This is a genomic window from Pseudomonas sp. H3_D04 (assembly GCF_054669175.1).
In genome coordinates this window covers 1,082,440-1,194,509 of the sequence record NZ_CP162801.1, presented here as the reverse complement: position 1 = coordinate 1,194,509, position 112,070 = coordinate 1,082,440, and the positions used below count along the sequence as shown (strand labels likewise).

The window sequence follows — 112,070 nt, the reverse complement described above, 5'->3', positions numbered from 1 at the left end:
GTGGCGCGTGGCGCTGGGCGTGGTTGCACATTTCGTGATCATGCCCGGCGTGGCGTGGTTGCTCTGCCAGGCGTTTCACCTGCCACCGGAAATCGCCGTCGGCGTGATCCTGGTCGGCTGCTGCCCAAGCGGCACCTCGTCGAACGTGATGACCTGGCTGGCGCGCGGCGACCTGGCACTGTCGGTGGCCATCGCCGCCGTCACCACCCTCCTCGCTCCGCTGCTGACCCCGGCGCTGATCTGGCTGCTGGCCTCGGCGTGGCTGCCGGTGTCCTTCATGGAGCTGTTCTGGTCGATCCTGCAAGTGGTGCTGTTGCCGATCGTGCTGGGTGTGGTTGCCCAGCGTTTGCTCGGCAGCCGGGTGCGTCATGCGGTGGAAGTATTGCCCCTGATTTCGGTGGTGAGCATCGTGATCATCGTCTCCGCCGTCGTGGCCGCCAGCCAGGCGAAGATTGCCGAGTCCGGCCTGCTGATCATGGCTGTGGTGATGCTGCACAACAGCTTCGGTTATCTGCTGGGTTACTTCACCGGGCGCCTGTTCAAGTTGCCGCTGGCCCAACGCAAATCCCTGGCACTGGAAGTCGGCATGCAGAACTCCGGCCTCGGTGCTGCGTTGGCCAGTGCGCACTTCTCGCCACTGGCGGCGGTGCCTAGCGCGTTGTTCAGCGTCTGGCACAACATTTCGGGGGCGTTGCTCTCGACGTATTTCCGTCGCATGAGCGAAAAACAAGACCGGGAAACCGCGGTTCAGCAAGCGGCCGAGTAATCCGCAAACTTGATCCCCGGGTTAATGATGGGCACTCTATGGCGCAACGCGAGGACGACCTCGCGGCTCGATCGAGTCATTAATCTGGGGACGACCCCGTCAATCGATGGAGGTCTTTCATGTCCTGGATCATTCTGTTTTTCGCCGGCCTGTTCGAAGTCGGCTGGGCCGTCGGCCTGAAATACACCGACGGTTTCAGCCGCCCTCTCCCCACCGCATTGACCGTTGCCGCCATGGCGATCAGCCTTGGCTTGCTGGGCCTTGCCATGAAGGAATTGCCGCTGGGCACGGCCTATGCGATCTGGACCGGTGTGGGTGCGGTGGGCACGGTGATCGCCGGGATCATTTTGTTTGGTGAATCCATGGCGCTGTTCAGGCTGGCCAGTGTGGCGTTGATTATTGCCGGGTTGATTGGGCTGAAGGTCAGCGCCTGACCTTTAGATCGCCTTCGCGGGCGAGCCTCTTTCCTGCAGGGTTTCTGGCGCATCCCGAATGATGGATATGCCGCAAACCCCGCAGGAGCGAGGCTTGCCCGCGAAGAGGCCCTCACAGTCACCGACTATCTAACGGCCCCACGCAAATCCCCGACCATCGCCTGCAACGTCGCCGGCTCCGCCGCCTCAACCGCCACCGCCGGCCCCGCCACCAACGTCACCCGCGACCACAACCGACGAAACAAGCCCTTGCCCGGGTCGCGGCTGAAGAAACTCCCCCACAACCCTTGCAACGCCAGTGGAATCACCGGCACCGGCGTCTCTTCGAGAATGCGCACCAGCCCGCCCTTGAACTCACTCATCTCCCCGTCAGCGGTCAACTTGCCTTCCGGGAAGATGCACACCAGTTCACCGTCCTTCAGGTATTGAGCGATACGCGTGAAGGCTTTTTCGTAGATTTGAATGTCTTCCTGGCGCCCCGCAATCGGAATCGTCCCCGCCGTGCGAAAGATAAAGTTCAGCACCGGCAGGTTGTAGATCTTGTAGTACATGACAAAGCGAATCGGCCGACGCACCGCACCGCCAATCAGCAACGCATCCACAAACGAAACATGGTTGCAGACCAGTAATGCCGCGCCTTCATCCGGGATCAAATCGAGATTTCGATGCTCCACGCGGTACATCGAATGGCTGAGCAGCCAGATCAGGAAACGCATGGTGAACTCAGGCACGATGCTGAAGATGTAGGCGTTGACGCCGATGTTCAGCAGCGACACCACCAGAAACAGCTGCGGAATCGACAGCTCGACCATGCTCAGGAGCACGATCGAGACAATCGCCGACACCACCATGAACAGTGCGTTGAGAATGTTGTTGGCGGCAATCACCCGCGCCCGCTCGTTTTCGGGGGTGCGCGACTGAATCAGCGCATACAGCGGCACAATGTAGAAACCGCCGAAAATCCCCAGACCCAGAATGTCGATCAGCACCAGCCAGGCGTGACCAAAACCAAGGATTTCGATCCAGCCGTGGCCGGCAACGCTGTCTGGGATACCGCCGGAATGCCACCACAGCAGCAAGCCAAAGACCGTCAGGCCAAACGAGCCGAACGGCACCAGGCCAATCTCGACTTTGCGTCCGGAGAGTTTCTCGCAGAGCATCGAACCGAGGGCGATGCCCACCGAGAACACCGTCAGAATCAGCGTCACCACGGTCTCGTCGCCGTGCATCCATTCCTTGGCATAGGCCGGGATCTGCGTCAGATAAATCGCCCCGACAAACCAGAACCACGAGTTGCCGACGATGGAACGCGATACCGCAGGCGTCTGCCCCAGGCCCAGTTTCAAGGTGGCCCAGGATTGGCTGAAGATGTTCCAGTTCAGGCGCATTTGCGGCGACGAGGCCGCTGCCCGGGGAATGCTGCGACTGGCCAGGTAGCCGAGCACCGCGACAGCGATGATCGCGGTGGACACGATGGGCGCGTAATGACTGGACGACATCATGATCCCGGCGCCGATAGTCCCGGCGAGGATCGCCAGGAACGTGCCCATTTCCACCAGCCCGTTGCCGCCCACCAACTCTTCTTCACGCAGGGCCTGGGGCAGGATCGAATATTTCACCGGCCCGAACAGCGCCGAGTGCGTGCCCATGGCAAACAGCGCCACCAGCATCAGCGACAGGTGATCGAACAGGAAACCCACGGCGCCGACCGCCATGATGGCGATTTCCCCGAGCTTGATCAGTCGAATCAGCGCGTCCTTGGCGAACTTTTCCCCGAACTGGCCGGCCAGCGCCGAGAACAGAAAGAACGGCAGGATAAACAGCAACGCGCACAGGTTGACCCAGATCGAACGGTCACCGTCGATGGTCAGCTTGTACAGAATGGCGAGGATCAACGACTGCTTGAAGATGTTGTCGTTGAACGCCCCGAGGGACTGCGTGACAAAGAACGGCAGGAAGCGCCGGGTGCGAAGCAAGGTGAACTGTGAGGGGTGGCTCATCTTCCATGGGTCCCTGAGATTGGGTAAAGAGTGGCTTGGCGATTTGCTATTGGAATGTCGAACGTCGATCCAGGCCACACATTACCTAATCTTTGCGGCTTATTTCTTTAATCCTGCAATGCACGGCGAGACAAACAACTCACCCCGCCACGCGCCCTGCACTGTGCGTTTGGAGACAATCAGCCACATCACCGCCAGCATCGCCACCAGCACGCAGCCAAAGACATTGAAAAACGCCAGGTTCAAGGTGCTGCCCAGTTTCAACGTCGTCAGAGAATAGACGCCCAGCGGGAAGGTGAAGCCCCACCAGCCCAGGTTGAACGGGATACCGTCGCGCAGGTAACGCACGGTGATCAGCACCGCCATCAGCATCCACCAGAAGCCGAAGCCCCACAGTGTGATCCCGGCCACCAGGCCCAACCCGGCTGCAATCTCACCGATACCCGGCAGGCCGTTGGCCGCAAAGATGGCCGGCGCATCGGCGCCCAGCAGCAACATGCCCAACGCCCCGGTGCCGATCGGCCCCAGCGCCAGCCAGCTGGAGGCGGCCATGTTTTCGTGCGGCAGTTTATGCAGCGCCATGCGCAGCAACAGAATGGTCAGAATGCTGAACGCCACCAGCAGGGAAAAGCCCCACAGCACGTAGCTGGTTGTCAGCACGACCAGTTGCGAATGGGCATCGGTCAAGTGCGGTGCCAACAGGCCCCCACTGGCGGCCGCCACTTCCGCCGCGACCACAGGCAACAGCCAGACCGCTGTCATCTGGTCGATGCTGTGCTCCTGACGGGTGAACATCATGTAGGGAATCAGCACACCGCAGGCCAGCGACATGACCACATCAAGCCACCACAGCACCTCGGCGACATGAATCACTCCATCGCCCCAGCGCGGCAAGCCGAACACCAGGAAGCCATTGATGATGGTCGCCAACCCCATGGGGATGGTGCCGAAGAACATCGAGACCGTGGAGTGACCGAAGATCCGCCGAGCCTCATCGAAGAACAGCACCCAGCGTGCCGTGTACGCGGCGGTGAATAATACGAACAAGCAGATATTGAGCAGCCAGAGACCTTCGGCCACCGCCTTCAGTCCGGGCATGGCGACGGGCAATTGCGCCAGTGCCAATGCCAGCACGCCCGTGCCCATGGTCGCGGCGAACCAGTTGGGCGTGAATTGGCGAATCGCCTCAAGCGGGTGCTGCAAATGGCTGAACGGTCTTGAACCGAGGGTGCTGCTGTTGGGGCATGTCATGGTGAATTCCTCTCCTCTTGTGAGGTGGAATCCATGGTAGATCCGAATCGAATATCTATATAACGGGTAATATCTCTAACAGTTATCTGTTTTGTAGATATGCGTCAGACGCTACCTTCCGTCTCGATCACCAGGATCCGCGCCGCACCTTGTGGATGGGCAACGTGTTCGGTGCCCACCGAGGCGTAGAAAATGTCGCCGATGTCGAGCAGCGTGTCCTTTTCAACGCCGTCTTCGCGATAGCGCATCTGCACTTGGCCATCGAGCACGACGAACACTTCCTGCCCATCGTTGACGTGCCATTTATACGGCTGATCGGTCCAGTGCAAACGGGTGGTGATGCCGTTCATGTTGGCGATATCCAAGGCGCCCCAGGCGCGGTCAGCAGTGAAGGATTTGCTGCGGATGATCTTCATCGGGTGGTCCGTTGAAATGGGTGGCGACGCCAAGGCTAGCGGTCATCGAGCATCGGCGCCACAGACTTTGGCAGGCTGTTGACGCATCAACGCGGGCAGAGCACTGACCGCCAGGATAATCAGCACCGCGCCATAACCATCAGTCGTGGTCACCAGCCCAAAAGCCCGCGTCAGATTCCCCGCCAGCAACGATGGCAGGCAGAACGCCAGATAACTGAGCACATAAAAAGCCGACATCAACCCGGCCCGTTCATGAGGCAAGGCTAACGGCACGACACTGCGCAACGCGCCGAGAAAACTTGCGCCAAAACCGCATCCGGCGACCAGCGTCCCGATGAAAAACAACGGCAGGCTGGCGCTGTGAACCGCCAGTAAAATCAGCGCCACACCGACGGGCAGAATGCTCGCGCCGACCCGCAAGACTTTGTCGGCCGGGCGACTGCGCAAGGTGTAGATCATCAGCGCGCCGGTGACGGTCAGCACGGCGACTGTCGCACCGCCAATCAGATTGGAAGTCGATCCGGTGGCCGTCCGCACCAGGGATGGAGCGAGGGATGCGTAAAAACCGCCGAGCGCCCAGGCGGCGGTGTTGATCGGCAACACCAGCCACAACGCACGCCTTGCCTGGATGGGCACATGCAGAGTCGGGCGCAGCGACGCCAATGCGCCACGTTGCGCACTGACACTTTCCGGCAGACGCCAGACGTACAGCGCTTGCAACCCGAACATTGCGAGCAGCACCCAGAAAGTCAATTGCAGTGGCAGCGGCGCAAACTCGGCCAACAAACCACAACCCATGGCACCTAACGCCATACCGAGCAGCGGAGCGACGCTATTGACCAGCGGACCTTGCTGGCGATCCGTGTCGAGCAGCGCGGCGCCCAACGCAGCCGTGGCCATCCCGGTAGCAAAACCCTGAAGCACCCGGGCACTGATCAACCAGGCGACGCTGTCGGCATTGATAAAAAGCAGCATGGCCAGCATGTTCAGCGCCACAGCGGTGAAAATCACCGGTTTGCGTCCCAGGTAATCCGAGAGCGAACCGACAGTCAGCAGTGCAGCGAGCAAGCTGATGGCGTAGACGCCGAAGATCAGGGTCAGGGTCGCCGCCGAAAATTGCAGGTGTTCCTGATACAAGTGGTACAGGGGCGTTGGTGCAGTGGAAGCGGCGAGAAAACTCAGTAAAGTGATCGCCAGGAACCACAGGCTGGAACGGTTTGATATCGAGCTGGACATGCGCACACTCCGCAAAAGCTAATTTGTTGCTTTTGCGGAGTGTGCTACTGGCCCGCGCTTAAAGCAAATTCTTTGTGTTAAGGTCCGCCGTATGGCTATTAAAGAAGGTTTACGCCCGGGCGGTCGAAGCGCCCGGGTGCAAGAGTCGATTCATTCGGCTGTCCGCGCCCTGCTTGAAGAGCAGGACCGCTCGACCGTGACCGTCCCGCAAATTGCTGCGCGCGCGGGAGTGACGCCGTCGACCATTTATCGGCGCTGGGGCGATTTGTCGGTGTTGCTGGCAGACGTCGCGCTGGCGCGCATGCAACCCGACAGCGAACCCGCCAATACCGGCAGCCTGCGCGGTGACGTGCGAGCCTGGGCCGAGCAATACCTGGACGAGATGAGTTCCGAGCCTGGCCGCAACATGCTTCGCGACGTGCAATGCAGCCTCACACCGGTCTATTGCACGACGATCATTGGCGGGCAGTTGCAGACGATTCTGGACCGTTACCCGGATCAGCCGAAGCCGAGTGTTGATCGATTGATCAACCTGGTGGCGGCACCGACGGTGTTTCGTATCCTGTTTTCAGCGGCGGCGCTGGAGGTTGAGGAGTTGCATCAGTTGATCGAGATTGCTTTGAATCAGTGAGGCCGCTTTCGCGGGCAAATCGGTTCGCCGCATCTCACGCTCCTACAGGCTTTTTTGTCGTTCGCAGATTATGTAAACGACACATAACCTGTAGGAGCGTGAGATGCGGCGACCCGACTTGCCTGCGAAGAGGCCAGCACAAACACTAAAAATCCAACTGACAAACACCCTGCGACACCCCACCACGCCACGACCTTGGTCGACACTGACTATCCCCGGCCATCGTGCGAGACTGTCTGACCGGGCGGGAGTCCCGGGTGTCTTTTGTCGGGAGTTCCCATGTCGCTGTCCAGCGGGCTGATCGCCGCCGTCGCCCTGGCCTATATGGCCATCATGTTCGCCATCGCCTTTTACGGCGACCGTCGCAGCACACCGTTGCCGCCGCGAGTGCGCGCCTGGGTATACAGCCTGTCGCTGGCGGTCTATTGCACCAGCTGGACCTTCTTTGGCGCCGTCGGCCAGGCCGCCGAGCAACTCTGGTCATTCCTGCCAATCTACCTCGGGCCGATCCTGCTGCTGGTCTGCGCGCCGTGGGTCCTGCAAAAAATGGTGATGATCAGCAAGCAGGAGAACATCACCTCCATCGCCGACTTCATTGCCGCCCGCTATGGCAAATCCCAATCGCTGGCGGTGGTGGTGGCGCTGATCTGCCTGGTGGGCGTGTTGCCCTACATTGCACTGCAACTCAAGGGCATCGTTCTCGGGGTGAACCTGCTTATCGGCGCCGGTGCCGACGCCATGGGCACCCGCGCCCAGGACACGGCGCTGATCGTGTCGCTGGTGCTGGCGCTGTTCACCATTGTCTTCGGTACCCGCAACCTCGACGCCACGGAACACCACCGTGGCATGGTGCTGGCGATTGCCTTTGAATCGCTGGTCAAGCTGTTCGCGTTTCTCGCGGTCGGCGCGTTCGTGACTTATGGCCTGTACGACGGATTCGACGACCTGTTCAACCAGGCCATGCTCGCCCCGCGCCTGGAGGCGTACTGGAAGGAAACCATTAACTGGCCGTCGATGGTGGTGCAGACCGGCGTGGCCATGATGGCGATCATCTGCCTGCCCCGGCAGTTCCACGTGACGGTGGTGGAAAACATCGACCCTCAGGATTTGCGCCTGGCGAAATGGGTGTTCCCTGCCTACCTGGCGCTGGCAGCGCTGTTTGTCGTGCCTATCGCCCTCGCCGGCCAGATGCTGCTGCCCAGCTCGGTCCTCCCGGACTCTTTCGTCATCAGCCTGCCACTGGCCCAAGCCCATCCGGCTCTGGCGATGCTGGCCTTTATCGGTGGCGCCTCGGCGGCGACCGGCATGGTGATTGTCGCCAGCGTGGCGCTGTCGACCATGGTTTCCAACGACATGTTGCTGCCGTGGCTGCTGCGCCGAAACAACGCCGAGCGACCGTTCGAAGTGTTCCGCCAGTGGATGCTGTCGGTGCGCCGGGTCAGCATCGTGGTGATTCTTTTGCTGGCTTACGTCAGTTATCGCCTGCTCGGCTCCACAGCGAGCCTGGCGACCATCGGCCAGATCGCCTTCGCCGCAGTGACCCAACTGGCCCCGGCCATGCTCGGCGCGCTGTACTGGAAACAGGCTAACCGCCGGGGCGTGTTCGCCGGTCTCGCCGCCGGGACATTCCTCTGGTTCTACACCCTGATTCTGCCGATCGCGGCCCACAGCCTCGGTTTGTCCTTGAACAGTTTCCCGGGGCTGGCCTGGTTGCACAGCAACCCGCTGAACCTGCCGCTCACCCCGCTGACCCAAGGCGTCGTACTGTCGCTGGCGGCCAACTTCACGCTGTTCGCCTGGGTGTCGGTGCTGTCACGCACGAGGGTGTCGGAACACTGGCAGGCCGGTCGTTTCATCGGTCAGGAAATCAGCGCGCGCCCCAGCGCCCGCTCGATGCTCGCAGTGCAGATCGACGACTTGCTGCAACTGGCCGCACGCTTCGTCGGTGAAGAACGGGCGCGGCAGAGCTTCATCCGTTTTGCCTACCGCCAAGGCAAAGGCTTCAACCCGAACCAGAACGCCGACGGTGAATGGATCGCCCACACCGAACGCTTGCTGGCGGGTGTACTCGGCGCTTCTTCGACGCGAGCGGTAGTCAAGGCCGCCATCGAAGGTCGGGAAATGCAACTGGAGGATGTCGTGCGGATCGCCGACGAAGCCTCGGAAGTGTTGCAGTTCAACCGCGCCCTGTTGCAAGGCGCCATCGAAAACATCACCCAAGGCATCAGCGTGGTCGACCAGTCGCTGAAACTGGTGGCCTGGAACCGGCGTTATCTGGAACTGTTCAATTACCCCGACGGGCTGATCAGGCTTGGCCGCCCGATTGCCGACATCATTCGCTACAACGCCGAGCGCGGACTGTGCGGCCCCGGTGAAGCCGAAGTGCACGTCGCCCGCCGCCTGCACTGGATGCGTCAGGGCCGCGCCCACACCTCTGAAAGACTGTTTCCCAACGGGCGTGTGATCGAGCTGATCGGCAACCCGATGCCCGGCGGCGGTTTCGTCATGAGTTTCACGGACATCACCGCGTTCCGTGAGGCCGAGCAGGCGCTGACCGAAGCCAACGAAGGCCTGGAGCAGCGGGTCACCGCGCGGACCCACGAACTGTCCCAACTGAACGTGGCCTTGACCGAAGCCAAGGGCACCGCCGAATCGGCCAACCAGTCGAAAACCCGCTTTTTGGCGGCGGTCAGCCATGACTTGATGCAACCGCTGAATGCCGCACGCCTGTTCTCCGCCGCGCTTTCCCATCAAGAGGACGGTCTGTCCAGCGAGGCGCAGAAACTGGTGCATCACCTCGACAGCTCGTTGCGCTCGGCCGAGGACCTGATCAGCGATCTTCTGGATATTTCCCGCTTGGAGAACGGCAAGATCAACCCGGACCCCAAACCCTTCGTGCTCAACGAGTTGTTCGATGCGCTCGGTGCCGAGTTCAAGGCTCTGGCTCAGGAACAAGGGCTGAAATTCCGTGTTCGGGGCAGCACATTACGGATCGACAGCGACATCAAACTGCTGCGTCGGATCCTGCAGAATTTCCTGACCAACGCGTTCCGCTACGCCAAGGGGCCCGTGCTGCTCGGCGTCCGGCGGCGCAAGGGCGAGTTGTGCCTGGAGGTGTGGGACCGTGGACCGGGAATCCCTGAAGACAAGCAGCTAGTGATTTTCGAAGAATTCAAACGCCTCGACAGCCACCAGACGCGCGCGGAGAAAGGCCTGGGACTGGGGCTGGCGATTGCCGACGGGCTGTGTCGCGTTTTGGGTCACACTTTGCGTGTAAGGTCCTGGCCGGGGCGCGGCAGTGTGTTCAGCGTCAGCGTGCCGCTGGCGCGGGCTCAAGTCGTCGCGCCAACCCAGGTCAGCGAGCTCAATGGCAATGTGCTGAGCGGCGCGCAGGTGCTGTGTATCGATAACGAAGACAGCATCCTGATCGGCATGAACAGCCTGCTGACACGCTGGGGTTGCCAGGTCTGGACCGCACGCAACCGCGAAGAATGTGCGGCGCTGCTGAAGGACGGTGTACGCCCGCAATTGGCGCTGGTGGATTACCACCTGGACCATGGCGAGACCGGGACCGAGTTGATGGCGTGGTTGCGCACCCAACTGGGTGAACCGGTGCCGGGGGTGGTGATCAGTGCCGATGGCCGGCCGGAGACGGTGGCCCAGGTGCATGCGGCGGGCCTGGAGTACTTGGCCAAACCGGTGAAACCGGCGGCGTTGCGGGCGTTGTTGAGCCGGCATTTGCCGTTGTAAGGACAGGTTTTAATCCCGTAGTGATTGAACCGACACCTTCGCGAGCAGGCTCGCTCCCACGGTGGATCGGTGTTGTTGCCTACATCGAGTGGACATACAAAACCCTGTGGGGGCGAGCCTGCTTGCGATGCTTTCAGCTATTCAGGCAACTCGGCCAAGCCATCGACGTCGGTCATCGCTCGCTCCAGCAGATCAGCCGGCAAGCTCTTGCTGGCGCGCGCTCCCAGCAGCTTCAACTGCTCACTGCGACTGACCAGGTTGCCGCGCCCTTCTGTCAGCTTGTTGCGCGCTGAGCTGTAGGCCTTGTCCAGTTGCTGCAAGCGATTGCCGACTTCATCCAGGTCCTGGATGAACAACACGAACTTGTCGTACAGCCACCCGGCGCGCTCGGCAATTTCCCGGGCGTTCTGGCTCTGGCGCTCTTGCTTCCACAGGCTGTCGATGACCCGCAGGGTCGCCAGCAACGTGGTCGGACTGACGATGACGATGTTGCGGTCGAAGGCTTCCTGGAACAGCGTCGGCTCAGCCTGCAACGCAGCGGAGAACGCCGCTTCGATCGGCACGAAAAGCAAGACGAAATCCAGGCTGTGCAAGCCGTCGAGTCGCTTGTAATCCTTACCTGACAGGCCTTTGACGTGATTGCGCAGCGACAGCACGTGCTGCTTGATGGCGATCTGGCCGATGGCATCGTCGTCGGCCGACACGTATTGCTGATAGGCCGTGAGGCTGACCTTGGAATCGACCACCACCTGCTTGTCGCCCGGAAGATAAATGATCACGTCCGGCTGGAAACGCTCACCGTCCGGCCCCTTGAGAGTGACCTGAGTCTGGTACTCGCGACCCTTTTCCAGCCCGGCGTGTTCAAGCACGCGCTCAAGAATCAACTCGCCCCAGTTGCCTTGGGTTTTCTGCCCTTTCAACGCACGAGTGAGGTTGGTGGCTTCGTCGCTCAGGCGCAGGTTCAGTTGCTGCAGGCGTTCCAGCTCTTTGGCCAGGGAAAACCGTTCACGGGCCTCGGCCTGATAGCTTTCCTCAACGCGCTTTTCGAAAGACTGAATGCGTTCTTTCAAAGGATCGAGCAACTGGCCCAGGCGCTGCTGGCTGGTTTCGGCGAAACGCTGCTCGCGCTCGTCGAAGATCTTGCCCGCCAGTTCGGCGAACTGTGCTCGCAGTTCGTCTCGTGAGCCTTGCAGGTCGTTGAGGCGTTGTTGATGGCTGTCCTGCTGCTCACGCAGCTCGGCCTGGAGCGAGGCCGCTTGAGAGTCCAGACGCCGCAGTTCGGCTTCTTTGCCGGCGCGCTCGATGTTCCAGGCGTGAGCCGCATCGCGGGCATCGTCGCGCTCTATCTGTAGCAGTTCGATTTCGCGGCGCATGGCGGCCAGCTCTGCCTGCTTGGCGGCGTTGGCCTGGCCAAGATCACCGATTTCATCGCGGCAGGCTTCGAGCTGAGCGTTCAAGCCGTCCTGCGCCAGTAGCGACATGGCCAGACGCTCTTCCAGCAAAGCCACCTCGGCTTGCCCCACGCTCGCCCGACGCTGGATTTGCCAGGCCAGTACCAGCAAGGGCAGTGCGGCACCCGCCAGACCCAGCAAAATGCTGGTCAAGTCCATAGCCATAGCGACTCCTGCCGATGAGATAAAGCTTGAAGGGTAACCAAGGCGTCAGGACTTGGACAGCTCAGTCTTCGACCAGGCCCAGTTCCTGTTGAGCACGCCGGTCCCCTGCCCGCGCCGCCTGGCGCAACAGATCCTGGCCAATGCGGCGATCACGGGCATTGCCGCATTCGCGGCACATCAGCTGGCCGAGACGACTTTGCGCGGCCACCACGCCTTCACGGGCAGGCTGTTTGAGCAAGCGTCCGGCGAAATGTTTGACGTTGGTGTTTTCACCCAGGCGCGGGCTATCGAGTAGCCACTCCGCCACGCGCATCGAAAAGCGTTTGGGAGGGGTAACACTGGGAGGTGTTGAGGTAGCAGAAACTGATACGGAGCGAAACTTCATAAAGCACTGTGGGGCAGATCGGAAGGCGCGCCACTCTACTCTTTTTTTCTTACAGGTAAAGCCTAAAAAAACCCGGCACGCCCGTCCTAGAGCAAGCGCTCGGGACAATCCACAGAAGCTGTGGATAACTCAGTGGACAACCGCCCTTGAACTCGCGCAAAGCCCTGTGGAATGGGGCTCGCAGTCAAACTGACGATTTTTTCACCAGTAAAAAAAAGCGATGTTTTTCATTGACTTAAATTTTCAATACAGGCACCCACTGGGGTCGTGGCGTGGATGACAGTCCGGTTACAGTCTGCGCAACTTATGTGCACAAGTTCCTTCGCGGCAGTTATATCGATGGGTTTTTTCGGAGCGTTTTGTAGGCATTTTCTGGGGATAACCTTGGCAAACCCTTGTCCCAGGCGTTTGCCCGAGCGACGACCAATGGTCGGAAATGGGCCCATTACCCAGCGTGTCAGCAGGGCGTGGCAATTATTTTGCTTTGACGCTTCCCTTCGCCCATTCAATTCGTTACTATCCGCGGCGTTAGTACCAAGCTGAAAGTCAATTCTGGTCGAACAAATCCTCCCGGTCAGCCTTCCCAACGGAAGCCTCTACCGAACAAGCGGGATCGACCACCTCGATGGTTTCCAGGTAAACCTTGCGCCAACACTGCCTTTGAATCGAATGCAAAGGGTGTTGCGAAGCTCACTTACTCTGACCGAACCAGCCTGCAAATTGATCAGGATCTTCACCCCGGGCCCAGAACCTTTGCCCTTGATGTGTTGCCTGCCCTCCTAAGTACCTACCTGCCAGCCCAAGCGCGCCAATTATCAGCGCTTCAAACTGGCTGCTTTGTTCCAGTCGGGTTCTTCGCTCGACCAATGGTGGTCGTCGTCACTGGAACGTTTTAATTTTGCACGGCTCTTATCCGTGTCGCTTGTAGGAACACCCAATCATGACTACTCAAATCCACACTCAGGATGCAATCCGCACCCTAACCAACGCTTTTGCTCCAATGAACTGCCTGATCATGGCCGCTCGCAAAGGCTGCTTCAGCTTCACCCTGGTCAACGAACACGGCATCGCTCGTCACAGCGAACGCCTGTACCCCGATCAATACTCCAGCGCAGAACCGCTGCAGGCCGTGATCGAGCGTACCCGTCAGGCACTGGTTGCCTGATACGCCAGAAAGACTGAAAACCTCAAAAGCCCTGCTCAAAAAGCGGGGCTTTTTATTGCCCGATATTTCTCATTGCGCAGCCTTCGACTAAGTTCCAAACGATATAACGGTTATAACTCGAAGCCGGAAATATTTTAAAAACAGGCCTTTACAGCGCGAATATGACACTACACTTCAACTCAAGCGGCTTGATCCGCTTCCGGCGAGCCTGAGTCGATCCACCTGCTGCCAACGCTCCCTTCAGGTATCGCCGCCCATTTGATGTTTCGAGGGCTTTATGGGTATCGCTGCCAGCGAACTGTGCCGTTATGTGATCCGTCCGACATTGATTTACCTCGGGCGCCATAGCGCAACTGCCGAATCCCTTCTGCTGGGCATCGCCGCCAGCCAGTCAGCCCTTGGTTCCGCCCTGCATGACCGCCGTGGACACGGCCTGTACCGAATTGCCGAACCCCGCCACCAGGCTCTCTGGGATCACTACCTGGCGTTGGACCCGGAGCGCGCGAGCCTCGTGCGCGGCCTCGCCAGTCAGCATGCCTTTCTCAGCGGGCCTCACCTGGAATTGATCGTCAACCTGCGTTACGCCACTGCCATCGCCTGGCTGCTGGTAGAAGAACAGAACACTCCCCTCCCCGCCGCGGATGACTTGTTGGGAATGGCCCGAATCTGGCGCCAGACTTTTCAGCCTCAAGGACGCCTGCGCGATTTCACCTACGCCTGGCAAACCTGTGTTTCACCCCTGAATCAGGTTGCCTGCTGATCCACCGATTTCCAAAGATCCCGCAACGGGACGCGAATCTGGTCGGATTGTCCTACAAAACCGCTCTAACTCAAGCCATACAGCCTATAGCGCTGGGACGAAAATGTTGGTAATTTTCGCCCCGGTGATCACCAGGAGTTCTAATAATGAAAAAAGTAATGCTCAAAACCACACTTAGCCTCGCTGTTACCTTGGCATCCACCCAGATTTTCGCAAGTGGCTTCGCCATCAACGAACAGAGCATCAGCGGGATGGGTACAGGTTTTGCCGGGCGATCTTCCTCTGCCGATGACGCAAGCACAATTTTTGGCAACCCTGCCGGCATGTCCCGCCTCAAGCGCGAACAAGTCACCGGCGGCGCTGCATTTCTCGACGCACACACTGACATCAGCCACGCCAGCTCCAGCCCGAACAGCGGCAGCAACGACGGCGACATGGTTCCGTTCATCGCCGTGCCTATGGGCTACTACGTCAAGCCAATCGACGACCACTGGGCTTTCGGTATCGGCATGTACGCGCCATTCGGCCTGGTGACCGACTACGAGAACGGCTTCGCCGGCCGTTACTTCGGCAGCAAGAGCGAAGTCAAGATCGTCACCCTGCAACCGACTGTCAGCTACGCCTTCAACGACAAGGTCTCCATCGGTTTCGGCCCGACCATCAACCGCATCGACGGCACCCTGGAATCGAACCTGTCGATTACCCAGGCCGCACCGGACGGCAAGGTCAAGATCAAGGGTGATGACACCGCACTGGGCTACAACATCGGTGTTCTGGTGCAAGCCACCGACAGCACTCGCGTCGGCCTGACCTACCACTCGAAAGTGAAGTACAAGCTCGAGGGTGACACCAAGGTCAACTACAACGTCCTGGGCCTGGTCGGCCAGAACCCAAGCCAGAAGTACGACGCCTCGCTGGACCTGACTACGCCTGAATCGGTGGACTTCTCGGTGACTCATAAGCTGGACGACCAGTGGACACTGTACGCAGGCAGCACCTGGACGCGCTGGAGCCGCCTGAAAGAAATCACCGTCGATAACAAAGGTGTTCCGGCCATCCTGAACGGTCAGTTCGGGACCATCACCGAAGATCAGAACTGGCACGACACCTGGGCTCACGCCATCGGCGCGTCCTACCAGTTGAACAAGCAATGGGTATTGCGTACCGGTCTGTCCTTCGACCAGGCGCCGACCAACAACGTCGACCGTTCCCCACGCATCCCGACGGGCGATCGCAAGATTTTCAGCGTGGGCGCCGGCTGGAGCCCGACCGACGACCTGACCATCGACGTAGCGTATTCGTACCTGCGTGAAGAGTCGGTCAAGGTCACCAACAGCAACGACCGTGGCCAGAACTACAACGCCAAGTATGAAAACTATGCGAATGGTTTCGGCGTAGGCGCGACCTACCGCTTCTGATGAAGCCCGGCGAGCCTGAAACGCTCGCCGCCTGAATCAAAAAAGCCCCGCTCTCTTGTACAGAGGCGGGGCTTTTTCATGGGCGTTCAATCAGGGTTGCGAGGCGAGGGCTTTTTCCACCGCGGCAATGAACTCTGGATCGTCGGGTTTGGTCAGGCTGGAGAAATTGGCGATCACCTTGCCTTTGCGATCGACCACGTATTTGTAGAAATTCCACTTCGGCGCGCTGGTCTGTTTGGCGAGGACCTTGAACAGGTGAGTCGCGTCATCGCCGCGGACTTTCTGCGGCTCGGTCATGGTGAACGTCACCCCATAGTTCACGTAGCAGACCTTGGCGGTCTCAGCGCCGTCCTTGGACTCCTGCTTGAAGTCATTGGACGGAACGCCGATCACCTCCAGCCCCTGATCCTTGTAACGCTGATTCAGAGCCTCAAGGCTTTTGAACTGTGGGGCAAAGCCACAGAAGCTTGCGGTATTGACCACCACCAGCGGCTTACCCTCAAACCGCTGGCACAGGTCGATGGATTCCTTGGCGCGCAGCTTGGGCAACGAGCCCTGCAACAGCTCCGGGCACTCGGCCGCTTGTGCCAATCCGGTAAACGCCACCAGCAACGCGGGGACTGCAATCCAGCGCATCAGCATGTCGGTGCATCCTTGATTAATGGTCACAAACGAAGTTACTCGCCCTCGCCTGTTCCTAGCAAGCGCCCATGCCCAACTGCATCAGCGCCAATCCGCCCTGATGCCAGCCCCACCAGGCCAAGGCCAGCAGCAAGGCACCGACAGCGACCACCGCCACTCGCGGCCAGAGACGGTTCATATCGCACTCAACCGGGTTTGCAGACGCGCCACCGGCTGCTCACGCACCGGCCAGTTCAGGGCGGCGGCCAACAGACTCAAGAGAATCGCTACTTGCCAGATCAAGTCATAGCTCCCGGTTCGGTCATACACCACGCCACCCAACCAGCCGCCGAGGAACGAACCGAGCTGGTGGAAGAGGAAAACAATCCCGCCGAGCATGGACAGGTTTCGCACGCCAAACAAGGTCGCCACGGTGCCGTTGGTCAATGGCACGGTCGACAACCACAGGAAGCCCATCGCCATGCCGAACAGGTACGCGGTGGTCGTGGTCACCGGCGCCCACAGAAACAGCGCAATCACCACCGCCCGCAGCAGGTACAGACCGGTGAGCAAGCGCGGCTTGGACATGCGACCGCCGAGCCATCCTGCGGTGTAGGTGCCGAAGATATTGAACAACCCGATCAGCGCCAGCACCGTGGTGCCCACTGTGGCCGGAAGGTGCTGATCCACCAGATAGGCCGGCAAATGCACCCCGATGAACACCACCTGGAAACCGCAGACAAAAAAGCCGAACGCCAACAGCCAGAACCCCGAATGGGAGCAGGCTTCCCGCAGCGCTTCAGAGAGGGTTTGTTCATGGCCGAGCACTGGCAGCGGTTTGTCCTTGAGCATGCTCACCAGCGGGATAATCAGCGCTACCAGCAGGCCCAGGACCAGCAATGCCGCGGACCAGCCCAGCCAGCCGATCAGCCCCAGCGTACCGGGCAACATGGCGAACTGACCGAAAGAACCGGCAGCGCTGGCGAGGCCCATGCCCATGCTGCGTTTCTCCGGGGGCACGGCGCGACCGACCACGCCAAGGATCACCGAGAACGAAGTGCCCGACAGGCCGATGCCGATCAACAGGCCCGCACTCAGGGACAACGTCACCGCCGAGTCGGACAAGCCCATGAACACCAGGCCCAACGCGTACAGCACACCGCCGACGAACACCACTTTCGCCGCGCCAAAGCGATCGGCCAGCGCGCCGGTGAACGGCTGCGCCAGACCCCAGATCAGGTTTTGCAGGGCGATGGCAAAAGCGAACGTCTCACGCCCCCAGCCGAATTCGGCACTCATCGGGGCCAGGAACAGCCCGAAGCCGTGTCGCACGCCCAACGACAATGCCAGGATCAGCGCACTCCCCACCAACACCCAACCGCATGTACGCCACATCGAGGTCATTCTTATTCTCCGGTAGCGGGTATATACCCGCTTAAGATCGGAAAAACCGGCATCACGCCAGTTCGTCCAGCAGTCGCAACAAGGTTTCGCGTTTTTCGGCGCCCAGACGATCGACCAGCCGCTGCTGCGCCGCCTCCCACGCAGGCAAGGCCGCGGCCAGGCGAGCTGCGCCCGCCTCGGTCAGCCGGACGATGCGATTACGCATGTCCTCACCCTCGACCAGCGCCACCAGGCCCTCACCTTCCAGCACCCGAAGATTGCGCCCCAAGGTGCTGCGGTCCAGCCCCATGGCTTCGGCCAGGGTGGAAATACTCGGTTCATTCAGACGCTGCAGATTACACAGCAAAGAATACTGGGCAACGTTGATCCCGAAGCCATCGAGAGCGCCGTCGTAATGCCTGCTGACGCCACGGGCGGCGCGACGCAGGTTGATGCATAAACATTGGGAATCGAGCATGGTGCGTGTATATACCCGCGAGTGTGTTAAATCAAGTTACAGATGAGTTCATTGATAAATATTCGAGGTGCTTGGTCGACCGCCTTCGCGAGCAGGCTCGCTCCCACAGTGGATCTTCAGTGGACGTTAAATTTATGCAAGACGCCATCAACGTGGGAGCGAGCCTGCTCGCGATGAGGCCGGCACATCCTGCCCACAAACCATCAGACCAACGCCCATCCCACCAGCACCACCATCTCCAGCAATTCCAGCATCGCCCCGGCCGTATCGCCCGTCGTCCCGCCCAATCGCCGCAGCATCACCTGCCGCAACCAAACGAACATCCCGCCCGCCAGCACAAGCGCCCAGACACCACTGAACCCTGCGATCAGCACACACGCCAACGCGCTGACTGCCAGCACCCGCTTACCCGCCAAACGCGGCAAATGATCCGCCAGCGCCTGCCCCAACCCGCCGGCACGCACATACGGCGTGGTCAGGAACAAACCCAGCATCGCGCTGCGGCCAATCAGCGGAACGATCATCAGAAAAAGACTGTGCTGCTGCTCGATCAATGCCAGCAACGCGGCGAATTTGAGCAGCAACACCAACACCAGCGTCACCACCGCAATCGGTCCGCTGCGCGGGTCTTTCATGATGGTCAGCGTGCGCTCGCGGTCGCCGAAGCCCCCGAGCCACGCATCGGCGCTATCGGCGAGACCGTCGAGGTGCAACGCGCCGCTGAGCAATACCCAAGCGCTCAGCAGAAGCGCGGCGTGAAGCAACAAAGGCGTGCCCAGTAGCAGCCAGTTCAGTGCCCATAACAGCGCGCCGAACAGCAGCCCCACCAGCGGATAAAACAGCAGCGACCGACCCAGTTCCTGAGGCGCCGGCATGCCCGGCAGACGAATCGGCAAACTGCTGAGAAATTGCAGGGCGATCCAGAAGGGCAGCATGGTCAGATCGCTTCCTTGAGGAGGTCGCCTGACTCGACGCTCAACGAAAACAGCGAGCCATGCCCGACCTCGACGTTCAGCAACTGCTCACGGGGCAAACCACGTGCCTGAGCCAGCAACAAACGCATGACACCGCCATGACTGATCAGCAAGATCCGTTCACCCGCATACGCCGCGTGCAGACGCGCTACCGCCGTCAGCACCCGCGTTGAGAAATCCTCGACCGGCTCACCTCCCGGCGGCGTAAAGGCATACGGATCGGCCCAGAACAGCCCCAACCCCTCGGCGTCAGTCTCCATCAGCGCCGCCGCGCTCTGTCCTTCCCAGGCACCGAAATGCAGTTCTTGCAGATCCTTGTCCAGGTGCACAGGCAATTCCAACTGCGCACCGAGCTCATGCGCAAACCGCGCACATCGTTGCAGCGGCGAACTGATCAACCGTTCCCATGGCCCTTGCTCGACCACCGCCGCGCGCATCTGCGCCCAGCCCTTGTCGGTCAGCGCATCGTCGAGGCTGCCGCGCAAACCGCCGCCGAGTTCGGTTTCCCCGTGGCGCAGAAGATCCAGTCGCAACGTCATGCCGGACGATCCGCCACCGCCGCTTCGGCGAAGGTTGCCATCTGCCCGTGAAGATCGCAGGCCAGACGCAGCAACGGCACGGCCAACGCGGCGCCACTGCCCTCGCCCAGACGCAGCCCCAGATCCAACAGCGGCTCGGCATTGAGGGTTTCCAGCACATGACGATGACCCGGCTCGGCACCGCGATGGCCGAACAACAGCCATTCGCGGCAGCCAGGGTTCAAGCGCACCGCCACCAACGCGGCGACGCTGCAGATAAAGCCGTCCACCAGCACCGCAACGCCCTCCTGGGCGCACGCCAGATACGCGCCGACCAGCGCCGCAATCTCAAAACCGCCGATATTGAACAGGGTTTGCAACGCATCACCGCGCTGAGCACCGTGTAATGCCAGGGCACGCTCGATGACTTGGGCTTTGTGGCTGACCCCCGCCGCGTTCAAACCGGTGCCCGGCCCGGCCAGATGCACCACCGGGCAATCGAGCAAGGCACAGGCCAGCGCGCTGGCCGCCGTGGTGTTGCCGATGCCCATCTCGCCGCCGATGAACAGCTGCGCGCCATTGGCGACCGCACGTTGCACGCTGTCGCGACCAGCCTGCAAGGCGAGTTCGCCCTGAGTAGCCGTCATGGCCGGGCTTTCGACGAAATTGGCGGTGCCCGCGCCGATATTGAGGTGACGCACGCCTGGCAGATTCAACGACGGCGTTACCGTGCCGAGGTCGACCACTTCGAGGGAAGCCCCGAGCTGGCGCGCCAACACGCTGATCGCTGCACCGCCGCTGACAAAGTTGTGCAGCATCTGCCCGGTGACTTCCTGAGGGAACGCCGACACGCCTTCTGCAACCACACCATGATCGCCGGCAAAAATGGCAATCCACAGCTGATCGAGACTCGGTTTGACCTGCCCTTGCAGCCCCGCCATTTGCACGGCCACCGATTCCAGTCGGCCAAGGGAGCCAGCGGGTTTGGTCAGTTGCTGTTGACGTGCCTGCGCCTGCTCGACGGCTTGCGCGTCGATCGGCTTGCACGGGTTCAGCCACCAGGATTGAGTCATAACGCGGTTCCTTTCAAAGTCAGGGGCAGGCCGGCGACGGTCAGGACGACTCGTTGGCAGCGCTCGGCCAGGGCTTGATGCAGCCAACCGGCTTCATCGACATAGCGGCGAGTCAATTCGCCCAGCGGCACGACACCCATTCCGGTCTCGTTGCTGACAAAAATGATTTCACCCGGCAAGGAGGCCAGGCAGTCCAACAGGGCTTCGCGTTCGACGTTGAGACGTTTGGCGTCGTCGAGCATCAGCAGATTGGTCATCCACAGGGTCAGGCAATCCACCAGCAGGCAACGCTCGGCGCGGGCGCTTTCGCGCAATACGCGGGCGAGTTCGATTGGCTCTTCGATCAACGCCCATTCGGCTGGACGACGGGCCCGGTGATGGGCGACCCGTTCGTTCATTTCACCGTCCAGCGGTTGGCTGGTGGCGATGTAAGTCACTTGGAGGTGACTGTCTAACGCAAGTTTTTCAGCCAGTCGGCTTTTGCCGGAGCGGGCGCCGCCGAGGATCAGTTGCAGCATGGTTCATTCCTTAAATATGCGGTGTAGCTGCTGGCCTATTCGCGGACAAGCCTCGCTCCTACAGGGCTGAGCCGCTCTTGACCTTGTAGGAGCGAGGCTTACCCGCGAAAGCGTCCTCTCAAAAACCGCAGAGCTCACGCAACAACGCGGTATCCAAATGCTTCTCCACCAGATCCGCCAACCGCTCGATATCCCGCTCGCGCAACCCGTGGTAATCCACGTCCTGCACCTCCTGCAAACCCGCCCAGCGCAGCAGCGCACTGCACGCCGCCGGGGATTCAAACAGGCCATGCAGGTAGGTGCCGAAAATCTGCCCGTCAACACTTTGCGCGCCATCGCAGCGACCATCGTCCAGCTGCACCGCAGCGTTTTCCAGCGCTGGCCCGGTGGTCACCCCGGCATGGATTTCATAGCCACTGACCTGCGCATCCTCCAGCGCCAGACGACCGCGCACATTGCGCAATTGCTTCTCTTCTTCGAGCTGTGTTTCGAACGCCAGCAAGCCCAGGCCAGCACTGGAACCCGGCGCGCCTTCGAGGCCCAGCGGATCGTGCACCTGCTCACCGAGCATCTGCAGACCGCCGCAAATCCCCAGCACTTTTCCGCCATAACGCAGATGACGACTGATGGCCGTGTCCCAGCCATTGGCCCGCAGGTACGCAAGATCACTGCGCACACTTTTCGAGCCGGGAAGAATGATCAGATCAGCCGGCGGGATTGCCTGGCCGGGGCCGATGAATTGCAGGTCGACTTGCGGATGCAGGCGCAGCGGATCGAAATCGGTGTGGTTGCTGATGCGCGGCAGCACCGGCACCAGCACTTTGAGCACGCGTTCAGCCTTGTCGGCCTGGCGCTGATCGATGCCGTCCTCGGCTTCCAGGTGCAAATCCATCACATACGGCAGCACGCCGATCACCGGTTTGCCGGTGCGCGCTTCCAGCCAATCGAGGCCGGGTTGCAGCAAGGCGAGGTCACCGCGAAAACGGTTGATGATGAAGCCTTTGACCCGCGCCTGCTCGGTCGGCGACAGCAGTTCCAGCGTGCCCACCAGATGCGCGAACACCCCGCCGCGATTGATGTCGGCGATCAACACCACCGGACAATCCACCGCTTCGGCAAAGCCCATGTTGGCAATGTCGCCGGCACGCAGATTGATCTCGGCCGGCGAGCCCGCGCCTTCGACCATGACCACCGGATACGCCGCGCTCAATCGTTCATGGGAAGCCAGTACGGCTTGCATGGCGATGGCTTTGTAGTCGTGATAGGCGACCGCGTTCATGGTCGTGACCGCGCGACCATGGATGATGACCTGGGCGCCTGTGTCGCTGTTGGGCTTGAGCAGCACCGGATTCATGTCAGTGTGCGGTTCCAGGTTGGCCGCCTGGGCCTGCACCGCCTGGGCGCGGCCGATCTCGCCGCCGTCGGCGGTCACGGCACTGTTGAGGGCCATGTTCTGCGGTTTGAACGGCACGACGCGCACGCCCTGACGCGTGACCCAGCGACACAACGCCGTCACCAGCGTACTTTTACCGGCGTCGGAGGTGGTGCCCTGCACCATCAATGTTGTCATTGGGCTTCCTTTACGAAGGCTTGAAGCGCTTGCTCAAGACGCAGCCAATCGGCTTCATCCGCCGGCAAGCCGAAACGCACGCTGCTGTTGTGGGCGAACAGCCGCAGCAAGATGCCGCGCCTGGCCATGAACTCGTGAAGCGCTTCGGCATGCTCGGTCATCAGCCATTGAAACAAGGCGCAGCCACCCTGCGGCTGCAAACCATACTGCCCAAGCAAAAGTGCCAGGCGTTTGCCGGCCTCTTCGCTGCGCGCGCGCTGCCTTGCATGGCCTTCGGTGTCCAGCAAACAGGCTTGGCCCAACACGCGTGTCGGCCCGCTGACCGCCCACGGGCCCACCTGCTCTGCGAGCAGTTTAAGCAGCTTGCGCTCAGCCAGCACAAAGCCCAATCGCACACCCGCCAGGCCAAAAAACTTGCCGAAGGAACGTAGCACGATCAGGCCGACCTGATGGGCAAACGGCGCGAGGCTCAACGCCGGCGTGTTATCCATGAACGCTTCGTCCACCACCAGCCAGCCGCCGCGCGAGGCCAGTCGGGCATGCCAGTCGAGCAAGCGACTCGTGCTCAGGCTCAAGCCTGTCGGGTTGTTCGGGTTGACCACCACCAGCACGTCGAGGCTGTCGATATAGAAGTCGACTTCCTGCTCCAGCACCTCGCGCACGATGTAACCATTGCTGCGCCATGCGTGCGCGTGTTCGGCGTAACACGGCGACAGCACGCCGACCTTACCGGCCCGACGCAAACGCGGCAGTAACTGGATGGCCATTTGCGAACCGGCCACCGGCAGCACCTGTCCGGTGCCGTAATAATCGCAAGCAGCCTGCTCCAGACCATCATCGGTTTCCGGCAAGCGCGCCCAGGCGCGCAACGGAATGTCCGGGATCGGGAATGGCCACGGCGCGAGGCCGCTGGACAGGTCCAGCCAGTCAGCTTCGGCAATGCCATATTCGAGCGCGGCCTTGCGCAAGCGACCACCGTGCTCAAGCATAGAATTCAGCTCCCACGCAGAGAATCAGCAGCCATAACCATACCCCGCGCTGAACCAATTGCCAGCCACGGTCGATGGAATCGGCATCCGCCGGCACGCCTTCGCCCAGTTGCGGGCGCTGATGCACTTCACCGTGATAGATCGCCGCCCCGCCCAACTCGACGCCGAGCGCACCGGCACCGGCCGCCATGACGGGCCCGGCGTTGGGGCTGTCCCAGGTCGGGCCCTGGGTGCGCCAGCATTTCAAGGCCAGCCGGGTTTTGCCCAGCAGCGCGTAGGTCAACGCCACCAGGCGTGCAGGCAGGTAGTTGAGGACATCGTCGATCTTCGCCGCCGCCCAACCGAAACGTTCGAAGCGTTCGTTGCGGTAACCCCACATGGCATCGAGGGTGTTACTCAAGCGATAGAGCACCACACCGGGCGCACCGGCCACGGCAAACCAGAACAGCGCAGCAAATACTGCGTCGCTGCCGTTCTCCAGGACAGATTCAGTGGCGGCACGGGCCACTTCGGTTTGATCCAGTTCGCTGGTCTGACGGCTGACCAAATAACCCACGCGCTTGCGGGCTTCGTCCAGATCATCGCTGCGCAAAGCCTTGGCCACCGGCTCGACGTGCTCACCAAGGCTACGCATGCCGAGGGCGCAATAGAGCGCGAGAATCTCGACAATCCAGCCCACATACGGTGCCCAGGAAAAAGCCGTGGCGAGCAAGGTCAGCGGCACGACCGCGATTACCCACGCGGTGACGCCATGGCTGCGCCAGCCACGTCCCTCACCGTTGAAACGTTGCTCGATGCGGTCGGCAAAACGGCCGAACGCCACCAGCGGATGCCAGCGTTTGGGTTCACCCAGCAGCGCGTCCAGCGCAACCGCGGCGACGCTCAATAACGCCACACTCATTGACTCACTCCCCAATAATTTTCATACAGCAACTCACTGAGCGGACGCGCCTGCGCCCACCCTTCGAGTACCAGCATCGGCGCCGCATAGAATTCCTTGACCGGGCCGAGACAAAGAACCGCCAACGGCTTGGCCCCGGGTGGCAAACCCAGCAGGTTCGCCAGCGCTTGCGGTTCGAACAGCGACACCCAGCCCAAGCCCAGACCTTCGGCGCGGGAGGCCAGCCAGAGGTTCTGGATCGCGCAGGACAGCGAGGCCATGTCCATTTCCGGCAAGGTGCGACGACCGAAGATGTGGCGCTCTCGATCATCCATGAGCGCGGCGACCAACACCTCGGCGCAGTCGTTGATGCCTTCGACCTTGAGCTTCATGAATTCGTCAGTGCGCTCGCCGAGGGCTTCGGCGGTGCGGATGCGTTCTTCTTCCACCAGTCGCTGGATGTTGCCTCGCAGGGCCCGGTCGCTGATGCGGATGAAGCGCCAGGGCTGCATCAGGCCGACGCTCGGGGCCTGGTGGGCGGCTTCGAGCAGACGCCGCAACAACTCGGGCTCGACGGTGCCGCCACTGAAGTGGCGCATGTCGCGACGTTCGGCGATGGCTCGGTAGACCGCTTCGCGTTCGGCTTCGGAGAATGCGTTGTCGGTCATGGCCTCTTCGCGAGCAGGCTCGCTCCTACAGGGGTTAGGTGATCCATTGTAGGAGCGACGGTGCGACGATTCGGCCTGCTCGCGAAGGCGGCATCAAGGTCAGGCGCAAAAAGCGCGGCGACTGCGGTGGGGTTGGACGGAAAATAAAAATGCACATAAGAGGCGGTCATCCGCCCCTCACGGTAAACCGCCTCCGCCCCACGCCCGCCGTTCGGACTGAGTCCACGGGCAATCGGCTCAAGTTCGGTGCTGGTCAACGAATGGTGATAGGTGTGCCCACGCAGTGAACCTTCCGGCAACTCAACCGCTTGCAACGCCAGCGCGGCCAGACGCTTTTGCATCACCGCATCACCTTTGAGCAAGCCCACCAGTTCGGCGCGAGTTCCCTCGACATCAGTCAACGAATCGAGCAGGTACAACATCCCGCCGCACTCGGCCAGCAACGGTTTGCCGGCAGCATGATGGGCGCGGATCGCGTCGAGCATCGAGGTGTTCTGTGACAGCGCCACATGGTGCAGTTCCGGATAACCGCCCGGCAGATAAAGGCTGTCAGCTTCCGGTAGATCAGCATCGCGGATCGGCGAGAAGAACAGCAACTCGGCGCCCATGGCCCGCAGCAAGTCCAGGCTCGCGCCGTAGGTGAAGGCAAACGCTTCATCACGGGCCACGGCAATTCGGATGCCTTTAAGCAAAGGCTCGGCGGCGATCACGTCGGGCCCGGCGAACTCCACGGCAGGCGGCAGCGCCACATCGCAACTGCTGGCCAGCGATTCGGCCGCCGCATCGAGGCGCAGGTCCAGATCATTCAACTCGCTGGCCTGGACCAGACCGAGGTGCCGACTGGGCAATTCGATCGCGGTTTCCCGCGACAAGGCGCCGTACCAGCGCAAGCCTTCCGTCAGGCTGCCTTCGAGCAATTGCGCATGACGCAGCGTGCCCACGCGGTTGGCCAGTACACCGGCAAACGGCAAGTCCGGCTGATACTTCGCCAGCCCCAACGCCAACGCACCAAAGGTCTGCGCCATGGCCGTGCCGTCGATCACGCCGAGCACCGGCACACCGAAGTGCCGCGCCAGGTCGGCACTGGACGGCGTGCCGTCGAACAGGCCCATGACGCCTTCTATCAGGATCAGGTCGGCTTCCCCGGCCGCTTCCCATAACAGACGACGACTTTCCTGCTCGCCGACCATCCACATGTCCAGTTGATACACCGGCGCACCGCTGGCGCGTTCGAGAATCATCGGGTCGAGAAAGTCCGGGCCACATTTGAACACGCGGACCTTGCGCCCCTGATTGCGGTGCAAACGGGCCAGCGCGGCGGTGACGGTGGTCTTGCCCTGACCGGAGGCCGGCGCGGCAATCAATACCGCCGGGCAATGACGATGACTATTCATAAAGTGCGGCTCACAACTCGACGCCTTTTTGCGCTTTGATGCCGGCCTGGAACGCGTGCTTGATCACGCCCATGTCGGTGACTGTGTCGGCCAGTTCGATCATCTCTGGCTTGGCGCCGCGACCGGTGACCACCACGTGTTGCATCGGCGGACGCGCCTGCAAATCACTGAGTACCTGATCGAGGTCGAGGTAGCCGTGCTTGAGGGCGATGTTCAACTCATCCAGCACCACCAGACCGATCGACGGGTCACGCAGCAGTTCCTGGGACACCGCCCATGCGGCCTCGGCGGCGGCGATGTCACGCTGGCGGTCCTGGGTTTCCCAAGTGAAGCCCTCGCCCATCACATGAAAACGCACCTGCTCCGGGAAGCGGCGGAAGAACAGCTCTTCGCCGGTGCTGTTACGGCCCTTGATGAACTGCACCACGCCGCACTGCATGCCGTGGCCCATGGACCGGGCGAGCATGCCGAAGGCCGAGCTGCTCTTGCCTTTGCCGTTGCCGGTCAGCACCAGCAGCAGACCGCACTCGTTCGGGGAGTTGGCGATGCGTTCGTCGATCACCGCTTTTTTGCGCTGCATGCGCGCCAGGTGGCGTTCGTCACGATCAGGGGAATCAGTCATGGGGAGCTCTCCGTTGAGGCTGGATAACGGCGGGCAGGCACAAGAATAGACGGCAACAAGCCTGGCATCGCCCACCGTGATGCCGTTGGATGAATCAGGCCGGTCTCCGGGCTCATGAGCGGCTTGCGCCGGACTGCGCGCCTTCCCATATCGACAGTCGACACAGTGGCTCAAGACGCAGTCTTTACTCATTTACCGTTGCGGGGGCAGCGCCGGGATCATGACTCTTCGTCGCTTGAAGAGAGTCACTCACCGGCTTCCCTGTTTCACTCTGTCGGCTTCGCCACAGAGCACCTGAAACAAGCCGCGAAGGTTAGAGGGTTGGGGGGGAGCGTCAATTGAAGACAGGGCACGGATTCTCGATAGACTGCCGCCCATCAATAACCTGACGTCAATCTTGCGCCATACTGCCAGCAGTGATATCAAAGCGCCATAAACCCAACAACACAATTACAAGGGTGAGCGACATGCAAGGCATGATCATCAGTAATCCGAAGCTGGAATTCCTGCGACCGGTGCTGGAACGCTGGTTTGACTGTATCGACCGCTTTAACGCCGTGCGCGGCGATAACGACACGCCTTATTGGTACGACGAGAAAGCCAACCTTGGCCTGCTCTGCGCCGCGGCCTGGATGGCGGAAATGGTCACGCTGCAACAAACGCCGACCCGTAAACAGAACGAAGAAGGCGAACGCAACAGCCGCGCCGACCTGTTTATCGCCACCGCCGAAGAACGCGCCTACCTTCAGGCCACTCAACGCTGGCCGAAGGTCAACAGCCTGAACCTGAGCCAGGCGCTGCAGGACATCACCAGCGACGCCAAACGCATCAGCTACGCCAGCGACCTGAAACTCGGCTGCCTGTTCGTTGCGCCACAAAAGGCCCAACAGAGCGCGACCCCGGAAGAACTCCAGGACATGGTCGACGACCTGCAAAAGGAACACAGCTGCGCCGTGGCCTGGTATTTCCCGTACGCCTATCGCAAGTTGCGCAACGAAGCCGGTCACTATCACCCCGGCATCGCCGTGCTGCTCAAGGAAGCCCGCGGCTGACCGGTTGAACCATCGCGCGTCTAAGCTTCTCTATGACTAAGTCAATGCATTCATAGGGAAGTCCAGCATGCGCAAGACTCAGCTCGTTCTCGTCATCGCGCTCGCCGGAGGGCTCGCCGCCTGTGGTGAAACCTCCAGCCTGCAAGTCTCCGACGGCACCGGCCCGTCACCCAAGCTGCCCGAGCCGAACAAGACCCTGATCCCGACGGTGAATATCGCCCCGGCGATCGGCTGGCCGGAGGGTGCAAAACCCACCGCTGCGGCAGGCACTCAGGTAGCGGCATTTGCCGAAGGGCTCGATCACCCGCGCTGGCTCTACGTACTGCCCAACGGCGATGTATTGGTGGCGGAAACCAATGCCCCTCCCAAACCCGATGACGGCAAAGGCATTCGCGGCTGGGTGATGGGCAAAGTCATGGGCCGTGCCGGCGCCGGCGTCCCTAGCCCCAACCGCATCACGCTGCTGCGGGACAAGGACCACGACGGCATCGCCGAAACCCGCACGGTATTCCTGGAAAACCTCAATTCGCCCTTCGGCATGACCCTGGTCGGCAATGACCTGTACGTCGCCGATACCGACCGCTTGCTGCGCTTTCATTATGAAAATGGCGATACCGCGATCAAGTCGCAGCCGATCAAGGTGGTCGATCTGCCGGGCGGCACGTTGAATCACCACTGGACCAAAAACGTCATCGCCAGCAAGGACGGGAGCAAGCTGTACGTCACCGTCGGCTCCAACAGCAACGTCGGCGAAAACGGCCTGGATCAGGAGGAAGGTCGTGCGGCGATCTGGGAAGTGGATCGCGCCACCGGCAATCACCGGATCTTCGCCTCGGGGATTCGTAATCCGAACGGCCTGGCCTGGGAACCTCAGACCGGAGCCCTGTGGACGGCGGTCAATGAGCGCGACGAAATCGGCAGCGACCTGGTGCCGGACTACATCACGTCAGTGAAGGACGGCGGGTTCTATGGCTGGCCCTTCAGCTACTACGGCCAGCACGTCGATATCCGCGTCGAGCCGCAAAACCCAGATCTGGTGGCCAAGGCCATTGCCCCGGATTATGCGGTCGGCCCGCATACCGCATCGCTGGGCCTGTCGTTTGCCGAGGGCAACACACTTCCCGCGCAATTCAAGGAAGGCGCCTTCATCGGCCAGCACGGCTCCTGGAATCGCAAGCCGCACAGTGGCTATAAAGTGATTTTCGTCCCGTTCGCGGGTGGCAAGCCGACCGGTCAACCGGTTGATGTACTGACAGGCTTCCTCAACGAAGATGAAAAAGCCATGGGTCGGCCCGTAGGCGTGGTGATTGATCAGCAGGGCGCTTTGCTGGTGGCCGATGATGTGGGAAACAAGGTGTGGCGCGTTTCGGCCGATAAATAGCCGCCGTGTAGGAGCGAGGCTTGCCCGCGAGGGCTGTAGGTCAGGCAACATCAATGTTGGATGTGCCGACGCCTTCGCGGGCAAGCCTCGCTCCTACAAGGATCAGCGTTTACGACAGAGCGTGAGCCCATCACCCAACGGCAACAACGACAGATCCACACGCGCGTCATCCTTCAAGGCGCGATTGAGCGCCTGGATGGCTCGGGTGTCTGCACTCTCGGGATTCTCCTCAAGCACCCGCCCACTCCACAGCGTGTTATCGAACACCGCCAGCCCGCCGACGCGCAGCAGACGCAGTGCATGCTCCAGATAGTTCGGATAGTTGGACTTGTCGGCATCAATGAAGATCAGGTCGAACGCCTCCGGCTGATCCAGCATAGCGAGCGTTTCCAGTGCAGGGGCCAGCCGCAGGTCAATTCGCTCGGCCAGCCCCGCTTCCTGCCAATAACGGCGTGCGATAGCGTTGTAGTCGCCGGGAATGTCGCAGCAAATCAGCGAACCGCCCTGCGGCAATGCAGCGGCCATGCACAGGGCGCTGTAACCGGTAAACGTACCGACTTCCAGCAAGCGCTTGGCACCAATGAGTTTGACCAATAATGCGAGGAACTGCCCCTGCTCCGGCGCTACCTGCCAGCGCGCCATTGGCATCGCCTGGGTTTCGTCGCGCAAGCGCTTGAGCAGCGGCGTTTCCCTCAGGGAAACGTCGAGCAGGTATTGATACAGGGCATCGTCGAGATTGAGAGTGCGAGCGGTCATGACAACCTCTTCGGACAGGACGCTACGGATTGCGCGCCAGGTGTTCAGGCTGCAGAACGCGCTTGGCGCTCAGATAAGCCTTCTGCCAGTAAGCCTTGGACAGGCTGTCGAGCTTCACCGTGCCGCCAGTGGCCGGCGCATGAACGAAGCGACCTTCACCGACGTAGATACCGGCATGACTGACCTGGGATCCGCCATTGGTGGCGAAGAAGATCAAGTCACCGGTTTGCAGGCCTTCCTTGCCGACGTTGGCCGCCTGCATGCTGATCATTTCTCGGGTGGTACGCGGCAGGGAAATACCGGTGACGTCATGGTAGACGTAACCGATCAGGCCGCTGCAATCGAAGCCCGAATCCGGCGTGTTGCCCCCCCAACGATACGGCGTGCCCACCAGGCCCAGCGCGCGGAACAGCACGTCTTCTGCCTCGGGGGAAAAGGGTTGTGGGTTACCGAAAACAATGGGGGCACGAACCACCGGCGCAGGCGGCGGTGTGCGACTGGCGCAGGCGCTGAGCAGCGCTGCGAAGAACATGATTGCGAGGCGGGCCGACATCGTCATAAGCAGAACATCCTGATCTGGCTGCGGCTTTTTCTGCCGGGAAGGCAGAAAAGAAAACCGCCTGCGCAGGACGCAGGCGGTTTGCCATCAATAATAGATCTGGATTCTAGCGGCTATGGGCCAAACTTCAAGTAAGACTTTAAGTTCGCCTTACAAAGTGTCCGCCTACTTCGTTGCGAAGAGGTAGTTGTCGCCACCCACGTGGCGACAGGTTAAGCCTTATTTGCGTGCAGTGACCACGGTCGGAGCCATCGCGAGGGCGCGTTTGGCTTCGATGAAGGTCTTGCTCCAGTAGCTGTCGCCCAGGCTATCGACCCGGACACCACCGCTTTTGCGGCTGCTGGAATGGATGAACTGGTTGTCACCCAGGTAGATCCCGGCGTGACTGACACGACCACGACGACCATTGGTGGCGAAGAACAGCAGATCACCCGGCTTCAGCGCGCTGCGAGCTACCAGCGGAGCGTCGACGTTAATCATTTCGCGAGTGGAGCGCGGCAGGTTCATGCCGGCTTCTTCACGAAACAGATAACCGATGAAACCGCTGCAATCGAAGCCAGCCTCGGAGGTGCCGCCGAAACGGTAACGGGTACCGATCAGGGACATGCCACGCTCGAGGATGCTGTCAGCCAGAACCGGAAGCTGGTACGACTTGCCATCGGCGAAGTTTGCCAGTTCTTTATCGGTGGCTAGCTCTTCCTGGAAAAGAACGGAAGAAGACTGCGCAGTAACTGAATTCTTGACCTGCTGTTGTTGCTCTTGCTGAGTCACTGGGGAGTGGGCAGCGCAACCGAACAACAGGGTGACGAGTGCGAGAGGCACGAGGGGTGCGAAGCGCTTTAGCATGGGCACGACCGTGGCTGATAGTTGTAAAGAAGCCGAGACTATGCCCGCTATCATCCTCATTTGCAAATTCAATCGAACTTTATGTGACTTCCCGGTTTCGCGATTACATCTAAGCGCTTAAGCCCCATTTAGACACTCGCGCAGCCTGCACCCTGTAGGAAAGCGGATTTTCTGGCGCCTGAAATATGCCAAAACCCCCGCCAAGCTTAGGTTTTACCAGCCTAAAGTTTCTTTCAGGAACGGGATCGTCAGCTTGCGCTGAGCTTGAAGGGAGGCCTGATCGAGACGCTCAAGCAGCTCGAAAAGCGCGCTCATGCTGCGGGTACCACGAGTCAAAATAAAATGACCGACTTCATCGGTCAGGTGCAGGCCGCGACGGGATGCACGCAGTTGCAAGGCGCGCAATTTGTCTTCGTCAGAGAGCGGACGCATCTGGAAGATCAGTGCCAGGGTCAGGCGCGATTTCAGGTCAGCCAGTTTCACCGGCAATTCACGCGGCGAGGTTGATGCAGCAATCAACAGACGCCGACCGCTGTCGCGCAGACGATTGAACAGATGGAACAACGCCTCTTCCCAATCCGCCCGGCCGGCCACGGCCTGCAAATCATCCAGGCAGACCAGTTCGTATTGTTCGAGGTTGTCGAGGATCGAGATGCCGCGGTCCAGCAGCTCGGCCAGCGGCAGATACACCGCCGGCTCCCCCAGTTGTTCGAAGCGCAGGCAGGCGGCCTGCAACAAGTGCGTGCGCCCTACCCCGTCCTTGCCCCAGAGATAAATCAGGCTTTCTGTCCAGCCGGCGTCGGCTTCGCATAGCCGCTCGACATAGCCGAGTGCAGCGGCATTGGCGCCTGGGTAGTAATTGATAAAGGTAGCGTCATCACGCAGACGCACACCTAGGGGCAGCTGAATCGGTTTCATGCTGACTGAACAGTTCCAAAGGAACCGTTAGTGGCCTCTGTGTAAAGTTTGCGAAGTTTATACCCGTGAGGCGGGTCGCACAATGCGACAGACCACAAGCAAAATCAAAGGTTTGCGTTAACGCCCTGGTTTCATGACAGTTTCTTTGGCGGCGCATGTGACAGCCGCGCGAGGGATACGGGCCGACCTGGCATGGAACCAGGCCGCCCGCCACAGGACTTCAACGACTCTTACAGCTCCGGTTCGTCGACACCACTGTAGATATCAGAATCCTTATACAAATCATGCACATGGCGCACCAGCACCATGATCACCGCCGCCACCGGCAACGCCAGTAACACGCCGGTAAAGCCGAACAGTTCGCCCCCCGCCAGAATCGCGAAGATCACCGCCACCGGGTGCAGACCGATACGATCGCCCACCAGCAACGGCGTCAGCACCATGCCTTCCAGTGCCTGCCCGACCATGAACACCGCAACGATGCCGATCATGGGATACAGATCGCCACCGAACTGGAACAGGCCGGCGATCAACGCCGCGCCGATCCCGATGACAAACCCCATGTACGGCACAATGGCCGCCAGGCCTGCGATCAGGCCGATCAACAACCCCAGCTCCAGCCCCACCAGCATCAAGCCCGCAGCGTAGATCACGCCCAGCGCCAGCATCACCAGCAACTGCCCGCGCACAAATGCCCCCAACACTTCATGGCATTCGCCCGCCAGGGTCACGACGCGTTCTTCACGATCACGGGGAAGCAGGCTGCGGATCTTGGCCATCATCAGGTCCCAGTCCCGCAGCAGGTAGAAACTCACTACAGGGATCAGCACCAGATTCGCCAGCCAGCCGATCAACGCCAGCCCGGACGCCGTCGCCTGACTCAGCACCACCCCGACGATGTCGGTGGTCTGGCCCATGTGTTCGCTGATCGCGGCCTTGAGCTTGTCGAACTTCCAGAAGTTATCCGACAGTCCGAATTTTGATTGCGCCCACGGCAGTGCAGTGTGCTGCAGCCAGTCAAGCATCTGCGGCGCCAGTTCATACAAGCGAAACAACTGCTTGGCGAGCATCGGCACCAGCACCAGCAGCAATGTGGTGAAGATCAAGGTGATCAGCGCAAACACCGCCACCACGCCCCAGGTGCGTGACAGACCGGCCTTTTCCAGCCGATCCACCAACGGATCGAACAGATAGGCCAGCAGCAACGCGACCAGAAAGGGCGTCAGGATCGGATGCAACAACCAGACAAACACGCAGAGCAGAACCACCCCACCCAACCAGAACCAACGCCGCGTATCCGCCATGTACCACTCCATATGCATCTATATAAAGAAAGAAAACCTTACCAACGGAATCTCAGCTGTGGCACCGGTGCCGGGGTTGGTGCAACGACCGGCGCCGCACCCTCGGCTGGCTGCGCAGGCGCTGCCGGTGCAGGCGCCTCACCGGCTGGAACTTCCTGCAACTTCGCGAGGGACAGCTGCGAACGTAACTGCTCGGCGCTGCCATTGACCCGATAGAGAATGCGCTCGCCATCAACCGTTTGCAGGCGCGCCCTAAAGGGCTCCAGCAAGCGTCCAAGGGCGGCGTAGCGTTCCAGGTTCATGCCCTGCACTTCCAGCAATTGTTCGCCCGAAGCGCCCGGCTTGACGACAAACCGCGGTGCCAGTCGCTCACTGACCGCCAGCATCACTGCATCGGCCACTGCAGCCTGATCCGCCCCTTGTACGCTGCCCGCCTCTTTCTTGTCGCCCAGCCACATGTTCCATTTGGCCTGCCACTGGCCGCCCTCTTCCCGGGCATGCACCGCGAGCAAGGCATCGGCGTTGTAACGGTCCGAGGCAGCGCGCAACGGCGTTGCATCTGCCCCTTCAAGGTTGGGTGCCGTAGCCACCAGTTGCTCACTCAGGTCCGCCAACGGCAATCGCAACGGCAGACCACGATGCTGGGCTGCGCGACGCAACGGCGCGGCGCTGGACTGGCCATCGCCCACCAGGCTCGATCCCTCGGCGGAGTCGTTCAACCACCAACTCAGGATCGACGGCCGATTCGTCCCCCACAAAGACAACCCGGCGCGGCGCAAGGCTTGTTCGGTGCTGGCCGGGTCGAAATCGACTTTCAGCACTTCCGGCGGACCGGCGTCGAAACCGTATTGACTGATGATCTGTTGCGGGTCTTTGCGCAGCGCCGCCAACCCCGGACTTTGCGCAGCCTTGGGATCACCGGTCAGGCGCAGCACCAGGGTGTCCAGCGCGCGCTGGGTCGCCTGGTCGCGTTCCTCTGACGATTGACTGCTGACAGGCTCGCGCACTTGATACAGGCCTTTGACGGTTTCGGCATGACTCGCCAGGCTGACCAGTGAAAAACAGCCTGCAAATAAAAATCTGGAAAAAAAACGCATGGGAGATTCCTGACGACGAGAGCGGCTGGAACAGACCGCATGAAGATGATCGAGCAAGGCTGTGACCACATCCCTGCGCAAAACATTCACCACGATCTGACTAAGTTTTTCGCACTGTCATAACGATAGACGGTTAATCGCGATACCTTATACAGCCATCGAGGCGGCGACCAACACGGGCAATAGAGGTTTTTTTTCAGCCGATATGCCCCTGCCGTCGGCGTGAGGATGGCCGCTGCCCTTCAAGCCTGATAAAATCGCGCGCCTTCGCAGACCGGCAACAGCCGGGCACCCTGAAATTCGTGCAAGGCGCTCGCCTTCGTTTATTTCAGCGGTCCCACTGGACTCGGTCGTTACCCCTGAATCCCCCCTAAAGGCCTGGATCATGAGCAAGCAACCCTCCCTGAGCTACAAGGACGCCGGTGTAGACATCGACGCCGGTGAAGCATTGGTCGAACGCATCAAGAGCGTCGCCAAGCGCACTGCGCGCCCGGAAGTCATGGGCGGCCTGGGCGGTTTTGGCGCCCTCTGCGAAATCCCGGCCGGCTACAAGCAGCCCGTACTGGTTTCCGGCACCGACGGCGTGGGCACCAAGCTGCGCCTGGCGTTGAACCTGAACAAGCACGACAGCATCGGCATCGACCTGGTGGCCATGTGCGTGAACGACCTGGTGGTCTGCGGCGCCGAGCCGCTGTTCTTCCTCGACTACTACGCCACCGGCAAGCTGAACGTCGAAACCGCGACCCAGGTCGTGACCGGCATCGGCGCTGGCTGTGAACTGTCCGGCTGCTCCCTGGTCGGCGGCGAAACCGCTGAAATGCCTGGCATGTACGAAGGCGAAGACTACGACCTGGCCGGCTTCTGCGTCGGCGTCGTGGAAAAATCCGAAATCATCGACGGTTCGAAAGTCGCTGCCGGCGATGCCCTGCTCGCCCTGCCGTCTTCCGGCCCGCACTCCAACGGCTACTCGCTGATCCGCAAGATCATCGAAGTCTCCGGTGCCGATATCGAAAACATCCAGCTCGACGGCAAACCGCTGACCGACCTGCTGATGGCCCCGACCCGCATCTACGTGAAACCGCTGCTCAAGCTGATCAAGGACACCGGAGCGGTCAAAGCCATGGCCCACATCACCGGTGGCGGCCTGCTGGACAACATCCCGCGCGTACTGCCAAAAGGCGCCCAAGCCGTGGTTGACGTCGCAAGCTGGACCCGCCCTGCCGTGTTCGACTGGCTGCAAGAGAAAGGCAACGTCGACGAAAACGAAATGCACCGCGTGCTGAACTGCGGCGTGGGCATGGTCATCTGCGTGGCTCAAGAGCACGTTGAAACTGCCCTGAACGTCCTGCGTGAAGCCGGCGAGCAGCCATGGGTTATCGGTCAGATCGCCACCGCTGCCGAAGGCGCAGCCCAGGTTGAACTGAAGAACCTCAAGGCTCATTGATGTCCCAGACCTGTGATGTGGTGGTGCTGTTGTCCGGCACCGGCAGTAACTTGCAGGCCTTGATCGACAGCACGCGGACCGGCGACAGCCCGGTCCGCATCGCCGCGGTGATTTCCAACCGCGCCGACGCTTACGGCCTGCAACGCGCCAGGGACGCGGGTATCGACACCCGCTCCCTGGATCACAAGGCTTTCGAAGGCCGCGAAGCCTTCGATGCCGCGCTGATCGAACTGATCGACGCCTTCAACCCCAAACTCGTGGTACTGGCCGGTTTCATGCGCATTCTCAGCGCTGACTTCGTGCGCCACTACGCGGGTCGCCTGCTCAACATCCATCCCTCGCTGCTACCCAAATACAAAGGGTTACACACTCATCAGCGCGCGCTGGAAGCCGGCGACACGGAACATGGCTGCTCAGTGCACTTCGTCACCGAGGAACTCGATGGCGGACCACTGGTCGTACAGGCAGTAATACCGGTAGAGTTGCACGATTCGCCGCAGAGTCTGGCGCAGCGAGTCCATGTTCAGGAACACCTGATCTACCCGATGGCTGTACGCTGGTTTGCCGAAGGCCGTTTATCGCTCGGTGAGCAAGGTGCTTTACTGGATGGAAAGTTACTCGCGGCCAGCGGCCACTTGATTCGAAACTAGGAGATTTTATGCGTCGCGCCCTGCTCTTCGCTTGCGCTCTGTTTGCCCTGCCTTTCGCGCAGGCTGCAGACCTTCAACCTTTCTCCGCCAGCTACACCGCCGACTGGAAGCAGCTGCCCATGAGTGGCACGGCTGAACGCAGCCTGACCCAGGGTGCCAACGGTGTTTGGAAGCTCAGCTTCAAGGCCTCGATGATGATCGCCAGCCTGACAGAAGAAAGCACCCTGACCCTGGACAAGGACACGTTGCTGCCCCAGTCCTACCACTTCGAACGCGGTGGTCTGGGTAAAGCCAAGAAAGCCGACCTGGACTTCGACTGGACCAACAAAATGGTCACTGGCACCGATCGCGGTGATGCGGTCAAGATCCCGCTGAACCGTGGCATGGTCGACAAATCCACCTATCAGCTGGCCCTGCAACACGATGTGGCCGCCGGCAAAAAAAGCATGAGCTATCAGGTCGTCGATGATGGCGAAGTCGATACGTATGACTTCCGCGTGCTGGGTTCGGAGAAAGTCGACACCAAGGCCGGCCAGATCGATGCGATCAAGGTCGAGCGCGTGCGCGACCCGACGCAAAGCAAGCGCATCACCGTCCTGTGGTTCGCCAAGGATTGGGATTACCTGCTGGTTCGCCTGCAACAGGTCGAAACCGATGGCAAGGAGTACAACATCATGCTCCTCGACGGTACGGTCAACGGCAAGGCTGTCAAAGGCAGCTGATCCGGGCCTGAACAAAAATCCGGAATCCCTCAGGGATTCCGGATTTTTTTATGCCTGCTGAACGTCAAATCCGCGCCAGCGCCTGAGCCAGGTCAGCGCGCAGATCCTCGACATCCTCGACCCCCACGGACAAACGCACCAACGCATCGCCGATCCCGAGTTGTGCACGAGTGTCTGCGGGGATGGTGGCATGCGTCATGATTGCCGGATGCTCGATCAGGCTTTCCACCCCGCCCAGGCTCTCGGCCAGGGCAAATATCTGCACATTTTCAAGGAAGCGTCTGGCGCCAGCCAGGTCGCTGTTCAGGTCGAGGGAAATCATCCCGCCAAATCCACGCATCTGCTGCCGCGCCAATTCGTGCTGCGGGTGCGACGGCAAGCCCGGATAGTAAACGCGTGCCACTTGCGGCTGACGCTCCAGCCATTGCGCCAGCTCCAGCGCGTTACTGCAATGACGCTCCATGCGCAACGCCAGGGTCTTCACGCCGCGCAGGGTGAGGAACGCGTCAAACGGCCCGGCGATGGCACCTACCGCGTTCTGCAAAAAGCCCAGGCGCTCGGCCAGTTCGGCGTTCTGCCCGACCACCGCAATGCCGCCGATCACGTCGGAGTGGCCGTTCAGGTACTTGGTCGTCGAGTGCACCACGATATCGAAACCCAACTCCAGCGGGCGCTGGATCCACGGGCTGGCGAAGGTGTTGTCGGCGACACAGAGGATGCCGCGCTCGCGGCAGATACGCGCAATGGCGGCGAGATCAGAAAGGCGCAGCAAAGGATTGCTCGGCGTCTCGACACAGACCATCCGCGTGTCGTCCTGCAACGCCGCTTCGAAGGCGGACAGGTCGGTCAGGTCGACGTAGCTGAAGCGATGCCCGGCGCTGCGCTGACGGACTTTGTCAAACAGCCGGAACGTTCCGCCGTACAGGTCGTTGCCGGAGACGATGTGCGCGTTGGCATCAAGCAGTTCGAGCACCGTGGAAATCGCCGCCAGCCCGGAGGCAAAGGCGAAGGCCCGGGTGCCGCCCTCGAGGTCCGCCACGCAACGCTCCAGCGCAAAGCGCGTCGGATTGTGCGAGCGGCCATAGTCGAGGCCCTTATGCACGCCAGGGCTCTGCTGCAAGTAAGTGGAGTTGGCGTAGATCGGCGGCATCAGCGCCCCGGTGGAAGGATCCGGCGTCTGTCCGGCATGGATCACACGGGTGCCGAAGGCGCGGGGCGCGCCGGATTCATCGTGCTGACTCATGTAAGCGATCTCCGTAAGTGATTAAGCAGGTCGACTCGCGTAATCAGGCCATGGAAGCCCGAGGCGTCGGCGATGATCGCCACCAGCCCACGATCGAGCTCCGCCTGCAGTTCGGCCAGACTGGCGTTTGCCGGCAGGGTTTGTAACTTGTCAGTCATGGCGCTGGCTACGGGCATGCGCAAGTGCGAAGCGTCTTCGTGCACGCCCAGCAGAATATCGGATTCGTCGATCACGCCGACCAGCCGCTTGCCGTCCGCCAGCACCGGCAATTGCGATACATCCGCCAGGCGCATGCGCTGGAAGGCGGTGAGCAGCGTGTCGTCGGGGCCGACGCTGATGACGCGGCCATCCTCGAAACGCCGCGCGATCAGGTCGCGCAGATCGCCGTAGCGCTTGTATTGCAGCAGGCCCTGATCGTTCATCCATTGGTCGTTGTAGACCTTCGACAGGTAACGGGTGCCGGTGTCGCAGACGAAGCTGACCACCCGTTTCGGCTCGGTCTGCTCGCGGCAATAACGCAGCGCCGCCGCCAGCAAAGTGCCAGTCGAGGAACCGCCGAGAATGCCTTCGGCACGCAGCAGTTGACGGGCGTGATCGAAGCTTTCCTCGTCGCTGATCGAATAGGCGTGGCGCACGCTGGAAAGGTCGGCAATCGATGGAATGAAGTCTTCGCCGATGCCTTCCACCGCCCATGAACCGGCCTTGCCGAGGGTGCCGCTGCGGCTGTACTCGGCCATCACCGAACCGACCGGATCGGCCAGCACCATTTCCAGGTTCGGTTGCACGCGTTGAAAGAAGCGCGTCAGCCCGGTCAGGGTGCCGGCCGAACCGACGCCGACGACAATGGCATCCAGATCATGCTGGGTCTGTGCCCAGATCTCCGGCGCGGTGCTGCATTCGTGGGCCAGCGGATTGGCCGGGTTGTTGAACTGGTCGGCGAAGAATGCATCAGGAATCTCCTGCGCCAGCCGCGCCGCCACGTCCTGATAGTAATCGGGATGACCCTTGCCGACGTCGGAACGGGTGATGTGCACCTCGGCACCCATGGCCTTGAGGTGCAACACCTTCTCGGTGGACATTTTGTCCGGCACCACCAGCACCACTCGATAGCCTTTGGCACGGCCGACCAGGGCCAGGCCGAGGCCGGTGTTGCCGGCGGTGGCTTCGACGATGGTGCCGCCGGGTTGCAGACGGCCATCGCGTTCGGCGGCATCGATCATCGCCAGACCGATGCGGTCCTTGATCGAACCGCCGGGGTTCTGTGATTCGAGTTTGAGAAACAGCGTACACGGGCCGGTATCGAAACGGCTGACGCGCACCAGCGGCGTATTGCCAATCAGTTCAAGCACGGCAGGGCGGGAGTCGTTTGGCATGTCGTTACCTCGCTGCGAGAATCCGCACTGGATGGACAGCAACCGGCATCGGGTCTTCGTGCGCCAGTCACCAGTAATGCCTCGCAAGGAACATAGGCAGGGAATGCGCTATCCGCAACCGTGCGCAGCCAACCGGTAGCGTCGCAGCCTTAACGGTTGCGCGGCAGAATCGACAGAAAATTGTCCCGCGCGACTTTTCTCGCCACCTGCTCAGGCAAGGCGTCGAGAAACGGGTCGAAGCTGCGCATTTCCTTACCCAGCTTGTTGAAACGTCCCACCACATCAGAGCCGAGCATGAAGCGATCCGGGAAGCGCTCCACCAGTCCCAGCCAGGCTTCAGAAGGCTTGCCCTGCTCATCCAGCAGGTAAGGCGTCAGCATGCTCCAGGACAGGTCGATGTAAAGATTGGGGTAGGCCTCGAGCATTCGGCTCAGGGTCGGCAACAGAAAATCCAGTCGGGTTTGATGCCGATGGACCTCGGCGCTGGTGCCTGCGTGCGCCCAAATGAATCGTGTATGCGGATGATTACGCAACGGCTCCTCGACTTCCGACAGGTACAGCGGATTTTTCTCACGCTTGGAGGTGATGTTGGAGTGCAGCATCACCGGCAAGTCGTTCTCCGCCGCGAGGTGATAGATCCGCGTCATCGCTTCGTTGTTGGCCCGTGGCGTGTCGCCAGCGGTCAGCGCGGTCAGGTCATCGTGCCGGGTAAACACTTCGCCGATCCCCTGCCAAAGCCCCGGATAGAGATCGAGCATTCGCTGGATGTGCGCTGCGGAGTTTTTGTCGTTGGGGTTGAAACCGGACAGGAACGGGTGAAAGCGCTGACGCTGCTCGGGGGTCAATTTGTTTACCGCTGCCGCGACGATCACATCCGTCGCGCTGTACCAATAGGCATCGGCGTCATCACCGGCGTAATAGCGCGGGCGCTTCGGTTCGTCTTCGTGCCATTTCTTCGCCACCGGGATCCCGGAAATCATCACATGATCAATGGCATTGTCGTCCATGGCCTTGAGCAATGTCGGCATGCCGGCGGTTTCCTGAAAAAAGTCCACGTAATGCAGGTGCGCATCGCTGTAGGCGTATTCGCGTGCATTGACGTAAGCACTGGATAGCACCAGCAAACAGGCAAGGCTCAAACGGAACAGGGGCACGGGCATTCTCCGGGGGCAGGAAAGACGTAGACCTTTGCACACTCAAGACGGTTCAGCCGGTAAGAAAGTGGAACGCGCATCGTCAGGAATGCTCTATAACTTCGAGGTCTGTTTTGATCGAATGACTTTTTAGCCTGGGAGGCTCCCAATGACCGTTACCGTCAATACCGTTTCCGCCGAAGGTTTTCGCCACAGCGTCCAGATCGATGACCACGAGCTTTTTGCCGATGTGCCGACCACGTCTGGCGGCGAAGGCTCGGCCCCTGAGCCACACGACTACTTCGACGCGGCCCTGGGTGCCTGCAAGGCCCTGACACTGAAGCTGTACGCAAAGAAGAAAGACATTCCGCTGACCGGCGTCACGGTTGAAGTCAAACGTGACAACAGCGAAGAGCAAAAAGGCAAATATGCCCTGCACGTCAAACTGACCCTCAAGGGCGTGCTCACCGACGCCCAGCGCGACGAGTTGCACCGCGTGGCCGACCGCTGCCCGGTACACAAGCTGATGACCAGCACCGAGGTGAGCATCGAAACCCATCTCTCCGAAGGTGCCTTCAGCCAATAGCGGCAAGGGCTGCGCAAGCGGGTTATGCTCCACGCGTCACCCGCTCAGCCTGGAATGCACCATGAACACGCCACTCGTGATCCGCCCTCGCGCCGAAGATGTCGAGGGCCAACCGATTCTGCGCCCGCTGCCGTCAGCCAAATGCCGCAGCGTCGGGCCTTTCGTCTTTTTCGACCACATGCTCGAAACCCGTTATGCGGCGGGAACAGGCATGAACATCCGTCAGCACCCGCACATTGGCCTGTCCACCCTCACCTATTTGTTCGAAGGAAAAATCCAGCACAAGGACAGCCTCGGCTCCGATCAGGTGGTCGATGCCGGCGATGTCAGCTGGATGACGGCGGGCAGTGCAATTGCTCACGTTGAACGCACACCTGAAACCTTGAAGGAAAGCGGCTTCACGATGCACGGTTTGCAGGTTTGGCTCGCCTCCCCCAAGACGCAGGAACAGGGGCCCGGCCACTACAGCCATCATCCGGCGTCGACGTTGCCGGTCAGCGATAACCTTGGCGTGAAGATCCGCATGATTGCCGGGTCAGGCTTTTGCCTGGAATCGCCGGTGCCGGTGCTTTCTCCTACGCTGTATGCGGAATTGAACCTGCAAACGGCGACCACCTTGCTGATCCCGACCGAGCATGAAGAGCGGGCACTTTATGTGCTCAGCGGCGACGCACAGCTTGACGGCGAGCTGCTGGAGCCGCATGCGCTGGTGGTGCTGCCTGCCGGAGAGGAAATGACGTTGTTCGCCGAGAGCGACTGTCATGCCGTGCTGTTTGGTGGGGCACCGCTGGACGGGCCGCGGCGAATCAACTGGAATTTTGTGGCGAGCGATCCGGCGGCGATCGATGAAGCGCGACGACGCTGGGCGGCTGGGGATTGGCCGACGGTGCCGGGGGAAAGCGAGCGGATCGAGCTGCCTTAGCATCGTCGGTAGCAGTAACACCGCCATCGCGAGCAGGCTCACTCCTACAAGGGAGAATGCATTCCAATTGTAGGAGTGAGCCTGCTCGCGATGAGGTCGGCCCTGACACCGAGAGTGTCAGGGCGGAATCAGCTATCAGTCTTTAAAAACTTCATCCAGCAGATTGTGCATCGAAGTAAACGCCCGAGCCGCCGTCTTCGCGTCATACATCATCTTGCCCGGCACATTCGCATGCGGGTCAGTAAACGAATGCACCGCGCCGCCGTAACTCAGCAGTTGCCAATCCACGCCCGCCGCATTCATTTCCTCTTCAAACGCCGGCAATTGCTCTTTCGGCACCAGCGGGTCGGATGCACCGTGCAACACCAGCACCGAGCCCTTGATGGTTTTAGCATCGTTGACGTTCGGCGTATCCAGCGTGCCATGGAACGAAACCGCCGCTTTTACCGGCGCGCCCGTGCGGGCCAGTTCCAGTGCGCAGCAACCGCCGAAGCAGAAACCGAAGGTCGCCAGTTTCGAGGTATCAACCGCCGCCTCGCCCTGCCCTTGCAACTGTTCGAACGCCGCTTGCATGCGCTTGCGCAGCAAGGCGCGGTCGTTCTTGAGCGGCATCATCGCTGCACCCGCCTCGTCGCCATTCTGTGGACGCACCGACTGGCCGTACAGGTCGGCGATCAACACCACATAACCCTTGGCCGCCACCGATTTGGCGATCTCCTCGGCACCGGCGCTGACACCCATCCAGTTCGGCGCCATCAACAGACCGGGGCGCGGGCCTTTGTGGTCGGCATCGAACGCCAGACGGCTTTCATACGACTGGCCATCAAGCTGATAAGCGACGGAACGAACAGTGATTTGGCTCATGACTAACTCCCAGTAAAAGACACCAGAATGAAAAAACCCGCCGAAGCGGGTTTTTTTACAACTCGGTTAAACCGACAGTTCAACCAGCAGCTTGTTGAGGCGGCGCACATACGCGGCCGGGTCTTTCAAGCTGTCGCCGGCTGCCAGTGCCGCCTGATCGAAGAGAATGTGCGACAGGTCGCCGAAGCGTTCATCGCTCTGCTCGTTGTCGAGTTTCTCGATCAGCGGGTGAGCCGGGTTGAATTCGAAGATCGGCTTCGAATCCGGAACCTTCTGACCGCTGGCTTCCAGGATCTGACGCATCTGCATGCCCAGGTCCTGCTCGCCGATGGCCAGGATCGCCGGGGAATCGGTCAGACGGTGGGAAACCCGTACTTCGGCGACGGATTCGCCCAGTGCAGTTTTCAGACGCTCAACCAGGCCCTCTTTGGACTTGGCGACTTCTTCCGCAGCTTTCTTGTCTTCTTCCGAATCCAGGTTGCCCAGGTCCAGGTCACCGCGCGCCACGTCGACAAAGCTCTTGCCGTCGAAGTCGCTGAGGTAGCTCATCAGCCACTCATCAATGCGGTCGGTCAGCAGCAGCACTTCGATGCCTTTCTTGCGGAAGACTTCCAGGTGCGGGCTGTTTTTGACCTGCGCGTAGGTTTCGCCGGTCAGGTAGTAGATCTTGTCCTGACCTTCCTTGGCGCGCGCCAGGTACTCGGCCAGCCCCACAACCTGCTCGCCTTCTTCACCCTGAGTGGAGGCGAAACGCAGCAGGCCAGCGATTTTCTCTTTGTTGGCGAAGTCTTCTGCCGGGCCTTCTTTCATGACCTGGCCGAAGTTCTTCCAGAAGCCTTTGTATTGCTCAGGCTCGTTCTTCGCCAGTTTTTCCAGCATGTCCAGCACGCGCTTGGTCAGCGCCGACTTCATGGAGTCGATGATCGGGTCTTTCTGCAGGATTTCCCGCGACACGTTCAGCGACAGGTCGTTGGAGTCGACCACGCCTTTGATGAAGCGCAGGTACAGCGGCAGGAACGACTCGGCCTGATCCATGACAAATACGCGCTGTACATAGAGCTTCAGGCCTTTCGGCGCTTCACGCTGGTACAGGTCGAACGGAGCACGGGTCGGCACGTACAGCAGCGAGCTGTATTCGAGCTTGCCTTCGACCTTGTTATGGCTCCAGCTCAGCGGATTTTCGAAGTCATGAGCGATGTGCTTGTAGAACTCCTGGTATTCCTCGTCCTTGATCTCGGTGCGAGGACGAGTCCACAGGGCGCTGGCGCGGTTGACGGTTTCCCATTCAACTGCAGGCTTCTCTTCACCTTCGACAGCTGCCACTTCTTTCGGCAACTCGATCGGCAGAGCGATGTGGTCGGAGTACTTCTTGATGATGTTGCGCAGACGCCAGCCATCGGCGAATTCGTCTTCACCGGATTTCAGGTGCAGGACGATACGGGTGCCGCGCTCGGCTTTCTCAACGGTGGCAACTTCAAAATCGCCTTCACCTTTGGACGACCAATGCACGCCTTCGCTGGCAGCAGAACCGGCACGACGGCTGAACACGTCAACTTTGTCAGCGACGATGAAGGCCGAGTAGAAACCGACACCAAACTGACCGATCAGGTGCGAGTCTTTCTTCTGATCGCCAGACAGGTGTTTCATGAAATCAGCAGTGCCGGATTTGGCGATGGTCCCCAGGTGGGTAATCGCGTCTTCACGGCTCATGCCGATGCCGTTGTCTTCGAGGGTGACGGTCTTGGCGTCCTTGTCGAAGCTCACACGGATTTTCAGTTCGGCGCCACCTTCCAGCAGTTCAGGCTTGGACAGGGCTTCGAAACGTAATTTGTCGACAGCGTCAGAGGCGTTCGAGATCAATTCGCGAAGGAAAATTTCCTTGTTGGAATACAGCGAATGGATCATGAGGTGCAGCAGTTGCTTCACCTCGGTCTGGAAGCCCAGGGTTTCCTTTTGAGTTTCCACACTCATGGTCATCAAACTCCAATCAGATGGCAGTGGCCGCGACCTGAAGGGTCGGCGGCGGGTTGTCATCAGAGTTTGGGGCTGAGTTCAGGATTTCAAGGGCTCTTCAATTTTGAAATGACCGCGGGCGGTGGCAATCGGCTCGGCTTCGGTGGTTTGCCAGGCTGTAATCGCCACGTTTGCCACGCGTCGGCCCTGGCGGCAAACCTGACATTTGGCCCACGTATCGCGAAACTGCCCGGCTCGCAGGTAGTCGAGGGAGAAATCGATGATCTTCGGTACACCGGGCGAGCCGGTGAAAATCAGCAGGTGCAGCGCTGCGGACAGCTCCATGAACCCGGCGATCACCCCGCCATGGATGGCCGGCAGTAAAGGGTTACCAATGTTGTCCTTGTTGGCCGGCAAGCGAAACAGCAGCTCATCCCCGACACGGGAACACTCGATGCCGATCAGTTTGGCGTAAGGCAGCAGGTGCAGCAGCGAGGCATAGTCCCCCTGCGCGTGGGCTTGCTGGAGTTGCTCCTTGAAAGAGCCAGTCATTTCGCACCTCCGGCGATTGCACCGCCAAAACCCTTGGCGCCTTTGACGGCTTTGCCCATACGCATGAACGTGCCGACGACGTGGGCGATGGGCTGCTCGGGATCGTCCTGGTAGGCAAAGCCTCGGGCGAAGATCACGTCGGTTGTCACCCGGTAGCATTGGGCGAAACCGTAGACGTCCTTATGAGGCTCGGCGGCGTGCATGTAGTCGATGCGCAAATCGAGGGTCGGGCAGACTTCAAATTCGGGCAGGACGCAGAGGGTCGACATGCCACACGCGGTGTCCATCAGCGAGGTCAAAGCCCCGCCATGGATCACACCGGTCTGCGGGTTGCCGACGATTTGCGGGCTGTACGGCAGGATGACCGTCAGCCCTTCGTTGCTGGCGCTGTGAACCCGCAAACCCAACACCTGACAATGCCTGAGTGCCGAAAGAAATCGCGTCGCGCGCTCAAAAACGGGGTTTTCGGCCATGTGATAAACACTCTTCTTAATAGTCGGAAATCGTATTCGGCGTATTCGTAAAAGTTCCCGCAGGAATATTCTTATATATCTGAACGATTTGAGGAACTTAACCCTGAGGGCTGTGCTCGAAAGGCCAGTAGATATTTTCCATAAGGAGATACACCCCATGCGTAAGACTTTAGCTATTGCCTTGATGTTGACCGCTTCCCTCGGTCTCGCTGCTTGCGATAAAAAATCCGAGGACAAAGCTCAAGATGCTAACCAACATGCTGAGCAAGCCCAGCAAGACATGAACAAAGCTCAGGATAAAGTGAACGACGCTGCGAAAGAAAACGCCGAAGCTGCCAAAGCTCAGGCCGAATCGAACGAAGCCGCAGCAAAAGAAGAAGCACCTAAAAACTAAAATCGTTTTTAGCGTGATAAAAGAAAACCCGCCAAGTGCGGGTTTTCTTTTGCCTGTCATTCGGCCCGTCAGAGCAAAACAGTTCTAAAAGTCGGACTAATCATCAACAGCAACGAACACACTAGTCCGACGATCCATACCAGGCTGCGCTGCCAGGCAAGATCCGCCCAATAGCACAGTAAATAAATGATTCGGGAAATCACAAAGATGATGGCCAGCGAATCGATCAGCCACCCCGCCGTCTGCGTGGTGTGCGCCATCAACACCCCCACCGCAAACAATATGAACGCCTCGAAGCTGTTTTGATGCGCCGCCACTGCACGGGCGCCGAAACCTGTGAGTTGCGCCTGTTGCTGACGCGGCAGGTGATTGTTGTAACCGCCCTGCTCTTTCATGGCCTTGGTCACGGGCATGCGGGCCACGTAGATCAGCAAGGCGCTGATAAACACGCACCAGAACGGAATACTCATCAAGCGGCCTCTTTATTGGCTTCGGGCAATGGCGCCTCTGTAGGGGTATAGACCATCACATCGAGAACGTCGGAATGAAACTCCCGGCGATACAACACCAGCACCACGCCAGCACTCATCAACATGAACAGCCATGGGCTGACGAACCAGGCCAGCATGGTCATGCCAAAGTAGTAAGAACGCAGGCCAAAGTTGAACTGGTTGGCCGCCATGGAAATTACCCGGGCGGCTCGGGCGGCGAAGGCTTTGCGCTCTTGTTCGGACACGTGACGTTCGCCAATCATCGGCGCCGACCCGATCAAAATGGCGGCGAAGTTGTACTGGCGCATGCACCAGCTGAAGGTGAAGAACGCATAGACAAACACCAGCGCCAGGCACAGTAACTTGATCTCGGACATCCCCTGCGACGCCTGTTGCACCATCGGAATATCCGCCAGCAACGACACGGCCCGTTCCGACGCACCGAGTACGGTGAGAATGCCAGCCAGGATAATCAGCGTGCTGGAGGCAAAGAACGAGGCGTTACGCTCCAGGTTGCCGACCACGCTGGCGTCGGCGATGCGGTTGTCGCGCAAGAGCATGCGGCGCATCCAGTCTTCACGGTACAGGTGCAGCACACTGGCCAGGCATGCGGTGTCGCGGCCCTTCCATGAGGCATAGCGGGTGTAACCGCCCCAGCAGATGACAAACCACAGCGCGGCAACGATGTGGATGATATTGGCGTGGATGAACGACATGCAGGTCCTTAAACGTGGGCTGAAGTTGAGTTTTCAATACGAATTGGCTGTGCAAGGCAACCACTACCTCTCGCGTTCAACGTTACATAAGCGCTTGTTCAATGCAAAGTCGAAAAAGGGCGCACTTCATTAAATTCTATCGATTGAACATCATCAATAGCTGTCATATTTGACAGCTATTCAGTCTTATTTTTACCGGTTAGCCTCCAAGGTATCGCTTGTAGCCTCTTGAACTTTATCAATCGGCACCTGGAGAATTCCTATGCTCAGCCCCCAAAAAAATCAGCCGCGGCTTCTGATGAACAATGGCTTGATCCGTTTTTTGGGGAGGCTGGCGTAGCCTATCAATTTTCTGCAGGAAGTGACCCACTGCAAATTGTTTCCAGAAGACCCGACGATAAGTTACTTCTGGCAGGCGGCGTCTACTGGAAAGGTCATCAAGACTTCCAGCTTGTACAACTGCTGGAAGATGGCAGCCGGGATCCTGATTTTGCGGATGACGGAATACTCAAGGGCGGGTTTAAGGTTGGATCTCGGGCCTCTCTACACGGCGCCCAACTTTACAAAGATGGGAAGATCCTGGTCATTGGTACACACCGCGACGATATTGAGTATCTTGCTTTCGCGCGCTTTCTCGAAAACGGCAAACCTGATTACACGTTTGGCGATGAAGGTCTGGTACTGAATCCCTACCCAACCCACTTGAGTAACCTGGCCGTTTCAACCAGACCCCATCTTTCAATGACTCAACCAACCTCCAACACTGCAATCGGTCCCAATGGCGAGATCATAATGGCGGGTTGGATGAGCATCTTTCGATACGACCCAGACGGCAAACTTGATCTGTCATTTAACGGAAGCGGCAGCATCAATATCGATTTCGTCATCCATGCAGTCGGCGCGTCCGCTGATGGCGCCATTACTGTCGTCGGATCCAGCTCCGTAGGCTTTAGCCCTCAGAACGAAGGTATCGTCGCCCGCTTCAAAGCTGATGGAACTCCAGACAATTCCTTTGGGACGAGCGGCATCACGAGAACCCGCATCGACGAAGCCGATACAGTATTTTCAGGCCTGTTACTGCGCGAAGATGGCAGTACGTTCGTGACTGGCTCGTTGGACCGAACCCCGAACGATGTTTGGGGCAACGGCCGCCGGGGAGTGCTTGCAGCGTTTAATGGAAATGGTTGGCCGAATCTTGTTTTCAACGGTGGCAAAGCGGTGGTGTCCGAGTTGCCATCAAGCGCAGCCAACGCATGGTCTGACATTGGCGGAGACCCTGCACATGGAATTGTCGTCGTTGGCCTGTCAGGCGCGAGAAGCAGGGAGAGTACGCTGATCGCCCGTTATGAGGCTACGGGAAAACTCGACATCACGTTCGGCGACGAAGGCTTTCTGAATACCCGCTTTGGAAAAGATTACGAGTTCTGGAAATCGGTGGTTGTGCAACCCGATCAAAAAATCATTGCTTCGGGTGATTGCCGGTATTTTTTTGACAGGGCGACTGTAGCGCGGTTTCTAGCCACCAGAGAGAAGTAAATGGTGATAAAAAAATGCCCCGTATCGATTGATACGGGGCATTTCTATAGCGACTCAAGACCCGCTTGTGGCGGGCCATGAAGCAACTTAAGCCAGCACTTCTTCGCGCTTGCCCAGCAGACGATCGCAAACCACCGCAACCACCAAGGTCATCACCGACGGCACCAGCCACGCCAGACCTTGCTCGCTCAGCGGCAGGTGGGACAGCTGAGCTGGCATCCAGTCCGCCAGACCCGCCCCCTTGAGCGCATCGATCATGCCGAAGATGAACGACACCAACATCACAGGGCCAACGATACGGCCCTGTTCATGCCAGAAGTCTTTGCAGAAGCTCAGCGCGACCAGGGCGATGCAGGGCGGGTAAATCGCCGTCAGTACCGGGATCGAGAACGCAATCAGCTTGGTGAGGCCCAGGTTGGACACAAACAGGGAGAACACGGCGAGGATGATGACCAATGTCTTGTAGGACAGTGGCAGCACACGGCTGAAGTATTCGGCGCATGCACACGTCAGACCGACCGCGGTGACCAGACAGGCCAGGGAGATCAGCACCGCCAGGAAACCGCTGCCCAGCGAACCAAAGGTGTGCTGAACATAGGCGTGCAACACCGCGGCACCGTTAGCTGCACCGGCCGCCACTTCATGACTGCCGGAACCGAGACGAAACAGGCTGACATACACCAGCGCCAGGCCCACGCCGGCAATCAGCCCGGCAATGATCGCGTAGCGGGTGATCAGCGCTGGTGACTCGACGCCACGGGAGCGGATCGCGTTGACGATGACGATGCCGAACACCAGCGCGCCAAGGGTATCCATGGTCAGGTAACCGTTGATGAACCCTTGGGAGAACGGCGCCGCGACATACTCAGGCGTCGCCACGCCGATGTCACCGGCAGGCAGCGCGAATGCGGCGATGCCGAGTGCGGCCAGGGCGATGATCTTCAGGGGGGCGAGGAAACGTCCTACGGTATCCAGCAAACGGCCCGGATAGAGCGAAATGAAGAACACCAGCAGGAAGTACACCGAGCTGTAGAGGAACAGCGCCAGCGGGCTCTCGCCGGTCAGCGGCGCCAGACCCACTTCGAACGATACGGTCGCGGTACGCGGCGTGGCGAACAGCGGGCCGACCGCGAGGTAGCACGCAGCGGCCAGCAGGCCGCCGGCGATTTTGCCGATCGGGCTGCTCAAGGCATCCATCGCACCACCGACCTTGGCCAACGCAACCACGGTGATCACCGGCAAACCGACTGCCGTGATCAAGAAGCCTAGCGCCGCCATCCAGACATTGGGCCCGGACTGCAAACCGACGATAGGCGGGAAGATGATGTTGCCAGCCCCGACAAACAGGGCAAACGTCATAAAACCAAGTGCCAGGATGTCCTGACCTTTCAAGACTTTCATTAAGGAAATACCACACTACTGAATCGGAATTTAGAGAGGGATTTCCCTGAGGGGTGAGGGAAATGCTGTCGGTCCGTATAGGACTGACCCGTTTAGCGCGACGCTTCCTTGTGGGACGCAAACGCAAAAATGGCGGCTAGCCTAACGAATTTGCCCGACAAACGCACTGTTAAGGGGCGATCTATCCGATACGCGACATTTCCGTGTCGCGTTTACATATCTAATTTACCTAAGAAGAGCCCCGTGGCGAGGGAACTTGCTCCCGCTCGGCTGCGCAGCAGTCGTAAATCCATTGCATGCGGCGTACCGGACAACCTTCGATAGCCTGTTTTGGGGCCGCTTCGCAGCCCAGCGGGAGCAAGCGCCCTCGCCACAAAAAGCACTGCAAGTATCTAAACACCAGAAACGACAAAGGCCACCCGAAGGTGGCCTTTGTTTGGTGAAGCGTCAGCTAAGCGCGAGGCTTATTTGATCGCCCAACCGGTCAGCTCGGACAATGCCTTGCCGATGTCTGCCAGCGAACGCACGGTTTTAACACCTGCGTCTTCCAGGGCAGCAAACTTCTCGTCTGCAGTGCCTTTGCCGCCAGAGATGATTGCGCCAGCATGGCCCATGCGCTTGCCCGCAGGGGCAGTCACACCAGCGATGTAGGAAACAACCGGCTTGGTCACGTGTGCCTTGATGTAGGCAGCCGCTTCTTCTTCAGCCGAACCGCCGATCTCACCGATCATGACGATCGCTTCGGTCTTCGGGTCTTCCTGGAACAGCTTCAGGATGTCGATGAAGTTCGAACCCGGGATCGGGTCACCACCGATGCCGACGCAAGTAGACTGACCGAAACCGGCGTCAGTAGTTTGCTTCACAGCTTCGTAGGTCAGGGTGCCGGAACGGGAAACGATACCGACCTTGCCTGGCAAGTGAATGTGACCTGGCATGATGCCGATCTTGCATTCGCCTGGAGTGATCACGCCTGGGCAGTTAGGACCGATCAGGACTACGCCCAGCTCGTCGCACTTAACTTTAGCGTCCAGCATGTCCAGGGTAGGAATGCCTTCGGTGATGCAGACGATCAGCTTGATGCCGCCGAAAGCAGCTTCCAGGATCGAATCCTTGCAGAAAGGAGCCGGAACGTAGATCACGCTGGCGGTAGCGCCAGTGGCAGCTACAGCGTCTTTCACGGTGTTGAACACTGGCAGGCCCAGGTGCTCGGTGCCGCCTTTGCCTGGAGTTACGCCACCAACCATCTTGGTGCCGTATTCGATGGCTTGCTGGGTGTGGAAACTACCTTGCGAACCGGTAATACCCTGGCAGATAACTTTGGTGTCTTTATTGATCAGGACGCTCATTATTTGCCCTCCGCAGCTTTAACGACTTGTTGAGCAGCGTCGGTCAGGCTGGTAGCAGCGATGATGTTCAAACCGCTTTCTGCCAGTACTTTAGCGCCCAGCTCAGCGTTGTTGCCTTCAAGGCGAACAACAACCGGGATTTTCACGCCGACTTCTTTCACAGCGCCGATGATGCCTTCGGCAATCATGTCGCAACGAACGATGCCGCCGAAGATGTTGACCAATACTGCAGCGACGTTAGTGTCGGACAGGATGATCTTGAACGCTTCGGTAACGCGTTCTTTGGTAGCACCGCCGCCCACGTCGAGGAAGTTGGCTGGTTTGCCGCCATGCAGGTTGACGATGTCCATGGTACCCATGGCCAGGCCAGCACCGTTGACCATGCAACCGATGTTGCCTTCCAGCGCTACGTAGTTCAGTTCGAACTTGGCAGCGTGCGCTTCGCGCGGATCGTCTTGCGACGGATCGTGGAAAGTCTTCAGCTTAGGCTGACGGTACATGGCGTTGGCGTCGATGTTGATCTTGGCGTCGAGGCAATGCAGATCGCCGTCAGCCTTGATCACCAGCGGGTTCACTTCCAGCAGAGCCAGGTCGTGATCCTTGAACAGCTTGGCCAGACCTACGAAGATCTTGGCGAACTGAGCAACTTGCTTGCCTTCCAGACCCAGCTGGAATGCCAGCTCGCGACCCTGGAATGGCTGGGCGCCAACCAGTGGATCGATCGTGGCTTTCAGAATTTTTTCTGGAGTGTCGTGAGCGATTTTCTCGATGTCCACGCCACCTTCGGTGGAAGCCATGAACACGATGCGACGGCTCGAACGGTCAACGACAGCGCCCAGGTACAGCTCTTTAGCGATATCAGTGCACGATTCAACCAGGATCTTGGTGACTGGCTGGCCATTGGCGTCAGTCTGGTAAGTCACCAGGCGCTTGCCCAGCCACTGCTGTGCGAATGCCTTGGCGTCTTCTTTGCTGCGAACCAGCTTTACGCCGCCCGCTTTACCGCGACCACCAGCGTGGACCTGGGCTTTGACAACCCACTCGGTGCCGCCGATTTTGTCGCAAGCTTCTGCTGCTGCTTCCGGGGTGTCTACTGCGAAACCCTGGGATACTGGCAGGCCGTACTCAGCGAACAGCTGCTTACCCTGATACTCGTGAAGATTCATGCTTATTACCGTCTTCGTTAGGTACTGCGCATTCGGTGCTGCACTTGTTCAAGTGCCGCACCACCTGTGACTGCTGCTTGCGTAGCCTTTCCGGACAACCGGTGCAGCTACGCAAGACTGCGTCCAGCGGATATTCCGCGGTGAGTCTTGCATGCAAGGCTCACGACGGGCCATACCGCCGTGGTTTCTTATTGTCTTAACGCTTCTTGCGGTTGGCGATGTGGATGGCGCCGCCATTCACAGCCAGAGCAGCTTCGTGCAAGGCTTCAGACAGGGTCGGATGGGAGAAAACCATCATGCCCAGGTCTTCAGCGCTGGTGCCGAACTCCATGCCGATCGCGCCCTGCTGAACCAGTTCTGCAGCGCTCGGGCCAATCACGTGGACGCCCAATACGCGGTCAGTCTTGGCATCAGCAATGACTTTCACGAAACCGCCGGTGTCGTTGGCTGCCATGGCACGGCCACTGGCTGCGAACGGGAAGGTGCCAACGTTAACTTCAACGCCTTCAGCCTTCAATACCTGCTCGGTCTTGCCGACCCACGCGATTTCCGGGTGAGTATAAATAACAGACGGGATCAGGTCATAGTTGATTTGGGCTTTGTGGCCCTTGATGCGCTCAACCACCATGATGCCTTCTTCGGACGCCTTGTGCGCCAGCATCATGCCGCGAACCACGTCACCGATCGCGTAAACGCCCGGTACGCTGGTGGCGCACTGGTCGTCAACGAATACGAAACCGCGCTCGTCGATGTTCACACCGCTGTCGGCAGCCAACAGTTCGGTGGTCACTGGACGGCGACCAACGGCAACGATCAGCTTGTCGAAGGTGATGTTCTGTTCGCCGTTGGCATCGGTGTAGTTCACCACGACTTCGTCGCCGTTCACTTTGGAACCGGTAACGCGAGCGCCCAGCTTGATGTCCAGACCTTGTTTGGTCAGGGTCTTGAAGGCTTCTTTGGAAACGGCTTCGTCAGCGGCTGGCAGGAACTTTTCCAGCGCTTCCAGGACAACCACTTGCGAACCCAGACGCGACCAGACAGAACCCAGTTCCAGACCGATGACGCCAGCGCCGATCACGCCCAGACGCTTGGGAACGGATTGGAATTCCAGCGCGCCGGTCGAATCGACGATGACGTTCTGGTCAACCGGAGCCGGTGGAATGTCGATCGGACGCGAGCCCGAAGCCAGAATCACGTTCTCGGCTTCGATGATTTCAACGGTGCCGTCTGGCTTGGTCAGCTCGACTTTCTTGCCAGCCAGCAGTTTGCCGTGGCCTTGCAGGGAAGTGACGCCGTTCGCCTTGAACAGGGTGGCAACGCCAGAGGTCAGGCCTTTGACGATGTTGGCTTTACGGCCAACCATTGCCGCCACGTCCATGGTCACGCCAGCGTGATTGATGCCGTGGATCGCGAAGCCTTCTTTGGCTTCCTTGTACTTCCAGGAGCTGTCCAGCAGCGCCTTGGATGGAATGCAGCCGACGTTCAGGCAAGTACCGCCGAGGGCCAGTTTGCCTTCCTTGTCGGTGTATTTCTCGATGCAGGCAGTGGAGAGGCCCAGTTGCGCTGCTTTAATGGCAGCCACGTAGCCGCCAGGGCCCGCGCCAATCACTACCACGTCGAATTTCTGAGTCATAAAAAAGGTTCCCTTTTAGCAGCAAGCTTCAAGCCGCGAGCTGCAAGTTGAAGCCCATTCGCATGTTTTGCGCTTGAGGCTTGCAGCTTGCAGCTTGCAGCTGCTTTTTAGATATCCAGCAGCAAACGAGCCGGGTCTTCCAGCAGGTTCTTGATGGTAACCAGGAAGGTCACAGCTTCTTTGCCATCGATCAGACGGTGATCGTAGGACAGAGCGAGGTACATCATCGGACGGATCACGACCTGACCGTTGATCGCCATAGGACGCTGCAGAATGTTGTGCATGCCCAGGATGGCCGCTTGCGGCGGGTTGACGATCGGAGTCGACATCATCGAACCGAAAGTACCACCGTTGGTGATGGTGAACGTACCGCCGGTCATTTCGTCCATCGACAGTTTGCCGTCGCGAGCCTTCTTGCCGAAGGTGGCGATGCCGCCTTCGATTTCAGCCAGGCTCATCAGTTCGGCGTTACGCAGAACCGGTACAACCAGGCCGCGGTCGCTGGAAACAGCCACGCCGACGTCGGCATAACCGTGGTAAACGATGTCGGCACCGTCGATCGACGCGTTGACAGCCGGGAAGCGTTTCAGCGCTTCAGTGGCAGCCTTGACGAAGAACGACATGAAGCCCAGGCGCACGCCGTTGTGGGACTTCTCGAACAGGTCTTTGTACTTCGAACGCAGGGCCATGACTTCAGTCATGTCGACTTCGTTGAAGGTGGTCAGCATCGCCATGTTCGACTGGGCTTCTACCAGGCGCTTGGCCACGGTAGCGCGAACGCGGGTCATCGGAACGCGCTTCTCGATGCGGTCGCCAGCGGCGAACACAGGAGCAGCGGCAGCCGGAGCAGCAGCCTTGGCAGGCGCGGCAGCCGGAGCGGCTTTCTTGGCAGCAACGGCTGCAACCACGTCTTCCTTGGTCACACGACCGCCTTTGCCAGTGCCGGCAACGGAAGCGATGTTGATGCCGTTTTCTTCAGCCAGCTTGCGAGCAGCCGGTGCAGCAACAGGATCGTCTTCGCCTTCGGCGGCTGGCGCAGCAGCTTGTGCAGCAGCCGGAGCCGCGGCAGCAGCTGGAGCGGCAGCAGCGCCGCCCGCTTCGATGGAGCCCAGCACTTCGTCGGACAGAACGGTGTCGCCTTCGTTCTTGACGATAGCGCCCAGCACGCCGTCAGCGGTAGCCAACACTTCCAGCACAACCTTGTCGGTTTCGATGTCGACGATCAGGTCGTCACGCTTTACAGCGTCGCCCGGTTTTTTGTGCCAGGTGGCAACGGTGCCATCGGCAACCGATTCCGGGAAAGTGGGGGCTTTGATTTCGATAGCCATTATCTGTGGGTCCTTAAATTCGGTTTCAGGTGCGCGAAGGCGTTAAACAGTAAAGGCGTCTTGCAGCAGTTTTTCCTGCTGCTCAGCGTGCATCGATGCATAACCACAAGCAGGTGCAGCAGAAGCATCACGGCCGGCGTACTCGAGAACGAGTGCCTTGTTGTGATTGCCCACGATGCGGCGCATGTGGTGCTGGCTGCAGTACCAGGCACCCTGGTTCATCGGCTCTTCCTGACACCAAACGATATGTTTGAGGTTGGTGTACGGAGCCAGGACTTCATTCAAGTCGTCCTCAGGGAACGGGTACAGCTGCTCGATACGCACGATGGCGATGTCATCACGACCTTCGGCACGGCGTTTTTCCAGCAGGTCGTAGTAGACCTTGCCGCTACACAGAACAATGCGCTCGACCTTTTTCGGGTCTTGAACATCGATTTCCGGGATCACGGTCTGGAACGAACCTTCGGCCAGATCTTCCAGGGTCGATATGGCCAGTTTGTGACGCAGCAGCGACTTCGGAGTCAGAACGATCAATGGCTTGCGCAGCGGGCGAATCACCTGACGACGCAGCAAGTGGTAGATCTGGGCCGGCGTGGTCGGTACGGCTACCTGAATGTTGTGCTCGGCGCACAGTTGCAGGTAACGCTCCAGACGCGCCGACGAGTGCTCCGGCCCCTGACCTTCATAACCGTGCGGCAGCAGCATGGTCAGACCGCAAAGACGGCCCCACTTGTGCTCGCCACTGGTGATGAACTGGTCGATAACCACCTGGGCACCGTTGGCGAAGTCACCGAACTGGGCTTCCCAGATCACCAGCGCCTCAGGCGTGGTGGTCGAGTAACCGTATTCGAACGCCAGCACGGCTTCTTCGGACAGGAACGAATCGTACAGGTCGAAACGTGGCTGGCCCTTGTACAGGTTTTGCAGCGGGACGTAGGTCCCCGCGTCTTTCTGGTTGTGCAAGACAGCGTGACGGTGCGAGAACGTGCCGCGACCGATGTCCTGACCCGTCATGCGAATCGGGTGACCTTCGAACGCCAGGGTCGCGTACGCCATGGTTTCGGCGTAACCCCAGTTGATCGGCAGGCCGCCGGCTTGCATCTTCTGACGGTCTTCGTAGATTTTCGAGACCTGGCGCTGAACCACGAAGCCTTCCGGGATTTCCAGCAGCTTGGCGGACAGTTCCTGCAAGGTTTTCAGATCGAAACGCGTGTCGTGACGCGCGGTCCAGGCGTGGCCCAGATACGGACGCCAGTCCACGAACAACTCTTTGTTCGGCTCTTTGACCAGGCTTTTTACAACATGCAGGCCGTTGTCCAGCGCGTTGCGGTATTCGTCGACTTTCGCCTGAACACGCTCTGCGTCGAGTACACCGCCCTGGGTCAGACGATCGGCGTACAGCTCACGGGTGGTGCGCTGCTTGGTGATCTGCTGATACATGATCGGCTGGGTGCCACTTGGCTCGTCGGCCTCGTTGTGGCCACGACGACGGTAGCAGACCAGGTCGATTACCACGTCACGCTTGAACTGCATGCGGTAGTCGATGGCCAACTGGGTCACGAACAATACGGCTTCCGGATCATCACCATTCACATGGAGGATCGGCGCCTGGATCATTTTCGCAACGTCGGTCGCGTACTCGGTGGAACGCGAGTCCAGCGGGTTGCTGATGGTGAAACCGACCTGGTTGTTGATCACGATGTGCACGGTGCCGCCGGTCTTGAAACCGCGGGTCTGCGACATCTGGAAGGTTTCCATCACCACGCCCTGACCGGCGAATGCCGCGTCACCGTGGATGGAGATCGGCAGAACCTTCTCGCCGGTAGGGTCGTTACGACGATCCTGACGGGCGCGAACCGAACCCTCGACCACTGGAGATACGATTTCCAGGTGGGACGGGTTGAAGGCCATCGCCAGGTGAACTTCACCGCCGGTGGTCATGACGTTGGACGAGAAGCCCTGGTGATACTTAACGTCACCGGAACCCAGCTCGACCTTCTTCTTGCCTTCGAACTCGTCGAACAGCTCGCGCGGGTTCTTGCCGAAGGTGTTGACCAGCACGTTCAGACGGCCACGGTGGGCCATGCCGATAACGATTTCCTTGGTGCCGTAGGAACCGGAACGCTGGATCAACTCGTCGAGCATCGGAATCAGGCTCTCGCCGCCTTCCAGGCCGAAACGCTTGGTACCCGGGTATTTGGTGCCCAGGTATTTTTCCAGGCCTTCGCCGGCGGTGACGCGCTCGAGCAGGTGGCTCTTGATGTCGGCGGAGTACGTCGGACGACCACGCACGCTTTCCAGACGCTGCTGGAACCACTGGCGCTGCTCGGAATCGGTGATATGCGTAAATTCAGCGCCGATGGTGCGGCAATATGTCTGCTGCAACGCTTCGTGAATTTCGCGTAGGCTCGCCTCCTCTTTGCCGATGAACAGGTCGCCGGCACGGAAGGTCGTATCAAGATCGGCATTGGTCAAGCCGTAATGATTGATCGACAGGTCTGCAGGTGCAGGACGCTGCCACAGCCCCAGCGGGTCAAGCTGGGCTGCCTGGTGGCCACGCATACGGTAGGCCTGGATCAATCGCAGCACTTCAACTTGCTTCTTCTCGTGCTCACTGCTCACGCTGCCGGCGGAAACCGGTTGGGCGCGGCGCTGGTTCTTTGCCAGCAAGACGAAATGATCGCGAATTGTGGAGTGCGAAACATCGGTGGCAGAGCTGCCGTCAATAGGCAGCTTCTGAAAGTAGGTGCGCCACTCTTCTGGCACAGCGTTAGGGTCGTGCAGGTAGAGCTCATAAAGCTCTTCCACATAGGCAGCGTTTCCACCTGAAAGGTAGGCGCTGTTCCACATGCGCTGCATCACGCTTTCTTGCATGCTTGGTCACCCTCGGTTAGGGGAACACCACCGGCGTCGACACCGAGCAAACTTGCAGAAGTCCGAATGCAGCGACCAAAACAAGCCACTTAGGATCACGCTGATAGTCCGGGTACCAGCCCGGATGCCCCTGCTTGTCTCATTTCTTCAAAATAAGAGCCGCAGCCTTGTAAGCTGCTGCCCAGGTTAAAACTACGGCGCCGGTTGAAGCCTGCGCCGTAGCATCTACGGGTACAGCGGTCTTGCAGTTACAGCTGAATCACACGCCGCTTTGCAGCAGCATGTTACGCACGTGACCGATGGCCTTAGTCGGGTTCAGGCCTTTCGGACAGACGTTGACGCAGTTCATGATCCCGCGGCAGCGGAATACGCTGAACGGGTCATCCAGCGAAGCCAGACGCTCGGCAGTCTTGGTGTCGCGGCTGTCTGCCAGGAAGCGGTAAGCTTGCAGCAGTGCAGCCGGGCCCAGGAACTTGTCCGGGTTCCACCAGAAGGACGGGCAAGAGGTCGAGCAGCAAGCGCACAGGATGCACTCGTACAGACCGTCGAGCTTTTCACGCTCTTCCGGGGTCTGCAGACGTTCGATGGCCGGAGCCGGCGTGTCGTTCTGCAGGTATGGCTTAACCTTCTCGTATTGCTTGTAGAAGATGCTCATATCGACGACCAGGTCACGGATAACCGGCAAACCTGGCAGCGGACGAACAATCAGCTTGTTACCTTTTACGACAGAAGACAGCGGCGTGACGCAGGCCAGGCCGTTTTTGCCGTTGATGTTCATGCCGTCGGAACCGCAAACACCTTCACGGCAAGAGCGACGATAGGAGAAACCTTCGTCCTGCTCTTTGATCAGGGCCAGCACGTCCAGCACCATCAGGTCTTTACCACCGGTGTCGACCTGGAATTCCTGCATGAACGGCGCAGCGTCCTGATCAGGGTTGTAGCGATAAACACTGACTTGCAACATGGCGGCCACCCTTAATAAGTCCGAATCTTAGGTTCAAAAGTCGGAACAGTTTTCGGCGAGAAGTTCACGGCACGCTTGGTCACGCGCTTGTCACCCGGGAAGTACAGGGTGTGGCACAGCCAGTTTTCGTCGTCGCGATCTTCGTAGTCTTCACGGGCGTGAGCGCCGCGGGACTCTTTGCGGATCTCTGCAGCGATGGCGGTGGCTTCGGCCACTTCCAGCAGGTTTTGCAGTTCCAGGGCTTCGATTCGAGCGGTGTTGAACGCCTGGCTCTTGTCGTTGATCTTGACGTTGGCGATACGGCCACGCAGGTCAGCCAGCTGGGCAATACCCTTCTGCATGTATTCACCGGTACGGAATACACCGAAGTAGTTCTGCATGCAGCTTTGCAGTTCTTTACGCAGAGTGGCGACGTCTTCGCCTTCTGTACGCGAGTTCAGGCCATCGAGACGAGCCAGGGCTGCGTCGATGTCGGACTGGCGAGGACGGGCGTAATCAACGCCTTCCTTCAGGGTCTGCTCCAGGAACAGACCGGCCGCACGGCCGAATACCACCAGGTCGAGCAGCGAGTTACCACCCAGACGGTTGGCACCGTGAACCGATACGCAGGCCACTTCGCCCACTGCGAACAGACCAGGAATGATCTGGTCGACGCCGTCGGCGTCCTGGGTGATTGCCTGGCCATGAATGTTGGTGGCAACGCCGCCCATCATATAGTGGCAGGTTGGAACGACCGGAATCGGCGCCACGGCTGGATCGACGTGGGCGAAAGTCTTGGACAGTTCCATGATGCCTGGCAGACGACTGTGCAGAACTTCTTCACCGAGGTGATCGAGTTTCAGCATTACGTGGTCGCCATCCGGACCGCAACCGTTGCCGGCAATGATTTCTTTAACCATCGAACGGGCAACAACGTCACGACCTGCAAGGTCTTTGGCGTTCGGAGCATAACGCTCCATGAAACGCTCGCCGTGCTTGTTGATCAGGTAACCGCCTTCACCGCGGCAACCTTCAGTCACCAATACACCGGCGCCGGCGATGCCGGTCGGGTGGAACTGCCACATTTCAATGTCTTGTACCGGCACGCCAGCACGCAGAGCCATGCCGACGCCGTCACCGGTGTTGATCAGGGCATTGGTGGTGGACGAGTAGATACGACCTGCACCGCCAGTCGCCAATACGGTGGCGTTAGCGCGAACGTAGGAAGTTTCGCCGGTTTCGATGCAGATGACGATCATGCCGACAAAGGCACCGTCTTCGTTCTTCACCAGATCCACACCGTAGTATTCGTTGAGGAATACGGTGCCAGCCTTGAGGTTGGCCTGGTACAGGGTGTGCAGCAGTGCGTGACCGGTACGGTCGGCAGCGGCGCATGTACGTGCAGCCTGGCCACCTTTACCGAAGTCTTTCGACTGACCGCCGAACGGACGCTGATAGATGCGGCCCTGTTCGGTACGGGAGAACGGCAAACCCATGTGCTCGAGTTCGAAAACGGCTTCCGGGCCTACGGAACACATGTATTCGATAGCGTCCTGGTCACCGATGTAGTCGGAACCCTTGACGGTATCGTACATGTGCCAGCGCCAGTCATCGTTCGGATCTGCCGAGGCGATGGCGCAGGTGATGCCACCCTGGGCGGATACAGTGTGCGAACGAGTCGGGAAAACCTTGGTAACTACGGCAGTCTTGTGACCACCTTGTGCCAGTTGCAGCGCAGCGCGCATGCCAGCACCGCCGCCGCCAATGATGATGGCGTCGAACGAAAGCGTATTAACTGTAGTAGACATGAATCAGATACCCCAGAGAATCTGCACACCCCAGACGAAGTAAGCGAACATCGCAACGCCGCATACCGCCTGAAAAAGGAAACGTATTGCAGTTGCGGACTTGCCGAACGCCATTGGCGTCAGGTAGTCGGTCGCGATGGTCCACATGCCGACCCAGGCGTGAGCGCCGAGGGCAACGAGGGCCAGGAGACTGAAAATACGCATCCAGTTGCTTGCGAACAGTTCATGCCATTGGGCGTAGCCGATGCCAGGGTTGGCGACGACGTATCCGATCAGGAAAATGAAATAAGCCGCGAGAACGACCGCAGACACACGTTGTGCCATCCAGTCATAGAGGCCCGAACGGGACAGGTTCGTGACGTTAGTTACCATATCCAAACTCCTGCCAGAACGATTACCACCACGGAAACGGCGATAACGATTTTCGAGCCCAGTTTGCCGCCTTCAAGCGACTCGCCGATGCCCATGTCCATGATCAAATGGCGCACACCGGCAACCAGGTGATACAGCAAGGCGGACAGGATGCCCCAAATCACTAGCTTGGCTAGCGGACTGGTCAGACACGCTTTCACCTGACCGAAGCCTTCTTCCGAGTCGAGCGACTTGTCCAATGCATAAAGCATGATGGCCAGGCTGACAAAGAGGATGATTCCGGAGATTCGGTGAAGAATGGACGTGTAAGCAGTGACTGGGAGTTTGATGGTCCTTAGGTCTAGGTTTACAGGTCGTTGGCTATTCACGGCTTTTTTTCACACTGAAGAGCCCCTAACAATCAGGGCAAAGTTGTTGGGGAGTGCACTGGTCAGGTACCCACCACCCAGGGAGTGCGACCCCCAGTAAAGCAGGCCCAAAAGCCCCTGGCGGTCGGAGGCCGAGTATAGACAGTTAGGCTACTAATGACAACGCGTTCACCTTCCCCTAATAGCTCATTGCACAAGTTGGATAAAAGGCGTAAATGGCAGTCAATTTCGAGGAAAAAGTCCGGTTAAAGCCTTCTGGAGCAAGACTTTAGGCAAATTGACATTCGAATTTATCTCACTATAGTGGTGCGGGCCCTGCGTGGGGGGTCTGTCTGATGATTTCAAGCATAAATAGGAGGCCACATGGCTGACAAAAAAGCGCAGTTGATCATCGAGGGCGCAGCCCCCGTCGAGCTGCCCATTTTAACCGGCACCGTTGGTCCCGATGTAATCGACGTTCGGGGCCTGACGGCCACGGGCCGTTTCACCTTTGACCCTGGTTTCATGTCGACAGCTTCCTGCGAGTCGAAGATCACCTATATCGACGGCGACAACGGCATTCTGCTGCACCGCGGTTACCCGATCGAACAGCTCGCTGAAAAATCGGACTACCTGGAAACCTGCTATCTGCTGCTCAACGGCGAATTGCCGACCGCAGAACAGAAGGCCCAGTTCGTCAGCACCGTGAAGAACCACACCATGGTTCACGAGCAGCTGAAGACCTTCTTCAACGGCTTCCGTCGCGACGCTCACCCAATGGCCGTCATGTGCGGCGTAGTCGGCGCCCTCTCGGCCTTCTACCACGACTCCCTCGACATCAATAACCCGCAGCATCGCGAAATTTCCGCGATCCGCCTGGTTGCCAAGATGCCGACCCTGGCAGCGATGGTTTACAAGTACTCCATGGGCCAACCCATGATGTACCCGCGCAACGACCTGACGTACGCGGAAAACTTCCTGCACATGATGTTCAACACCCCGTGCGAGATCAAACCGATCAGCCCGGTACTCGCCAAGGCCATGGACCGGATCTTCATCCTCCATGCCGACCACGAGCAGAACGCATCGACTTCCACTGTACGCCTGGCCGGTTCTTCGGGTGCCAACCCGTTCGCCTGTATCGCCGCCGGCATCGCTGCACTGTGGGGCCCTGCCCACGGCGGCGCGAACGAAGCTGTTCTGACCATGCTCGATGAAATTGGCGATGTGTCGAACATCGACAAGTACATTGCCAAGGCCAAGGACAAGAACGATCCGTTCAAACTGATGGGCTTCGGTCACCGGGTTTACAAAAACCGCGACCCACGCGCTACCGTCATGAAGCAGACTTGCGACGAAGTGCTGAAGGAACTGGGTATCAAGCACGACAAACAACTCGAACTGGCCATGCGCCTGGAAGAGATCGCGCTGACCGACCCGTACTTCATCGAACGCTCGCTGTACCCGAACGTCGACTTCTACTCGGGGATCATCCTCAAGGCGATCGGCATTCCAACCAGCATGTTCACCGTGATCTTCGCCCTGGCGCGGACTGTCGGCTGGATCTCCCACTGGAAAGAAATGCTCTCCAGCCCGTACAAGATTGGCCGTCCTCGCCAGCTGTACACCGGCTATGAGTCGCGTGACATCACCAAGCTGGAAGACCGCAAATAAGACCTGTCTTGCGATAACGTCTTAAGTTGTACCGGGAACGGCCTCTATTTATATAGAGGCCGTTTTTGTTTGTGCGGTCTCAGCGGCCTTGGGGCCGACTGGTTTTTTGGTTGTGTACATATCCGTTTCTGCGGTAACGGCTACTTATGGTTTCGCTCTTACAGCGAGTCCCTTTTTCAAACGCCAAAACGGAACCAAAAGGCTTCGCCCCGACGTACGGCGCCTCGCTGAGGCTCCGCGTTCCCTCGCTACGGTGCCCATCAGGGGGCATCGCCTAAGGTCTGCCGAAGGGGCGAGAGAACAAGATCAAGATCAAGATCAACGTCAAAAGCCAAAGCCAAAGCCAAAGCCAAAGCCAAAGCCAAAGCCAAAGCCAAAGCCAAAGCCAAAGCCAAAGCCAAAGCCAAAGCCAAAGCCAAAGCCAAAGCCAAAAGGATCACTGCCTTTGGAAAGCTTGCGTACATCCGCAAGAACAGGTCGGCTGTCAGGCCGCCTTCGCGGGCAAGCCTCGCTCCTACAAGAACTCAGCGTACAGCTTTTGATTCTCACCACCTCATCAGGCCGAGCGTTAGCTCGCCTGCAGCTCTTGATCTTGATCCACCCGCCCCTTTCGGGAGGCTGAGTGGAGGTGTTCATCCGGGGAGTGGCGCGTAGCGCCGTTCGACGCAGTCGAACACGCTGCATGTAGGTCGTCGCGAAGCAGACCGGAGGGCAGTGTCCCCGGATGGATACCGGAGCGAAGGAACGCCGAGCCTTAGCGAGGGGCCGGACGCTTGGGGCGAGACTTTTTGGTTCCTTTTGTGGCGTTTGACAAAAGGGACTCGCCGTAAGGGCGAAACCATAAGTGGCCGTTACCGCAGGAATGGATATGTACACCCGAGAGAGACAGGCCGCCTTCGCGGGCAAGCCTCGCTCCTACACCAAATACCATCGCCAACAAAAAAAATGCCCCGATCTCTCGACCAGGGCATTTTTCGTTTAACGCAACTTACACAGACAAACCCGAAGCCTTAGTGAGAAACCGCCCCACTCGCCCCCAAACCGGTCTGCGAACGAACAAACTGCGGGAAGAACAGCGCACGCTCATTAACGCCAGCCGCCGACTTGTCAGTGATCGAGAAGAACCAGATCCCGATAAACGCAATGGCCATCGAGAACAGCGCCGGGTACTCATACGGGAAGATAGCCTTCTCGTGATGCAGGATCTGCACCCAGATGGTTGGACCCAGCACCATCAAACCAACCGCACTCACCAGACCCAACCAGCCGCCGATCATTGCACCGCGAGTGGTCAGTTTCTTCCAGTACATGGAAAGCAACAGCACCGGGAAGTTACAGCTCGCTGCGATGGAGAACGCCAGGCCCACCATGAACGCGATGTTCTGGCTTTCGAACAGAATGCCCAAGCCGATCGCCAGCACTGCCAAAGCGATGGTGGTGATTTTCGAGACACGGATCTCGTCCTTCTCGTTGGCCTTGCCTTTCTTGATCACGCTGGCATACAGGTCGTGAGACACCGCCGAAGCACCGGCCAGGGTCAAACCGGCAACCACCGCCAGAATGGTCGCAAACGCTACCGCCGAGATAAAGCCCAGGAAAATACTGCCACCCACCGCGTTGGCCAGGTGCACCGCCGCCATGTTGTTGCCGCCCAACAGCGCGCCAGCAGCATCTTTAAAGGCCGGGTTGGTGCTGACCAGCAGGATCGCGCCGAAGCCGATGATGAAAGTCAGGATGTAGAAGTAGCCAATGAAGCCGGTTGCATACAGCACGCTCTTGCGAGCTTCTTTTGCGTCACTCACGGTGAAGAAGCGCATCAGGATGTGCGGCAGGCCAGCGGTACCGAACATCAATGCCAGGCCAAGGGAGAACGCCGAGACCGGGTCTTTCACCAGACCGCCGGGGCTCATGATCGCTTCGCCTTTGGCGTGAACCTTGATCGCCTCGGAGAACAGTGTGCTGAAGTCAAAGTTGACGTGCTTCATCACCATCAGCGCCATGAACGAGGCACCGGACAGCAACAGCACAGCCTTGATGATCTGCACCCAAGTGGTCGCCAGCATGCCGCCAAACAGCACGTACATGCACATCAGGACGCCGACCAGGATCACTGCTACGTGGTAATCCAGACCGAACAGCAACTGGATCAGCTTGCCGGCCCCGACCATTTGCGCGATCAGGTAGAACGCCACCACCACCAGCGAACCGCAAGCGGACAGCGAGCGAATCTGGGTTTGCCCAAGGCGGTAGGACGCCACATCGGCAAAGGTGTACTTACCCAGGTTACGCAGGCGCTCGGCGATCAGAAACAGAATGATCGGCCAGCCCACCAGGAAGCCGATCGAGTAGATCAGGCCATCGTAGCCGGAAGTGAACACCAGGGCGGAAATACCCAGGAAGGACGCCGCCGACATGTAGTCACCGGCAATCGCCAGACCATTCTGGAAACCGGTGATCTTGCCGCCCGCCGCATAGTAGTCGGCCGCCGAGTTATTTTTCTTGGAGGCCCAGTAGGTGATATACAAAGTCGCGCCAACGAACGCCACGAACATCAGGATCGCGGCGACGTTCAGCGGTTGTTTCTGAACCGCGCCGGTCAGGGCTTCAGCCGCCCAGGCACCCGGTGCGAATGCTGCAACGCTCAATAGAGCCAATAGACGCCGGATCATTGCTGAGCCTCCTTGAGAATCAGATTGTTCAGGTCGTCGAATTCGCCATTGGCGCGTCGTACATAGATCGCTGTCAGGATAAAGGCCGAGAGAATCAGCCCGACACCAATCGGTATCCCCCAGGTAATCGAAGACTCGGGGCTGATTTTCGCTCCCAGAATATGCGGCCCGTAAGCAATCAAAAGGATGAATCCGGAGTAAAGCCCAAGCATGATCGCCGAAAGAATCCAGGCGAACCTTTCTCGCTTACTAACCAGCTCCTTGAAGCGCGGGCTGTTTTGAATCGAGAGGTAAATGCTGTCGTTCATTGTTTTTATCCTCGCAGCACAGATTAAAGTTGGAACGTTATCCACTCTATGCGGCTGCGGGGCAGGTTCCAGACGACCTTAGTATTAGAACGACATGACAGAATCGCCATTTTCTGGTGTGACGCAACTTTTGTAGGAGCCAGGCTTGCCGGCGAAGGCGTCCTCACGATCGCTTTCGCCGGCAAGCCTGGCTCCTACAAAAAAAACAAAAGGCCCGTTGGCAATATGCCAAAGGGCCTTGATAGGTGCTGACTAGAGCCGTCAGCTCAAATCACTTGATCCAGTCTGCAACGCGCTCAGGGTGTTTGGCCACCCAATCTTTCGCCGCGGCGTCAGGCTTGGCGCCGTCTTGAATCGCCAACATGACTTCGCCGATTTCGTCTTTCGAGGCCCACTGGAAGTTCTTCAGGAACTTGGCAACTTCCGGCGCCTTGGTGGCCAGTTCTTTGCTGCCGATGTTGTTCACGGTTTCAGCCGCGCCATAAACGCCTTTCGGGTCGTCCAGGAAGCGCAGTTTCCACTTGGCGAACATCCAGTGCGGCACCCAACCGGTCACAGCGATGGATTCGTTTTTCTTCTCGGCACGGGTCAGCTCGGCAATCATGCCGGCGCCGGAACTGGCCTTGAGTTGATACCCGGTCAGATCGTAATCCTTGATCGCCTGCTCGGTTTTAAGCATCACGCCCGAACCGGCGTCGATGCCGACGATGCGTTTTTTGAAGGTGTCGTCAGTTTTCAGGTCATCGATGGTTTTAGCCTTGACGTACTCCGGCACGATCAAGCCGATTTTTGCATCCTTGAAGTTCGGACCGTAATCGACGACTTGATCCTTGTTCTTGGTCCAGTATTCGCCGTGAGTCACCGGCAGCCAGGCGGACAACATGGCGTCGAGTTTGCCGGTGGCCACACCCTGCCACATGATCCCGGTGGCGACGGCTTGCAGTTTCACGTCATAACCCAGCTTTTGCTTGATCACTTCGGCGGCCACATGCGTGGTCGCGACGCTGTCGGACCAACCGTCAACGTAACCGATGCTCAGGGTTTTGCTCTCGGCATTGGCCATTGTGGAGCCAATCGCGAGCACCAGAGCGGCACCTGCGCCTAAAAGTCGTCGCATCTTCATCGTTACTTCCCCGAAAGTGCTGCGCTCGACGGGTGCCGAGTCGCGTCAACGTATTGTTATGGTGCACAGCGCCCCCATCACGCCCACCGCAAACTCGTTCGAACATCAGCGTGATTTACCATGGGAGCACTGATGCCTCGATAATCAACCTGACGACAACCGGAACCTGTGCTGTCAGCGACCTCAAGGCATCGAGAAACGACATCAGAACGCCATTAATCACGACCGCCTGGAGTGCGCCGACCAATCCGCCCGAACTTTGCATGTCAAAATCATGCAAGCCCCCTAGCGCGGGGCAAATGAAGGTAACATGCGCGGCTTTGCTCCCAGACGGCCTGACCATGCCCGCGACCTCCCGCTTTCCTTTTCTGGCTTATCTCTTCGCTTGCCTGCTGGGGCTGTTTGCCCTTGGCGGCTTTTGGTACGGCCTTGGCAAACCGGTGATTCTGCCGGACGTGGCCAGCGCGACGCACAAGCTGCAATGCGCCTCCTACACCCCGTTCGACAAGGACCAGTCGCCGTTCGACGTGCCGTTCAAGTTGCGCCCCGAACGCATGGACGCCGACCTCGCGCTGCTGGCCAAAAGCTTCGAGTGCATCCGCACCTATTCCATGACCGGCCTCGAGGCGTTGCCCGACCTGGCGCGCAAGCATGGTTTGAAACTGATGATTGGCGCCTGGGTCAACAGCAACCCGGTGGACACCGAGAAAGAAGTCGACCTGCTGATCGCCTCGGCCAACGCCAACGCGGACGTGGTGACCTCGGTGATCGTCGGCAACGAAACCCTGCTGCGCAAGGAAGTCACGGGTGCGCAGCTGGCAAAGCTGATCAATAAAGTCAAAAGCCAGGTCAATCAACCGGTGACTTACGCCGATGTCTGGGAGTTTTGGCTCAAGCACCCGGAAATCGCCCCGGCAGTGGATTTCCTGACCATCCATTTGCTGCCGTACTGGGAAGATGATCCCTCGAACATCGACGCCGCGCTGCAGCATGTGGCCGAAGTGCGTCAGGTGTTCGGCAACAAATTCGCGCCCAAGGACGTGGTGATTGGCGAAACCGGCTGGCCGAGCGAAGGCCGTCAGCGCGAAACCGCCCTGCCGAGCCGGGTTAACGAAGCCAAGTTCATTCGCGGTTTTGTCATCATGGCCGAGCAGCAGGGCTGGCATTACAACCTGATCGAAGCTTTCGACCAGCCCTGGAAGCGCGCCAGCGAAGGTGCGGTCGGTGGTTACTGGGGGCTGTTCGATGCCGATCGCCAGGACAAGGGCGTGCTGGCCGGTCCCGTGTCGAACGTGCCGTACTGGTCGCAGTGGCTGGCCGTTGGCGGTTTGATTTTTCTTGGCACGCTGATCCTTGGCGGGCGTGTACGCACCACCCGCGCTGCACTGGTGCTGCCGCTGCTCGGCGCACTGGCGGCGTGCTCGATTGGCGCCTGGGGTGATCTGGCGCGAGTCACGACGCGCTTTGCCAGTGAATGGTTGTGGGTGGCGTTGCTGACGGGGTTGAATCTGTTGGTGCTGGCGCATGCCGCATTGACGCTGAGCGCTCGTACCGGTTGGCGTGAGCGGGCGTTCAATGCACTGGAGCGTCGAGCAGGCTGGCTGGTCGCCGGAGCAGGTTTTGCGGCGGCGGTGATGATGCTTGAACTGGTGATCGACCCGCGTTATCGAAGCTTTCCAAGTGTCGCCTTCATACTGCCGGCGCTGGTTTACCTGTGCCGCCCAGTGAGCGCGGCGCGCCGTGAAATCGCCCTGCTGACCTTCATCATTGGCGCCGGCATTGCACCGCAGCTGTTCCGTGAAGGGTTGCAGAACCAGCAAGCCTGGGGTTGGGCGCTGGTGAGTGTTTTGATGGTGGCGATGTTGTGGCGCTGTTTGCGGGTTCGCAAGGCGTAATCTTCAGCGCAGCTAGGTGGCCTCTTCGCGGACAAGCCACGCTCCCACAGGATTATTCGGCGAATACAGATGTTGTGTACGACGAAGATCCTGCAGGAGCGAGGCTTGCCCGCGAAGACGGACTATCAGGCGCTACGGGAGGCCCGGACCAGCCGCAACCCGGCAATCACCACCGCAAAAACGGCCAAGGTCGTGTTGTACAACGCCAGCGCCGGAAACCCGAACACCAGCGCCAGCACTGCCAGCCACCACCCTGCCCGGCCCGGCACCACAAACCCGATGATCGCAGCGGCCAGTGCAGCAAAGCCCAACACCTTGAAGTGAATCATCAAGCCCAGGTTCGAACGAATCTGGCATTCCCAGCGGCTCGCCTCGTCCACGCAGATGCCAACCCACTGCGCATCCTCCATAAAGCCATAACGCGCGCCATAACTGGCGGCCAGCCATAATGGCAGCAGAACGAGTAGCAGAATCACGGGCAGACGGCGGGACATGAAGCACTCCAATAAACGAAAACGGCGGCCAGCTTAATCCTCCGGCAGCGCTAAGCAAACGCGCGTAACAGATAATTAGTCACGAAATAGCTGCAAAGTGTATCGTCCAGCTACTATTGATCCGAAATTCGCCCAGATTGGTGCCGCAGCATGGCACTTTGGCGCAAACCCCGTGGTCATAGCCTGCGAACTTCATTCGGCACCTTCCTCTAAGGGATCTAGTCATGCTCCGTTCCTTGCGCTTCGCCGCCCTGTTTGGCGGCCTTATTTTGAGTGCGTCCGCACTGGCGGTCGATATCGACGCCGCCAGTTATGGCTACCCCTTGACCAACCCGTTCGAGGCGACCATTGCCACGACTCCGCCGGACCTGCGCCCGGAGTTACCGCTGGACGACGACATCGATCAGCAGACTCGCAGCGTGACTCTGCGCCCGGAGCGTGCATTCGAACTGCCAGACAATTTCTGGCCGGTCAAAAAGCTGACCTATCGTATTGCCACTCAGGACAAGGCTGCGCCGCTGATCTTCCTGATCGCCGGCACCGGTGCGCGTTATGACAGCAGCCTCAATGAGTACCTGAAAAAGCTCTACTACAAGGCCGGTTATCACGTGGTGCAACTGTCGTCGCCCACCAGTTTCGACTTTATGAGCGCGGCCTCACGCTTTGCCACACCGGGTATCACCAAGGAAGACGCCGAAGACATGTACCGGGTGATGCAGGCCGTCCGGGCGCAAAACCCGCACGTTGCCGTCACCGATTACTACCTGACCGGTTACAGCCTGGGCGCGCTGGACGCGGCCTTCGTCGCGCACCTGGACGAAACCCGTCGCAGCTTCAACTTCAAGAAAGTCTTGCTGCTCAACCCGCCGGTCAACCTCTACACCTCGATCACCAACCTGGACAAGCTGGTCCAGACCGAGGTCAAGGGCATCAACAACAGCACCACGTTTTATGAACTGGTGCTGAACAAACTGACTCGCTACTTCCAGCAAAAAGGCTACATCGACCTCAACGATGCCCTGCTCTACGACTTCCAGCAGTCCAAGCAGCACCTGACCAACGAGCAGATGGCCATGCTGATCGGCACTTCGTTCCGCTTTTCGGCGGCCGACATTGCCTTCACCTCGGACCTGATCAACCGCCGCGGCCTGATCACCCCGCCGAAATACCCGATCACCGAAGGCACCAGCCTCACGCCGTTCCTCAAGCGTGCGCTGCAATGCGACTTCGACTGCTACATCACCGAGCAAGTGATCCCGATGTGGCGCGCCCGCACCGACGGCGGCAGCCTGCTGCAACTGATCGACCAGGTCAGCCTGTATGCCCTCAAGGATTACCTGCACGACAGCCCGAAAATCGCCGTCATGCACAACGCCGACGACGTGATCCTCGGCCCTGGCGACCTCGGTTTCCTGCGCAAGACCTTTGGCGACCGTTTGACCGTTTATCCACTGGGTGGCCATTGCGGCAACCTAAATTACCGCGTCAACAGCGACGCTATGCTGGAGTTCTTCCGTGGCTAAATACCTCCTGCTTATCGCTGCGTTACTCTGTGCAGGCGTCGCCAATGCCGACAACAGCAAAGCCAACGCACCTGTCGTGGTCGACAGTGACGGTTTCAAGGAACCGCTGAGCAAACTCAAGTTCAACCCGGGGCTGGATCAGCGCGAGTTCGAACGTTCCACGCTCAATGCGCTGAACGTCTACGATCCGCTGGAAGAGTGGAACCGCCGGGTTTATCACTTCAACTACCGCTTCGACCAATGGGTGTTCCTGCCGGTAGTCGACGGTTATCGCTACATCACCCCGAGTTTCCTGCGCACCGGCGTGAGCAACTTCTTCAATAACATCGGCGATGTGCCGAACCTGATGAACAGCCTGCTGCAGTTCAAGGGCAAGCGTTCGATGGAAACCACCGCACGCCTGTTGCTCAACACCACCATCGGCATCGCCGGCCTGTGGGACCCGGCCACGGCCATGGGCCTGCCGCGCCAGAGCGAAGACTTCGGTCAGACCCTGGGCTTCTACGGTGTACCGGGCGGCGCTTATTTCGTGTTGCCGATCCTCGGCCCGTCGAACATCCGCGACACCGGCGGCCTGGTGGTGGACTTCAGCGCCGAATCGGCGATCAACTTCCTGAACGTCTCGGAAGTCAGCTCCAACCATCCTGAGGTCTGGGCCCTGCGCGGCGTCGACAGGCGCTACCAGAACAGCTTCCGCTACGGCCAGCTGAACTCGCCGTTCGAGTATGAGAAGGTGCGCTACGTGTACACCGAGTCACGCAAGTTGCAGATCGCCGAGTAAATCCGGCGGTAACAAAAAAGGCCATTCGATTCGCGTCGAATGGCCTTTTTTTATGAGGTCTCTCAAACACCAAAAAACCAATGTGGGAGCGAGCCTGCTCGCGATGGGGCCAGCACAGTCAACATCTATGCTGACTGAAACACCGCTATCGCGAGCAGGCTCGCTCCCACACTTGGAAAGTGCCCAGCTTCTAGCCTTTCAGTGTTTTCCAGATTTTGCTGGCGACCATCACACCCGCCAGCACCACAGCTCCGGCCACAATCCCCGCCACCGCATTCAACAACGTCGGCACGATAAACCCGGCACCGCCCGCCCCTGCACTGACGCTCTCAATCCAGTGATGAACCACCGGCACGCCATGGGTCAGAATCCCGCCGCCCACCAGGAACATTGCTGCCGTGCCGATCACCGACAGGCCTTTCATCATGTACGGCGCTGCGCGCAGAATCCCGCCGCCGATGCTTTTGGCCATCTGCCCGGGCTTCTGGGTCAGCCACAGGCCGAGATCATCAAGCTTGACGATACCCGCCACCAGGCCATAGACACCGATAGTCATGACGATGGCAATACCCGACAGCACGATAACCTGCTGAGTCAACGACGCATCTGCCACGGTGCCAAGGGTGATGGCGATGATTTCCGCCGACAGGATGAAGTCGGTGCGGATAGCGCCCTTGATCTTGTCTTTCTCGAACGCCACCAGATCAACGGCCGGATCGGCCACGGCCTCGACCAGCTCGGCATGTTCGGCCTGATCTTCAGCCTTGCTGTGCAGGAATTTGTGGGCGAGTTTCTCGAAACCTTCGAAACACAGGTAGGCGCCACCGACCATCAACAGTGGGGTGACCAGCCACGGGATGAACACGCTGATCGCCAGCGCCGACGGTACCAGGATCAGTTTGTTGAGAAACGAGCCCTTGGCCACGGCCCAAACGACCGGTATTTCCCGTTCGGCACGCACGCCGCTGACCTGCTGGGCATTGAGCGCCAGATCGTCACCGAGCACGCCGGCGGTCTTCTTGGCGGCCATTTTGGTCATCAACGCCACATCGTCGAGAACGGCGGCGATGTCGTCGATCAGCATCAGCAAACTGCTTCCTGCCATAAATCAGGTTTCCTTCTTGAATGAATGCCGCGCAGCATAGCGCGACCGAGCGCCACACGGGGCATTCTTGAGCGCCGCGCGAGGCCGGTGATACCATGCGCAACCGCCAGAACAGGCAAGGAACCCCCTGGTTTATGAGCACTATCCGCGAGCGCAACAAAGAACTGATCCTGCGTGCCGCCAGTGAAGAATTTGCCGACAAGGGCTTCGCAGCGACCAAAACCAGTGATATCGCAGCCAAGGCGGGATTGCCCAAGCCCAACGTCTATTACTACTTCAAATCCAAGGAAAACCTCTACCGCGAGGTCCTGGAAAGCATCATCGAGCCGATTCTGCAGGCGTCGACGCCGTTCAACGCCGACGGTGTGCCCAGCGAAGTGCTGAGTGGCTACATTCGCTCGAAAATCCGCATCTCCCGCGACTTGCCTTTCGCCTCCAAGGTATTCGCCAGCGAAATCATGCACGGCGCCCCGCACCTGAGTGCCGACCTGGTCGAACAGCTCAACGGCCAGGCCAAGCACAACATCGACTGCATCCAGACCTGGATCGACCGCGGCCAGATCGCCCCGATCGACCCTAACCACCTGATGTTCAGCATCTGGGCCGCGACGCAGACCTATGCTGACTTTGACTGGCAGATCACGGCCATTACTGGCAAGGCCAAGCTGGATGAAGAGGACTATGAAGCGGCGGCGCAGACGATAATTCGGCTGGTGCTGAAGGGGTGTGAGCCGGATCAGTGAGACTGCGCTGCGGCTTATCGTCAGCAGGCTCACTCCTGCATTAGGAATGCATTCCCCTGTAGGAGTGAGCCTGCTCGCGATCGAGGCGATTCGGTCCCAACTCAAACCCAAATCGCATCCCACAACGGATAATCGCCCAGTTTCTCCACCAGTCCAGCCCGCAACGGGTTGGCCACGACATACCTCGCCAACTTCACCAAATCCTCCTCCCGCCGAAGTGCCCGATCATGGAATCCTCTCTGCCAGAGGCTAATATTTCGACCGGTACGCTGCTTCACCGCTTTGATACTCATCGACTTGGTCTTTTGCATCAACTCGCTCAAAGAGCCCTGCTGTAATTCAATCAACCAATGAAAATGATCGGGCATGACTACCCACGCCAGTGAGTTCGCCAAGCCTAGATTCTGCGCATTTCGAAATTGATCGACGACCAGCCTGCCCAAGGCAAAATCCTTGAAAACCGGGATCCTGTGAAGTGTATTGCTGGTTAACAAATAAATCCGGCTGGCTTCGGCATAGCGCCCGACTCGCAATCGGTGTGCAGCAGGTAAATCCGGCATTCCTTGCCTCCCATGATCAGGTCAGGAAAAGGCTAGTCCTGTGGATTAAGGAAGACGGGACAAACTTTTGGCTGGATGTGTCAGGTATATAGCTATCGCGAGCAGGCTCACTCCTACAGGGGTTTGTGGTGTTCAGACATTTTGTGTCCAACCCCGATCCTTGTAGGAGTGAGCCTGCTCGCGATAGCGATTAATCAGTCACCCCAAATCAAGTAGTAACCCCCGCATCCGCCCTCAACCCCACCGCCTCGATCGCACTGATCGCGCACTGCTCGTCAACATCCGACAGATCCCCGCTGATCCCCACCGCCCCCAGCACATTCCCGTCCTGATCCCGAATCAACACGCCGCCCGGTGCCGGCACGACGCTGCCCTGCCCCAGGCTGTTCAGCGCGGCGAAGAACGCCGGTCGTTGTTGGGCGTCCAGCGCCAGCAGGCGTGAGCCTTTGCCGAGGGCGATGGCGCCCCAGGCTTTGCCGATGGCGACTTGCGGGCGCAGCAGGCTGGCGCCGTCTTCGCGCTGCAAGGTAATCAAGTGCCCGCCGGCATCCAGCACCGCGATGGTCAGTGGAGCCGCGGAGATAGCACGCCCAGCGGTGATGGCCTGATCGATCAGGTTGACTGCAACTTTCAAGGTTAAAGCGCTCATGGTGCCGTCCTCATTTTGTTATAGGGAAAGCCAGTGGACTGCGCGCTTGCGTCGCAGTCCGATGCAACAAATAGAACACAATGAGTTATTTTTTTGTATACAATAATTATCGAAAAGCGCCACATGCGACGAAAAGCCACAGCAGAACGGGCTTCCGACGAATGAAACAGTCGCTTGAGAAAATGGATTGACCTGCGCCGTCCGCCGTGAATACACTCTGCGCAAAGCCACTTGTATACAATTACAAAACGTAAGAGGCACAAAACCATGAGCAAAATGAGAGCAATCGAAGCCGCCGTTCTGGTGATGCGCCGTGAAGGGGTTGATACCGCTTTTGGCATCCCGGGCGCCGCGATCAACCCGCTGTACTCCGCCTTGCAGAAGGTTGGTGGCATCGATCACGTCCTCGCGCGCCACGTTGAAGGTGCCTCGCACATGGCCGAGGGCTACACCCGCACCAAGGCCGGCAACATCGGCGTGTGCATCGGCACCTCCGGCCCGGCCGGCACCGACATGGTCACCGGGCTCTACAGCGCCTCGGCCGACTCGATCCCGATTCTTTGCATTACCGGCCAGGCCCCCCGCGCCCGTATGCACAAGGAAGACTTCCAGGCTGTCGACATCACCGCGATCGTCAAACCAGTGACCAAGTGGGCAACCACCGTCATGGAACCGGGCCAGGTGCCTTACGCGTTTCAGAAAGCCTTCTATGAAATGCGCTCCGGCCGTCCAGGCCCGGTGCTGATCGACTTGCCGTTCGACGTGCAGATGGCTGAAATCGAATTCGACATCGATGCCTACCAACCACTGCCGCTGGCCAAGCCAACCGCTAACCGTGAGCAAATCGAGAAGGCCCTGGCCATGCTCGATCAGGCCGAGCGTCCATTGCTGGTGGCCGGTGGCGGCATCATCAATGCCGATGCCAGCGAGTTGCTGGTGGAGTTCGCCGAGCTGACCGGTATCCCGGTGATCCCGACCCTGATGGGCTGGGGCACCATCCCGGACGATCACCCGCTGATGGTCGGCATGGTCGGTTTGCAGACATCGCACCGTTACGGCAACGCCACCCTGCTCAAGTCCGACGTGGTGTTGGGCGTCGGTAACCGTTGGGCCAACCGCCACACCGGCTCGATCGATGTGTACACCGAAGGCCGCAAGTTCATTCACGTCGACATCGAGCCGACGCAAATCGGCCGCGTATTCAACCCGGACCTGGGCATCGTCTCCGACGCTGCGGCCGCGTTGACCGTGTTCATCGAAGTCGCTCGCGAATGGCAAGCCGCCGGCAAGCTGAAAAACCGCAGCGCCTGGCTGCAAGACTGCCAGCAGCGCAAAGCCAGCCTGCAGCGCAAGACTCACTTCGACAACGTGCCGGTCAAGCCGCAACGGGTTTACGAAGAGATGAACCAGGTGTTCGGCAAAGACACCTGCTACGTCAGCACCATCGGTCTGTCGCAGATTGCCGGCGCGCAGTTCCTGCACGTCTACAAGCCTCGTCACTGGATCAACTGCGGCCAGGCCGGCCCGTTGGGCTGGACCATTCCGGCAGCACTGGGCGTGGTCAAGGCCGATCCGACCCGTAAGGTCGTGGCGCTGTCGGGCGACTATGATTTCCAGTTCATGATCGAGGAATTGGCGGTGGGCGCGCAGTTCAAGCTGCCGTACATCCACGTTGTGGTCAACAATTCGTACCTGGGGCTGATTCGTCAGGCCCAGCGCGGTTTCGACATGGACTACTGCGTACAGCTGTCCTTCGATAACCTGAACGCCCCGGAACTCAACGGTTACGGTGTCGACCACGTCGCGGTGGCCGAGGGCCTCGGTTGCAAGGCGCTGCGGGTGTTCGAACCGGGTCAGATCCAGCCTGCCCTGCGCAAGGCTCAAGAGCTGATCGAAGAGTTCAAGGTGCCGGTGATCGTCGAGATTATTCTGGAGCGCGTGACCAACATTTCCATGGGCACCGAGATCAACGCCGTCAATGAATTCGAAGACCTGGCGCTGGTCGGCAACGACGCACCAACGGCGATTTCGCTGCTCGATTAACTGCTGATCGTTCCCACTGTGGGAGCGCGCCTGTGTGGCGAGGGAGCTTGCTCCCGCTGGGTCGCGAAGCGGCCCCAAAAGCTTTGCGACTGCTTCGCAGCCGAGCGGGAGCAAGCTCCCTCGCCACACAGGCTCGCACCCACAGGGGACTGCACAAATTTACGGGAGACCACCATGCCGCGTTTCGCAGCCAACCTGTCCATGCTGTTCACTGAGCAGGATTTTCTTGCCCGTTTCGAAGCGGCCGCCAAGGCCGGCTTCAGTGGTGTCGAGTACCTGTTCCCCTACGACTTCAGCTCTGCCGAGATCAAGGCCAAGCTCGACGCCAACGGCCTGACCCAAGTGCTGTTCAACCTGCCGGCCGGTGACTGGGCAAAGGGTGAACGCGGTATCGCGTGCCTGCCAGACCGGGTTGAAGAGTTCCGCGCCGGAGTCGATCTGGCAATCGCTTACGCAAAAGTGTTGGGCAACACCCAGGTCAACTGCCTGGCGGGTATTCGTCCACAAGGTGTCGACGATGCCACCGTGGAAAAAACCTTCGTCGCCAACCTCAAGTACGCCGCCGACAAGCTGCAAGCGGCGGGTATCAAACTGGTGATGGAAGCGATCAACACCCGCGACATCCCGGGTTTCTACCTGAACAACACGGCGCAAGCCCTGTCGATTCGCGAACAGGTCGGCAGCGCCAATCTGTTCCTGCAATACGACATCTATCACATGCAAATCATGGAGGGCGACCTGGCCCGCACCATGGCTGCGCACCTGGGCGAGATCAACCACATCCAGTTGGCCGATAACCCGGGGCGCAACGAACCGGGCACCGGTGAAATCAACTACCGCTTCCTGTTCGAACACTTGGACCGCATCGGTTATCAGGGTTGGGTTGGTTGTGAATACAAACCGCTGACCACCACTGAAGCGGGCCTGGGCTGGCTGAAAACCCACAACGCGATCTGATACCGCGTCATCGTTCTTCGCGGGCAAGCCTCGCTCCTACAGGATCAGGTTGATACGCAACAGGGCGACAGACACGTACCCGTAGGAGCGAGGCTCGCCGGCGAAGGCCGTCCTCGCCGACACCCAAGAATTTTGCGAACAGAGCAATAAAAACAAGAGGAATTTCTCATGGCTAAAATCGGATTTATCGGCACCGGCATCATGGGCCACCCAATGGCGTTGAACCTGCAGAAAGCCGGTCACAGCCTGTTCCTGTCGGCGCACCACGATGCCGCCCCGGCCGACCTGATTGCCGGTGGCGCCGTCGCCCTGGCGAACCCGAAAGAAGTCGCCCAGGAAGCTGAAGTCATCATCATCATGGTGCCGGATACCCCGCAGGTCGACGACGTGCTGTTCCGCGCCGATGGCGTTGCGGCCGGCGTGGGCAAAGGCAAAATCGTTATCGACATGAGCTCGATCTCGCCGACGGCTACCAAGGCCTTCGCGGCCAAGGTCAACGAAAAAGGCGCTCAATACCTCGACGCGCCAGTGTCCGGCGGTGAAGTCGGCGCCAAGGCCGCGACCCTGAGCATCATGGTCGGCGGTGATGCCGATGCCTTCGAACGCGCACTGCCGCTGTTCCAGGCCATGGGCAAGAACATCACCCTGGTCGGTGGTAACGGCGACGGTCAGACCGCGAAAGTGGCGAACCAGATCATCGTCGCGCTGAACATTCAGGCCGTGGCCGAAGCACTGCTGTTTGCCGCGAAAAACGGTGCCGATCCCGCCAAGGTCCGTGAAGCGCTGATGGGTGGTTTCGCCTCCTCGAAGATCCTCGAAGTGCACGGCGAGCGCATGATCAAAGGCACCTTCGACCCGGGCTTCCGCATCAGCCTGCACCAGAAGGACCTGAACCTGGCCCTGCAAGGCGCCAAAGAGCTGAACATCAACCTGCCGAACACCGCCAACGCCCAGCAAGTGTTCAGCACCTGCGCAGCCATCGGCGGCAGCAACTGGGACCACTCGGCGCTGATCAAGGGCCTGGAACACATGGCGAACTTCTCGATTCGCGATAAGTAAGCCCTGCCCAAAACCCTGTGGGAGCGAGCCAGCTCGCGAAAGCGGTTTCACATTCAACATCTATGTTGGCTGACACACCGCATTCGCTAGCAGGTTAGCTCCCACAGGGATCTGAGTTGCACCTTCAAATAACAAGAATTCCGGGAGCCCGCCATGTCGGTCGATCCGCAACAATTCCTGCGCGAGCTGTTCGCCACAGCCATCGACGCCGCCCATCCGCAGCAAGTCCTCGAAGCCCATTTGCCCACAGATCGCAGCGGTCGGGTGATTGTCATTGGCGCCGGCAAAGCCGCGGCCGCCATGGCGCAGGTGGTCGAGCGTTGCTGGCAGGGTGAAGTCAGCGGTCTGGTGGTCACCCGTTACGGCCACGGCGCCCCATGCGAAAAAATCGAAGTCGTCGAAGCGGCTCACCCGGTGCCGGACGCAGCCGGTCAAGCGGTCGCCAAGCGCGTGTTTGAACTGGTCAGTAACCTGAGCGAAGACGACCGCGTGATCTTTCTGCTCTCGGGCGGCGGTTCTGCCCTGCTGGCCTTGCCGGCCGCCGGCATCACCCTCGCCGACAAGCAGTCGATCAACAAAGCCCTGCTCAAATCTGGCGCGACCATCGGCGAGATGAATTGCGTGCGCAAGCACCTCTCGGCGATCAAGGGCGGCCGCCTCGGCAAGGCCTGCTGGCCGGCCACTGTTTATACCTACGCGATTTCCGATGTGCCGGGCGACCTCGCCACCGTCATCGCGTCCGGCCCCACCGTGGCCGACCCGAGCACTTCGGCCGAAGCCCTGGCGATCCTCAAACGCTACGGCATCGACGTCCCTGCCTCGGTCCGAACCTGGCTGCAGAGCCCGGAATCGGAGACGGTCAAGCCCGGCGATCCGAGCCTGGCGCGCAGCCATTTCCAACTGATCGCCCGCCCCCAGCAATCGCTTGAAGCGGCGGCCGTGAAAGCGCGCCAGGCCGGTTTCAGCCCGCTGATCCTCGGCGACCTGGAAGGCGAATCCCGCGAAGTGGCCAAGGTTCATGCCGGCATCGCCCGGCAAGTGGTCTTGCATGGCCAGCCATTGGCGGCGCCCTGCGTGATTTTGTCGGGCGGAGAAACCACCGTCACCGTGCGCGGCAATGGCCGTGGCGGGCGCAACGCCGAATTCCTGCTGAGCCTGACCGACAGCCTCAAAGGCCTGCCCGGTGTCTACGCCCTGGCCGGTGACACCGACGGCATCGACGGTTCCGAAGACAACGCCGGCGCGATCATGACCCCGGACAGCTACGCCCGCGCCGCCGCCCTCGGCCTGAGCGCCAGCGACGAGTTGGACAACAACAATGGCTACGGCTATTTCGAGGCACTGGACGCATTGATCGTCACCGAGCCGACCCGCACCAACGTCAACGACTTCCGCGCCATCCTGATCCTCGAGAGCCCTAACAATGACGCCTGATAAAAAGGTCAAAATCCTCGCCACCCTTGGCCCAGCCACCGACGGGATCGATAACATCCGTGAGCTGGTGCAGGCCGGGGTCAACATCTTTCGCCTGAACTTCAGCCACGGCGATCACGCTGACCACGCGCAGCGATACCAGTGGATACGTGAAGTCGAGCGCCAGCTCAATTACCCCTTGGGCATTCTGATGGACCTGCAAGGCCCGAAGCTGCGGGTCGGCAAATTCGCCGAGGGCAAGGTGCAACTGCATCGCGGCCAGGCCCTGCGCCTGGACCTCGACCCGACGCCGGGCGATCAGCGCCGGGTCAACCTGCCGCATCCGGAAATCATCGCCGCACTCGAGCCCGGCATGGACCTGCTGCTGGACGACGGCAAGCTGCGTCTGCGCGTGGTCACCAAGTACGCCGACGCCATTGACACCACGGTGCTCAACGGCGGCGAACTCTCGGACCGCAAAGGCGTGAACGTGCCCCAAGCGGTGCTGGAACTGAGCCCGCTGACCGCCAAGGATCGCCGCGATTTGAGCTTCGGTCTGGAGCTGGGTGTGGACTGGGTTGCGCTGTCGTTCGTGCAGCGTCCTGAAGACATCCGCGAAGCCCGCGAACTGATCGGCGACAAGGCGTTCTTGATGGCCAAGATCGAGAAGCCATCGGCGGTGACTCAGCTACGGGAAATCGCCGAGTTGAGCGATGCGATCATGGTCGCTCGCGGTGACCTGGGCGTGGAAGTGCCGGCGGAAAGCGTGCCGCAGATTCAGAAAAACATCATCAGCCTCTGCCGCGAACTCGGCAAACCGGTGGTAGTGGCGACGCAGATGCTTGAATCGATGCGCTTCTCCCCGGCCCCGACCCGCGCCGAAGTCACGGATGTGGCCAACGCCGTGGCTGAAGGGGCCGATGCGGTGATGCTGTCGGCGGAAACCGCCTCGGGCGAGTACCCGCTGGAAGCCGTGCAAATGATGAGCAAGATCATTCGCCAAGTGGAAAACGGCCCGGATTATCAGGCGCAACTGGACGTGAGCCGGCCGAAGGCCGAGGCGACGGTTTCCGATGCGATCAGCTGTGCGATTCGTCGCATCAGTAACGTGCTGCCGGTGGCGGTGCTGGTGAACTACAGCGAGTCCGGGACGTCGAGCCTGCGTGCGGCGCGGGAACGGCCGACGGTGCCGATCCTGAACCTGACGCCGAACCTGCAAACGGCGCGCCGCTTGACGGTGGCGTGGGGTGTGCACTCGGTGGTCAATGACAGGCTGCGGCAAGTGGATGAAGTGTGTTCGACGGCGCTGGAGATCGCGCAGGCCCAAGGCATGGCGCAACGCGGGGATACCTTGTTGATCACGGCCGGTGTGCCGTTTGGGCAACCGGGGTCGACTAACTCGTTGCGTATCGAGACCTTGATTTAGCGTCCTTACCGGCCTTTTCGCGGGCAAGCCTCGCTCCTACAGGATTTGCGTGATCCCGATATTTGGCACGATGCAAACCCTGTAGGAGCGAGGCTTGCCCGCGAAGAACGATTACTCGCTCCTCCTGACTCACAAAAAAATGCCTGCCAACCACTTCAACACCCACTGCCCCGATTGGGCGACTGCCCTGCTCAATGGTTTCAGTCAGATCTTCCTCCAGCGCCATCCGCTGTTTGGTCTGCTGTGCCTGTTGGCGATTCTTTTCACCGCACCTACCCTGCTCGGCGGTGCGCTGCTGGGCGGCGTCGCCGGGTTGCTCACCGCGCAACGACGCGGTTACGCCAAGGCCGATCGTCAGGCCGGACTGTTCAGTTACAACGGTGTCTTGCTCGGTCTTTTGCTGAGCCTGTATTTCCCTTGGTCAGCACTGTTGCCGCCGCTGATCATTGCTGCGGGCGGACTGAGTGCGATGCTTACCCAGCAATGGCTCAAACGCGTCCGGGTCAGCCATTACCTGCCTGCCTATACGGCGCCCTTCGTTGGGTTGGGCTGGGTGCTTCTGTGCTTCGCCACTCCCTCGACAAAAGCGCATCTGATCGAAATCAACACGCTGAACATGCTCGCCGCACCGCTCAAAGGCTTCGGCCAGGTGATGTTCCTCGGTCATCCGCTGGCCGGGGCGATGATTGCCGTGGGTTTGCTGATCGCTGATCGTCGCGCCTTTTGCTGGGCGTTGTTGGCGTCTGTCGCGGGCATGGGCTGGAGCCTGTTGCATCACGACGCTTACAGCGCATTGATCGGCCTCGGTGGCTATAACGCCGTACTCACCGCCCTCGCCTTGAGCTCGCTGCGCCAGCAGCCGTGGCTGCCGCTGGCTGGCATCGCATCAGCGTTGTTGCTGACGCCGGTGTTTTCCGCCATCGGCCTGCCGACGCTGACCGCGCCGTTCATCCTCGCCTGCTGGCTGGTCCGCACGGTTGTTCAACTGCTCGGCATCACCGCTGTCACCCGTGCGCCTTGCGCTATTGAGGAGAATCAACCTAGGCTTCGCTGATCATTGGTTCAGGCGGTATCCATGGACAGCAGCAAAAACTGGCGTGAAGAGCTTTACGTCATGGTTTTCCAAAGCGACACCAAGGCGGGGCGGCGCTTCGACGGCATCCTGCTGTTGATTATCCTCGCCAGCATCGTGATCGTGATGCTCGACAGCATCGACACGGTACACAAGAACTACGCCGACGTGCTGGCGTACATCGAGTGGGGCTTCACCGTCATCTTCGCCATCGAATATGGCTTGCGCCTTTACTGCTCGCCCAAGCCGTTGCGCTATGCGTTCAGCTTTTACGGGCTGGTGGATCTGCTGGCGATCGTGCCCGGCATCCTGGCGCTGTATTATGCCGATGCGCAGTACCTGCTGATCATCCGGATCATTCGGATGCTGCGGATTTTCCGCGTGCTCAAGCTCAGCCCCTACCTCAAGCAAGCCAACTATTTGATGTCGGCGCTGCGCGGCAGCAAACAGAAGATCGTGGTGTTTCTGGTCAGCGTCTGCACGCTGGTGACGGTGTTCGGCACGTTGATGTACGTGATCGAAGGCCCGGAACACGGCTTCACCAGCATTCCCAAAGGCATCTACTGGGCGATCGTCACGCTGACCACGGTGGGCTTCGGCGACATCGTGCCCAAGACGCCGTTAGGCCAGGTGATTTCATCGCTGGTAATGATCACCGGTTACTCGATCATCGCCGTGCCGACCGGTATTTTCACCGCCGAACTGGCCAATGCCATGCGTGGTGAACAGCTGCAACACGACTGCCCGGTGTGCAAGAAAACCAGTCACGAACACGGTGCGGCATTCTGCTCACGGTGTGGCAACGCTCTGTTTAAGAAACGGGAATAAGCAAAGAGCTTTTTAAGCTTTAAGGGTCTATGCGAGCCCGGCTATAGTCGCTGGCAAATTGCCTCACTTTTAAATCAGAACAAGGACTGCGCAGTGAAAAAACTCTTTGGCGCCTCACTTCTGGCCGCTGGCCTGGCATTGACCAGCGTGGCTCAGGCCGCACCGACCCTGCTCAACGTTTCCTACGACGTGATGCGCGATTTCTACAAGGACTACAACACTGCGTTCCAGAAACACTGGCAAGCCGAGCACAACGAGAACATCACCCTGCAGATGTCCTTCGGCGGCTCCAGCAAACAGGCGCGTTCGGTGATCGATGGCCTGCCGGCTGACGTCATCACCATGAACATGGCCACCGACATCAACGCCCTGGCGGACAACGGCAAACTGATCCCGGACAACTGGGTCACCCGCCTGCCGAACAACAGCGCACCGTTCACCTCGGCCACCGTGTTCATCGTCCGCAAAGGCAACCCGAAAGCCCTGAAAGACTGGCCCGACCTGCTCAAGGACGGCGTGCAAGTGATCGTGCCGAACCCGAAGACCTCGGGTAACGGTCGCTACACCTACCTGTCTGCCTGGGGGTATGTGCTGAAAAACGGCGGTGACGAGAACAAGGCCAAGGATTTCGTCGGCAAGCTGTTCAAGCAAGCGCCGGTGCTCGATACCGGTGGCCGTGCCGCGACGACCACCTTCATGACCAACCAGCTCGGTGACGTGCTGGTGACCTTCGAAAACGAAGCGGAAATGATTGCCCGTGAGTTTGGTCGTGACCAGTTTGAAGTGATCTACCCAAGCGTCTCCGCTGAAGCCGAGCCGCCGGTGTCGGTGGTCGACAAAACCGTCGACAAAAAAGGCACCCGCGCCGCGGCCGAGGAATACCTGAAGTACCTGTGGTCCCCGGAAGGCCAGGAAATTGCGGCGGCCAACTACCTGCGTCCGCGTGACCCGGCGGTGCTGGCCAAGTACACCGATCGCTTCCCGAAAGTGGACTTCCTGTCGGTGGAGAAGACCTTTGGTGACTGGCGCACCGTGCAGAAGACCCACTTCAATGATGGCGGGGTCTTTGATCAGATCTACAGCGGCCAGTAATTCCTGAGCCCAACGAGAAAGGCGACCTGAGAAGGTCGCCTTTCTCGTGGTCGAACACAAAACCCAAGTTCACTGAAGATCCCCTGTAGGAGTGAGCCTGCTCGCGATAGCGAAGTGTCATTCAACATTGATATCAACTGACATTCCGCTATCGCGAGCAGGCTCACTCCTACAGGGTTTTTGCCCTGCCTTCACATCGGTGGGGTAACGCCATCCTTGCCCGCCGAGATCGATTGCGCAGTCAGTGTCCCGTCTGCACTTTGGGTGACGAATGTCACGATCTTCACCCCCACCTTCAGCAAACTCCTGTCCCCCGGCATCAAATTCACGATCGGCACATCCTCCGGCACCAGGATCTTCTGCTGCCCGCCCTTGTAGTTGACGGTCAACATCCGGCCATTGCTGACCACCAGATCGCCCACGCTGCCATTGGTCATGCTACTGCCCTTGACCAGATCGAACGGCCGATGCCCGTCGCCGCTGCCCGCCAGTTCCGGTGGAAAGACGTGGACTTCCAGCGCCTTCAAGGTGCCATCGTCTTGCGGAATGGCCGCCGATCCAACGTAGCTGCCGGGTTTGATGTCTTCGATATTGGCCAAGGTAACGGCGCGGACTTTGGTGTCGTTGGTCAGATTGATTACCACGTTTTCGCCAGTGTTGACGTGGACTTTCAAGACGTCGGGGCTGACCCCAGTGATCTCGCCGCGCACGCCAATGCGCAGGCCCGGCGCGTCGGCGGCCTGGGCCAGACCCGCCGTGACCAGGCCGACCAAGGTAACCACTGAAGCACCGCGTATAAGGTGACGAAACATCGCATTCATGGAAGTGCCTTCCGGTTATGAATCGTGAAGGAGAACATAAGCACGCTATCGAACAGGATGTAAGTGAATGTATCATCGGTGCTCGATATTTTGACGCAAGGTTTATCGATGGACAGCACTCCTGTCCGTCACTCATTCCGCAAAGGAATGATTGCTATCACTCCAATCCCTCTTCTGCCGAATCCGATACCTCTTTAGCCTGCGCGCATTCCCTTCTGTTCAGCGAGACACGTTATGAACCCAGCGACCCAGGTGCCCCACGGCACCGCGACAATGACCAAAGGCATGGTGCTGCTGTTCGCCTTCTGCTGCGGCGCGATTGTGGCCAACATCTACTACGCCCAGCCGATCATCGGCCTGATCGCGCCGGACATCGGCCTGACCAGCACCATGGCCAGCCTGATTGTTTCGCTGACCCAGATTGGTTACGCACTTGGCTTGTTCTTCCTGGTGCCGCTGGGTGATCTGCTGGAAAACCGTCGACTGATGATCATCACCACCGTGGTGGCGATTGCCAGCCTGTTGGGCGCGGCGTTTACCGATCAGCCGAACGTGTTTTTGCTGATCTCGTTGCTGGTGGGTTTCAGTTCGGTGTCGGTGCAGATCCTGATTCCGCTGGCGGCGCACCTCGCGCCGGAAGAGTCACGCGGTCGGGTCGTCGGCGGGATCATGGGCGGTTTGCTGCTGGGGATTCTGTTGGCGCGGCCGGTGTCCAGCGTCGTGGCGGACCACTTCGGCTGGCGCGCGATGTTTGTGATCGCGGCGGCGTTGATGGCGGCGATCAGCATCGTGCTGGCGTTGACCATTCCCAAGCGTCAGCCGGATCACAGCGCCTCTTATGGCCAGTTGCTCGGTTCGCTATGGACGCTGCTGCGCCAGCAACCGGTGTTGCGTCAGCGCGCGTTCTACCAGGGTTGCATGTTCGCCACGTTCAGTCTGTTCTGGACCGCCGTGCCGCTGGAGCTGGCGCGCAATCACGGCCTGTCGCAAACCCAGATCGCGATCTTCGCCCTGGTCGGCGCCATCGGTGCGATCGCCGCGCCGATTGCCGGTCGACTGGCCGATGCCGGCCACACCCGCATCGCCTCCTTACTGGCCCTGCTGTTCGCCAGCCTGAGTTTCCTGCCAGCGTTCATCCATCCGGTCTACAGCGTCATCGGTCTCGCGGTCACTGGCGTGGTCCTCGACTTCTGCGTGCAGATGAACATGGTCCTCGGCCAACGCGCGGTCTACGCCCTCGACGCCAAAAGCCGCAGCCGCTTGAATGCGTTGTACATGACCAGCATCTTCATCGGCGGCGCGTTCGGTTCATCGGTGGCCAGCGCAGTGTATGAGCATGGCGGCTGGCTGTGGATCGTGATCGTGGGCAGCGCGTTCCCGCTGTTGGCGTTGTTGCGGTTTTTGAGTGTTTCGCCGAAGGCTGCGTTGGCGGCTGCATAAGGTCAAAAAGCATCGCGGGCAAGCCACGCGCCCACAGGAATCTGGCTTGCTCGTGACTGATGTGCGACTGATGTTCCGCACTTCAAATCTTGTTCACCTATGGCGGCACCGGAAGATCCAGCCCCTGCTTCCATTTGTTGCAGAAGTATCTGCACGATTTCGACAGCTGCGTCGTATGCCTCCTCGAACGTATCCCCGGCAGCCACAGCACCCGGGATATCGGTATTTGAATACCCACTCGATCCTCATTCCCCCAAGCACGAATCCTGTAACTTCACCTGAGCGCATTTCGCCCCTGCGGTCAGGATGGATCTCACCTGATTCGTTACCGCCAAGGCCAACCCGGATTACACTCAGCGTCCAAAGCCTGAAGCGATGCTGGATGCGATTCGCGGCTGCCCCGTTCAACGGCCGCCCGCCCCGGCGGCCTGTGCTTTCAAGGAGTGTGCAATGACTCGACGTACCTTTCTCATTACCGGTGCCAGCAAAGGCATCGGTCGGGCAGTGGCCGAACATCTGGACCGTGCGGGGCATCGGGTGGTCGGGATTGCCCGGACCCCGGACCTGTCGTTCCCCGGCATTCTGTTTCCGCTGGATTTGAGCGACAGGGCGCTGACCCAGGAAGTGCTGGCGGATCTGTCCAGGACGTATGAATTTGATGGGCTGGTCAACAATGTCGGTCTGGTCCGCCCCCAAGTGTTGGGCGAAATCGACCTCGACACCTTTGATGACGTGATGCGGGTCAACCTGCATTCGGCGTTGCAGGCCACTCAGGCGTTGCTGCCAAATATGCGCGCCAAGGGCTGGGGTCGAGTGGTCAATATTTCCAGTCTGACTGTACTCGGCATCACCCAGCGCACGGCCTACGCGGCGGCCAAGGCGGCGTTGATCAGCTTCACCCGCTCCTGGGCGCTGGAACTGGCGCAAACCGGCGTGACCGTAAATGCCGTGGCGCCGGGGCCGACCGAGACCGAGCTGTTTCGCGCCAACAACCCGCCGGGCAGCGAAGGTGAAGCTCGGTATCTGGCGGGTGTGCCGATGGGACGACTGGGGCAGCCACAAGAGATCGCGGCGGCCATTGCGTTTTTGTTGTCCGAGCAAAGCGGGTTTATCACCGGGCAGACCTTGTTTGTCGACGGCGGCTCCTCCATAGGCAAAGCCGCGTTCTGACTCGCCCCCACTGGGGTCTCGACAGTATTTAGAATCGCAAAAAGGACTTGAGATGGACCGCCTCGGCGCAATGGAAACCTTCGTCTACGTGGTGGAAACCGGCTCGTTTTCCGCCGCCGCCCGGCGCCTGAATATCGGCCAGCCCGCCGTATCGAAAACCATTGCGCAACTGGAGTCGCGTCTCGCGGTTCGACTGCTGTTGCGCTCGACTCGCGGTCTGACGCCCACCGAAGCCGGGCTGGCCTTCTTCGAACGCGCCAAGCGCGCCATCGAAGAAGCCAATGAGGCCGACAACGCAGCACGCGGCGCCGCCAGCGGTCTGACCGGCAACCTGCGGATCTGCGCTGCCGTGACCTTCGGCCGACTGCACATCGTTCCGCACCTCGGGCCGTTTCTCGATCAGAACCCGGACCTGAACATCGACCTGATGCTCGATGACCGCAACGTCAATCTGGTCGAGGAAGGCATCGACATCGCCCTGCGCATGGGCACCCTGAGCGACTCCGCCCTCACCGCTCGTAAAATTGCCGAATGCCGGCGCGTCGTGCTGGGCACCCCCGCCTATTTCGAAAAACACGGTGAGCCCACTTGCCCGACCGACCTGAGCAACCACCAGGCAATCGCCTACACCTTGGGCGGCGGTGGCAACTGGCAGTTCAGCAACGGAACAGATGAGCAGTCAGTCATCATCAGCGGGCGAATCCGCGTCAACGCCGCCGAAGGCCTGCGTGCAGCCGTGCTCGCCCATCAAGGGCTGACCCTGGCGTCGGAATGGATGTTTGCGCCGGAACTGGCCAACGGTGCGGTCAGGGAAGTGATGAAGGAGTGGGCCCTGCCGAATCAGGACCTGTGGGCGGTATTTCCCACCGGCAGAATGGCCAGCGCGAAGGCTCGGGCGTTTGTGGAGTTTGTGCAGGGGTTGATGGCCAAGGAGACCTGAATCACCGGGGATCCTTGCAACCCCAGACAGCAAAACGGCGATCCGAAGATCGCCGTTTCTGTTTATTCCCCGAATTGCCGCCCCAACCCACCCGGCACACCATGGATATTGGTCTCTTCCCATGGCCCGTCCGGGCTGATCGACCGGCTCCAGCCGTTGTTCCAGCGGTAGTAGGTGCGCTGGCGGTAGAAGGTGTTGGGCTGGTCATCAAGCACGTACACGCCAAGCTTGGCATCCCAATGGCTGTTGCCACCCGGTGGCGGCGCGAAGCTGGCGGAGGTGCGTGGCAAAGGTTTGGCGGGCTTGGCCGGAATGCTCGGCTTGCTCGGTGTCGGTGTGGGGGACGGCGTCGGACGCGGCTGCGACGGCGGGATCGGTGGCAGCCGTTCAGGCGGCTGCGGTTGGACCACACAAGCGCTTAACCCCAAAACCATACTGAGCAGGGTGATACGAGCGATGGTGGTCATAGTGGCGTTTCCTGTCATTTATCCGGGCTGTCGATGGTCAGTTTTTGCGCTGCGGTGGTGCTGCTGGCCAGGGGCTGGCTGCGACCGATCCATTCGCCGGCAGTCGGTTGGCCGGCGCGGGAGACGCGCGCAACCAGTTGGACTTCAGGGAAGTTCGACAGTTTCAACTGCGGCATCATTGCGTCGGCATCGCCCAGTTCGACGGTGGCCGGCAGATCGGCCACGGTCAGGCGTTTGGCGGCCAATGGGGCCGGTGGACCTGAGGTGGCGCGGGCGAAGATGAACACGCTGTCGCCGGGCTGGACCTTGGCTTTGAGCTCAGGTGCCAGATCGACGGTGACCTTAAGCTTCGCTGCCGCTTTGGCCACTGGTGCCTGGGCGACTTTGCCGCCGCTGGCTTCGAGTTTCTCGGTGGCTCGCGTGATCCCGCCTTGCAGCGCGGCACGGGAACTGTCCTCCGGCGGCAGTTGCGCCAACAGGCGATTCCAGTAGTCGATGGCGTCCTGATACCGCTGGCTTTCAAACGCCGCGATGCCCAGCAGGCCAAGGCTGGTGACTTCTTTCGGATCGGCTTTCAGTGCTTCGTCAGTCAACGCCTGAATCTTGTCCGACCACTTTTTGCCATCGGCGAAGTACTGGGCCTGGGCCCATTGGCCGAGCAGTTCCGGCTGACGACCGGCCAGGTTCACCGTGCGCTCGAAGATTTTCGCCGCGTCTCCCGGACGGTCCTGAGCCATGTAGGTGCGACCGAGGAAGTACAAGCCTTCAGCCGAATCCGGCTGCGCCGCGACCGCGCGCTCCAGACGCTGGGTCATCTCTTCCATCGACTGCGGCGCCTGGGCGAATTCGCGAGTCAGTTCAACCTTGTCGCTGGCACCGTAATGCAGGTACAAGCCAAGCCCAAGGACCGGCACCAGAATCGCCGCCAGCAAGGGCAACGGTTTGCCCAGGCGCGCCACGCGCGGTGCCTCGACGCCTTCGGTGTCGGCGAGCAACTCACGGGCAGCTTCGGCGCGACCGGTTTCCAGTTGCGCCGCGTCGAGCACGCCCTCCTCCTGCTCGGTTTGCAACTCAGCCACGCGCTCCTGATACAGCGCAACGTTCAGGGCAGTACGATCCTCTTCAAGCTGTGCACGACGGCCACGCAAAACGGGGATCAGCAGAAAACTCAGGGCAACCAGAAGCAGCAGACCTGCAGCGAGCCAGAAATCAATCATTCTTGGTTTTATCCAACAGGTGGTCGAGGCGCTCACGCTCCTCGGCAGAGAGCTCATCCTTGGTGTCAGCGCGCTGCACGCGACGACGGCGGACGATCACGGCGATGATCACAAAACCGCCCAGCAACAGGCCGGCGGGGCCGAACCAGAGCAGAGCGGTCTTGGCGTTCAGAGCGGGTTTGTAGCGGACGAAATCACCGTAGCGATCAACCATGAAGTCGATGATCTGCTGATTGTCCTTGCCCTCGCCCAACATGCGGAAAATCTCTTTGCGCAGGTCGGCGGCGATCGGTGCGTTGGAATCGGCGATGTCCTGGTTCTGGCACTTGGGGCAACGCAGCTCTTTGGTCAGCTCGCGAAAACGCTCGCGATCGCCTTCTTTGGCGAACTCGTAGGTGTCGATGGCGGCGTGGGCAACACCGGCCATGCTCAAACCCAATACAAGGGCGGCTATCCAGCGCTTCATGGCTTGGCCTCATCGACCAGCGCCTGATACCGGGCCGCCAGTTTTTCGCGCCAGACCTGTTCGTCGATCACCCCGACGAACTTGTCGCGGATGATGCCTTTGGCGTCGATGAAAAAGGTTTCCGGGGCGCCGTAGACACCGAGGTTCAGGCCCAGCGAGCCGTCCGCGTCACTGATCCCCAACTGGTACGGGTTGTGGAACTCCACCAGCCACTTCTTAGCGTCGGCGTTGACGTCCTTGTAGTTGATGCCATAAATCGTTACGCCCTGCTGGGCCAGCTTGTTCAATACCGGATGCTCGACCTTGCAGGCGATGCACCAGGTGGCCCAGACGTTGACCAGCGCCGGTTTACCGAGAATGTCGGCCTTGGTCAGGGTCTTGTCGCCTTCCACGGTCGGCAGGGAAAACGCCGGGAACGGCTTGCCGATCATCGCCGAAGGCAACTCGGCTGGTTTCAGGTACAACCCGCGGTACAGGAAAACAGCCACCACCAGAAAAATCGCCAGTGGCAACAGCATTAACCAACGTTTCATGCAGTGGCTCCCGACATACCGAGTGCTTCCCGCACGCGGCTTTTTACCTTGACCCGATAACGGCGATCCAGCGCCGCCAGCAACCCGCCGAAACCTGTCAGCAGCCCGCCGAACCAGATCCAGCGCACGAACGGCTTGACGTGCACGCGCACGGCCCAGGCGCCATCGCCCAGCGGTTCGCCAAGGGCGACGTAAATGTCACGGGTGAAACCGGCGTCGATCCCGGCTTCGGTCATTACCGAGTTCTGCACGGTGTACAGGCGTTTTTCCGGGTGCAACACGCTGACTTCCTTGCCGCCCTTGATCACCCGGACGGTGCCCTTGTCGGAGGTGAAGTTCGGGCCTTCGTAGTGCTTGGCGCCTTCGAACACGAAGTGATAACCGGCCAGGTCCATGGACTCGCCCGGCGCCAGGCGCAAATCGCGTTCGGCACTGTTCTGGCTCGACAGCACGACGCCAAGGGCGCACACGGCGATGCCCAAGTGCGCGATCTGCATGCCCCAGTAGCTGCGGGTCAGGGTCGGCAGGCCTTTGATCAGGCCTTTGTGGCGGGTCTTGTCGAGGATGTCGCGCACACCGGCCAACAGCACCCAGGCCGCGAGCATGAACGTGGCGAGCACCGCCCAGTTGAAATCGCCATAAGCGACGCCGGCCACCACGGCCAACGCGGCACTGCCAAGCAACACCGGGGTCAGCATGCTCATCAGCCATTTGACCGGGGTGTCTTTCCAGCGCACCAGCATGCCGACGGCCATCACCATCATCAGCAACGCCATCAACGGAATGAACAGCGCATTGAAGTATGGCGGGCCGACGGACAGCTTGGCGCCGGTCATCGCATCGAGAATCAGCGGATACAAGGTGCCCAGCAGAATCATCGACGCCGCCACCACCAGCACCAGGTTGTTGCCCAGCAGCAGGGTTTCCCGGGACCACAGGTTGAAGCCGACGTGGCTTTTCACCACCGGGGCGCGCAGGGCGAACAGCGTCAGCGAACCGCCGACCACGAACAGCAGGAAAATCAGGATGAACACACCGCGCTCCGGGTCGGAGGCAAAGGCGTGAACCGAGGTCAGCACGCCGGAACGTACCAGGAACGTACCGAGCAAGCTCAACGAGAACGCGGCAATGGCCAGCAATACGGTCCAGCTTTTGAACACGCCCCGTTTTTCCGTGACCGCCAACGAGTGAATCAGCGCCGTACCGACCAGCCAAGGCATGAACGAGGCGTTTTCCACCGGGTCCCAGAACCACCAGCCGCCCCAGCCGAGTTCGTAGTAGGCCCACCACGAACCCAGGGTGATGCCGATCCCGAGGAAAGCCCAGGCAACGATGGTCCATGGACGCGACCAGCGCGCCCACGCCGCATCAAGACGACCGCCCATCAGCGCCGCGATGGCGAAGGCGAAGGCCACGGAGAAACCGACGTAACCCATGTACAGCATCGGTGGGTGAACGATCAGGCCGATGTCTTGCAGCAACGGATTGAGGTCGGCGCCATCGCTGGGCACTTGCGGCAGGATGCGCTTGAACGGGTTGGACGTGAGGATCAGGAACAGCAGGAAACCGGTGCTGATCATGCCCATCACCGCCAGCACCCGGGCCAGCATCACTTGCGGCAACTGCCGGGAGAATACCGACACCGCAAAGGTCCAGCCGCCGAGGATCAAGGCCCATAGCAGCAGCGAACCTTCGTGAGCGCCCCACACCGCGCTGAATTTGTAGTACCACGGCAAGGCACTGTTGGAGTTGCTGGCCACGTAGGCGACGGAAAAGTCATCAGCCATGAACGCGTAGGTCAGGCAACCGAAGGCGAACAGCAAAAAGGCGAACTGGCCCCAGGCCGCTGGTTGCGCGAGGCTCATCCACAAACGGTCACCGCGCCAGGCGCCGAGCAACGGCACGATGGCCTGGACCAGCGCGAAACACAGCGCCAGGATCATGGCCAGGTGGCCGAGTTCAGGGATAAACAGTGCGGATGTCATCGATCAACCCTCCTTCACGGGCGTTGGAGCAGATTGACCGCTGTCTTTCAAAGCCTTGGTCACTTCCGGCGGCATGTACTTTTCATCGTGCTTGGCCAGCACTTCGTCGGCCACCACCACGCCGTCGGCGTTCAGTTTGCCCAGCGCCACGATACCCTGCCCTTCACGGAACAGGTCCGGGAGGATGCCGCGGTAGCTGATGGTCACGGACTTGTTGAAGTCGGTGACGATGAATTTCACGTCCAGCGAATCGCCGGAACGTTGCAGCGAGCCCTTCTCGACCATACCACCGGCACGGATGCGCGTGTCTTGCGGGGCTTCGCCGTTGGCGATCTGTGTCGGGGTGTAAAACAGATTGATGTTCTGCTGCAGGGCGCTCAGGGCCAGGCCGACGGCAGCGCCGACACCCACCAGGATCGCGAGAATGATGATAAGACGCTTTTTGCGCAGCGGATTCACTTGCCGTTCTCCCGGCGCAAACGACGCGCCTCTTGTTGCAGATACCGCTTGCGGGCCAGGATCGGCGCCGCCACGTTGAGGATCAGCACCGCCAGGCAGATGCCATAGGCTGACCAGACATACAGGGCATGATGGCCCATGGCGAGGAAGTCGCCGAATGAAGCAAAACTCATCGAACGGCCTCCAGACTGTTCTGCACTTCAGCTTTCACCCAACTGGCCCGGGCTTCGCGCTTGAGCACTTCAAGGCGCATGCGCAGCAACAGCACCGCGCCGAAGAAACAGTAGAAACCCAGCACCGTCAGCAACAATGGCAGCCACATCTCGGCGGGCATCGCCGGTTTTTCGGTGAGGGTGAAGGTCGCACCCTGGTGCAGGGTGTTCCACCACTCCACCGAGTATTTGATGATCGGGATGTTGATCACGCCGACAATCGCCAGCACCGCGCAGGCCTTGGCCGCACTGTCACGATTGCTGATCGCATTGCCCAGCGCAATGAGACCGAAGTACAGGAACAGCAGAATAAGCATGGACGTAAGTCGCGCATCCCAGACCCACCACGAGCCCCACGTCGGCTTGCCCCAGATCGCGCCGGTGACCAGCGCCACGGCGGTCATCCAGGCACCGATGGGCGCCGCGCATTGCAGGGCGACATCGGCCAGTTTCATTTTCCAGACCAGCCCGACGATGCCGCACACTGCCAGCATGACGTAGACGGACTGCGCCAGCATGGCGGCCGGAACGTGGATATAAATGATGCGAAAGCTGTTGCCTTGCTGGTAGTCAGGCGGCGCGAAGGCCAGGCCCCAAACGACACCAACGCCGATCAGCAGCACTGCGGCAATGCTCAGCCACGGCAGCAATTTGCCACTGATGCCGTAAAACCATTTGGGCGAGCCGAGCTTATGAAACCAGGTCCAGTTCATTACTGTTTCCATCACGGTTGCTCTTCGCTATGAAGAGCCAAAGGGTCTTTACTGATCAAAAAATGACCAGACCTCATTATTCGCCGACGCTGATCTTCAGGCCAGCAGCTATTGCAAACGGTGTCAGGGTTATCGCCAGGGCGGTCAGGCTACCAAGCCACAAGAGATAACCGGTCGCCGGCATGCCCTGCAGGGCCGCCTGCAAGGCGCCACTGCCGAGAATCAACACCGGGATGTACAGCGGCAGAATCAGCAGCGCCAGCAACAGGCCGCCTCGCTTCAATCCCACCGTCAGGGCTGCGCCCACCGCACCGAGCAGGCTCAGCACCGGTGTACCCAGCAATAAAGAAAGCAGCAACACCGGCAGACAGGCGGTTGGCAAACCGAGCATCAATGCCAGCAGTGGAGCGAGCAAAACCAGTGCCAGGCCAGAGAAGGCCCAGTGTGCCAGTACCTTGGCCAAAACCAGAAGAGGCAGGGGGTGCGACGAAAGGACCCACTGTTCCAGCGATCCGTCCTCGAAATCACTGCGGAAGAGCCCGTCCAGCGAGAGCAGGACCGATAAAAGTGCCGCGACCCACACCAGTCCCGGAGACAAGGTTTGCAACAATTGAGACTCGGGACCGACCGCCAACGGGAACAGCGAAACGACGATCGCGAAAAAAACCAGCGGATTGGCCAGCTCAGCCGGACGGCGGAACAGCAGACGGGACTCACGGGCGACCAGCAGGCCGAAAACACTCATACGGCCCACTTCCCCAGATCGATATCGCGATAGCTGGCCGGCATCCGGCTCAGCGTGTGGTGAGTGGTCAGCACCACCATGCCGCCGCGCTCGCAGTGGGCGGCCAGGTGTTCTTCGAGTTGCGCCACGCCTTGTTTATCGAGCGCGGTGAACGGCTCGTCGAGGATCCACAGCGGCGGACTGTCGAGGTACAGGCGCGCCAATGCCACACGGCGTTTCTGCCCGGCGGACAACGTATGGCAGGGAACATCCTCGAAACCGCGCAATCCGACATCGGCCAGCGCTTGCCAGATCGCCTCGTGGGGAGCCGGTTGATGCAGGGCGCAGAGCCAGATCAGGTTCTCCTCCGGCGTCAGCAAGTCCTTGATCCCGGCGGCATGGCCGATCCATAGCAGGTTGCGCGCCAGTTCAAGGCGCTGGTCGTTCAGCGGCTGACCGTTGAGCAGCACTTGACCGGCGGTCGGCTGCATCAGGCCGGATAACAGCCGCAGCAGGCTGGTCTTGCCGCTGCCGTTGGGGCCACTGATTTGCACCATTTCGCCACTGGCCAGTCTCAATTCGAGATTTTCGAAGAGCAGCCGAAGGTCTCGCTCACAAGCAAGGGCAACGGTTTGCAGGACAGGACTGGTCAAGAGATCACGGGCCTTTTGCGGTTCAAGTCGGCGGCGGAGCGGCCGCTAAAGAGATGCAGCATAGATGCATTGGCGGCCTGTTCTAGAGAGCTGCGTCAAACAAATGCAATGTTTTCGCCACTCCCCGAAGGACGGGCGGCATTATACATGCCATACCCTACTCTAAAGAGTGCATTTTCCTCAGGTTGTGACCGCGTATGACAGGCGAAATGAACATCCTCCCGGTACCGCAGACCACGCCCGCGACTTCGCGGCCGCTGGTAGTGAGCGGCGATCTGCTCAAGCTGCTGTCGCCGATGGAGGGCCTGATCACCCCCGGCCAGACCGCCAAGGCTGAAGTGCTGTCGCTCAAGCAGGCCGATCAGACCTTTCAACTGTTGCTTAAAGTCACCCTCGACAGCGGCCGCCAGACCACGGTCCAGGCCACCAGCACCCAGCCACTGCCCCAAGGCACCAGTCTGGCGATCACCCAACCGTCAGCGAGCAATCTGGCGATCACGGTGCAACAGGCCATTGCTTCCAGCGTCGCCACCCTCACCCGCATCGACACCGCGCAATTGCCGGTCGGGACGTTGTTGCAGGGCAAAGTGCTGACCTCGCAAGTGCTGCCGCAGGTGCCGGGCCAGCCGACGGTGTTTCGTTCGATGGTGAGCCTGCTCAACACCGCGTTGAGCGGCAGCACGCTGAGCATCGACAGTCCGACGCCGCTGCGCATCGGCACGCTGTTGAGTGCCTTGGTGCAGGACACGCAAACGCTGAAATTCGTGCCGTTGAGCAACCGTCAGGAGCAACTGGCGATCACCCAGCAATTGGTCAGTCAGCAGAGCCGCCAAGGCTCGCTGGATGGTTTGATCAAGCTGCTGCAAAACCTGCCTCCGTCGGATCAGTCTTCCAGCGACCTGCGGGCCGCGGTGGAAAAACTGCTGGCCGGTTTACCGGACGTTCAGCAACTGAGTACGTCAAAAGGCCTCGCTCAGGCGCTGGCCAATAGCGGGCTATTCCTCGAAGCGAAATTGCTGACCGGGCAAAATCCGACACTGGCGCCCGACATGAAAGGCGATCTGCTCAAGCTGATTGCGCAATTGACGCCAGGGCTGCCGGCCAACACCAATCTCAATGCGATCATTGCCGCCAACACGCTGGTCCAGTCCATGCCGAGTTTCGTGCGCAGCGCCCTGGGCATGCTCGGCCAGGTCAGCGCCAAGCCGTTGCCGACCAGTTTCCCGCTGCCCGAACGGCTGCTGCAAAGCCAGGACGGTGAAAACGATCTGGAGCATTTGCTGCGTCTGGCTGCGGCGGCGGTCTCGCGCCTGCAAAGCCATCAGTTGTCGAGTCTTGAGCAGACTGGCGTCACTGATGATGGCCGCCTGCTCAGCACCTGGCAGCTGGAAATCCCCATGCGCAACCTGCAGGACATCGTGCCGCTGCAGGTCAAGTTCCAGCGCGAAGAAGCGCCGGAGAAAGAACAACCCCATGAACGCCGGGACGAACGCGAACCGAAGCAGCAACTGTGGCGCGTGGACCTGGCGTTCGACATGGAACCGTTGGGCCCGATGCAGATTCAGGCGCAGCTGATCAAGGGCAGCCTGTCCAGCCAGCTCTGGGCTGAACGGCCGTACACCGCCAGCCTGATCGAAAGCAATCTGGCTGCACTGCGCCAGCGCTTGCTGGATTCCGGGCTGAACGTCGGCGATCTGGATTGCCACCTCGGTAAACCGCCACAAGGCCCACAAACCCGCCTCGAACAACGCTGGGTCGACGAAACCGCATGAGAAACCCCAACACCCCACGCCAGGCCATCGCCCTCAAATACGACGGCACCCACGCCCCTACCCTCACGGCCAAAGGCGACGAAGCACTGGCAGAAGCCATTCTGAAGCTTGCCCGTGATTATGAAGTGCCCATCTATGAAAACGCCGAACTGGTGAAGCTGCTGGCGCGGATGGAACTGGGGGAAAGTATTCCGGAAGAGTTGTACCGCACGATTGCGGAGATTATTGCGTTTGCGTGGAATTTGAAGGGCAAGTTTCCGGCGGGGCATGATCCGGAGGCGACCATGGTTGAGAAGGACATCACTGATCGCGGTGACGACTACTGATCGTTCCCACGCTCTGCGTGTGAATGCAGCCCGTGACGCTCTGCGTCACATTCAACAGCGGAATGCGGAGCGTCCCCAGAGATCGTTCCCACGCGGGGAACGATCTCTGGCAGGCGTCAGTTCTTGTGAAGCTTGCGCATTAGCTCCGCCTCAGCCTGGGTCAACCCGCAGGACTGAGTCAGTTCATCAACGGTAGCCCCCATGCCGACCAGGCGCGCCGCCTGGGCAAACGACAGGCTCGACGGATCGCGCTGTTCCAGTTGGGCCAGTTTGTCCGGCAAGGGACTGACGACGGCGCGCAGTTCGTGCAGGTCTTCACCCATGCGCACGTTGCCGCTTTGATAGTCGTCGACGCGTTTGGCCAGGTCCTTGATGCGCTGGTCGCGCAGCGCATCACCCTGGGCCTGTTGCGCGGCAATTTGCCGTTGAGCGCGAATGTACGCCAGAAACATTGCCAGCGTGCCTGCCCAGAAAAGGAACAGGACAATGACCGCTACCTCAAGAATCAATCAGATGTTCTCCAGGTCCGACCATTCTTCTTCGCTCATCATCTTGTCCAGTTCGACCAGGATCAGCAGTTCATTGTTCTTGTTGCACACGCCTTGAATGAACTTGGCGGACTCTTCGTTACCGACGTTTGGCGCGGTTTCGATTTCCGACTGACGCAGGTAAACCACTTCGGCCACGCTATCGACCATGATCCCGACCACTTGCTTGTCGGCTTCGATGATGACGATACGGGTGTTGTCGCTGATCTCGGCATTCATCAGGCCGAAGCGCTGGCGGGTGTCGATCACGGTGACCACGTTGCCGCGCAGGTTGATGATACCCAGCACGTAGCTCGGGGCACCCGGGACCGGGGCGATTTCGGTGTAACGCAGGACTTCCTGAACGCGCATCACGTTGATGCCGTAGGTTTCATTGTCCAGTTTGAAGGTTACCCATTGCAGGATCGGATCTTCGGAACCTTTTGCATTCGTCGCTTGACTACTCATACCCTGACCCCTCGAAAAACCGCTTCTGGCGGTGTGTGTTCTGTGTGGCGGCATTCAACAATGCCGTCGCATACTTGTTATGTCGGCAGCTATGTCGGTTTGTGTAGCGGCTTGCTGCCGCCCATGTGCTTTGCCCCACCGCTGGCGATCAACTCGGCCAGGGCGGAAACGTCCAGCAGCGCACACATGTGCTCAATCACCGTGCCGGCGAGCCATGGCCGCTGACCTCGATGACTTCTCCATTTGATTTCGTTCGGGTCCAGGCGCAACGAGCGGCTGACCTGATGCACCGCCAGCCCCCACTCGTAGCCCTGAACCGAAATAACGTATTGCAGCCCTTGGCGGAAATCGTCGCGGTAGCGGTCGGGCATGACCCAGCGCGCGGTGTCCAGGACTTTCAGGTTGCCGGCCTGACTCGGCAGGATTCCGAGGAACCATTCCGGCTGGCCAAACAGCGGCGTCAGCTCGTGACCGGCCAGCGAATAAATCGAGCCCAGGCACACCAGCGGCACCGCCAGGGTCAACCCGGCGACATCGAACAGCAGGCATTCGAACGGCTCGGCGGCCCACGCCGGGCGACCGTCGGTTTCCACCGGTGGCGGCGTGTTGCTCGGCGGCAGATGGACTTCGACCAGCGGCGGCACCAGGGTTTGCAGCAAGGGTGCGAGGGTCGAGACCGGCGCCAGGATCGGTGCCGGCGCATCTTCGATCACCACCGGGGCTTTTGCGACCGCAGCGACCACTGGCGCGACAACAGGTGCAGCTGCCACAACGGACTTCTGCGCATCACGCGCCTGCTCTTCAAGCACGGCTGCCTGGAACTCGTCCAGCGCAGCCTCAACCTCTACCGCTTCAACGACCTCGATGACTTCAGCCACCGCTTCCACTTCCAGCGGCAACTCTTCAGTCGCTTCCATCAGCAAGCTGTCCAGATAAGACTGGAGCGCCAGTTGCGGACGCGAGGTGATTTTCACCGGCCGATTCATCTCAGGCCACCTGCGGGACAAGTTGTGCCGCCAGCAAATGCTTGAGCAAGGCGCGATAAGCGAGAACCCCACGGCTCTTGCCGTCGAATTGCGAAGGCGTCAGCCCGGCCCGGCTCGCATCCCGCAGTCGCGTGTCGATCGGGATGTAGCCTTGCCAGATTTCTTCCGGGTATTTGTCGCGCAGCACGCGAAGGGTCCCGAGGGACGCTTGGGTGCGGCGGTCGAACAAGGTTGGAATGATGGAGAACGGCAAGGCCACTTTGCGTGAGCGGTTGATCATCGCCAGTGTATTGACCATGCGCTCCAGACCTTTGACGGCCAGGTGCTCGGTCTGCACCGGAATCACTAATTGCTGGCTCGCCGCCAAGGCATTGACCATCAGTACGCCGAGCAACGGCGGGCTGTCGATCACGGCGTAATCGAAGTCCTGCCACAGTTGCGCCAGGCTCTTGGCAATCACCAGGCCCAAACCACTCTGGCCCGGCGACTGACGTTCAAGCGTGGCCAGAGCGGTGCTCGACGGCAACAACGAAATGCGTTCGTCGCTGGTCGGCAACAGCAACTGCCCGGGCAAGCCTTGCGGCACGCTGCCCTTGTGCAGGAACAGGTCGTAGCTGCTGTGCTCCAGGCTGTCGGGATCGTAGCCGAAGTAGCTGGTCATCGAGCCGTGCGGATCGAGATCGACCACGACCACGCGCTTGCCCGCCTCGGCCAGCAAGCCGGCTAAAGCGATAGAGGAAGTGGTTTTACCAACACCACCCTTTTGATTGGCAACGGCCCAGACTCTCATTCGGATTGTTCCTCCCGGTCGATATGCTCGACCGAGAAATAGCTCAACGTGTTAATGCAGGTGACGGAGAATTGACGGCGCTCTCTCGTACCGGCGACTTGACCGGGGTCGGTGCAGTTTGTGTGCCAGCACGCTTCAACGCGGCATCCGGTTGCGCATGGGCGGTCCCGGTGCCGGTGAGGCTGCGACGTACATCAAGATTTCGCGACACGACCAGCACCACGCGACGGTTACGCGCCCTGCCCTCAGCGGTGGCGTTGTTGGCCACCGGCTGGAACTCGCCGTAACCCACCGACGCCAGGCGGCCAGGGTTTACGCCCTGCATCGCCAGCATGCGCACGATGCTCGCCGAACGGGCCGAAGACAGCTCCCAGTTGGTCGGGTATTGCGCGGTGCGGATCGGCTGATCGTCGGTGAAGCCTTCGACGTGGATCGGGTTGTCGAACGGCTTGAGGATTGCGGCCACCTTGTCGATGATGTTGAACGCCATGTCACTGGGCATCGCATCGCCGCTGCCGAACAACAGGCTGGAATTGAGTTCGATCTCGACCCACAGCTCGTTGCCGCGCACGGTCATCTGATTGGACTTGATCAAGTCGCCGAATGCCGCGCTGATGTCATCGGCAATGCTTTTCAATGGATCACTGGCACCGGCCACGCCGGCATCGACCTGCTCGCTGTCCTTGACCAGGGGCTTGGCCGGGGTCACGGTCTTCGGCCGCTCTTCACCGATCGGGATCGGCTTGAGGGCGCGATCGCTGTCGGTAAACACCCCGATCAGCGCCTCGGAAATGACTTTGTACTTGCCCTCGTTGATCGACGAGATCGAGTACATGACCACGAAGAATGCGAACAGCAACGTGATGAAGTCGGCGTAGGAAACGAGCCAGCGTTCGTGATTGACGTGTTCTTCAGGTTGCCGACGACGAGCCATAGTCCGTTACTCCCATCAATCCATGAAGCCCTGAAGCTTCAACTCAATAGAGCGAGGGTTTTCACCTTCGGCGATCGACAGGATTCCTTCCAGCAACATTTCGCGATAACGCGACTGGCGCAAGGCAACGGACTTGAGCTTGGCGGCAATCGGCAGCAACACCAGGTTGGCACTGGCCACACCGTAGATGGTGGCGACGAAGGCGACGGCGATGCCGCTGCCCAGTTGCGTCGGATCGGCCAGGTTGCCCATGACATGGATCAGGCCCATCACCGCACCGATGATGCCGATGGTCGGCGCGTAGCCGCCCATGCTTTCAAAGACTTTGGCCGCTTCGATGTCGCGGGCTTCCTGGGTGTAGAAATCCACTTCCAGAATGCTGCGAATCGCTTCCGGCTCGGCGCCGTCGACCAGCAGTTGCAGACCTTTGCGCGAGTAACTGTCAGGTTCGGCATCGGCCACCCCTTCCAGACCGAGCAGGCCTTCCTTGCGCGCGGTCAGGCTCCAGTTGACGACGCGGTCGACGCCACCGGCCAGGTCAACGCGAGGCGGAAACAGAATCCAGCCAATGATTTGCATGGCACGCTTGAAGGCGCTCATCGGTGATTGCAGCAATGCCGCGCCGATAGTCCCACCGAGTACGATCAGCGCCGCCGGGCCGTTGGCCAATGCGCCGAGATGACCGCCTTCAAGGTAGTTGCCGCCAATGATGGCGACAAACGCCAAGATGATCCCGATAAGGCTTAAAACATCCATCAGATACACGCCTCGACCAAGTGCCTGCCAATATCGTCCAGACCGTAGATCGCGTCGGCGAGGTCGGCTTTGACGATGGCCATCGGCATGCCGTAGATCACGCAGCTGGCTTCATCCTGAGCCCAGATCGCGCTGCCGCCCTGCTTGAGCAGGCGCGCGCCTTCACGACCGTCGGCACCCATGCCGGTCAGTACGACCGCCAGAACTTTGTCGCCGTAGGACTTGGCAGCCGAACCGAAGGTGATGTCCACGCACGGTTTGTAGTTCAGACGCTCGTCGCCCGGCAGGATTTTCACCGCGCCACGGCCGTCGATCATCATTTGCTTGCCGCCCGGCGCCAGCAGCGCCAGGCCCGGACGCAGAATGTCGCCATCCTCCGCTTCCTTGACGCTGATGCGGCAGAGCTTGTCCAGACGTTCGGCGAAGGCCTTGGTGAAGGCGGCCGGCATGTGCTGGATCAACACGATCGGCGCCGGGAAGTTGGCCGGCAACTGGGTCAACACCCGTTGCAGGGCAACCGGACCGCCCGTGGACGTACCGATAGCCACCAGTTTGTAGGCTTTGCGTTTTGGTGCAGGCGACGACTGCCCGGACGATGCCGGGGACGATGCCGGGGCGTAGCTACGCGCCGGAATCGGTGCCGGAGCCGGACGCGCAGGCGTGCTGCTGCCGTAACTGCTGACGCTCGAAGGCGCAGGCGTCGGGGCTGGCGCGGCGACCGGGGCCGGTGCGCTGTAGGTGCTGGCACGACGGTTACTGCGCGAGATGCTGAGAATTTTCTCGCACAGCAGTTGCTTGACCTTCTCCGGGTTACGGGAGATGTCTTCGAAATTCTTCGGCAGGAAATCCACCGCGCCGGCGTCCAGCGCGTCGAGGGTTACCCGAGCGCCTTCGTGGGTCAGCGAGGAGAACATCAACACCGGGGTTGGGCAACGCTGCATGATGTGCCGCACTGCCGTGATGCCATCCATCATCGGCATCTCGTAGTCCATGGTGATCACGTCTGGCTTGAGGGCCAGCGCCTGATCGATCGCCTCTTTTCCGTTGGTCGCCGTACCGACGACCTGGATATTCGGATCCGCTGAAAGAATTTCCGAGACGCGGCGGCGGAAAAACCCCGAATCGTCCACCACCAGGACTTTGACTGCCATAAACACTCCGTTAGGACGGAGCGAGGCTTAGTCGCCCCGCTCCACCAGAATCAAATACGCCGTGCGGCGTAACGCTTGAGCATGCTCGGAACATCGAGAATCAGCGCGATGCGACCGTCACCGGTAATGGTGGCGCCCGACATGCCCGGGGTTCCCTGGAGCATTTTGCCCAATGGCTTGATGACCACTTCTTCCTGGCCCACCAGCTGGTCGACGACGAAGCCGATCCGCTGAGTACCCACCGAAAGGATCACCACGTGGCCTTCGCGCTGCTCTTCGTGAGCGGCGGAGCTGACCAGCCAGCGCTTGAGGTAGAACAATGGCAGTGCCTTGTCCCGCACGATCACCACTTCCTGGCCGTCCACCACGTTGGTGCGCGACAGGTCGAGGTGGAAGATTTCGTTGACGTTCACCAGCGGGAACGCGAACGCCTGGTTGCCGAGCATGACCATCAGCGTCGGCATGATCGCCAGGGTCAACGGGACCTTGATGACGATCTTCGAGCCTTTGCCCTTGGTCGAATAAATATTGATGGTGCCGTTGAGCTGGGCGATTTTGGTTTTCACCACGTCCATGCCCACGCCGCGTCCGGAGACATCGGAAATTTCGGTCTTGGTCGAAAAACCCGGCGCAAAGATCAGGTTGAAGCAGTCGGACTCGCTGAGGCGATCCGCGGCATCCTTGTCCATCAGCCCTTTCTTCACGGCAATGCCGCGCAGAACATCGGCGTCCATGCCCTTGCCGTCATCGGAGATGGACAGCAGGATGTGGTCGCCTTCCTGTTCTGCGGACAGGATCACCTTGCCGCTGCGAGGTTTGCCCATCGCTTCGCGCTCGGCCGGCTCTTCAATGCCGTGGTCGACCGAGTTGCGCACCAAGTGGACCAGCGGGTCGGCCAGGGCCTCGACGAGGTTCTTGTCGAGGTCGGTTTCTTCGCCGACCAGCTCCAGGTTGATCTCTTTCTTGAGCTGGCGAGCCAGGTCGCGAACGAGGCGCGGGAAGCGCCCGAAAACTTTCTTGATCGGTTGCATCCGGGTCTTCATGACCGCGGTCTGCAGGTCGGCCGTGACCACGTCGAGGTTCGACACAGCCTTGGACATGGCTTCGTCGCCGCTGTTGAGGCCCAGACGGACCAAGCGGTTACGCACCAATACCAGTTCGCCGACCATGTTCATGATTTCGTCGAGACGCGCGGTATCAACCCGCACGGTGGTCTCGGCTTCACTGGCCGGTTTTTCCGGTGGCGGCGCGGACGGTGCGCGGGCTGGAGCCGGTGCAGCGGCAGCCGCCGGTTTCGGCGCTTCGGCTTTCGGCTCGGGCGCCTTGGCAACCGATTTCGGTGCAGCAGCCTTGGCGGCTGGAGCAGCCACCGCAGCACCTGTGCCGACTTCAGTGAATTTGCCTTTGCCATGCAATTCGTCGAGCAGCGATTCGAACTCGTGATCGGAGATCAGATCACCACCGGCCGCTTTCGCGGTTGGCGCAGCCGAGGCGGGTACGGCGGCAATGGCCGACTCCAGCGCGTCCACCGCAAAGTTGCCCTTGCCGTGCAACTGGTCGAGCAGTGCTTCGAATTCGTCGTCAGTAATATCAGAGCTGTCGCCGGCCGCTTTCGGAGCAGCCGGTGCAGTGGGCGGTGCCACCGCGTCGACGGCGAACTGGCCTTTGCCATGCAGTTGATCGAGCAACGACTCGAACTCGGCATCGGTGATTTCGTCGCCGGCCGCCGAATCGGCAGCCGCCACTGGAGCAACCGCCGGCGCTTCGGCTTGAGCCTTGACGGCGTTCAGCGAGTCCAGCAATTGCTCGAATTCGTTATCAGTGATGTCGCCCGACTCTTCAGCAGCAGGTGCTTCGACCACTTCAGCAACCGGTGCAGACTCATCAGCCGTTTGCGGCTCGGCCAGACGGGCCAGTGCCGCGAGCAATTCAGGCGTGGCAGCCGTAATCGGGCTGCGTTCGCGGACCTCGGTGAACATGCTGTTCACCGCATCCAGCGCTTCGAGAACCACGTCCATCAGTTCCGAGTCGACGCGACGTTCACCCTTGCGCAGGATGTCGAACACGTTCTCGGCGATGTGACAGCACTCCACCAGCTCGTTGAGCTGGAGGAAGCCGGCGCCCCCTTTTACAGTGTGAAAACCGCGAAAAATTGCATTGAGCAAGTCCGCATCATCCGGTCGGCTTTCAAGCTCGACCAGCTGTTCGGACAGTTGCTCTAGAATCTCGCCGGCCTCAACCAGGAAATCCTGAAGGATCTCTTCATCGGCGCCGAAGCTCATTAAGGGGGTGCTCCTGAGGTCTAAAAACCTAAAAAACCTAAAATGCTAAAACTCTAAAATCCTAGGCTGGATAACAAATCGTCCACATCGTCCTGACCGGACACAACGTCTTCTCTTTTATCGGCATGAATCTGCGGACCTTCACCCTGAGAGAGATGTTTTTGCGGATCTTTTTCAGCGAGCATCGCTTCACGGTCATGTTCGATACCCGCAAAGCGGTCTACCTGACTGGCCATGAGCACAAGCTTGAGCAGGTTGCTTTCAACTTCGGTGACCAATTGGGTCACGCGTTTGATCACCTGACCGGTGAGGTCCTGGTAATCCTGGGCCAGCAATATGTCGTTGAGGTTGCTCGACACCGTGCGATTGTCTTCGCTGCTGCGTGTCAGGAAACCGTCGACTCGCCGGGCCAGTTCGCGAAACTCTTCAGCCCCGACTTCGCGACGCATGAAGCGCCCCCAGTCGGCGCTCAATGCCTGAGCTTCATTGCTCAGGCCATTGACCAGCGGCGTGGCGTTTTCCACCAGGTCCATGGTGCGGTTGGCCGCAGCCTCGGTCAGCTTGACCACATACCCCAGGCGCTCGGTGGCGTCCGTGATCTGCGACACTTCCTCGGCTTGCGGCATGTTCGGGTCAATCTGGAAATTGACGATCGCGCTATGCAGCTCGCGAGTGAGCTTGCCCACTTCCTGGTACAGGCCGCGGTCACGGGTCTGATTGAGCTCATGGATCAGTTGCACAGCGTCGCCGAACCTGCCCTTTTCAAGGCTTTCGACCAGTTCGACCGCGTGTTTTTTCAGGGTCGATTCAAAATCGCCCTGTGAAGATTCGTTATGCTCCATAGCTCCCCCGTGGCGCAGTGGATCAACCGATGCGTTCGAAAATCTTCTCGATTTTTTCTTTCAACGCCTGGGCCGTAAAGGGTTTGACCACATAGCCGTTAACACCGGCCTGGGCTGCTTCGATAATCTGCTCGCGCTTGGCTTCGGCGGTCACCATCAGCACCGGCAGGTGCTTGAGCTTTTCATCGGCGCGCACGTGACGCAGCAGATCGATACCGGTCATGCCAGGCATGTTCCAGTCCGTTACCAGAAAGTCGATGCTCCCGCTGTTGAGAACCGGAATGGCAGTAGTGCCATCGTCGGCCTCGACCGTGTTGGTGAACCCAAGGTCACGCAACAGGTTTTTTATGATCCGCCGCATCGTTGAGAAGTCATCAACGATGAGGATTTTCATGTTCTTGTCCAATTCGACCTCCAAGCAGTCTTAAACGCGCCCAGCACCTGGACGCGCCATTTCAATCAATCCGGCAATGCACTCGATGACTGTCTGGAGCACAACAGATCGCGACCGGTGCAGTTCAACACCCCACCGGCCTCGTTCGCAGTGCCCCCACACTGCCTTCAGCGCGCTCGCCACTCCCCCAAACGCCCCCGCAAACGGGCCGCGCACTGGCTATGTAACTGGCTGACCCGCGATTCGCTGACCCCCAGGACCTCACCGATTTCCTTGAGGTTCAGCTCTTCGTCGTAGTACAGCGCCAACACCAGTCGCTCACGCTCCGGCAAATTGGCAATCGCGTCCGCCAGCGCGGCCTGGAAGCGTTCATCTTCCAGATCGCGTGACGGCTCCAGATGTGCACTCGCGCCATCCTCGTGCAGCCCTTCGTGTTCGCCGTCCTGCAACAGATCGTCGAAACTGAATAACCGGCTGCCCAGGGTGTCGTTCAAAATCCCGTAATAATCGTCGAGACTCAATTGGAGTTCGGCCGCAACTTCATGATCTTTAGCGTCACGACCGGTTTTAGCTTCAATCGAGCGAATTGCGTCACTGACCATGCGGGTATTGCGGTGAACCGAGCGTGGCGCCCAGTCACCCTTGCGCACTTCATCGAGCATCGCGCCGCGGATTCGAATGCCCGCGTACGTCTCGAAACTCGCGCCTTTGCTGGCGTCATATTTGGTCGATACTTCCAGCAGGCCGATCATCCCGGCCTGGATCAGGTCTTCAACCTGAACACTGGCCGGCAGACGGGCCAGCAAGTGGTAAGCAATGCGTTTGACCAGTGGCGCGTAACGCTCGATCAGCTCGTACTGCGCGTCACGTGCCGACTTCTTGTAGAGGTTGTAGCCACTGGCTGTCATAGGACGGGTCCTGCGGTCTGTTGCACGAGGCGCTCGACGAAAAACTCCAGGTGCCCACGCGGGTTGGCAGGCAGCGGCCAGGTGTCAACCTTCTGCGCGATGGCCTTGAACGCCAGGGCGCATTTGGAACGCGGGAAGGCTTCGTAGACGGCACGCTGTTTCTGCACGGCCTTGCGCACGCTTTCGTCGTAAGGCACCGCGCCGACGTATTGTAAGGCGACGTCAAGGAAACGGTCCGTGACCTTGGTCAACTTGGCGAACAGGTTGCGACCTTCCTGCGGGCTCTGGGCCATGTTGGCCAGGACGCGGAAGCGGTTCATGCCGTAATCGCGGTTCAGCAGTTTGATCAGCGCGTAGGCGTCGGTGATCGAGGTCGGCTCGTCGCACACCACCAGCAAGACCTCTTGCGCTGCGCGGACGAAACTGACTACCGAGTCACCAATACCTGCAGCGGTGTCGATCACCAAGACATCGAGGTTGTCGCCGATATCGCTGAAGGCCTGGATCAGGCCGGCGTGCTGAGCCGGGCTCAGATGAACCATGCTCTGTGTGCCGGACGCGGCCGGGACAATGCGAATACCGCCGGGGCCCTGCAACAGAACGTCGCGCAGCTCACAGCGGCCTTCGATCACGTCGGCCAGGGTACGTTTGGGTGTCAGCCCCAAGAGGACGTCGACGTTCGCCAGCCCCAGATCGGCGTCCAGCAGCATGACGCGCCGGCCGAGCTCAGCTAGAGCCAGGGACAAGTTCACTGACACGTTAGTCTTCCCGACGCCACCTTTGCCGCCGGTCACCGCGATCACCTGTACGGGATGCATGCTGCCCATGTTATTTCTTTACCTTGTCTTGCATAGACGGAGGCCACATTACTGGCTGCGCGCTCAATAACTGAACAATGCATGGCAGACCATCGATGTAGGTACAAAAACGGTTCATTAGCACCTCAGCCAACCTGCTTGGTCGGGCTGTGGTAAATATCAGCGAACATGTCAGCCATGGCTTCTTCGCTGGGTTCTTCTTG

General features: G+C 59.8%; 111 protein-coding genes, 1 pseudogene and 1 riboswitch (2 of these 113 only partly in view). Of the genes and pseudogenes, 34 read left to right on the top strand and 78 right to left on the bottom strand.

The annotated features are described in order from the left end of the window. On the top strand, positions 1-766 hold the 3' portion of the coding sequence (locus tag AB4N91_RS05740; RefSeq protein WP_460112171.1) for a bile acid:sodium symporter family protein. The gene continues 200 nt to the left of window position 1, outside the view; the window shows 766 of its 966 coding nt (coding positions 201-966); its start codon lies beyond the left edge, outside the window; the stop codon is at positions 764-766. A gap of 119 nt (positions 767-885) precedes the next feature. Beyond that, entirely contained in the window at positions 886-1,200 is a 315-nt protein-coding gene (gene sugE, locus AB4N91_RS05735; RefSeq protein WP_010456757.1) for a quaternary ammonium compound efflux SMR transporter SugE, read from the top strand. A 125-nt stretch (positions 1,201-1,325) separates the two neighbouring features. Here the strand turns inward: sugE and AB4N91_RS05730 are convergent, their stop codons facing one another. The 4 genes from AB4N91_RS05730 to AB4N91_RS05715 all read right to left on the bottom strand — a co-directional run bounded on the left by AB4N91_RS05730 (position 1,326) and on the right by AB4N91_RS05715 (position 6,103). After that, complete coding sequence (locus AB4N91_RS05730) at positions 1,326-3,200, bottom strand: MFS transporter (protein ID WP_010456758.1); 1,875 nt, start codon at positions 3,198-3,200, stop codon at positions 1,326-1,328. A gap of 99 nt (positions 3,201-3,299) precedes the next feature. Next, entirely contained in the window at positions 3,300-4,451 is a 1,152-nt protein-coding gene (locus tag AB4N91_RS05725; protein WP_460112170.1) for a TDT family transporter, read from the bottom strand. Between the two features lie 104 nt (positions 4,452-4,555). Next, the gene (locus AB4N91_RS05720) at positions 4,556-4,867 is read right to left on the bottom strand and encodes a cupin domain-containing protein (RefSeq protein WP_010456760.1); all 312 of its coding nucleotides are present in this window, start codon (positions 4,865-4,867) and stop codon (positions 4,556-4,558) included. 42 nt (positions 4,868-4,909) lie between these two features. Continuing rightward, on the bottom strand, positions 4,910-6,103 hold the full coding sequence (locus tag AB4N91_RS05715; protein ID WP_427700889.1) for an MFS transporter: 1,194 nt from the start codon (positions 6,101-6,103) through the stop codon (positions 4,910-4,912). 91 nt (positions 6,104-6,194) lie between these two features. Between AB4N91_RS05715 and AB4N91_RS05710 the strand changes: the two genes are divergently transcribed. Next, entirely contained in the window at positions 6,195-6,734 is a 540-nt protein-coding gene (locus AB4N91_RS05710; protein WP_010456762.1) for a TetR/AcrR family transcriptional regulator, read from the top strand. 279 nt (positions 6,735-7,013) lie between these two features. Further along, positions 7,014-10,484 (top strand): hybrid sensor histidine kinase/response regulator, encoded by a 3,471-nt coding sequence (locus tag AB4N91_RS05705; protein ID WP_460112169.1) that lies wholly within the window; start codon positions 7,014-7,016, stop codon positions 10,482-10,484. Positions 10,485-10,621: 137 nt separating this feature from the next. Here the strand turns inward: AB4N91_RS05705 and AB4N91_RS05700 are convergent, their stop codons facing one another. Both AB4N91_RS05700 and AB4N91_RS05695 read right to left on the bottom strand, forming a co-directional pair. Next, positions 10,622-11,986, bottom strand: coding sequence for a DNA recombination protein RmuC (locus tag AB4N91_RS05700; protein WP_169857066.1), 1,365 nt, complete (start codon positions 11,984-11,986; stop codon positions 10,622-10,624). 175 nt (positions 11,987-12,161) lie between these two features. Beyond that, on the bottom strand, positions 12,162-12,485 hold the full coding sequence (locus tag AB4N91_RS05695) for an SEL1-like repeat protein (RefSeq protein WP_077749798.1): 324 nt from the start codon (positions 12,483-12,485) through the stop codon (positions 12,162-12,164). A 940-nt stretch (positions 12,486-13,425) separates the two neighbouring features. Here AB4N91_RS05695 and AB4N91_RS05690 point away from each other — a divergent pair. The 3 genes from AB4N91_RS05690 to AB4N91_RS05680 all read left to right on the top strand — a co-directional run bounded on the left by AB4N91_RS05690 (position 13,426) and on the right by AB4N91_RS05680 (position 15,828). Continuing rightward, the gene (locus AB4N91_RS05690) at positions 13,426-13,650 is read left to right on the top strand and encodes a hypothetical protein (protein ID WP_008031832.1); all 225 of its coding nucleotides are present in this window, start codon (positions 13,426-13,428) and stop codon (positions 13,648-13,650) included. Positions 13,651-13,927: 277 nt separating this feature from the next. After that, positions 13,928-14,410, top strand: coding sequence for a hypothetical protein (locus tag AB4N91_RS05685; protein WP_010456766.1), 483 nt, complete (start codon positions 13,928-13,930; stop codon positions 14,408-14,410). 146 nt (positions 14,411-14,556) lie between these two features. Further along, positions 14,557-15,828, top strand: coding sequence for an OmpP1/FadL family transporter (locus AB4N91_RS05680; protein ID WP_077749796.1), 1,272 nt, complete (start codon positions 14,557-14,559; stop codon positions 15,826-15,828). Positions 15,829-15,918: 90 nt separating this feature from the next. Here AB4N91_RS05680 and AB4N91_RS05675 read toward each other — a convergent pair whose 3' ends face one another. From AB4N91_RS05675 to cobO, 14 genes are all read right to left on the bottom strand, one after another. Continuing rightward, the gene (locus AB4N91_RS05675; protein ID WP_010456770.1) at positions 15,919-16,470 is read right to left on the bottom strand and encodes a glutathione peroxidase; all 552 of its coding nucleotides are present in this window, start codon (positions 16,468-16,470) and stop codon (positions 15,919-15,921) included. 55 nt (positions 16,471-16,525) lie between these two features. Continuing rightward, complete coding sequence (locus tag AB4N91_RS05670; RefSeq protein WP_010456772.1) at positions 16,526-16,648, bottom strand: hypothetical protein; 123 nt, start codon at positions 16,646-16,648, stop codon at positions 16,526-16,528. Next, complete coding sequence (locus tag AB4N91_RS05665) at positions 16,645-17,853, bottom strand: MFS transporter (protein ID WP_077749795.1); 1,209 nt, start codon at positions 17,851-17,853, stop codon at positions 16,645-16,647. The genes AB4N91_RS05670 and AB4N91_RS05665 overlap by 4 nt, the downstream gene beginning before the upstream one ends. A 52-nt stretch (positions 17,854-17,905) precedes the next feature. Further along, on the bottom strand, positions 17,906-18,310 hold the full coding sequence (locus AB4N91_RS05660) for a MarR family winged helix-turn-helix transcriptional regulator (RefSeq protein WP_010456776.1): 405 nt from the start codon (positions 18,308-18,310) through the stop codon (positions 17,906-17,908). A gap of 203 nt (positions 18,311-18,513) precedes the next feature. Next, positions 18,514-19,245: an adenosylcobinamide-GDP ribazoletransferase gene (locus AB4N91_RS05655; RefSeq protein ID WP_169856683.1), complete on the bottom strand. Its 732-nt coding sequence runs from the start codon at positions 19,243-19,245 to the stop codon at positions 18,514-18,516. A 2-nt stretch (positions 19,246-19,247) separates the two neighbouring features. Beyond that, positions 19,248-19,823: an alpha-ribazole phosphatase family protein gene (gene cobC, locus AB4N91_RS05650; protein ID WP_169856681.1), complete on the bottom strand. Its 576-nt coding sequence runs from the start codon at positions 19,821-19,823 to the stop codon at positions 19,248-19,250. Beyond that, positions 19,820-20,875: a nicotinate-nucleotide--dimethylbenzimidazole phosphoribosyltransferase gene (gene cobT, locus AB4N91_RS05645; protein ID WP_102595113.1), complete on the bottom strand. Its 1,056-nt coding sequence runs from the start codon at positions 20,873-20,875 to the stop codon at positions 19,820-19,822. Before cobT ends, cobC begins: the two co-directional genes overlap by 4 nt. After that, complete coding sequence (cobU, locus tag AB4N91_RS05640) at positions 20,872-21,393, bottom strand: bifunctional adenosylcobinamide kinase/adenosylcobinamide-phosphate guanylyltransferase (protein ID WP_083376021.1); 522 nt, start codon at positions 21,391-21,393, stop codon at positions 20,872-20,874. The genes cobT and cobU overlap by 4 nt, the downstream gene beginning before the upstream one ends. A gap of 118 nt (positions 21,394-21,511) precedes the next feature. Next, a complete protein-coding gene (locus AB4N91_RS05635; protein WP_083376020.1) occupies positions 21,512-22,963 on the bottom strand; it encodes a cobyric acid synthase in 1,452 nt (483 codons plus the stop codon). Then, entirely contained in the window at positions 22,960-23,952 is a 993-nt protein-coding gene (gene cobD, locus AB4N91_RS05630) for a threonine-phosphate decarboxylase CobD (RefSeq protein ID WP_169856677.1), read from the bottom strand. Before cobD ends, AB4N91_RS05635 begins: the two co-directional genes overlap by 4 nt. After that, a complete protein-coding gene (gene cbiB, locus AB4N91_RS05625; RefSeq protein ID WP_200666762.1) occupies positions 23,945-24,853 on the bottom strand; it encodes an adenosylcobinamide-phosphate synthase CbiB in 909 nt (302 codons plus the stop codon). The genes cobD and cbiB overlap by 8 nt, the downstream gene beginning before the upstream one ends. After that, a complete protein-coding gene (gene bluB, locus AB4N91_RS05620) occupies positions 24,850-25,500 on the bottom strand; it encodes a 5,6-dimethylbenzimidazole synthase (RefSeq protein WP_200666764.1) in 651 nt (216 codons plus the stop codon). Before bluB ends, cbiB begins: the two co-directional genes overlap by 4 nt. Continuing rightward, complete coding sequence (locus AB4N91_RS05615) at positions 25,497-26,894, bottom strand: cobyrinate a,c-diamide synthase (protein WP_145305818.1); 1,398 nt, start codon at positions 26,892-26,894, stop codon at positions 25,497-25,499. The genes bluB and AB4N91_RS05615 overlap by 4 nt, the downstream gene beginning before the upstream one ends. Positions 26,895-26,904: 10 nt before the next feature. Continuing rightward, positions 26,905-27,516: a cob(I)yrinic acid a,c-diamide adenosyltransferase gene (gene cobO / locus AB4N91_RS05610; RefSeq protein WP_077749787.1), complete on the bottom strand. Its 612-nt coding sequence runs from the start codon at positions 27,514-27,516 to the stop codon at positions 26,905-26,907. Between the two features lie 80 nt (positions 27,517-27,596). Further along, a riboswitch (cobalamin riboswitch) is annotated at positions 27,597-27,829 on the bottom strand. A 154-nt stretch (positions 27,830-27,983) separates the two neighbouring features. Here cobO and AB4N91_RS05605 point away from each other — a divergent pair. Both AB4N91_RS05605 and AB4N91_RS05600 read left to right on the top strand, forming a co-directional pair. Next, positions 27,984-28,568, top strand: a complete 585-nt coding sequence (locus tag AB4N91_RS05605; protein ID WP_077749786.1) for a hypothetical protein — start codon at positions 27,984-27,986, stop codon at positions 28,566-28,568. 67 nt (positions 28,569-28,635) lie between these two features. Beyond that, positions 28,636-29,949 carry a PQQ-dependent sugar dehydrogenase gene (locus tag AB4N91_RS05600; RefSeq protein WP_460112168.1) on the top strand — a complete coding sequence of 438 codons (1,314 nt, stop codon included), beginning with the start codon at positions 28,636-28,638 and terminating at the stop codon, positions 29,947-29,949. 102 nt (positions 29,950-30,051) lie between these two features. On the opposite strand, the gene AB4N91_RS05595 is transcribed toward AB4N91_RS05600, so the two are convergent. The 6 genes from AB4N91_RS05595 to AB4N91_RS05570 form a co-directional block, all read right to left on the bottom strand. Continuing rightward, positions 30,052-30,705 carry an O-methyltransferase gene (locus tag AB4N91_RS05595; protein WP_154912293.1) on the bottom strand — a complete coding sequence of 218 codons (654 nt, stop codon included), beginning with the start codon at positions 30,703-30,705 and terminating at the stop codon, positions 30,052-30,054. A 22-nt stretch (positions 30,706-30,727) separates the two neighbouring features. Further along, positions 30,728-31,264: a C40 family peptidase gene (locus AB4N91_RS05590; RefSeq protein WP_010456801.1), complete on the bottom strand. Its 537-nt coding sequence runs from the start codon at positions 31,262-31,264 to the stop codon at positions 30,728-30,730. Positions 31,265-31,483: 219 nt separating this feature from the next. Further along, complete coding sequence (locus AB4N91_RS05585) at positions 31,484-32,110, bottom strand: C40 family peptidase (RefSeq protein WP_010456802.1); 627 nt, start codon at positions 32,108-32,110, stop codon at positions 31,484-31,486. A 213-nt stretch (positions 32,111-32,323) separates the two neighbouring features. Then, complete coding sequence (hda, locus tag AB4N91_RS05580) at positions 32,324-33,028, bottom strand: DnaA regulatory inactivator Hda (protein ID WP_010456804.1); 705 nt, start codon at positions 33,026-33,028, stop codon at positions 32,324-32,326. Positions 33,029-33,258: 230 nt separating this feature from the next. Continuing rightward, positions 33,259-34,332, bottom strand: coding sequence for an AI-2E family transporter (locus AB4N91_RS05575; RefSeq protein ID WP_010456806.1), 1,074 nt, complete (start codon positions 34,330-34,332; stop codon positions 33,259-33,261). 38 nt (positions 34,333-34,370) lie between these two features. Then, positions 34,371-35,429 (bottom strand): DUF2066 domain-containing protein, encoded by a 1,059-nt coding sequence (locus AB4N91_RS05570; RefSeq protein ID WP_102595119.1) that lies wholly within the window; start codon positions 35,427-35,429, stop codon positions 34,371-34,373. Positions 35,430-35,814: 385 nt separating this feature from the next. Between AB4N91_RS05570 and purM the strand changes: the two genes are divergently transcribed. From purM to AB4N91_RS05555, 3 genes are read left to right on the top strand one after another with little or no spacing between them, the layout of a single operon-like run. Next, a complete protein-coding gene (gene purM / locus AB4N91_RS05565; RefSeq protein WP_010456810.1) occupies positions 35,815-36,873 on the top strand; it encodes a phosphoribosylformylglycinamidine cyclo-ligase in 1,059 nt (352 codons plus the stop codon). Continuing rightward, complete coding sequence (gene purN, locus AB4N91_RS05560; RefSeq protein WP_077749781.1) at positions 36,873-37,523, top strand: phosphoribosylglycinamide formyltransferase; 651 nt, start codon at positions 36,873-36,875, stop codon at positions 37,521-37,523. Before purM ends, purN begins: the two co-directional genes overlap by 1 nt. Before the next feature lie 8 nt (positions 37,524-37,531). Further along, on the top strand, positions 37,532-38,245 hold the full coding sequence (locus tag AB4N91_RS05555; RefSeq protein ID WP_077749780.1) for a DUF3108 domain-containing protein: 714 nt from the start codon (positions 37,532-37,534) through the stop codon (positions 38,243-38,245). Between the two features lie 64 nt (positions 38,246-38,309). Here AB4N91_RS05555 and AB4N91_RS05550 read toward each other — a convergent pair whose 3' ends face one another. The 3 genes from AB4N91_RS05550 to AB4N91_RS05540 all read right to left on the bottom strand — a co-directional run bounded on the left by AB4N91_RS05550 (position 38,310) and on the right by AB4N91_RS05540 (position 42,015). After that, positions 38,310-39,488 carry a trans-sulfuration enzyme family protein gene (locus tag AB4N91_RS05550; protein ID WP_077749779.1) on the bottom strand — a complete coding sequence of 393 codons (1,179 nt, stop codon included), beginning with the start codon at positions 39,486-39,488 and terminating at the stop codon, positions 38,310-38,312. After that, entirely contained in the window at positions 39,485-40,861 is a 1,377-nt protein-coding gene (locus AB4N91_RS05545; protein ID WP_077749778.1) for a pyridoxal-phosphate dependent enzyme, read from the bottom strand. The genes AB4N91_RS05550 and AB4N91_RS05545 overlap by 4 nt, the downstream gene beginning before the upstream one ends. A 149-nt stretch (positions 40,862-41,010) precedes the next feature. Further along, on the bottom strand, positions 41,011-42,015 hold the full coding sequence (locus AB4N91_RS05540) for an amidohydrolase family protein (RefSeq protein WP_154912292.1): 1,005 nt from the start codon (positions 42,013-42,015) through the stop codon (positions 41,011-41,013). A 148-nt stretch (positions 42,016-42,163) separates the two neighbouring features. On the opposite strand from AB4N91_RS05540, the gene AB4N91_RS05535 reads away from it, so the two are divergent. Beyond that, positions 42,164-42,580 carry an OsmC family protein gene (locus AB4N91_RS05535; RefSeq protein WP_010456822.1) on the top strand — a complete coding sequence of 139 codons (417 nt, stop codon included), beginning with the start codon at positions 42,164-42,166 and terminating at the stop codon, positions 42,578-42,580. A gap of 61 nt (positions 42,581-42,641) precedes the next feature. Continuing rightward, positions 42,642-43,502: a pirin family protein gene (locus tag AB4N91_RS05530; protein WP_154912291.1), complete on the top strand. Its 861-nt coding sequence runs from the start codon at positions 42,642-42,644 to the stop codon at positions 43,500-43,502. A 135-nt stretch (positions 43,503-43,637) separates the two neighbouring features. Here the strand turns inward: AB4N91_RS05530 and AB4N91_RS05525 are convergent, their stop codons facing one another. The 4 genes from AB4N91_RS05525 to AB4N91_RS05510 form a co-directional block, all read right to left on the bottom strand. Further along, positions 43,638-44,366: a dienelactone hydrolase family protein gene (locus tag AB4N91_RS05525; protein ID WP_010456825.1), complete on the bottom strand. Its 729-nt coding sequence runs from the start codon at positions 44,364-44,366 to the stop codon at positions 43,638-43,640. Between the two features lie 66 nt (positions 44,367-44,432). Next, a complete protein-coding gene (htpG, locus tag AB4N91_RS05520) occupies positions 44,433-46,337 on the bottom strand; it encodes a molecular chaperone HtpG (protein ID WP_102595537.1) in 1,905 nt (634 codons plus the stop codon). Between the two features lie 81 nt (positions 46,338-46,418). Then, the gene (locus tag AB4N91_RS05515; protein ID WP_460112167.1) at positions 46,419-46,871 is read right to left on the bottom strand and encodes a PaaI family thioesterase; all 453 of its coding nucleotides are present in this window, start codon (positions 46,869-46,871) and stop codon (positions 46,419-46,421) included. Further along, entirely contained in the window at positions 46,868-47,344 is a 477-nt protein-coding gene (locus tag AB4N91_RS05510) for a PaaI family thioesterase (RefSeq protein ID WP_077749774.1), read from the bottom strand. The genes AB4N91_RS05515 and AB4N91_RS05510 overlap by 4 nt, the downstream gene beginning before the upstream one ends. Positions 47,345-47,501: 157 nt before the next feature. Here AB4N91_RS05510 and AB4N91_RS05505 point away from each other — a divergent pair, with 157 nt between their 5' ends. Continuing rightward, positions 47,502-47,738 (top strand): hypothetical protein, encoded by a 237-nt coding sequence (locus AB4N91_RS05505; protein ID WP_102595532.1) that lies wholly within the window; start codon positions 47,502-47,504, stop codon positions 47,736-47,738. 68 nt (positions 47,739-47,806) lie between these two features. On the opposite strand, the gene AB4N91_RS05500 is transcribed toward AB4N91_RS05505, so the two are convergent. Both AB4N91_RS05500 and AB4N91_RS05495 read right to left on the bottom strand, forming a co-directional pair. Further along, the gene (locus AB4N91_RS05500; RefSeq protein ID WP_010456836.1) at positions 47,807-48,208 is read right to left on the bottom strand and encodes an MAPEG family protein; all 402 of its coding nucleotides are present in this window, start codon (positions 48,206-48,208) and stop codon (positions 47,807-47,809) included. Then, positions 48,208-48,945, bottom strand: coding sequence for a DUF599 domain-containing protein (locus AB4N91_RS05495; protein ID WP_010456838.1), 738 nt, complete (start codon positions 48,943-48,945; stop codon positions 48,208-48,210). The genes AB4N91_RS05500 and AB4N91_RS05495 overlap by 1 nt, the downstream gene beginning before the upstream one ends. Positions 48,946-49,173: 228 nt before the next feature. Between AB4N91_RS05495 and AB4N91_RS05490 the strand changes: the two genes are divergently transcribed. Further along, on the top strand, positions 49,174-50,481 hold the full coding sequence (locus AB4N91_RS05490) for an NHL repeat-containing protein (protein WP_460112166.1): 1,308 nt from the start codon (positions 49,174-49,176) through the stop codon (positions 50,479-50,481). 87 nt (positions 50,482-50,568) lie between these two features. Here the strand turns inward: AB4N91_RS05490 and brnQ are convergent, their stop codons facing one another. The 10 genes from brnQ to sdhC form a co-directional block, all read right to left on the bottom strand. Next, positions 50,569-51,882, bottom strand: coding sequence for a branched-chain amino acid transport system II carrier protein (brnQ, locus tag AB4N91_RS05485; RefSeq protein WP_010456842.1), 1,314 nt, complete (start codon positions 51,880-51,882; stop codon positions 50,569-50,571). Between the two features lie 464 nt (positions 51,883-52,346). Beyond that, a complete protein-coding gene (gene sucD, locus AB4N91_RS05480; protein WP_008148605.1) occupies positions 52,347-53,228 on the bottom strand; it encodes a succinate--CoA ligase subunit alpha in 882 nt (293 codons plus the stop codon). Next, positions 53,228-54,394 carry an ADP-forming succinate--CoA ligase subunit beta gene (gene sucC / locus AB4N91_RS05475; RefSeq protein WP_008148602.1) on the bottom strand — a complete coding sequence of 389 codons (1,167 nt, stop codon included), beginning with the start codon at positions 54,392-54,394 and terminating at the stop codon, positions 53,228-53,230. Before sucC ends, sucD begins: the two co-directional genes overlap by 1 nt. Before the next feature lie 196 nt (positions 54,395-54,590). Beyond that, positions 54,591-56,027, bottom strand: a complete 1,437-nt coding sequence (gene lpdA, locus AB4N91_RS05470; RefSeq protein WP_077749772.1) for a dihydrolipoyl dehydrogenase — start codon at positions 56,025-56,027, stop codon at positions 54,591-54,593. A gap of 107 nt (positions 56,028-56,134) precedes the next feature. Next, on the bottom strand, positions 56,135-57,355 hold the full coding sequence (gene odhB / locus AB4N91_RS05465; RefSeq protein ID WP_010456848.1) for a 2-oxoglutarate dehydrogenase complex dihydrolipoyllysine-residue succinyltransferase: 1,221 nt from the start codon (positions 57,353-57,355) through the stop codon (positions 56,135-56,137). Between the two features lie 42 nt (positions 57,356-57,397). Then, positions 57,398-60,229 (bottom strand): 2-oxoglutarate dehydrogenase E1 component, encoded by a 2,832-nt coding sequence (locus tag AB4N91_RS05460; protein WP_102595535.1) that lies wholly within the window; start codon positions 60,227-60,229, stop codon positions 57,398-57,400. 259 nt (positions 60,230-60,488) lie between these two features. Then, on the bottom strand, positions 60,489-61,193 hold the full coding sequence (locus AB4N91_RS05455) for a succinate dehydrogenase iron-sulfur subunit (protein ID WP_010456852.1): 705 nt from the start codon (positions 61,191-61,193) through the stop codon (positions 60,489-60,491). Positions 61,194-61,204: 11 nt separating this feature from the next. Further along, positions 61,205-62,980, bottom strand: a complete 1,776-nt coding sequence (gene sdhA / locus AB4N91_RS05450) for a succinate dehydrogenase flavoprotein subunit (protein ID WP_008032662.1) — start codon at positions 62,978-62,980, stop codon at positions 61,205-61,207. Between the two features lie 3 nt (positions 62,981-62,983). Beyond that, the gene (gene sdhD, locus AB4N91_RS05445) at positions 62,984-63,352 is read right to left on the bottom strand and encodes a succinate dehydrogenase, hydrophobic membrane anchor protein (protein WP_007945134.1); all 369 of its coding nucleotides are present in this window, start codon (positions 63,350-63,352) and stop codon (positions 62,984-62,986) included. Continuing rightward, complete coding sequence (sdhC, locus tag AB4N91_RS05440; RefSeq protein WP_010456855.1) at positions 63,346-63,720, bottom strand: succinate dehydrogenase, cytochrome b556 subunit; 375 nt, start codon at positions 63,718-63,720, stop codon at positions 63,346-63,348. The genes sdhD and sdhC overlap by 7 nt, the downstream gene beginning before the upstream one ends. 363 nt (positions 63,721-64,083) lie before the next feature. Here sdhC and gltA point away from each other — a divergent pair, with 363 nt between their 5' ends. After that, positions 64,084-65,373, top strand: a complete 1,290-nt coding sequence (gltA, locus tag AB4N91_RS05435; RefSeq protein ID WP_010456856.1) for a citrate synthase — start codon at positions 64,084-64,086, stop codon at positions 65,371-65,373. A 260-nt stretch (positions 65,374-65,633) separates the two neighbouring features. On the opposite strand, the gene AB4N91_RS05430 is transcribed toward gltA, so the two are convergent. The 4 genes from AB4N91_RS05430 to AB4N91_RS05415 form a co-directional block, all read right to left on the bottom strand. After that, on the bottom strand, positions 65,634-65,837 hold the full coding sequence (locus AB4N91_RS05430) for a hypothetical protein (protein WP_460112165.1): 204 nt from the start codon (positions 65,835-65,837) through the stop codon (positions 65,634-65,636). A 546-nt stretch (positions 65,838-66,383) separates the two neighbouring features. Continuing rightward, on the bottom strand, positions 66,384-68,042 hold the full coding sequence (locus AB4N91_RS05425; protein WP_010456858.1) for a cation acetate symporter: 1,659 nt from the start codon (positions 68,040-68,042) through the stop codon (positions 66,384-66,386). Beyond that, positions 68,039-68,350, bottom strand: a complete 312-nt coding sequence (locus AB4N91_RS05420; RefSeq protein ID WP_154912287.1) for a DUF485 domain-containing protein — start codon at positions 68,348-68,350, stop codon at positions 68,039-68,041. Before AB4N91_RS05420 ends, AB4N91_RS05425 begins: the two co-directional genes overlap by 4 nt. A gap of 271 nt (positions 68,351-68,621) precedes the next feature. Next, on the bottom strand, positions 68,622-69,473 hold the full coding sequence (locus AB4N91_RS05415) for a glycine betaine ABC transporter substrate-binding protein (RefSeq protein ID WP_010456861.1): 852 nt from the start codon (positions 69,471-69,473) through the stop codon (positions 68,622-68,624). A 299-nt stretch (positions 69,474-69,772) separates the two neighbouring features. Between AB4N91_RS05415 and AB4N91_RS05410 the strand changes: the two genes are divergently transcribed. Next, entirely contained in the window at positions 69,773-71,368 is a 1,596-nt protein-coding gene (locus tag AB4N91_RS05410) for a glycoside hydrolase family 17 protein (protein ID WP_154912285.1), read from the top strand. Between the two features lie 125 nt (positions 71,369-71,493). Here the strand turns inward: AB4N91_RS05410 and AB4N91_RS05405 are convergent, their stop codons facing one another. Next, positions 71,494-71,862 carry a hypothetical protein gene (locus tag AB4N91_RS05405; RefSeq protein ID WP_010456864.1) on the bottom strand — a complete coding sequence of 123 codons (369 nt, stop codon included), beginning with the start codon at positions 71,860-71,862 and terminating at the stop codon, positions 71,494-71,496. Positions 71,863-72,086: 224 nt separating this feature from the next. On the opposite strand from AB4N91_RS05405, the gene AB4N91_RS05400 reads away from it, so the two are divergent. Both AB4N91_RS05400 and AB4N91_RS05395 read left to right on the top strand, forming a co-directional pair. Then, the gene (locus AB4N91_RS05400; protein ID WP_077748649.1) at positions 72,087-73,385 is read left to right on the top strand and encodes a serine/threonine protein kinase; all 1,299 of its coding nucleotides are present in this window, start codon (positions 72,087-72,089) and stop codon (positions 73,383-73,385) included. Further along, on the top strand, positions 73,378-74,166 hold the full coding sequence (locus AB4N91_RS05395) for an MlaA family lipoprotein (RefSeq protein WP_154912284.1): 789 nt from the start codon (positions 73,378-73,380) through the stop codon (positions 74,164-74,166). The genes AB4N91_RS05400 and AB4N91_RS05395 overlap by 8 nt, the downstream gene beginning before the upstream one ends. A gap of 190 nt (positions 74,167-74,356) precedes the next feature. Here the strand turns inward: AB4N91_RS05395 and AB4N91_RS05390 are convergent, their stop codons facing one another. Continuing rightward, positions 74,357-75,271, bottom strand: coding sequence for a DUF808 domain-containing protein (locus AB4N91_RS05390; protein WP_010456870.1), 915 nt, complete (start codon positions 75,269-75,271; stop codon positions 74,357-74,359). 134 nt (positions 75,272-75,405) lie between these two features. Here AB4N91_RS05390 and AB4N91_RS05385 point away from each other — a divergent pair, with 134 nt between their 5' ends. Further along, positions 75,406-76,014, top strand: a complete 609-nt coding sequence (locus AB4N91_RS05385) for a TetR/AcrR family transcriptional regulator (protein WP_083376004.1) — start codon at positions 75,406-75,408, stop codon at positions 76,012-76,014. A gap of 101 nt (positions 76,015-76,115) precedes the next feature. Here the strand turns inward: AB4N91_RS05385 and AB4N91_RS05380 are convergent, their stop codons facing one another. Next, positions 76,116-76,574 carry an REP-associated tyrosine transposase gene (locus AB4N91_RS05380; RefSeq protein ID WP_460112164.1) on the bottom strand — a complete coding sequence of 153 codons (459 nt, stop codon included), beginning with the start codon at positions 76,572-76,574 and terminating at the stop codon, positions 76,116-76,118. Between the two features lie 208 nt (positions 76,575-76,782). Next, positions 76,783-77,223: a GlcG/HbpS family heme-binding protein gene (locus tag AB4N91_RS05375; RefSeq protein WP_460112163.1), complete on the bottom strand. Its 441-nt coding sequence runs from the start codon at positions 77,221-77,223 to the stop codon at positions 76,783-76,785. Positions 77,224-77,490: 267 nt separating this feature from the next. Here AB4N91_RS05375 and gcl point away from each other — a divergent pair, with 267 nt between their 5' ends. The 8 genes from gcl (at position 77,491) to AB4N91_RS05335 (ending at position 87,113) form a co-directional block, all read left to right on the top strand. Beyond that, positions 77,491-79,266 carry a glyoxylate carboligase gene (gene gcl, locus AB4N91_RS05370; protein ID WP_460112162.1) on the top strand — a complete coding sequence of 592 codons (1,776 nt, stop codon included), beginning with the start codon at positions 77,491-77,493 and terminating at the stop codon, positions 79,264-79,266. A gap of 174 nt (positions 79,267-79,440) precedes the next feature. Further along, complete coding sequence (hyi, locus tag AB4N91_RS05365; protein WP_010456880.1) at positions 79,441-80,223, top strand: hydroxypyruvate isomerase; 783 nt, start codon at positions 79,441-79,443, stop codon at positions 80,221-80,223. Between the two features lie 168 nt (positions 80,224-80,391). Further along, positions 80,392-81,282 carry a 2-hydroxy-3-oxopropionate reductase gene (locus tag AB4N91_RS05360; protein WP_010456882.1) on the top strand — a complete coding sequence of 297 codons (891 nt, stop codon included), beginning with the start codon at positions 80,392-80,394 and terminating at the stop codon, positions 81,280-81,282. Positions 81,283-81,435: 153 nt separating this feature from the next. Next, positions 81,436-82,716, top strand: a complete 1,281-nt coding sequence (locus tag AB4N91_RS05355; RefSeq protein WP_102593828.1) for a glycerate kinase type-2 family protein — start codon at positions 81,436-81,438, stop codon at positions 82,714-82,716. Beyond that, positions 82,706-84,121, top strand: a complete 1,416-nt coding sequence (pyk, locus tag AB4N91_RS05350; protein ID WP_460112161.1) for a pyruvate kinase — start codon at positions 82,706-82,708, stop codon at positions 84,119-84,121. Before AB4N91_RS05355 ends, pyk begins: the two co-directional genes overlap by 11 nt. Positions 84,122-84,260: 139 nt before the next feature. Then, positions 84,261-85,175: an urea transporter gene (locus AB4N91_RS05345; RefSeq protein ID WP_042933036.1), complete on the top strand. Its 915-nt coding sequence runs from the start codon at positions 84,261-84,263 to the stop codon at positions 85,173-85,175. 21 nt (positions 85,176-85,196) lie between these two features. Then, positions 85,197-86,021, top strand: a complete 825-nt coding sequence (locus AB4N91_RS05340; protein WP_010456890.1) for an ion transporter — start codon at positions 85,197-85,199, stop codon at positions 86,019-86,021. Positions 86,022-86,114: 93 nt separating this feature from the next. After that, a complete protein-coding gene (locus tag AB4N91_RS05335) occupies positions 86,115-87,113 on the top strand; it encodes a sulfate ABC transporter substrate-binding protein (RefSeq protein WP_010456892.1) in 999 nt (332 codons plus the stop codon). A 191-nt stretch (positions 87,114-87,304) separates the two neighbouring features. Here the strand turns inward: AB4N91_RS05335 and AB4N91_RS05330 are convergent, their stop codons facing one another. Next, entirely contained in the window at positions 87,305-87,934 is a 630-nt protein-coding gene (locus tag AB4N91_RS05330) for a DUF5666 domain-containing protein (RefSeq protein ID WP_010456894.1), read from the bottom strand. A 234-nt stretch (positions 87,935-88,168) separates the two neighbouring features. Here AB4N91_RS05330 and AB4N91_RS05325 point away from each other — a divergent pair, with 234 nt between their 5' ends. After that, positions 88,169-89,374, top strand: coding sequence for an MFS transporter (locus AB4N91_RS05325; RefSeq protein ID WP_010456896.1), 1,206 nt, complete (start codon positions 88,169-88,171; stop codon positions 89,372-89,374). A gap of 113 nt (positions 89,375-89,487) precedes the next feature. Here AB4N91_RS05325 and AB4N91_RS05320 read toward each other — a convergent pair. After that, a pseudogene (locus AB4N91_RS05320) lies at positions 89,488-89,639 on the bottom strand (type II toxin-antitoxin system HicB family antitoxin); the annotation flags it as partial. Between the two features lie 185 nt (positions 89,640-89,824). On the opposite strand from AB4N91_RS05320, the gene AB4N91_RS05315 reads away from it, so the two are divergent. Both AB4N91_RS05315 and AB4N91_RS05310 read left to right on the top strand, forming a co-directional pair. Beyond that, positions 89,825-90,544, top strand: coding sequence for an SDR family oxidoreductase (locus tag AB4N91_RS05315; protein ID WP_010456900.1), 720 nt, complete (start codon positions 89,825-89,827; stop codon positions 90,542-90,544). A gap of 52 nt (positions 90,545-90,596) precedes the next feature. Further along, a complete protein-coding gene (locus AB4N91_RS05310) occupies positions 90,597-91,484 on the top strand; it encodes a LysR family transcriptional regulator (protein ID WP_010456902.1) in 888 nt (295 codons plus the stop codon). 62 nt (positions 91,485-91,546) lie between these two features. Here the strand turns inward: AB4N91_RS05310 and AB4N91_RS05305 are convergent, their stop codons facing one another. The 10 genes from AB4N91_RS05305 to ccmA all read right to left on the bottom strand — a co-directional run bounded on the left by AB4N91_RS05305 (position 91,547) and on the right by ccmA (position 98,913). Beyond that, positions 91,547-91,951, bottom strand: coding sequence for a hypothetical protein (locus tag AB4N91_RS05305; protein ID WP_010456904.1), 405 nt, complete (start codon positions 91,949-91,951; stop codon positions 91,547-91,549). 14 nt (positions 91,952-91,965) lie between these two features. Beyond that, entirely contained in the window at positions 91,966-93,168 is a 1,203-nt protein-coding gene (gene ccmI, locus AB4N91_RS05300; RefSeq protein ID WP_460112160.1) for a c-type cytochrome biogenesis protein CcmI, read from the bottom strand. Then, positions 93,161-93,634 carry a cytochrome c-type biogenesis protein gene (locus tag AB4N91_RS05295; protein ID WP_010456908.1) on the bottom strand — a complete coding sequence of 158 codons (474 nt, stop codon included), beginning with the start codon at positions 93,632-93,634 and terminating at the stop codon, positions 93,161-93,163. The genes ccmI and AB4N91_RS05295 overlap by 8 nt, the downstream gene beginning before the upstream one ends. Next, entirely contained in the window at positions 93,631-94,167 is a 537-nt protein-coding gene (locus AB4N91_RS05290; protein ID WP_200666787.1) for a DsbE family thiol:disulfide interchange protein, read from the bottom strand. Before AB4N91_RS05290 ends, AB4N91_RS05295 begins: the two co-directional genes overlap by 4 nt. After that, positions 94,164-96,152 carry a heme lyase CcmF/NrfE family subunit gene (locus tag AB4N91_RS05285; RefSeq protein WP_145305782.1) on the bottom strand — a complete coding sequence of 663 codons (1,989 nt, stop codon included), beginning with the start codon at positions 96,150-96,152 and terminating at the stop codon, positions 94,164-94,166. Before AB4N91_RS05285 ends, AB4N91_RS05290 begins: the two co-directional genes overlap by 4 nt. Before the next feature lie 3 nt (positions 96,153-96,155). Beyond that, positions 96,156-96,611, bottom strand: a complete 456-nt coding sequence (ccmE, locus tag AB4N91_RS05280) for a cytochrome c maturation protein CcmE (protein ID WP_010456913.1) — start codon at positions 96,609-96,611, stop codon at positions 96,156-96,158. Next, the gene (ccmD, locus tag AB4N91_RS05275) at positions 96,608-96,784 is read right to left on the bottom strand and encodes a heme exporter protein CcmD (protein ID WP_010456915.1); all 177 of its coding nucleotides are present in this window, start codon (positions 96,782-96,784) and stop codon (positions 96,608-96,610) included. The genes ccmE and ccmD overlap by 4 nt, the downstream gene beginning before the upstream one ends. Continuing rightward, on the bottom strand, positions 96,781-97,536 hold the full coding sequence (locus tag AB4N91_RS05270) for a heme ABC transporter permease (RefSeq protein WP_010456917.1): 756 nt from the start codon (positions 97,534-97,536) through the stop codon (positions 96,781-96,783). Before AB4N91_RS05270 ends, ccmD begins: the two co-directional genes overlap by 4 nt. Positions 97,537-97,612: 76 nt before the next feature. Next, positions 97,613-98,281, bottom strand: coding sequence for a heme exporter protein CcmB (ccmB, locus tag AB4N91_RS05265; RefSeq protein WP_010456919.1), 669 nt, complete (start codon positions 98,279-98,281; stop codon positions 97,613-97,615). After that, positions 98,278-98,913, bottom strand: a complete 636-nt coding sequence (ccmA, locus tag AB4N91_RS05260) for a cytochrome c biogenesis heme-transporting ATPase CcmA (RefSeq protein ID WP_460112159.1) — start codon at positions 98,911-98,913, stop codon at positions 98,278-98,280. Before ccmA ends, ccmB begins: the two co-directional genes overlap by 4 nt. 197 nt (positions 98,914-99,110) lie before the next feature. Between ccmA and fliK the strand changes: the two genes are divergently transcribed. Both fliK and AB4N91_RS05250 read left to right on the top strand, forming a co-directional pair. Then, a complete protein-coding gene (gene fliK / locus AB4N91_RS05255; RefSeq protein WP_460112158.1) occupies positions 99,111-100,685 on the top strand; it encodes a flagellar hook-length control protein FliK in 1,575 nt (524 codons plus the stop codon). Further along, positions 100,682-101,011, top strand: coding sequence for an EscU/YscU/HrcU family type III secretion system export apparatus switch protein (locus tag AB4N91_RS05250; RefSeq protein ID WP_010456924.1), 330 nt, complete (start codon positions 100,682-100,684; stop codon positions 101,009-101,011). The genes fliK and AB4N91_RS05250 overlap by 4 nt, the downstream gene beginning before the upstream one ends. A gap of 116 nt (positions 101,012-101,127) precedes the next feature. Here the strand turns inward: AB4N91_RS05250 and AB4N91_RS05245 are convergent, their stop codons facing one another. The 13 genes from AB4N91_RS05245 to flhF form a co-directional block, all read right to left on the bottom strand. Continuing rightward, complete coding sequence (locus AB4N91_RS05245; RefSeq protein WP_010456926.1) at positions 101,128-101,520, bottom strand: DUF2802 domain-containing protein; 393 nt, start codon at positions 101,518-101,520, stop codon at positions 101,128-101,130. Then, positions 101,521-102,006, bottom strand: coding sequence for a chemotaxis protein CheW (locus tag AB4N91_RS05240; RefSeq protein WP_010456928.1), 486 nt, complete (start codon positions 102,004-102,006; stop codon positions 101,521-101,523). Positions 102,007-102,095: 89 nt separating this feature from the next. Further along, on the bottom strand, positions 102,096-102,992 hold the full coding sequence (locus tag AB4N91_RS05235; RefSeq protein WP_010456930.1) for a CheW domain-containing protein: 897 nt from the start codon (positions 102,990-102,992) through the stop codon (positions 102,096-102,098). A gap of 1 nt (position 102,993) precedes the next feature. Next, a complete protein-coding gene (locus AB4N91_RS05230) occupies positions 102,994-103,782 on the bottom strand; it encodes a ParA family protein (RefSeq protein ID WP_010456932.1) in 789 nt (262 codons plus the stop codon). Positions 103,783-103,825: 43 nt separating this feature from the next. Next, positions 103,826-104,716 carry a flagellar motor protein MotD gene (motD, locus tag AB4N91_RS05225; protein ID WP_010456934.1) on the bottom strand — a complete coding sequence of 297 codons (891 nt, stop codon included), beginning with the start codon at positions 104,714-104,716 and terminating at the stop codon, positions 103,826-103,828. 15 nt (positions 104,717-104,731) lie between these two features. Then, positions 104,732-105,472 carry a flagellar motor protein gene (locus AB4N91_RS05220; RefSeq protein ID WP_010456935.1) on the bottom strand — a complete coding sequence of 247 codons (741 nt, stop codon included), beginning with the start codon at positions 105,470-105,472 and terminating at the stop codon, positions 104,732-104,734. After that, on the bottom strand, positions 105,472-106,623 hold the full coding sequence (locus AB4N91_RS05215) for a protein-glutamate methylesterase/protein-glutamine glutaminase (RefSeq protein WP_010456936.1): 1,152 nt from the start codon (positions 106,621-106,623) through the stop codon (positions 105,472-105,474). Before AB4N91_RS05215 ends, AB4N91_RS05220 begins: the two co-directional genes overlap by 1 nt. 50 nt (positions 106,624-106,673) lie before the next feature. Continuing rightward, complete coding sequence (locus AB4N91_RS05210; RefSeq protein WP_200666791.1) at positions 106,674-108,905, bottom strand: chemotaxis protein CheA; 2,232 nt, start codon at positions 108,903-108,905, stop codon at positions 106,674-106,676. Between the two features lie 53 nt (positions 108,906-108,958). Continuing rightward, complete coding sequence (locus AB4N91_RS05205; RefSeq protein WP_460112157.1) at positions 108,959-109,747, bottom strand: protein phosphatase CheZ; 789 nt, start codon at positions 109,745-109,747, stop codon at positions 108,959-108,961. A gap of 22 nt (positions 109,748-109,769) precedes the next feature. Then, the gene (locus tag AB4N91_RS05200; protein ID WP_003183998.1) at positions 109,770-110,141 is read right to left on the bottom strand and encodes a chemotaxis response regulator CheY; all 372 of its coding nucleotides are present in this window, start codon (positions 110,139-110,141) and stop codon (positions 109,770-109,772) included. A gap of 167 nt (positions 110,142-110,308) precedes the next feature. After that, complete coding sequence (gene fliA, locus AB4N91_RS05195) at positions 110,309-111,049, bottom strand: RNA polymerase sigma factor FliA (RefSeq protein WP_007894214.1); 741 nt, start codon at positions 111,047-111,049, stop codon at positions 110,309-110,311. Beyond that, positions 111,046-111,876, bottom strand: a complete 831-nt coding sequence (gene fleN / locus AB4N91_RS05190; protein ID WP_003222917.1) for a flagellar synthesis regulator FleN — start codon at positions 111,874-111,876, stop codon at positions 111,046-111,048. Before fleN ends, fliA begins: the two co-directional genes overlap by 4 nt. A gap of 116 nt (positions 111,877-111,992) precedes the next feature. Then, positions 111,993-112,070 carry the final stretch of a flagellar biosynthesis protein FlhF gene (gene flhF, locus AB4N91_RS05185; RefSeq protein WP_460112156.1) on the bottom strand. Its footprint extends 1,263 nt past the window's final position, so only the last 78 of its 1,341 coding nucleotides appear in the window; the start codon falls outside the window, past its right edge — the gene reads right to left on this strand; its stop codon occupies positions 111,993-111,995.

What these genes read in the sequence shown, in the direction of transcription:
- AB4N91_RS05725 (WP_460112170.1), bottom strand. Translation starts at nt 4,451, where the DNA reads ATGACATGCCCCAACAGCAGCACCCTCGGTTCAAGACCGTTCAGCCAT.
- ccmI (WP_460112160.1), bottom strand. Translation starts at nt 93,168, where the DNA reads ATGATTGATTTCTGGCTCGCTGCAGGTCTGCTGCTTCTGGTTGCCCTG.
- hyi (WP_010456880.1), top strand. Translation starts at nt 79,441, where the DNA reads ATGCCGCGTTTCGCAGCCAACCTGTCCATGCTGTTCACTGAGCAGGAT.
- AB4N91_RS05250 (WP_010456924.1), top strand. Translation starts at nt 100,682, where the DNA reads ATGAGAAACCCCAACACCCCACGCCAGGCCATCGCCCTCAAATACGAC.
- sucC (WP_008148602.1), bottom strand. Translation starts at nt 54,394, where the DNA reads ATGAATCTTCACGAGTATCAGGGTAAGCAGCTGTTCGCTGAGTACGGC.
- AB4N91_RS05345 (WP_042933036.1), top strand. Translation starts at nt 84,261, where the DNA reads ATGCCTGCCAACCACTTCAACACCCACTGCCCCGATTGGGCGACTGCC.
- AB4N91_RS05305 (WP_010456904.1), bottom strand. Translation starts at nt 91,951, where the DNA reads ATGACCACCATCGCTCGTATCACCCTGCTCAGTATGGTTTTGGGGTTA.
- AB4N91_RS05510 (WP_077749774.1), bottom strand. Translation starts at nt 47,344, where the DNA reads ATGGCCGAAAACCCCGTTTTTGAGCGCGCGACGCGATTTCTTTCGGCA.
- AB4N91_RS05385 (WP_083376004.1), top strand. Translation starts at nt 75,406, where the DNA reads ATGAGCACTATCCGCGAGCGCAACAAAGAACTGATCCTGCGTGCCGCC.
- AB4N91_RS05325 (WP_010456896.1), top strand. Translation starts at nt 88,169, where the DNA reads ATGAACCCAGCGACCCAGGTGCCCCACGGCACCGCGACAATGACCAAA.
- AB4N91_RS05405 (WP_010456864.1), bottom strand. Translation starts at nt 71,862, where the DNA reads ATGTCCCGCCGTCTGCCCGTGATTCTGCTACTCGTTCTGCTGCCATTA.
- AB4N91_RS05505 (WP_102595532.1), top strand. Translation starts at nt 47,502, where the DNA reads ATGCGTAAGACTTTAGCTATTGCCTTGATGTTGACCGCTTCCCTCGGT.
- AB4N91_RS05285 (WP_145305782.1), bottom strand. Translation starts at nt 96,152, where the DNA reads ATGACATCCGCACTGTTTATCCCTGAACTCGGCCACCTGGCCATGATC.
- purM (WP_010456810.1), top strand. Translation starts at nt 35,815, where the DNA reads ATGAGCAAGCAACCCTCCCTGAGCTACAAGGACGCCGGTGTAGACATC.
- fliK (WP_460112158.1), top strand. Translation starts at nt 99,111, where the DNA reads ATGACAGGCGAAATGAACATCCTCCCGGTACCGCAGACCACGCCCGCG.
- AB4N91_RS05430 (WP_460112165.1), bottom strand. Translation starts at nt 65,837, where the DNA reads ATGTACGCAAGCTTTCCAAAGGCAGTGATCCTTTTGGCTTTGGCTTTG.
- sdhD (WP_007945134.1), bottom strand. Translation starts at nt 63,352, where the DNA reads ATGGTAACTAACGTCACGAACCTGTCCCGTTCGGGCCTCTATGACTGG.
- AB4N91_RS05690 (WP_008031832.1), top strand. Translation starts at nt 13,426, where the DNA reads ATGACTACTCAAATCCACACTCAGGATGCAATCCGCACCCTAACCAAC.
- ccmD (WP_010456915.1), bottom strand. Translation starts at nt 96,784, where the DNA reads ATGAGTTTTGCTTCATTCGGCGACTTCCTCGCCATGGGCCATCATGCC.
- AB4N91_RS05390 (WP_010456870.1), bottom strand. Translation starts at nt 75,271, where the DNA reads ATGGCAGGAAGCAGTTTGCTGATGCTGATCGACGACATCGCCGCCGTT.
- AB4N91_RS05585 (WP_010456802.1), bottom strand. Translation starts at nt 32,110, where the DNA reads ATGCTAAAGCGCTTCGCACCCCTCGTGCCTCTCGCACTCGTCACCCTG.
- AB4N91_RS05555 (WP_077749780.1), top strand. Translation starts at nt 37,532, where the DNA reads ATGCGTCGCGCCCTGCTCTTCGCTTGCGCTCTGTTTGCCCTGCCTTTC.
- AB4N91_RS05675 (WP_010456770.1), bottom strand. Translation starts at nt 16,470, where the DNA reads ATGCTGATGCGCTGGATTGCAGTCCCCGCGTTGCTGGTGGCGTTTACC.
- AB4N91_RS05720 (WP_010456760.1), bottom strand. Translation starts at nt 4,867, where the DNA reads ATGAAGATCATCCGCAGCAAATCCTTCACTGCTGACCGCGCCTGGGGC.
- AB4N91_RS05600 (WP_460112168.1), top strand. Translation starts at nt 28,636, where the DNA reads ATGCGCAAGACTCAGCTCGTTCTCGTCATCGCGCTCGCCGGAGGGCTC.
- htpG (WP_102595537.1), bottom strand. Translation starts at nt 46,337, where the DNA reads ATGAGTGTGGAAACTCAAAAGGAAACCCTGGGCTTCCAGACCGAGGTG.
- AB4N91_RS05525 (WP_010456825.1), bottom strand. Translation starts at nt 44,366, where the DNA reads ATGAGCCAAATCACTGTTCGTTCCGTCGCTTATCAGCTTGATGGCCAG.
- cobO (WP_077749787.1), bottom strand. Translation starts at nt 27,516, where the DNA reads ATGACTGATTCCCCTGATCGTGACGAACGCCACCTGGCGCGCATGCAG.
- AB4N91_RS05460 (WP_102595535.1), bottom strand. Translation starts at nt 60,229, where the DNA reads ATGCAAGAAAGCGTGATGCAGCGCATGTGGAACAGCGCCTACCTTTCA.
- AB4N91_RS05375 (WP_460112163.1), bottom strand. Translation starts at nt 77,223, where the DNA reads ATGAGCGCTTTAACCTTGAAAGTTGCAGTCAACCTGATCGATCAGGCC.
- ccmB (WP_010456919.1), bottom strand. Translation starts at nt 98,281, where the DNA reads ATGAGTGTTTTCGGCCTGCTGGTCGCCCGTGAGTCCCGTCTGCTGTTC.
- AB4N91_RS05270 (WP_010456917.1), bottom strand. Translation starts at nt 97,536, where the DNA reads ATGAACTGGACCTGGTTTCATAAGCTCGGCTCGCCCAAATGGTTTTAC.
- fleN (WP_003222917.1), bottom strand. Translation starts at nt 111,876, where the DNA reads ATGGGCAGCATGCATCCCGTACAGGTGATCGCGGTGACCGGCGGCAAA.
- pyk (WP_460112161.1), top strand. Translation starts at nt 82,706, where the DNA reads ATGACGCCTGATAAAAAGGTCAAAATCCTCGCCACCCTTGGCCCAGCC.
- AB4N91_RS05535 (WP_010456822.1), top strand. Translation starts at nt 42,164, where the DNA reads ATGACCGTTACCGTCAATACCGTTTCCGCCGAAGGTTTTCGCCACAGC.
- AB4N91_RS05420 (WP_154912287.1), bottom strand. Translation starts at nt 68,350, where the DNA reads ATGAACGACAGCATTTACCTCTCGATTCAAAACAGCCCGCGCTTCAAG.
- gcl (WP_460112162.1), top strand. Translation starts at nt 77,491, where the DNA reads ATGAGCAAAATGAGAGCAATCGAAGCCGCCGTTCTGGTGATGCGCCGT.
- AB4N91_RS05715 (WP_427700889.1), bottom strand. Translation starts at nt 6,103, where the DNA reads ATGTCCAGCTCGATATCAAACCGTTCCAGCCTGTGGTTCCTGGCGATC.
- AB4N91_RS05660 (WP_010456776.1), bottom strand. Translation starts at nt 18,310, where the DNA reads ATGCTCGATTCCCAATGTTTATGCATCAACCTGCGTCGCGCCGCCCGT.
- cobD (WP_169856677.1), bottom strand. Translation starts at nt 23,952, where the DNA reads ATGCTTGAGCACGGTGGTCGCTTGCGCAAGGCCGCGCTCGAATATGGC.
- AB4N91_RS05290 (WP_200666787.1), bottom strand. Translation starts at nt 94,167, where the DNA reads ATGAAACGTTGGTTAATGCTGTTGCCACTGGCGATTTTTCTGGTGGTG.
- gltA (WP_010456856.1), top strand. Translation starts at nt 64,084, where the DNA reads ATGGCTGACAAAAAAGCGCAGTTGATCATCGAGGGCGCAGCCCCCGTC.
- AB4N91_RS05545 (WP_077749778.1), bottom strand. Translation starts at nt 40,861, where the DNA reads ATGCCAAACGACTCCCGCCCTGCCGTGCTTGAACTGATTGGCAATACG.
- sugE (WP_010456757.1), top strand. Translation starts at nt 886, where the DNA reads ATGTCCTGGATCATTCTGTTTTTCGCCGGCCTGTTCGAAGTCGGCTGG.
- AB4N91_RS05695 (WP_077749798.1), bottom strand. Translation starts at nt 12,485, where the DNA reads ATGAAGTTTCGCTCCGTATCAGTTTCTGCTACCTCAACACCTCCCAGT.
- brnQ (WP_010456842.1), bottom strand. Translation starts at nt 51,882, where the DNA reads ATGAAAGTCTTGAAAGGTCAGGACATCCTGGCACTTGGTTTTATGACG.
- AB4N91_RS05295 (WP_010456908.1), bottom strand. Translation starts at nt 93,634, where the DNA reads ATGAAGCGCTGGATAGCCGCCCTTGTATTGGGTTTGAGCATGGCCGGT.
- odhB (WP_010456848.1), bottom strand. Translation starts at nt 57,355, where the DNA reads ATGGCTATCGAAATCAAAGCCCCCACTTTCCCGGAATCGGTTGCCGAT.
- AB4N91_RS05210 (WP_200666791.1), bottom strand. Translation starts at nt 108,905, where the DNA reads ATGAGCTTCGGCGCCGATGAAGAGATCCTTCAGGATTTCCTGGTTGAG.
- sdhA (WP_008032662.1), bottom strand. Translation starts at nt 62,980, where the DNA reads ATGTCTACTACAGTTAATACGCTTTCGTTCGACGCCATCATCATTGGC.
- AB4N91_RS05230 (WP_010456932.1), bottom strand. Translation starts at nt 103,782, where the DNA reads ATGAGAGTCTGGGCCGTTGCCAATCAAAAGGGTGGTGTTGGTAAAACC.
- AB4N91_RS05240 (WP_010456928.1), bottom strand. Translation starts at nt 102,006, where the DNA reads ATGAGTAGTCAAGCGACGAATGCAAAAGGTTCCGAAGATCCGATCCTG.
- AB4N91_RS05685 (WP_010456766.1), top strand. Translation starts at nt 13,928, where the DNA reads ATGGGTATCGCTGCCAGCGAACTGTGCCGTTATGTGATCCGTCCGACA.
- AB4N91_RS05575 (WP_010456806.1), bottom strand. Translation starts at nt 34,332, where the DNA reads ATGGCGGATACGCGGCGTTGGTTCTGGTTGGGTGGGGTGGTTCTGCTC.
- AB4N91_RS05220 (WP_010456935.1), bottom strand. Translation starts at nt 105,472, where the DNA reads ATGGATGTTTTAAGCCTTATCGGGATCATCTTGGCGTTTGTCGCCATC.
- AB4N91_RS05455 (WP_010456852.1), bottom strand. Translation starts at nt 61,193, where the DNA reads ATGTTGCAAGTCAGTGTTTATCGCTACAACCCTGATCAGGACGCTGCG.
- AB4N91_RS05710 (WP_010456762.1), top strand. Translation starts at nt 6,195, where the DNA reads ATGGCTATTAAAGAAGGTTTACGCCCGGGCGGTCGAAGCGCCCGGGTG.
- AB4N91_RS05330 (WP_010456894.1), bottom strand. Translation starts at nt 87,934, where the DNA reads ATGAATGCGATGTTTCGTCACCTTATACGCGGTGCTTCAGTGGTTACC.
- cbiB (WP_200666762.1), bottom strand. Translation starts at nt 24,853, where the DNA reads ATGAGTGTGGCGTTATTGAGCGTCGCCGCGGTTGCGCTGGACGCGCTG.
- AB4N91_RS05530 (WP_154912291.1), top strand. Translation starts at nt 42,642, where the DNA reads ATGAACACGCCACTCGTGATCCGCCCTCGCGCCGAAGATGTCGAGGGC.
- AB4N91_RS05590 (WP_010456801.1), bottom strand. Translation starts at nt 31,264, where the DNA reads ATGACGATGTCGGCCCGCCTCGCAATCATGTTCTTCGCAGCGCTGCTC.
- AB4N91_RS05615 (WP_145305818.1), bottom strand. Translation starts at nt 26,894, where the DNA reads ATGAATAGTCATCGTCATTGCCCGGCGGTATTGATTGCCGCGCCGGCC.
- AB4N91_RS05515 (WP_460112167.1), bottom strand. Translation starts at nt 46,871, where the DNA reads ATGACTGGCTCTTTCAAGGAGCAACTCCAGCAAGCCCACGCGCAGGGG.
- fliA (WP_007894214.1), bottom strand. Translation starts at nt 111,049, where the DNA reads ATGACAGCCAGTGGCTACAACCTCTACAAGAAGTCGGCACGTGACGCG.
- AB4N91_RS05340 (WP_010456890.1), top strand. Translation starts at nt 85,197, where the DNA reads ATGGACAGCAGCAAAAACTGGCGTGAAGAGCTTTACGTCATGGTTTTC.
- AB4N91_RS05315 (WP_010456900.1), top strand. Translation starts at nt 89,825, where the DNA reads ATGACTCGACGTACCTTTCTCATTACCGGTGCCAGCAAAGGCATCGGT.
- AB4N91_RS05355 (WP_102593828.1), top strand. Translation starts at nt 81,436, where the DNA reads ATGTCGGTCGATCCGCAACAATTCCTGCGCGAGCTGTTCGCCACAGCC.
- AB4N91_RS05415 (WP_010456861.1), bottom strand. Translation starts at nt 69,473, where the DNA reads ATGAAGATGCGACGACTTTTAGGCGCAGGTGCCGCTCTGGTGCTCGCG.
- AB4N91_RS05360 (WP_010456882.1), top strand. Translation starts at nt 80,392, where the DNA reads ATGGCTAAAATCGGATTTATCGGCACCGGCATCATGGGCCACCCAATG.
- AB4N91_RS05605 (WP_077749786.1), top strand. Translation starts at nt 27,984, where the DNA reads ATGCAAGGCATGATCATCAGTAATCCGAAGCTGGAATTCCTGCGACCG.
- AB4N91_RS05200 (WP_003183998.1), bottom strand. Translation starts at nt 110,141, where the DNA reads ATGAAAATCCTCATCGTTGATGACTTCTCAACGATGCGGCGGATCATA.
- AB4N91_RS05205 (WP_460112157.1), bottom strand. Translation starts at nt 109,747, where the DNA reads ATGGAGCATAACGAATCTTCACAGGGCGATTTTGAATCGACCCTGAAA.
- AB4N91_RS05550 (WP_077749779.1), bottom strand. Translation starts at nt 39,488, where the DNA reads ATGAGTCAGCACGATGAATCCGGCGCGCCCCGCGCCTTCGGCACCCGT.
- cobT (WP_102595113.1), bottom strand. Translation starts at nt 20,875, where the DNA reads ATGACTCAATCCTGGTGGCTGAACCCGTGCAAGCCGATCGACGCGCAA.
- AB4N91_RS05655 (WP_169856683.1), bottom strand. Translation starts at nt 19,245, where the DNA reads ATGCTGCCCTTCTGGATCGCCCTGCAATTTCTCAGCAGTTTGCCGATT.
- AB4N91_RS05730 (WP_010456758.1), bottom strand. Translation starts at nt 3,200, where the DNA reads ATGAGCCACCCCTCACAGTTCACCTTGCTTCGCACCCGGCGCTTCCTG.
- cobC (WP_169856681.1), bottom strand. Translation starts at nt 19,823, where the DNA reads ATGACGTTGCGACTGGATCTTCTGCGCCACGGGGAAACCGAACTCGGC.
- AB4N91_RS05495 (WP_010456838.1), bottom strand. Translation starts at nt 48,945, where the DNA reads ATGTCGTTCATCCACGCCAATATCATCCACATCGTTGCCGCGCTGTGG.
- AB4N91_RS05680 (WP_077749796.1), top strand. Translation starts at nt 14,557, where the DNA reads ATGAAAAAAGTAATGCTCAAAACCACACTTAGCCTCGCTGTTACCTTG.
- AB4N91_RS05635 (WP_083376020.1), bottom strand. Translation starts at nt 22,963, where the DNA reads ATGACAACATTGATGGTGCAGGGCACCACCTCCGACGCCGGTAAAAGT.
- AB4N91_RS05705 (WP_460112169.1), top strand. Translation starts at nt 7,014, where the DNA reads ATGTCGCTGTCCAGCGGGCTGATCGCCGCCGTCGCCCTGGCCTATATG.
- AB4N91_RS05235 (WP_010456930.1), bottom strand. Translation starts at nt 102,992, where the DNA reads ATGAATCGGCCGGTGAAAATCACCTCGCGTCCGCAACTGGCGCTCCAG.
- AB4N91_RS05595 (WP_154912293.1), bottom strand. Translation starts at nt 30,705, where the DNA reads ATGACCGCTCGCACTCTCAATCTCGACGATGCCCTGTATCAATACCTG.
- motD (WP_010456934.1), bottom strand. Translation starts at nt 104,716, where the DNA reads ATGGCTCGTCGTCGGCAACCTGAAGAACACGTCAATCACGAACGCTGG.
- AB4N91_RS05380 (WP_460112164.1), bottom strand. Translation starts at nt 76,574, where the DNA reads ATGCCGGATTTACCTGCTGCACACCGATTGCGAGTCGGGCGCTATGCC.
- bluB (WP_200666764.1), bottom strand. Translation starts at nt 25,500, where the DNA reads ATGACCGACAACGCATTCTCCGAAGCCGAACGCGAAGCGGTCTACCGA.
- AB4N91_RS05215 (WP_010456936.1), bottom strand. Translation starts at nt 106,623, where the DNA reads ATGGCAGTCAAAGTCCTGGTGGTGGACGATTCGGGGTTTTTCCGCCGC.
- AB4N91_RS05410 (WP_154912285.1), top strand. Translation starts at nt 69,773, where the DNA reads ATGAAGGTAACATGCGCGGCTTTGCTCCCAGACGGCCTGACCATGCCC.
- AB4N91_RS05670 (WP_010456772.1), bottom strand. Translation starts at nt 16,648, where the DNA reads ATGAACCGTCTCTGGCCGCGAGTGGCGGTGGTCGCTGTCGGTGCCTTG.
- sucD (WP_008148605.1), bottom strand. Translation starts at nt 53,228, where the DNA reads ATGAGCGTCCTGATCAATAAAGACACCAAAGTTATCTGCCAGGGTATT.
- AB4N91_RS05400 (WP_077748649.1), top strand. Translation starts at nt 72,087, where the DNA reads ATGCTCCGTTCCTTGCGCTTCGCCGCCCTGTTTGGCGGCCTTATTTTG.
- purN (WP_077749781.1), top strand. Translation starts at nt 36,873, where the DNA reads ATGTCCCAGACCTGTGATGTGGTGGTGCTGTTGTCCGGCACCGGCAGT.
- AB4N91_RS05310 (WP_010456902.1), top strand. Translation starts at nt 90,597, where the DNA reads ATGGACCGCCTCGGCGCAATGGAAACCTTCGTCTACGTGGTGGAAACC.
- lpdA (WP_077749772.1), bottom strand. Translation starts at nt 56,027, where the DNA reads ATGACTCAGAAATTCGACGTGGTAGTGATTGGCGCGGGCCCTGGCGGC.
- AB4N91_RS05500 (WP_010456836.1), bottom strand. Translation starts at nt 48,208, where the DNA reads ATGAGTATTCCGTTCTGGTGCGTGTTTATCAGCGCCTTGCTGATCTAC.
- AB4N91_RS05425 (WP_010456858.1), bottom strand. Translation starts at nt 68,042, where the DNA reads ATGATCCGGCGTCTATTGGCTCTATTGAGCGTTGCAGCATTCGCACCG.
- cobU (WP_083376021.1), bottom strand. Translation starts at nt 21,393, where the DNA reads ATGCTGCAACTGATCCTCGGCGGCGCCCGCTCCGGCAAAAGCCGACTG.
- hda (WP_010456804.1), bottom strand. Translation starts at nt 33,028, where the DNA reads ATGAAACCGATTCAGCTGCCCCTAGGTGTGCGTCTGCGTGATGACGCT.
- AB4N91_RS05570 (WP_102595119.1), bottom strand. Translation starts at nt 35,429, where the DNA reads ATGCGTTTTTTTTCCAGATTTTTATTTGCAGGCTGTTTTTCACTGGTC.
- AB4N91_RS05665 (WP_077749795.1), bottom strand. Translation starts at nt 17,853, where the DNA reads ATGACCTCGATGTGGCGTACATGCGGTTGGGTGTTGGTGGGGAGTGCG.